General features: G+C 56.9%; 91 protein-coding genes and 1 tRNA gene. 28 read left to right on the top strand and 64 right to left on the bottom strand.

Going from position 1 to position 89,559, the window contains the following annotated elements; all coding sequences use genetic code 11:
* Nucleotides 1-146: 146 nt before the first annotated feature.
* Nucleotides 147-704, bottom strand: a complete 558-nt coding sequence (yfcD, locus tag H5P17_RS18065) for an NUDIX hydrolase YfcD (protein ID WP_020827859.1) — start codon at nucleotides 702-704, stop codon at nucleotides 147-149.
* Between the two features lie 90 nt (nucleotides 705-794).
* Nucleotides 795-1,346, bottom strand: a complete 552-nt coding sequence (gene yfcE, locus H5P17_RS18060) for a phosphodiesterase (protein ID WP_020827860.1) — start codon at nucleotides 1,344-1,346, stop codon at nucleotides 795-797.
* A 259-nt stretch (nucleotides 1,347-1,605) separates the two neighbouring features.
* Here yfcE and yfcG point away from each other — a divergent pair, with 259 nt between their 5' ends.
* The 3 genes from yfcG to H5P17_RS18045 all read left to right on the top strand — a co-directional run bounded on the left by yfcG (nucleotide 1,606) and on the right by H5P17_RS18045 (nucleotide 3,654).
* A complete protein-coding gene (yfcG, locus tag H5P17_RS18055) occupies nucleotides 1,606-2,235 on the top strand; it encodes a GSH-dependent disulfide bond oxidoreductase (RefSeq protein ID WP_182824408.1) in 630 nt (209 codons plus the stop codon).
* A 104-nt stretch (nucleotides 2,236-2,339) separates the two neighbouring features.
* On the top strand, nucleotides 2,340-2,711 hold the full coding sequence (folX, locus tag H5P17_RS18050) for a dihydroneopterin triphosphate 2'-epimerase (protein WP_012146035.1): 372 nt from the start codon (nucleotides 2,340-2,342) through the stop codon (nucleotides 2,709-2,711).
* 28 nt (nucleotides 2,712-2,739) lie between these two features.
* Nucleotides 2,740-3,654, top strand: a complete 915-nt coding sequence (locus H5P17_RS18045) for a TIGR01777 family oxidoreductase (RefSeq protein ID WP_182824406.1) — start codon at nucleotides 2,740-2,742, stop codon at nucleotides 3,652-3,654.
* 41 nt (nucleotides 3,655-3,695) lie between these two features.
* Here the strand turns inward: H5P17_RS18045 and hisP are convergent, their stop codons facing one another.
* From hisP to hisJ, 4 genes are all read right to left on the bottom strand, one after another.
* The gene (hisP, locus tag H5P17_RS18040) at nucleotides 3,696-4,469 is read right to left on the bottom strand and encodes a histidine ABC transporter ATP-binding protein HisP (protein WP_020827863.1); all 774 of its coding nucleotides are present in this window, start codon (nucleotides 4,467-4,469) and stop codon (nucleotides 3,696-3,698) included.
* Nucleotides 4,470-4,487: 18 nt separating this feature from the next.
* Complete coding sequence (locus tag H5P17_RS18035; RefSeq protein WP_044552648.1) at nucleotides 4,488-5,192, bottom strand: ABC transporter permease; 705 nt, start codon at nucleotides 5,190-5,192, stop codon at nucleotides 4,488-4,490.
* On the bottom strand, nucleotides 5,189-5,875 hold the full coding sequence (locus H5P17_RS18030; protein ID WP_044552649.1) for a histidine ABC transporter permease HisQ: 687 nt from the start codon (nucleotides 5,873-5,875) through the stop codon (nucleotides 5,189-5,191). The genes H5P17_RS18035 and H5P17_RS18030 overlap by 4 nt, the downstream gene beginning before the upstream one ends.
* An 85-nt stretch (nucleotides 5,876-5,960) precedes the next feature.
* Entirely contained in the window at nucleotides 5,961-6,743 is a 783-nt protein-coding gene (gene hisJ, locus H5P17_RS18025) for a histidine ABC transporter substrate-binding protein HisJ (RefSeq protein WP_182824404.1), read from the bottom strand.
* On the opposite strand from hisJ, the gene H5P17_RS18020 reads away from it, so the two are divergent.
* A complete protein-coding gene (locus H5P17_RS18020) occupies nucleotides 6,673-7,071 on the top strand; it encodes a hypothetical protein (protein WP_182824410.1) in 399 nt (132 codons plus the stop codon). The genes hisJ and H5P17_RS18020 overlap by 71 nt on opposite strands.
* On the opposite strand, the gene H5P17_RS18015 is transcribed toward H5P17_RS18020, so the two are convergent.
* From H5P17_RS18015 to H5P17_RS17965, 11 genes are all read right to left on the bottom strand, one after another.
* A complete protein-coding gene (locus H5P17_RS18015; RefSeq protein ID WP_044552652.1) occupies nucleotides 7,046-7,618 on the bottom strand; it encodes a UbiX family flavin prenyltransferase in 573 nt (190 codons plus the stop codon). The genes H5P17_RS18020 and H5P17_RS18015 overlap by 26 nt on opposite strands.
* A 131-nt stretch (nucleotides 7,619-7,749) precedes the next feature.
* Nucleotides 7,750-9,267, bottom strand: a complete 1,518-nt coding sequence (gene purF, locus H5P17_RS18010) for an amidophosphoribosyltransferase (protein ID WP_182824402.1) — start codon at nucleotides 9,265-9,267, stop codon at nucleotides 7,750-7,752.
* 21 nt (nucleotides 9,268-9,288) lie between these two features.
* Nucleotides 9,289-9,789, bottom strand: coding sequence for a colicin V production protein (gene cvpA, locus H5P17_RS18005; protein ID WP_020827869.1), 501 nt, complete (start codon nucleotides 9,787-9,789; stop codon nucleotides 9,289-9,291).
* Nucleotides 9,790-10,021: 232 nt separating this feature from the next.
* Complete coding sequence (dedD, locus tag H5P17_RS18000) at nucleotides 10,022-10,786, bottom strand: cell division protein DedD (RefSeq protein ID WP_182824400.1); 765 nt, start codon at nucleotides 10,784-10,786, stop codon at nucleotides 10,022-10,024.
* Nucleotides 10,787-12,052 (bottom strand): bifunctional tetrahydrofolate synthase/dihydrofolate synthase, encoded by a 1,266-nt coding sequence (gene folC / locus H5P17_RS17995; RefSeq protein ID WP_044552657.1) that lies wholly within the window; start codon nucleotides 12,050-12,052, stop codon nucleotides 10,787-10,789.
* Between the two features lie 207 nt (nucleotides 12,053-12,259).
* Nucleotides 12,260-13,168, bottom strand: coding sequence for an acetyl-CoA carboxylase, carboxyltransferase subunit beta (accD, locus tag H5P17_RS17990; protein WP_044552659.1), 909 nt, complete (start codon nucleotides 13,166-13,168; stop codon nucleotides 12,260-12,262).
* Between the two features lie 233 nt (nucleotides 13,169-13,401).
* Nucleotides 13,402-14,064 carry a DedA family protein gene (locus tag H5P17_RS17985; RefSeq protein WP_020827873.1) on the bottom strand — a complete coding sequence of 221 codons (663 nt, stop codon included), beginning with the start codon at nucleotides 14,062-14,064 and terminating at the stop codon, nucleotides 13,402-13,404.
* 75 nt (nucleotides 14,065-14,139) lie between these two features.
* Nucleotides 14,140-14,961, bottom strand: a complete 822-nt coding sequence (gene truA / locus H5P17_RS17980) for a tRNA pseudouridine(38-40) synthase TruA (RefSeq protein ID WP_182824399.1) — start codon at nucleotides 14,959-14,961, stop codon at nucleotides 14,140-14,142.
* Nucleotides 14,961-15,971 carry an aspartate-semialdehyde dehydrogenase gene (locus tag H5P17_RS17975; RefSeq protein WP_044552663.1) on the bottom strand — a complete coding sequence of 337 codons (1,011 nt, stop codon included), beginning with the start codon at nucleotides 15,969-15,971 and terminating at the stop codon, nucleotides 14,961-14,963. The genes truA and H5P17_RS17975 overlap by 1 nt, the downstream gene beginning before the upstream one ends.
* A gap of 90 nt (nucleotides 15,972-16,061) precedes the next feature.
* Nucleotides 16,062-17,183, bottom strand: coding sequence for a 4-phosphoerythronate dehydrogenase PdxB (gene pdxB, locus H5P17_RS17970; RefSeq protein ID WP_182824397.1), 1,122 nt, complete (start codon nucleotides 17,181-17,183; stop codon nucleotides 16,062-16,064).
* 177 nt (nucleotides 17,184-17,360) lie between these two features.
* Nucleotides 17,361-18,134: a helix-turn-helix transcriptional regulator gene (locus H5P17_RS17965; protein WP_046373045.1), complete on the bottom strand. Its 774-nt coding sequence runs from the start codon at nucleotides 18,132-18,134 to the stop codon at nucleotides 17,361-17,363.
* A 117-nt stretch (nucleotides 18,135-18,251) separates the two neighbouring features.
* Between H5P17_RS17965 and H5P17_RS17960 the strand changes: the two genes are divergently transcribed.
* Nucleotides 18,252-19,154, top strand: coding sequence for a DMT family transporter (locus H5P17_RS17960; protein ID WP_046373044.1), 903 nt, complete (start codon nucleotides 18,252-18,254; stop codon nucleotides 19,152-19,154).
* Here H5P17_RS17960 and H5P17_RS17955 read toward each other — a convergent pair.
* From H5P17_RS17955 to H5P17_RS17945, 3 genes are all read right to left on the bottom strand, one after another.
* Nucleotides 19,151-20,569 (bottom strand): sensor histidine kinase, encoded by a 1,419-nt coding sequence (locus H5P17_RS17955; RefSeq protein ID WP_044552667.1) that lies wholly within the window; start codon nucleotides 20,567-20,569, stop codon nucleotides 19,151-19,153. The two genes, H5P17_RS17960 and H5P17_RS17955, sit on opposite strands and share 4 nt — an antisense overlap.
* Nucleotides 20,556-21,230: a transcriptional regulator TctD gene (tctD, locus tag H5P17_RS17950; protein ID WP_182824395.1), complete on the bottom strand. Its 675-nt coding sequence runs from the start codon at nucleotides 21,228-21,230 to the stop codon at nucleotides 20,556-20,558. Before tctD ends, H5P17_RS17955 begins: the two co-directional genes overlap by 14 nt.
* Before the next feature lie 220 nt (nucleotides 21,231-21,450).
* Nucleotides 21,451-21,777, bottom strand: a complete 327-nt coding sequence (locus H5P17_RS17945) for a hypothetical protein (RefSeq protein ID WP_182824393.1) — start codon at nucleotides 21,775-21,777, stop codon at nucleotides 21,451-21,453.
* A 299-nt stretch (nucleotides 21,778-22,076) separates the two neighbouring features.
* Here H5P17_RS17945 and H5P17_RS17940 point away from each other — a divergent pair, with 299 nt between their 5' ends.
* From H5P17_RS17940 to H5P17_RS17930, 3 genes are read left to right on the top strand one after another with little or no spacing between them, the layout of a single operon-like run.
* Nucleotides 22,077-23,057, top strand: coding sequence for a tripartite tricarboxylate transporter substrate binding protein (locus tag H5P17_RS17940; RefSeq protein ID WP_044552672.1), 981 nt, complete (start codon nucleotides 22,077-22,079; stop codon nucleotides 23,055-23,057).
* Between the two features lie 12 nt (nucleotides 23,058-23,069).
* Nucleotides 23,070-23,501, top strand: a complete 432-nt coding sequence (locus tag H5P17_RS17935; protein WP_044552673.1) for a tripartite tricarboxylate transporter TctB family protein — start codon at nucleotides 23,070-23,072, stop codon at nucleotides 23,499-23,501.
* Between the two features lie 11 nt (nucleotides 23,502-23,512).
* Nucleotides 23,513-25,030 carry a tripartite tricarboxylate transporter permease gene (locus H5P17_RS17930; RefSeq protein ID WP_182824390.1) on the top strand — a complete coding sequence of 506 codons (1,518 nt, stop codon included), beginning with the start codon at nucleotides 23,513-23,515 and terminating at the stop codon, nucleotides 25,028-25,030.
* Between the two features lie 36 nt (nucleotides 25,031-25,066).
* Here the strand turns inward: H5P17_RS17930 and H5P17_RS17925 are convergent, their stop codons facing one another.
* Nucleotides 25,067-25,696, bottom strand: a complete 630-nt coding sequence (locus tag H5P17_RS17925) for a CatB-related O-acetyltransferase (RefSeq protein ID WP_044552676.1) — start codon at nucleotides 25,694-25,696, stop codon at nucleotides 25,067-25,069.
* A gap of 153 nt (nucleotides 25,697-25,849) precedes the next feature.
* Entirely contained in the window at nucleotides 25,850-26,845 is a 996-nt protein-coding gene (locus H5P17_RS17920; protein WP_182824388.1) for a DMT family transporter, read from the bottom strand.
* Nucleotides 26,846-27,014: 169 nt separating this feature from the next.
* Between H5P17_RS17920 and H5P17_RS17915 the strand changes: the two genes are divergently transcribed.
* A complete protein-coding gene (locus tag H5P17_RS17915; protein ID WP_182824386.1) occupies nucleotides 27,015-28,472 on the top strand; it encodes a PLP-dependent aminotransferase family protein in 1,458 nt (485 codons plus the stop codon).
* A gap of 8 nt (nucleotides 28,473-28,480) precedes the next feature.
* On the opposite strand, the gene H5P17_RS17910 is transcribed toward H5P17_RS17915, so the two are convergent.
* The 4 genes from H5P17_RS17910 to H5P17_RS17895 are packed head-to-tail and all read right to left on the bottom strand — an operon-like array spanning nucleotide 28,481 to nucleotide 32,138.
* Nucleotides 28,481-28,981 (bottom strand): protein disulfide oxidoreductase, encoded by a 501-nt coding sequence (locus tag H5P17_RS17910; protein ID WP_182824384.1) that lies wholly within the window; start codon nucleotides 28,979-28,981, stop codon nucleotides 28,481-28,483.
* The gene (locus H5P17_RS17905) at nucleotides 28,974-29,690 is read right to left on the bottom strand and encodes a DsbA family protein (RefSeq protein ID WP_182824382.1); all 717 of its coding nucleotides are present in this window, start codon (nucleotides 29,688-29,690) and stop codon (nucleotides 28,974-28,976) included. Before H5P17_RS17905 ends, H5P17_RS17910 begins: the two co-directional genes overlap by 8 nt.
* Complete coding sequence (locus tag H5P17_RS17900; RefSeq protein ID WP_182824380.1) at nucleotides 29,687-31,723, bottom strand: protein-disulfide reductase DsbD; 2,037 nt, start codon at nucleotides 31,721-31,723, stop codon at nucleotides 29,687-29,689. The genes H5P17_RS17905 and H5P17_RS17900 overlap by 4 nt, the downstream gene beginning before the upstream one ends.
* 49 nt (nucleotides 31,724-31,772) lie before the next feature.
* On the bottom strand, nucleotides 31,773-32,138 hold the full coding sequence (locus H5P17_RS17895) for a hypothetical protein (RefSeq protein WP_044552684.1): 366 nt from the start codon (nucleotides 32,136-32,138) through the stop codon (nucleotides 31,773-31,775).
* Nucleotides 32,139-32,442: 304 nt separating this feature from the next.
* On the opposite strand from H5P17_RS17895, the gene flk reads away from it, so the two are divergent.
* Nucleotides 32,443-33,471, top strand: a complete 1,029-nt coding sequence (gene flk, locus H5P17_RS17890) for a flagella biosynthesis regulator Flk (RefSeq protein WP_044552686.1) — start codon at nucleotides 32,443-32,445, stop codon at nucleotides 33,469-33,471.
* A 96-nt stretch (nucleotides 33,472-33,567) separates the two neighbouring features.
* Here the strand turns inward: flk and H5P17_RS17885 are convergent, their stop codons facing one another.
* The gene (locus H5P17_RS17885; RefSeq protein ID WP_182824377.1) at nucleotides 33,568-34,023 is read right to left on the bottom strand and encodes a rhodanese-like domain-containing protein; all 456 of its coding nucleotides are present in this window, start codon (nucleotides 34,021-34,023) and stop codon (nucleotides 33,568-33,570) included.
* 93 nt (nucleotides 34,024-34,116) lie between these two features.
* Between H5P17_RS17885 and H5P17_RS17880 the strand changes: the two genes are divergently transcribed.
* Complete coding sequence (locus H5P17_RS17880) at nucleotides 34,117-35,550, top strand: PLP-dependent aminotransferase family protein (protein ID WP_370570048.1); 1,434 nt, start codon at nucleotides 34,117-34,119, stop codon at nucleotides 35,548-35,550.
* A gap of 33 nt (nucleotides 35,551-35,583) precedes the next feature.
* Here the strand turns inward: H5P17_RS17880 and H5P17_RS17875 are convergent, their stop codons facing one another.
* A complete protein-coding gene (locus tag H5P17_RS17875) occupies nucleotides 35,584-36,480 on the bottom strand; it encodes an endonuclease/exonuclease/phosphatase family protein (protein WP_182824373.1) in 897 nt (298 codons plus the stop codon).
* 214 nt (nucleotides 36,481-36,694) lie between these two features.
* On the opposite strand from H5P17_RS17875, the gene pepT reads away from it, so the two are divergent.
* The gene (pepT, locus tag H5P17_RS17870) at nucleotides 36,695-37,927 is read left to right on the top strand and encodes a peptidase T (protein ID WP_182824371.1); all 1,233 of its coding nucleotides are present in this window, start codon (nucleotides 36,695-36,697) and stop codon (nucleotides 37,925-37,927) included.
* Nucleotides 37,928-37,972: 45 nt separating this feature from the next.
* Here pepT and H5P17_RS17865 read toward each other — a convergent pair whose 3' ends face one another.
* Nucleotides 37,973-39,085, bottom strand: a complete 1,113-nt coding sequence (locus H5P17_RS17865) for an SLC13 family permease (RefSeq protein ID WP_182824369.1) — start codon at nucleotides 39,083-39,085, stop codon at nucleotides 37,973-37,975.
* 157 nt (nucleotides 39,086-39,242) lie between these two features.
* Between H5P17_RS17865 and apbE the strand changes: the two genes are divergently transcribed.
* The gene (apbE, locus tag H5P17_RS17860) at nucleotides 39,243-40,274 is read left to right on the top strand and encodes an FAD:protein FMN transferase ApbE (protein ID WP_182824367.1); all 1,032 of its coding nucleotides are present in this window, start codon (nucleotides 39,243-39,245) and stop codon (nucleotides 40,272-40,274) included.
* A 46-nt stretch (nucleotides 40,275-40,320) separates the two neighbouring features.
* On the opposite strand, the gene H5P17_RS17855 is transcribed toward apbE, so the two are convergent.
* The 7 genes from H5P17_RS17855 to fabB form a co-directional block, all read right to left on the bottom strand.
* Complete coding sequence (locus H5P17_RS17855; protein ID WP_182824365.1) at nucleotides 40,321-43,440, bottom strand: efflux RND transporter permease subunit; 3,120 nt, start codon at nucleotides 43,438-43,440, stop codon at nucleotides 40,321-40,323.
* Nucleotides 43,437-44,888, bottom strand: coding sequence for an efflux RND transporter periplasmic adaptor subunit (locus H5P17_RS17850; protein ID WP_182824363.1), 1,452 nt, complete (start codon nucleotides 44,886-44,888; stop codon nucleotides 43,437-43,439). Before H5P17_RS17850 ends, H5P17_RS17855 begins: the two co-directional genes overlap by 4 nt.
* The gene (locus H5P17_RS17845) at nucleotides 44,885-46,144 is read right to left on the bottom strand and encodes a TolC family protein (RefSeq protein ID WP_182824361.1); all 1,260 of its coding nucleotides are present in this window, start codon (nucleotides 46,142-46,144) and stop codon (nucleotides 44,885-44,887) included. Before H5P17_RS17845 ends, H5P17_RS17850 begins: the two co-directional genes overlap by 4 nt.
* 10 nt (nucleotides 46,145-46,154) lie before the next feature.
* The gene (locus H5P17_RS17840) at nucleotides 46,155-46,478 is read right to left on the bottom strand and encodes a copper-binding protein (protein WP_044552701.1); all 324 of its coding nucleotides are present in this window, start codon (nucleotides 46,476-46,478) and stop codon (nucleotides 46,155-46,157) included.
* A 68-nt stretch (nucleotides 46,479-46,546) separates the two neighbouring features.
* On the bottom strand, nucleotides 46,547-46,969 hold the full coding sequence (locus H5P17_RS17835) for a hypothetical protein (RefSeq protein ID WP_182824359.1): 423 nt from the start codon (nucleotides 46,967-46,969) through the stop codon (nucleotides 46,547-46,549).
* A gap of 203 nt (nucleotides 46,970-47,172) precedes the next feature.
* Complete coding sequence (locus H5P17_RS17830; RefSeq protein ID WP_182824357.1) at nucleotides 47,173-47,394, bottom strand: hypothetical protein; 222 nt, start codon at nucleotides 47,392-47,394, stop codon at nucleotides 47,173-47,175.
* A gap of 213 nt (nucleotides 47,395-47,607) precedes the next feature.
* Nucleotides 47,608-48,822, bottom strand: a complete 1,215-nt coding sequence (gene fabB, locus H5P17_RS17825; RefSeq protein ID WP_044552704.1) for a beta-ketoacyl-ACP synthase I — start codon at nucleotides 48,820-48,822, stop codon at nucleotides 47,608-47,610.
* A gap of 170 nt (nucleotides 48,823-48,992) precedes the next feature.
* Between fabB and mnmC the strand changes: the two genes are divergently transcribed.
* A complete protein-coding gene (gene mnmC, locus H5P17_RS17820; protein ID WP_182824355.1) occupies nucleotides 48,993-51,017 on the top strand; it encodes a bifunctional tRNA (5-methylaminomethyl-2-thiouridine)(34)-methyltransferase MnmD/FAD-dependent 5-carboxymethylaminomethyl-2-thiouridine(34) oxidoreductase MnmC in 2,025 nt (674 codons plus the stop codon).
* Nucleotides 51,018-51,063: 46 nt separating this feature from the next.
* Here the strand turns inward: mnmC and H5P17_RS17815 are convergent, their stop codons facing one another.
* The 6 genes from H5P17_RS17815 to prmB all read right to left on the bottom strand — a co-directional run bounded on the left by H5P17_RS17815 (nucleotide 51,064) and on the right by prmB (nucleotide 55,718).
* Nucleotides 51,064-51,345: a YfcL family protein gene (locus H5P17_RS17815; RefSeq protein WP_044552706.1), complete on the bottom strand. Its 282-nt coding sequence runs from the start codon at nucleotides 51,343-51,345 to the stop codon at nucleotides 51,064-51,066.
* A gap of 31 nt (nucleotides 51,346-51,376) precedes the next feature.
* Nucleotides 51,377-51,934 carry an elongation factor P hydroxylase gene (locus tag H5P17_RS17810; RefSeq protein WP_044552707.1) on the bottom strand — a complete coding sequence of 186 codons (558 nt, stop codon included), beginning with the start codon at nucleotides 51,932-51,934 and terminating at the stop codon, nucleotides 51,377-51,379.
* Between the two features lie 66 nt (nucleotides 51,935-52,000).
* Nucleotides 52,001-52,801, bottom strand: a complete 801-nt coding sequence (locus H5P17_RS17805) for a sulfite exporter TauE/SafE family protein (RefSeq protein ID WP_044552708.1) — start codon at nucleotides 52,799-52,801, stop codon at nucleotides 52,001-52,003.
* A gap of 3 nt (nucleotides 52,802-52,804) precedes the next feature.
* Entirely contained in the window at nucleotides 52,805-53,632 is an 828-nt protein-coding gene (gene mepA / locus H5P17_RS17800; RefSeq protein WP_182824353.1) for a penicillin-insensitive murein endopeptidase, read from the bottom strand.
* A gap of 5 nt (nucleotides 53,633-53,637) precedes the next feature.
* Complete coding sequence (aroC, locus tag H5P17_RS17795; RefSeq protein WP_044552710.1) at nucleotides 53,638-54,723, bottom strand: chorismate synthase; 1,086 nt, start codon at nucleotides 54,721-54,723, stop codon at nucleotides 53,638-53,640.
* 62 nt (nucleotides 54,724-54,785) lie between these two features.
* Complete coding sequence (gene prmB / locus H5P17_RS17790; protein WP_041415542.1) at nucleotides 54,786-55,718, bottom strand: 50S ribosomal protein L3 N(5)-glutamine methyltransferase; 933 nt, start codon at nucleotides 55,716-55,718, stop codon at nucleotides 54,786-54,788.
* Nucleotides 55,719-55,888: 170 nt separating this feature from the next.
* Between prmB and smrB the strand changes: the two genes are divergently transcribed.
* Nucleotides 55,889-56,419 (top strand): endonuclease SmrB, encoded by a 531-nt coding sequence (smrB, locus tag H5P17_RS17785; RefSeq protein WP_044553016.1) that lies wholly within the window; start codon nucleotides 55,889-55,891, stop codon nucleotides 56,417-56,419.
* Nucleotides 56,420-56,485: 66 nt separating this feature from the next.
* Here smrB and sixA read toward each other — a convergent pair whose 3' ends face one another.
* The 4 genes from sixA to H5P17_RS17765 all read right to left on the bottom strand — a co-directional run bounded on the left by sixA (nucleotide 56,486) and on the right by H5P17_RS17765 (nucleotide 61,339).
* Complete coding sequence (gene sixA / locus H5P17_RS17780; RefSeq protein ID WP_041414795.1) at nucleotides 56,486-56,968, bottom strand: phosphohistidine phosphatase SixA; 483 nt, start codon at nucleotides 56,966-56,968, stop codon at nucleotides 56,486-56,488.
* A 405-nt stretch (nucleotides 56,969-57,373) separates the two neighbouring features.
* Nucleotides 57,374-59,539: a fatty acid oxidation complex subunit alpha FadJ gene (gene fadJ / locus H5P17_RS17775; RefSeq protein ID WP_182824351.1), complete on the bottom strand. Its 2,166-nt coding sequence runs from the start codon at nucleotides 59,537-59,539 to the stop codon at nucleotides 57,374-57,376.
* The gene (fadI, locus tag H5P17_RS17770) at nucleotides 59,539-60,849 is read right to left on the bottom strand and encodes an acetyl-CoA C-acyltransferase FadI (protein WP_044552712.1); all 1,311 of its coding nucleotides are present in this window, start codon (nucleotides 60,847-60,849) and stop codon (nucleotides 59,539-59,541) included. Before fadI ends, fadJ begins: the two co-directional genes overlap by 1 nt.
* 193 nt (nucleotides 60,850-61,042) lie before the next feature.
* The gene (locus tag H5P17_RS17765; protein WP_182824349.1) at nucleotides 61,043-61,339 is read right to left on the bottom strand and encodes a YfcZ/YiiS family protein; all 297 of its coding nucleotides are present in this window, start codon (nucleotides 61,337-61,339) and stop codon (nucleotides 61,043-61,045) included.
* A gap of 406 nt (nucleotides 61,340-61,745) precedes the next feature.
* Between H5P17_RS17765 and fadL the strand changes: the two genes are divergently transcribed.
* Complete coding sequence (gene fadL, locus H5P17_RS17760) at nucleotides 61,746-63,068, top strand: long-chain fatty acid transporter FadL (protein WP_182824347.1); 1,323 nt, start codon at nucleotides 61,746-61,748, stop codon at nucleotides 63,066-63,068.
* A gap of 114 nt (nucleotides 63,069-63,182) precedes the next feature.
* On the opposite strand, the gene mlaA is transcribed toward fadL, so the two are convergent.
* From mlaA to ccmA, 10 genes are all read right to left on the bottom strand, one after another.
* Nucleotides 63,183-63,941 (bottom strand): phospholipid-binding lipoprotein MlaA, encoded by a 759-nt coding sequence (gene mlaA, locus H5P17_RS17755; RefSeq protein ID WP_020827918.1) that lies wholly within the window; start codon nucleotides 63,939-63,941, stop codon nucleotides 63,183-63,185.
* 35 nt (nucleotides 63,942-63,976) lie between these two features.
* On the bottom strand, nucleotides 63,977-65,188 hold the full coding sequence (ccmI, locus tag H5P17_RS17750) for a c-type cytochrome biogenesis protein CcmI (protein WP_182824345.1): 1,212 nt from the start codon (nucleotides 65,186-65,188) through the stop codon (nucleotides 63,977-63,979).
* Nucleotides 65,188-65,661: a cytochrome c-type biogenesis protein gene (locus tag H5P17_RS17745; protein ID WP_182824343.1), complete on the bottom strand. Its 474-nt coding sequence runs from the start codon at nucleotides 65,659-65,661 to the stop codon at nucleotides 65,188-65,190. The genes ccmI and H5P17_RS17745 overlap by 1 nt, the downstream gene beginning before the upstream one ends.
* Nucleotides 65,658-66,209, bottom strand: coding sequence for a DsbE family thiol:disulfide interchange protein (locus H5P17_RS17740; RefSeq protein ID WP_182824341.1), 552 nt, complete (start codon nucleotides 66,207-66,209; stop codon nucleotides 65,658-65,660). Before H5P17_RS17740 ends, H5P17_RS17745 begins: the two co-directional genes overlap by 4 nt.
* A complete protein-coding gene (locus H5P17_RS17735) occupies nucleotides 66,206-68,176 on the bottom strand; it encodes a heme lyase CcmF/NrfE family subunit (RefSeq protein ID WP_044552716.1) in 1,971 nt (656 codons plus the stop codon). Before H5P17_RS17735 ends, H5P17_RS17740 begins: the two co-directional genes overlap by 4 nt.
* Complete coding sequence (gene ccmE / locus H5P17_RS17730; RefSeq protein ID WP_012146100.1) at nucleotides 68,173-68,667, bottom strand: cytochrome c maturation protein CcmE; 495 nt, start codon at nucleotides 68,665-68,667, stop codon at nucleotides 68,173-68,175. Before ccmE ends, H5P17_RS17735 begins: the two co-directional genes overlap by 4 nt.
* Nucleotides 68,664-68,900, bottom strand: coding sequence for a heme exporter protein CcmD (gene ccmD, locus H5P17_RS17725; protein WP_020827923.1), 237 nt, complete (start codon nucleotides 68,898-68,900; stop codon nucleotides 68,664-68,666). The genes ccmE and ccmD overlap by 4 nt, the downstream gene beginning before the upstream one ends.
* The gene (locus tag H5P17_RS17720; protein ID WP_044552717.1) at nucleotides 68,897-69,634 is read right to left on the bottom strand and encodes a heme ABC transporter permease; all 738 of its coding nucleotides are present in this window, start codon (nucleotides 69,632-69,634) and stop codon (nucleotides 68,897-68,899) included. Before H5P17_RS17720 ends, ccmD begins: the two co-directional genes overlap by 4 nt.
* 118 nt (nucleotides 69,635-69,752) lie before the next feature.
* A complete protein-coding gene (gene ccmB, locus H5P17_RS17715) occupies nucleotides 69,753-70,412 on the bottom strand; it encodes a heme exporter protein CcmB (protein ID WP_044552718.1) in 660 nt (219 codons plus the stop codon).
* Nucleotides 70,412-71,044: a cytochrome c biogenesis heme-transporting ATPase CcmA gene (gene ccmA, locus H5P17_RS17710; protein WP_182824340.1), complete on the bottom strand. Its 633-nt coding sequence runs from the start codon at nucleotides 71,042-71,044 to the stop codon at nucleotides 70,412-70,414. Before ccmA ends, ccmB begins: the two co-directional genes overlap by 1 nt.
* 251 nt (nucleotides 71,045-71,295) lie before the next feature.
* Between ccmA and H5P17_RS17705 the strand changes: the two genes are divergently transcribed.
* The 4 genes from H5P17_RS17705 (at nucleotide 71,296) to dsdC (ending at nucleotide 74,346) form a co-directional block, all read left to right on the top strand.
* Nucleotides 71,296-72,225: a formate/nitrite transporter family protein gene (locus tag H5P17_RS17705; RefSeq protein WP_182824338.1), complete on the top strand. Its 930-nt coding sequence runs from the start codon at nucleotides 71,296-71,298 to the stop codon at nucleotides 72,223-72,225.
* A gap of 129 nt (nucleotides 72,226-72,354) precedes the next feature.
* Nucleotides 72,355-72,429, top strand: a tRNA-Arg gene (locus tag H5P17_RS17700).
* 200 nt (nucleotides 72,430-72,629) lie between these two features.
* Nucleotides 72,630-73,169, top strand: coding sequence for a DUF2058 domain-containing protein (locus H5P17_RS17695; RefSeq protein WP_044552721.1), 540 nt, complete (start codon nucleotides 72,630-72,632; stop codon nucleotides 73,167-73,169).
* A 247-nt stretch (nucleotides 73,170-73,416) separates the two neighbouring features.
* Nucleotides 73,417-74,346: a DNA-binding transcriptional regulator DsdC gene (gene dsdC / locus H5P17_RS17690; RefSeq protein WP_044552722.1), complete on the top strand. Its 930-nt coding sequence runs from the start codon at nucleotides 73,417-73,419 to the stop codon at nucleotides 74,344-74,346.
* Between the two features lie 28 nt (nucleotides 74,347-74,374).
* Here dsdC and H5P17_RS17685 read toward each other — a convergent pair whose 3' ends face one another.
* The 3 genes from H5P17_RS17685 to H5P17_RS17675 form a co-directional block, all read right to left on the bottom strand.
* The gene (locus H5P17_RS17685) at nucleotides 74,375-74,674 is read right to left on the bottom strand and encodes a hypothetical protein (RefSeq protein ID WP_020827934.1); all 300 of its coding nucleotides are present in this window, start codon (nucleotides 74,672-74,674) and stop codon (nucleotides 74,375-74,377) included.
* A gap of 3 nt (nucleotides 74,675-74,677) precedes the next feature.
* Nucleotides 74,678-75,601, bottom strand: a complete 924-nt coding sequence (locus H5P17_RS17680) for a DMT family transporter (protein ID WP_182824336.1) — start codon at nucleotides 75,599-75,601, stop codon at nucleotides 74,678-74,680.
* A 93-nt stretch (nucleotides 75,602-75,694) separates the two neighbouring features.
* The gene (locus H5P17_RS17675; RefSeq protein WP_182824334.1) at nucleotides 75,695-75,985 is read right to left on the bottom strand and encodes a hypothetical protein; all 291 of its coding nucleotides are present in this window, start codon (nucleotides 75,983-75,985) and stop codon (nucleotides 75,695-75,697) included.
* A 421-nt stretch (nucleotides 75,986-76,406) separates the two neighbouring features.
* Here H5P17_RS17675 and H5P17_RS17670 point away from each other — a divergent pair, with 421 nt between their 5' ends.
* Nucleotides 76,407-77,558, top strand: a complete 1,152-nt coding sequence (locus H5P17_RS17670; protein ID WP_122079937.1) for a porin — start codon at nucleotides 76,407-76,409, stop codon at nucleotides 77,556-77,558.
* Between the two features lie 203 nt (nucleotides 77,559-77,761).
* On the opposite strand, the gene mltB is transcribed toward H5P17_RS17670, so the two are convergent.
* Nucleotides 77,762-78,847 (bottom strand): lytic murein transglycosylase B, encoded by a 1,086-nt coding sequence (gene mltB, locus H5P17_RS17665; RefSeq protein ID WP_182824332.1) that lies wholly within the window; start codon nucleotides 78,845-78,847, stop codon nucleotides 77,762-77,764.
* A gap of 366 nt (nucleotides 78,848-79,213) precedes the next feature.
* Here mltB and H5P17_RS17660 point away from each other — a divergent pair, with 366 nt between their 5' ends.
* The 3 genes from H5P17_RS17660 to ypdK all read left to right on the top strand — a co-directional run bounded on the left by H5P17_RS17660 (nucleotide 79,214) and on the right by ypdK (nucleotide 80,730).
* Nucleotides 79,214-79,582, top strand: coding sequence for a hypothetical protein (locus tag H5P17_RS17660; protein ID WP_370570047.1), 369 nt, complete (start codon nucleotides 79,214-79,216; stop codon nucleotides 79,580-79,582).
* A gap of 74 nt (nucleotides 79,583-79,656) precedes the next feature.
* Nucleotides 79,657-80,097 carry a hypothetical protein gene (locus tag H5P17_RS17655; RefSeq protein ID WP_182824328.1) on the top strand — a complete coding sequence of 147 codons (441 nt, stop codon included), beginning with the start codon at nucleotides 79,657-79,659 and terminating at the stop codon, nucleotides 80,095-80,097.
* A gap of 558 nt (nucleotides 80,098-80,655) precedes the next feature.
* Entirely contained in the window at nucleotides 80,656-80,730 is a 75-nt protein-coding gene (ypdK, locus tag H5P17_RS17650) for a membrane protein YpdK (protein ID WP_104410986.1), read from the top strand.
* Nucleotides 80,731-80,947: 217 nt separating this feature from the next.
* On the opposite strand, the gene H5P17_RS17645 is transcribed toward ypdK, so the two are convergent.
* The 3 genes from H5P17_RS17645 to H5P17_RS17635 all read right to left on the bottom strand — a co-directional run bounded on the left by H5P17_RS17645 (nucleotide 80,948) and on the right by H5P17_RS17635 (nucleotide 83,483).
* Nucleotides 80,948-81,472 (bottom strand): cytochrome b, encoded by a 525-nt coding sequence (locus tag H5P17_RS17645; protein WP_044552730.1) that lies wholly within the window; start codon nucleotides 81,470-81,472, stop codon nucleotides 80,948-80,950.
* 111 nt (nucleotides 81,473-81,583) lie between these two features.
* Nucleotides 81,584-82,822, bottom strand: a complete 1,239-nt coding sequence (gene alaC, locus H5P17_RS17640; RefSeq protein ID WP_182824326.1) for an alanine transaminase — start codon at nucleotides 82,820-82,822, stop codon at nucleotides 81,584-81,586.
* A 121-nt stretch (nucleotides 82,823-82,943) separates the two neighbouring features.
* Nucleotides 82,944-83,483 (bottom strand): GNAT family N-acetyltransferase, encoded by a 540-nt coding sequence (locus H5P17_RS17635; RefSeq protein WP_182824324.1) that lies wholly within the window; start codon nucleotides 83,481-83,483, stop codon nucleotides 82,944-82,946.
* Between the two features lie 169 nt (nucleotides 83,484-83,652).
* On the opposite strand from H5P17_RS17635, the gene H5P17_RS17630 reads away from it, so the two are divergent.
* The 3 genes from H5P17_RS17630 to H5P17_RS17620 all read left to right on the top strand — a co-directional run bounded on the left by H5P17_RS17630 (nucleotide 83,653) and on the right by H5P17_RS17620 (nucleotide 87,428).
* Complete coding sequence (locus H5P17_RS17630; RefSeq protein ID WP_182824322.1) at nucleotides 83,653-84,897, top strand: DUF1479 domain-containing protein; 1,245 nt, start codon at nucleotides 83,653-83,655, stop codon at nucleotides 84,895-84,897.
* A gap of 108 nt (nucleotides 84,898-85,005) precedes the next feature.
* Entirely contained in the window at nucleotides 85,006-86,697 is a 1,692-nt protein-coding gene (locus H5P17_RS17625; RefSeq protein WP_220496896.1) for a sensor histidine kinase, read from the top strand.
* Nucleotides 86,694-87,428 (top strand): LytTR family DNA-binding domain-containing protein, encoded by a 735-nt coding sequence (locus H5P17_RS17620; RefSeq protein WP_044552734.1) that lies wholly within the window; start codon nucleotides 86,694-86,696, stop codon nucleotides 87,426-87,428. The genes H5P17_RS17625 and H5P17_RS17620 overlap by 4 nt, the downstream gene beginning before the upstream one ends.
* Nucleotides 87,429-87,438: 10 nt before the next feature.
* Here the strand turns inward: H5P17_RS17620 and H5P17_RS17615 are convergent, their stop codons facing one another.
* Nucleotides 87,439-87,771 carry a DUF2502 domain-containing protein gene (locus H5P17_RS17615; RefSeq protein WP_044552735.1) on the bottom strand — a complete coding sequence of 111 codons (333 nt, stop codon included), beginning with the start codon at nucleotides 87,769-87,771 and terminating at the stop codon, nucleotides 87,439-87,441.
* A 396-nt stretch (nucleotides 87,772-88,167) separates the two neighbouring features.
* On the opposite strand from H5P17_RS17615, the gene H5P17_RS17610 reads away from it, so the two are divergent.
* The gene (locus H5P17_RS17610; RefSeq protein ID WP_044552736.1) at nucleotides 88,168-89,394 is read left to right on the top strand and encodes an OFA family MFS transporter; all 1,227 of its coding nucleotides are present in this window, start codon (nucleotides 88,168-88,170) and stop codon (nucleotides 89,392-89,394) included.
* Nucleotides 89,395-89,559: the final 165 nt, after the last annotated feature.

Here is an 89,559-nt window from a genome sequence, read left to right as displayed (position 1 = left end):
AGTTTGGTGCTACCAGGTCGAAGGGAGCGCAGGTATCCCCGGGAACTGAAATCATTGAAACGAAAATATCCTATAAAAAACAATGCCGGTCACCTTAAGTGACCGGCATTAGTCAATTGACCGGTTTTTTTATTTGCGGAAACGCATCAGGCATTTTCATCGCTATCGCGTAACGGCTTGCCATAGGCCTGTTCGTTGTTGCGCGTCAGCCACAGCGACAACGCTTTTAGCGAGTCCGGCGTGAATTCATCGCAGCGGGCGGTGATCTCTTCCGGCGTCAGCCAGCTCACCTCAACTACTTCTTCTTCCTGCAGTGCAAATGGGCCATGAGAGACACAGCTGAACAGCGCGCCCCACACCCGGCACTGCTCTTCTTCAAAGTAGAACAGCCCATGCTCGGCGAAAGGCACGCCGGCAATACCCAGTTCCTCTTCCGCTTCGCGGCGAGCGGAATCCAGCACGTTCTCCCCGCTTTGCACTACGCCACCCGCAGTGGCGTCCAGCCAGCCCGGATAGAAATCTTTAATGTCGGTGCGACGCTGCACCAGAATTTTTCCCATTCCATCATGCACCACAATATAGGTAGCACGATGACGCAGCCGTTGAGCACGCATCTGTTGGCGACTGGATTGAGCAATCACTTCATTTTGCTCGTTGACGATATCAACCCACTCGGTATCTGCAGCCTGACCCTGTTCCGCCATCCTCTAAAACCTTCTATTTTGGCGCGATGCATCCCGCGCACTGGTTAATCAATGAGTGTTTTTCAAAGATTTTTATTGTGTGTGTATAAATTAGTGCGTTAATGCCACCTCTGCAACAGCCTTGCCGCCGTCCAAAGTGACCACACTTAAAATGCCGTCCTCCAGTATGCCATAGCTGGCGGGAAAGCCCCCTTTCGGAATGCTGACCGACCCTGGATTAAAGCAGTAAATCTCTCCCTGCCGTTCCGCCTGCGGCAAATGGCTGTGCCCGTAAACCAGCACATCACCAGCAGATAACGGCGGCAGTGCGGAGGGATGATAAAGGTGTCCGTGGGTTAAAAACAATCGTCTTTTTTGCAATAGCACCTGCTGCCAAGACGCGGTGATGGGAAACGACAATAACATCTGATCAACTTCACTGTCACAGTTGCCGCGAACGGCGATGATCTTGTCGCTATAGCGATTCAATTGTTCGGCAACCTGCGCCGGTTGATAACCCGCAGGCAAAGCATTTCGCGGCCCGTGATTCAGCAAATCGCCCAGCAGGATCAGCCAATCGGCACCGCTTTGTTCAAAACGTTCCAGCACGCTTTCGGTGGCGGGTAGCGAACCGTGTATATCGGAGGCGAATATCAGCTTCATAACCTTTCCTTTGACGGGGAAATAACGGCTATTTTATCGCAGTGGCCGACGACGGCAAGGCTGCCGAGCAAGCGGCGGCTAAAGACCTGGAACTGTGATGCATGTTGTAGAGATAGCATCAGACGAATCTCACATAGCCTGCTATTCTTAGCTGCTATTGTGGGTAACCCTATAGAAAGATCTTTGATATACCTTTGTGCGCGGCGAAGACCGCAACAACGTGTAATGACTTACAGATCACCTTACCGCAGGAGGCAACATGATTGACCTGTATTACGCGCCTACTCCCAATGGTCACAAAATTACCCTGTTTCTGGAGGAGGTTGGCTTACCCTACCGTATCCATCGCGTAAATATCAGCGCCGGCGACCAGTTCAAGCCGGATTTTCTGAGCATTTCACCCAACAACAAAATTCCGGCCATCGTCGACCAGCAGCCGGTTGATGGCGGTGCGCCCATCAGCCTGTTCGAATCCGGCGAGATTCTGCTGTATCTGGCGGAGAAAACCGGCAAATTGCTGAGCAAAGGCCTGCGCGAACGTGCCGCTACGCTACAGTGGCTGTTCTGGCAAGTCGCGGGCTTTGGGCCCATGCTCGGGCAAAACCATCACTTTAACCATTACGCGCCTCAGCCGGTGCCTTACGCCATCGAACGCTACCATCTGGAAACCAAGCGTCTGTATGCCGTGCTGGAAGACGAGCTGCAAAAGCACCCGTACCTAGGCGGCGACAACTACAGCATCGCCGATATTGCGACTTACCCCTGGGTGGTGTCTCACCCGCGCCAACGCATCGATCTGGCGGATTACCCGGCGGTACGCAACTGGTTTGAACGCATCAGCAACCGTCCGGCCACCGCTCGCGCCTACAAGCTGGCCGAACAGGGCTAAATTTCCCGCTCCCCGACCCGCGGGGAGTTTCCTTCGGCTCGTTATCTTTTCCTTACTTTCCGTGTATTCTGAGCGGCAATAATCAGACCTGTGGAGATCTTCTGATGTCATTCAGTCAACCCGACGCCATTATTCGTATAAAAAACCTGCGGTTGCGTACTTTCATCGGTATCAAGGAAGAAGAAATTAACAATCGTCAGGACATCCTGATTAACGTGGTGATCCACTACCCGGCGGATAAAGCGCGCGACAGTGAAAATATCGACGACGCGCTCAATTACCGCACCATCACCAAAGCCATCATCCGCCATGTGGAAGATAACCGCTTCGCCCTGCTGGAGAAATTAACTCAGGATGTGCTCGATATCGTGAAACAACATGCCTGGGTAACCTATGCTGAAGTAGAGATAGATAAACTACTGGCCCTGCGCTACGCCGACTCGGTTTCGATGACCATGAGCTATCGCCGGGCCTGAAAACCACCTGTTTCAGGGAGAATCGACCATGCGAGTCCTGATAACCGGCGCCACAGGATTGATAGGGAGCAGCCTGACGCAGCGGCTGTTGGGCCTTTCTCACCAGGTTACGGTGCTGAGCCGTAACCTGCCCCGCGCTCGTGAACGCTTCGGTGAGCAGGTCAGCTACTGGTCAACGTTGCAGGATCAGCCTTCGCTCGATGGCTTTGACGCGGTGATCAACCTGGCCGGCGAGCCGATCGCCGACAAGCGCTGGAGTAAGGCGCAGAAAGAGCGCCTGTGCCACAGCCGCTGGGATCTGACCGAACAGTTGGTGAAACTGATTAACGCCGGCAGTACCCCGCCCAGCGTGCTGATTTCCGGTTCCGCGACCGGTTACTACGGCGATCAGGGGCAGGCGGTGGTCACCGAAGACGAAGCGCCGCATGACGAATTCACCCATCAACTCTGTCAGCGTTGGGAATCTCTGGCGCTACAAGCGCAAAGCGACGCGACCCGCGTCTGCCTGCTGCGCACCGGCGTAGTGCTGGCGGCAAAAGGCGGTGCGCTGGCGAAGATGCTGCCGCCGTTTCGCTTCGGGCTGGGCGGGCCCATCGGCAGCGGCCGTCAATACCTGCCGTGGATCCACCTGGACGACATGGTCAATGGCATTATCTATTTGCTGGATCACCAGACCCTGCAAGGCCCTTTCAATATGGTCGCCCCTTATCCGGTCCACAACGAACAGTTTGCCGCCCAGTTGGCCAACGTGCTCGATCGGCCGGCATTTTTACGCATCCCGGCATTCGCCCTGCAATTATTGATGGGGGAAGCGGCGGTATTGGTCTTGGGCGGGCAACGTGCGGTGCCGAAAAGGCTGGAAGAGGCAGGCTTCAGCTTCCGCTTTCTGGAGCTGGAGCAGGCGCTGGATGATGTGATCAATCAGCGGGACTCCGTGCGCTGAGGAAGATATCGGGGCCAGAAAAATCCGGCCCCGACAGTCGACTATTTTAATGCGCCGGAAAGAAACTGCTGCAGACGCGGGCTTTTCGGATTGCCAAACAGTTCGGCCGGTGGCCCCTGCTCTTCGATCAACCCTTTGTGCAGGAAAATCACGTGGCTGGACACGTGGCGAGCAAACTCCATCTCGTGCGTCACCACCACCATGGTTTTCCCCTCTTCCGCCAGCTTCTGCATAATGCGCAGCACTTCACCTACCAGCTCCGGATCCAGCGCCGACGTCGGTTCATCAAACAGCAAAACTTCCGGCTCCATCGCTAACGCCCGGGCGATCGACACGCGCTGCTGCTGCCCGCCGGACAGGTGCACCGGGTATTTGCCGCGGGCACGTTCGTCGATGCCGACCTTATCCAGATAGCGTATCGCACGCTCACGCGCCTCGGTCTTGCTCAACCCCAGCACCTGCACCGGCGCCTCCATCACGTTCTCCAGCACCGTCATGTGGCTCCACAGGTTGAAGTGCTGGAACACCATGGTCAGGCGGGTACGCAACAGCTGCAGCTGTTTCTTGTCGAACACCTTGAGCTGCCCGTCCTTGTCGCGCACCATGCGGATATCTTCATTGTTCAGGCTAATGGACCCTTCACTCGGCTTTTCCAGGAAGTTAATGCAGCGCAAAAAGGTGCTTTTACCGGAGCCGGAAGAACCGATGATGCTAATCACGTCCCCTGCGTTGGCCGCCAGCGATACGCCCTTCAACACTTCGTGTTCGCCATAGCGCTTATGCAGTTCGGTGACGGCTAATTTATTCTCAGACATAGTGTGTTCCCGTCATTATCAGTGATTAACGTGTGCCATCCAGCGCTTTTCCGCCTTGCGGAACAGGCTGATTAACCCGTAAGAGATGATCAGATACAGCACGGCCGCAATGCCGAAGGCATAAAACGGTTGATAGGTCGCCGCATTGATATCACGCGCTATTTTCAGCAGATCCGGCACGGTGGCGGTAAACGCCAGCGCGGTGGAGTGCAGCATCAGGATCACTTCGTTGCTGTAGGCCGGCAAAGCGGTACGCAGCGCGGAAGGCAAAATGATGCAGCGATACATTTTAAAGCGAGAAAAACCGTAGGCATTGCCTGCCTCGATTTCACCGTGTGGAACCGCGCGAATAGCCCCGGCAAAGATCTCGGTGGTATAGGCGCAGGTGTTCAACGTCAGCGCCAAAATGGTGCAATTGAGCCCGCTGCGGAAGAAGGCGTTGAGAAAGTCCGTGCCCCGCACAATTTCCAGGCTGTACATGCCGGAGTAGAACACCAGCAATTGCACATACAACGGCGTGCCGCGGAATATGTAGGTATACAGCCATACCGGGAAGCGCACCCATCTGATGGGGGAAACGCGTGCCACCGCCATCGGGATCGCCAGCAAGCCGCCCATCACCACCGAGGAGATCAGCAACCACAGCGTGACAGCCACGCCGGTAAAGCGATAACCGTCGCTCCACAACAACGACTGCCAGTACTGTTGCAAGATTTCGATCATAGCTCAGCCCTCCGCACGCCGAGGGAATAACGCCGTTCAAGCCACAACAGCACGCCATTGGACAGGGTGGTGAACACCAGATAAACCACCCCGGCCACGATCGCGAAGAAGAACGGCTGGTAGGTGCCTTTTCCGGCCAGCTGAGTGGCCTTCACCACGTCGTTCAGGCCCAGGATCGACACCAGCGCCGTCGCCTTCAGGATCACCTGCCAGTTATTGCCGATGCCCGGCAGGGCAAAACGCATCATCGAAGGGAACAGAATGCGGCGGAAAATCTGGGAGCCGGAAAAGCCGTAGGCAGTGGCCGCTTCGATCTGCCCTTTCGGCACCGCCAGAAAGGCCCCACGGAAAGTCTCGGTGAAATAGGCGCCGTAGATAAACCCCAGGGTGATGATCCCCGCGCTGAGCGGATCAATATCGATTTGCGAAAAACCAAGCAGTTCGGTGATGTTGTTAAGTGCAATTTGCAGGCCGTAGAAAATCAGCAGCATCAGTACCAGATCGGGTACGCCACGGATCAGCGTGGTATAAGCGCCAAACAGCGTGGAAAGCAGGCGGCTATGGGAAAGCTTGCCGCCGGCGCCGATCAAACCAATCACCACCGCCAGCAGTACGGAACTGAGGGCCAGTTCCAGCGTCACCAGAGCGCCCTCAAATATCAATTGGGAGTAGCCTTGCAGCATTTACTTCACCCTGTCGTCATAGGATCCCGAACCATCGGGGCCGGCAGACCGGCCCCGTAGTCACAACATGGAAGGGTATGCGGCATTAACCGCCGTAGACGTCAAAGTCGAAGTATTTCTTCGCAAACTTGTCGTAGGTGCCGTCTTTGCGCATTTCGGCAAAGGCCTTATCCAGCGCCGCCTTGAGCTCGGTATCGGTCTTGCGAAGACCCATGCCGGTGCCTACGCCAAAGAATTTGTCATCCTTCACCGATTCGCCAGCGAAAGCGTAATCCTTGCCTGGAGGCTGTTTCAGGAAGCCATCGCTCCCCGCCACTTCATCCTGGAAGGCGGCGTCGATACGGCCGGATGCCAGGTCGGCGTACACCAGATCCTGGTTCTGATAAGGCACAACGGTGATGCCCTTCGGCTGCCACATGGCGTTGGCATAGGCTTCCTGGGTGGTGCCCTGCAACACGCCGACGCTCTTGCCTTTCAGCGCATCCACGGTAGGTAACAGTTTCGACCCTTTCGGCGCGATCAGGCGGGCGTTAGCGGCATACAGCTTGTCGGTAAAGGCAATTTCCTGCTGGCGTTTTTCGGTGATCGACAAAGAGGAGATGATGGCGTCAATTTTCTTCGCCTTCAGAGAAGGGATCAGCGCGTCGAAATCGCTTTCCACAAAGGTACATTGGGTATTTATGCGTTTGCACAGCTCTTTGGCCAGATCGATATCAAAGCCGACCAGCTCACCTTTGGCATTTTTGGACTCAAAGGGTGCATAAGTCGGATCGGTACCTATCTTCAAGGTCGATGGTATGGCGGCAAATGCGCTGCTTGCCGCGCTTAAAGCCAAGACTAAAGGAAGAACCTTAACCAGCATTTTCATAAATTACCCTCAAATTGATTTTTTCGATGCCACTGCGGGCATTACTTTTTCACCAAATCAATTTGCAGTAATCGTGCCACATTGGTTGCTGCAGGCGGAGGGAACGGCTCCGGCCTTCACAAAACTGTTTCCTGGGACGATAACCGCAAAATTAAATCGGCCAGTCTGGGCCGCGCCACGGGCAAAGGAGAAATACCAGAGCCTTGAAACAGTGAACGTGATGAAGTGGGATCATTATGGTGCAGGCGCCGCCCTAATTCAGTGCGGTGTTGCACAAATGTGCCAAATTGGAGAGAAATTTGTTAATTGGCACCTTGCCAGCGGGTAAATAAATCTTCGGGTAATTCAATATCGAACTGATCGACCACCCGGTTCACGGTTTGATCGATGATGTCTTCTACGCTTTCGGGGCGGTGATAAAACGCCGGCACCGGCGGCATAATGACGGCCCCCATTTCTGCCGCTTGAGTCATCAGGCGCAGGTGGCCCACGTGCAGCGGGGTTTCACGTACGCACAGCACCAACCGGCGACGCTCTTTCAGCACGACGTCAGCGGCACGCGTCAGCAGACCATCGCTGTAGCTGTTGGCGATACCGGACAATGTTTTGATTGAGCAGGGTAAAATCACCATACCGATAGTTTTGAACGATCCGGAAGAGATACTGGCGCCAATATCGCGCGAGTCATGTACTACATCGGCCAGCGCCTGCACTTCGCGCAGGCTGAGCGTGGTTTCCAGCGACAGCGTTTGTCGTGCCGCATTACTCATCACCAAATGGGTTTCCACCTCTGCGACGTCACGCAATACCTGCAGCAGGCGCACGCCGTAGATAGCGCCGCTGGCGCCGGAAATACCGATGATGATTCGTTTCATAAAGCTGGCCTCTGCCACGGAAAAAATAGGATCAGGCAGACTTTGCCGCAATGGCGTTATATAAGCAAGTCAGGCGGGGATAATGCACCGCAGCGAGCGCCGCGGTGCACCATTTTGGTCAGTGCGAAGGCTTAGCCTTCGTTGTGCATTTCCAGATTTTCCGCTTCGGTCTGACCACGCATTTCTTTGGCGTCGTCATTGCGCAGCGACTCCAGATACTCGAGGTAGCTCTGGTCGACGTCTTTGGTGACGTAGATACCGTTGAATACCGAGCATTCGAACTGGCTGATGTCCGGGTTCTCTTCGCGCACCGCTTCAATTAGATCGTCCAGATTCTGGAAAATCAAACCGTCGGCGCCGATGATCTGGCGGATTTCATCCACTTCACGACCGTGGGCAATCAGTTCGTTGGCGCTTGGCATGTCGATGCCGTACACGTTAGGGAAGCGGATCTCCGGCGCTGCGGAAGCCAGATAAACACGTTTCGCCCCGGCGTCGCGCGCCATTTCCACGATCTGTTCAGACGTGGTGCCACGCACGATGGAATCGTCCACCAGCAGCACGTTCTTGTCACGGAATTCGGCGCGGTTGGCATTCAGCTTGCGGCGTACCGATTGGCGACGCGCCTGCTGGCCCGGCATGATGAAGGTACGGCCGACATAGCGGTTCTTCACAAAGCCCTGACGGTACGGCTTGTCCAGGATACGGGCGATTTCCAACGCGATATCACAGGAGGTTTCCGGGATCGGGATCACCACGTCGATGTCCAAATCTTCCCATTCGCGGGCAATTTTCTCACCCAGTTTCTGCCCCATACGCACGCGAGCGCTGTAGACCGAAATCTTGTCCATAAACGAGTCTGGGCGGGCGAAGTAAACGTATTCGAACAGGCACGGGTTGGTTTTTGGGTTCTCTGCACATTGACGAGTGAACAGTTGGCCCTTGTCGGTGATGTACACCGCTTCGCCCGGCGCTACATCGCGCAGGAACTCGAAGCCCAGCGTGTCCAAAGCCACGCTCTCGGAAGCCACCATATACTCATTGCGGCCATCTTCAAGCGTGCGTTTGCCAATCACCAGCGGACGGATGCCGTTAGGGTCACGGAACGCCAGCAGGCCATGGCCGATGATCATCGCGACGCAGGCATAAGCGCCGCGCAGCTGCTGATGCATGGCGGCAACGGCGGTGAAAACGTTGTCGGACTCCAGCGGATAGTGTTGGAAACGGTCCAGCTCGCTGGCCAGCACGTTCAGCAAAATCTCGGAATCGGAGGTGGTGTTGACATGGCGACGACCGCTTTCAAACAGCGTTTGGCGCAGTTCATGGGCGTTGGTCAGATTGCCGTTGTGTGCCAGCGTAATGCCGAACGGCGAGTTTACATAGAAAGGTTGAGCCTCTGAGGCACTGGAGCTGCCAGCCGTCGGGTAGCGCACATGGCCAATACCCATGTTGCCCTGCAAGCGCTGCATATGGCGTGCCTCGAACACATCCTTCACCAGACCGTTCGCCTTACGCAGACGGAACCCGTTATGGGCATCAATGGTGACGATGCCTGCGGCATCCTGGCCACGGTGCTGTAGCACCGTCAACGCATCATAAATCGACTGGTTTACCGGCATAAAACCGGCGATACCGACAATACCGCACATGTTGTCTTTTCCTCATCAGCGCTACCGCCCCGGTAAATGGGTCGGTAAGAAACTCGACGTGCTCTGCAGGTAGTCAAAGAACCACCTGATGATGTAACTGAACTGGGGAATGAGCTGCGACTGTTTCCAGTCTGCGCTTTGCGAAAAGCCGGTAAAGGTATCCAGGAAAAACAGTATCGCCGAAACGATTAACACGCCGCGCAGTGCGCCGAAACAGACGCCCAGCACCCGGTCGGTGCCTGATAACCCGGTTTTCTCTACCAGTGAGCTAATCACATAGTTAACAATAGCTCCTACGATCAGGGTCGCGATAAACAAGATGGCAATCGCGATGCCGTTTCGCACCAGTTCATCTTCAAAACGAGTGAAGTAGACCGCAAGGTAAGAGTAGAAATGGCTGGCAACAAAAAACGCACATCCCCATGTCACAAGTGACAATGCTTCGCGAACAAACCCTCGGATCAGGCTCACCAGAGCCGAAAATCCAATCACCGCTATAATGACGTAATCAATCCAGACCATGAACTATTCCAATGATGAATCGCCCCTGCATCCAATTCGCGGCGAATTCTAACAGAAAAAGAAAACGTTTGCGTAGGGGTTTTCCTACCACGTTACAAATAAAAAGCGGCGATAAAAAAATTCCCAATCGCCGCGCCTACATAGGCCATTTCAGCTACGAAAGGCACAGTTTTTTTAATGATTATACCGTCATCTTTCGGTTCGGGGGCACAGCATGCTGCGCCCCCTGCGGTTAACGTACGCCGTACGGCTTCACCTGACCGCTCAAGCCGCTGATGGAGTTCAGCGCGGGCAGCGAAGACTGCAGTTTCTGTTTCGAGGCGTCTGGCCCGACATAAATCCGGGTGATCTGCCCCTGCACCGGCGTTGACGGCACGGTAAAGGCGCGATAGCCGGACAGCCTCAGCGACGCCACCACCTCATTGACCTTGGCGGCGTTCTTCAGCGCCCCGAGCTGCACCACATAGGCCTGCCCTGCCGGCGCTTTCTCTTCCGCCGGTTTCTGCACCGGTGCAGGTTCAGGCTTCGGTGTCGGCGTAGGCTCCGGTTTCGGCTCTGGCTTAGGTTCAGGTTTCACCACCGGCTTCACTTCCACCGGTTTCGGTTGCTGCACCGGTTTTGGCTTCACTTCCACCGGCTTGGTCTCAACCGGTTTCGGTTTCGGCTGCTGTACCGGTCGGGTTTCAACCGGTGGCGGCGTAACCTGGGTCGGTTGCTGAGCCTGCTGGCGGATGGCCTGCTGCGTCGCCGCTTCATTGGCGGCCTGCTGCTCCACCATCGCCCCCGCGCCTTCCGGCGGTTGGGCCGGCAACGTCTGGCTTACCGGCGGCACCACGTCGTTTTCTTCCACATCACCGGCCTTCGGCACCAAAGGGATGGCGACGAATTCGTCCTCATAATGTTTCTTTTTACCGTCCAGCAGCCCTGGCAGGATAATCACCCCCAGCGCAACCAAAATTACGGTACCGACCAAGCGGTTTTGAAATTTACTTGCCACTCACACTCCCCGCATCTCGTCTAACGCCGCCATTACCTGTGCAACGGTGTGGAACGATCCACAGACGATCACAATATCCTGAATATCAGCGTCCTGCATAGCCTGACGCCAGGCAGTTTCGACATCGGCGAACTGCCGCGGTTCCGTCAAATGTTGCGCCAACTGCTCGGCGCTGGCCCCGCGCGGCCCTTCCAGCGGCGCACAATACCACTCATCGACCTGCTCACTCAGGCAGGCCAGGGTACCGGCGATGTCTTTATCCGACAGCATGCCCACCACCGCGCGCACTTTGCCGCCATTACGCGGCAACGTCGCCAGACGTCCGGCCAGATAGCCTGCGGCGTGCGGATTATGTGCCACGTCGAGGATCAACATCGGATCGCGGCGCACAATCTGGAAGCGCCCGGGCAGCGTCGCCTGCTGCAAGCCGGTGAAGATCGCGCGTTCATCGATTTCCAGCGCAGAAAAATGCAGCGCCGCCAGCGCCGTTGCGGCATTGGCCAGCGGCACGTTTGGCATCGGCAAGTCGGTCAGCAAGGTGCCACCGCCCTCCCACTGCCAGCGTTCGCCCTGTTCGCTGAAGGTCCAGGCGTCACCGCGACGATACAGCTGCGCGCCCAGCGTTTCGGCCACCTGCTGGATGGTCGCCGGCATATCCGGCTCGCCCACCACCGCAGGCTTACCGCCACGGAAAATACCGGCCTTTTCGCGGCCAATGCTTTCGCGATCGCTGCCCAGCCAGTCGGTATGATCCAGCGCGATGCTGGTCACCACCGCCACGCTCGGATCGACGATATTGGTTGCGTCCAGGCGTCCGCCCAGGCCCACTTCCAGGATCACCACGTCAAGCTTAGCCTGTTTGAACAGTTGCAACGCCGATAGAGTGCCAAATTCGAAATAAGTCAGCGAGGTTTCGCCCCGGCCCGCTTCAATAGAGGCGAACGAACGGCTGTGTTCGGCCTCACTCAGCTCATCGCCTTGAATGCGTACACGCTCGGTGTAACGCACCAGGTGCGGCGAGCTATAAACGCCGACGCGCAGACCGGACGCCATCAAAATGGCTTCCAGGGTGCGGCAGGTGGTGCCTTTGCCGTTGGTACCGGCAACGGTGAACACCGTCGGTGCAGGGGTGAGTAAATCAAGATGCGCTGCAACGCGCTGTACGCGTTCCAGACCGAGTTCGATCGCCTGGCTGTGCAGACGCTCAAGATAGAAAAGCCACGAGCTCAATGGCGACGTGGCTTGGGGAATTTGGTGGTTTTGCATGAGTCCCGTCACTGAACTTGGGTTCATTAATCCATCAGGGCACCACCCTCACCGCGGTAAAGGCGATGCTCTGCATGATACCCGTTGTCTTCCAAGCGTCGGAATGGACCGCTACGCTCAATCTACAAGGGTATTTCAACCGTCACTTAGCCACAAAATAACGGTTGAAACCCGCGAGACCTGCGCCGCGCGGGTGACTTATCTGCCTCAGGCGTCGGCCTGACTTTCCTGCTCGGACACCGGCGCTACCTCATCGAAATGCGGCTGCGGCTGGTTGGTCAGCTTGGAAAGGATACTCGCCAACGTCTGGCGCATTTCCGGGCGACGCACGATCATGTCGATCGCGCCTTTTTCAATCAGGAACTCACTGCGCTGGAAGCCCGGCGGCAGTTTCTCACGCACCGTCTGCTCGATAACGCGTGGGCCGGCAAAGCCGATCAGCGCCTTCGGCTCGGCGATATTGATATCGCCCAGCATGGCCAGACTGGCGGAAACGCCCCCCATGGTCGGGTCAGTCAGCACCGAAATGTACGGCAGACCGCGTTCCTGCAATTTTGCCAACGCTGCGCTGGTTTTCGCCATCTGCATCAGCGACATCAGCGCTTCCTGCATACGGGCACCGCCGCTGGCAGAGAAGCACACCAGAGGGCAGTTGTCTTCCAGCGCCTGCTCAACCGCACGAACAAAGCGCGCGCCGACCACGGACGACATGGAGCCGCCGATGAAGGCAAACTCAAACGAAGCTGCGACAATCGGCATGCCGTACAGCGTGCCCTTCATCACCACTAATGCGTCTTTTTCACCGGTCGCTTTCTGCGCGGCAACCAGGCGGTCCTTATACTTCTTGGAATCCTTGAACTTCAGAACGTCTTTCGGCTCCAGTTCGCTGCCCAGCTCCACTTCACTGCCTTCATCAAGCAGGGTATGCAGACGCATACGCGCAGTCATGCGCATATGGTGGTCGCATTTCGGGCACACTTCCAGATTACGCTCCAGCTCGGCGCGGTAGAGAACCTGGCCGCAGCTATCGCATTTGGTCCAAACCCCTTCAGGAATGCTCGCCTTACGGGTTTGGGTAATATTGCTCTTGTTAAGAATTCGTTCAATCCAGCTCATCGATGACCTTTCTGTTTGAACCTGGCAGACGCCAGTCCGCAGTTCATGCTTTAACAATCCCCCCGAAAACAGACCCAATGAAAAAGTGCCCGAGCGAAACGCGACAAGCGCGCGACAGAGGCACTGGCTTCAGGGTTGTTCACAGGAACAGACCATAAATGTCGCTCATTAAACCATATCGGCCCGACACTGTGGATAAAAAACTGGTCGAACCGACAGGTTAAGCGATGTTTTTACTGTTTTTGCTGGCGGGCAGCCGCGCGCTTGTGGCGCCAAATTTCAATGATGCCCGGCAGAATTGAAACAATGATGATAGCCACGATCAACAGTTTCAGGTTTTCCTGCACGATCGGCAAGTCGCCGAAGAGGTAACCAGCATAGGTGAACAGCAGCACCCAAACCAGCGCGCCAATCACGTTGTAGGCAGCAAAATGGCGATAGGACATATGCCCCATGCCGGCGACGAACGGCGCAAAAGTACGCACGATCGGCACAAATCGCGCCAGAATGATGGTTTTCCCGCCGTGTTTTTCATAAAACTGGTGGGTTTTATCCAGGTAGCTGCGGCGGAAAATTTTCGAATTCGGGTTACTGAACAGCTTTTCCCCGAACAGCCGCCCAATGGTGTAGTTCACCGCATCCCCGAGTATCGCCGCGCCGATCATCAACGCCACCATGGTATGCACATTCAGATCGTTGGTCGGCAAGGCCGCCAGCGCTCCTGCAACAAACAGCAGAGAATCCCCCGGCAGGAAAGGCGTCACCACCAGGCCGGTTTCACAAAACAGGATCAGGAACAAAATACCGTACACCCACATACCGTATTGCGCCACCAGCTCGGCCAGATGCACGTCAATATGCAGAATAAAATCAATCACAAACTTGATGATGTCCATAGGTTCTCTCTTTGACCGGGTGTCTCACCCACCCGGCAGATACACAAGGGAGCAACGCGTCAGTCGCGCCGGCGTTTAATCGTCGGGTAAAAACAGTGGCCCCATCGGTGGCCGGGGTAGTGCAAAATGCTCAGGATAATCAACGCTCACCAGGTATAACCCTTCGGCCCGCGCCGTAGCCGCAGCCAGATTGCGATCCTTCAGTGCCAGCAACTCGGCCATCCAGTTCTCGTCCTGATTGCCGCAGCCAATTTCCATCAGGCTGCCGACAATATTGCGAACCATGTGATGCACGAAGGCATTCGCCTTGATATCTACCACAATATATTCACCGTAGCGCGTAACCTTAACGTGTTTTACGTTACGCCAGGGCGTTCGCGACTGGCATTGCACGGCACGGAACGAAGTAAAGTCGTTCTCGCCCAGCAGCGCCTGCGCCGCCCTTTCCATCCGATCGGCATCCAGCGGGTGATAAAAATGGGTCATCCCCTGCTGCAATACCGCCGGGCGGTAGCGGTGATTATAAATAATGTAGCGATAGCGGCGCGCGGTGGCGCTGAAGCGCGCATGGAAATCTTCAGGCACGCCGGTTACCCAACGCACGGCGATATCCGGTGGCAGATGGGTGTTGACCCCCATCGTCCAGGCGGCGTCCTTGCGCTGCGCGGTGGTTTCAAAATGCACCACCTGACCGGTAGCGTGCACTCCGGCATCGGTACGTCCGGCGCACAGCACGTTGATCGGCGCGTTGGCCACCTTGCTCAAGGCCTGTTCCAGACAGGCCTGCACGCTGGCCACTTCCTGCTGACGCTGCCAGCCATAATAACGGCTGCCGTCATATTCAATCCCCAGCGCGATTTTCAGGGTCGGCTGGGTGGGCGAAACAACCTCTGACATCAGTACATCTGCTCCTGCACCAGACGCTCTGCGGTTTCGATCGCCATCAGCGCGCCGCCGAAGCGCACGTTGTCGGCGACCGACCAGAACTGCAGGATTTCAGGAATGCCGTAGTCATTGCGCAAACAGCCCAGGCTCAGCGCATCGCTGCCGGAGGCTTCCGTGACCTGAGTCGGATAGTCGTCTTCTTCGCTCAGTTGGATATCGTCTACCTGCTCCAGCTCGCTGCGTGCTTCTTCCGCAGAGATGGGACGCAGCGCTTCCAGATGCACCACCTGCGCATGGCCATAGAACACCGGCGACTGCACGCAGCTCACGGAGATCGGCAGCCCTTCGTCCTGCAGCACTTTACGCACCTGATCGACGATCAACCGTTCTTCGCGCACGCTGCCCTGCTCGTCGGTCATCAACGGCAGCAGGTTGAACGCCAACTGCTTGGCAAACACGCCCGGCTCGGCCGGAATGCCGTTCAGCAGACGCGCACTCTGACCGGCCAAATCGTCTACCGCCACTTTCCCGCGTGACGAAACCGACATCAGGGTGGTGACGTGCAGACGAGAAAGTCCGGCCTGCTCGGTCAAAGGTTTGATTGCCGTCAGCAGTTGGCTGACCATGCTGTCGGCCACGGCGACAATATTGCGGTTACGGTAGTCCGCCAGCACCTGCGGGTTAACCCCAGGCACCACCAGTGGAACGTCCGGCTCCAGCGCAAACAGACCGCTGGTGTCGATCACCAGGCAGCCCATATTGCCGGCTTCTTCCGCGTAGCGGGCCGAGGCTTCGCTACCGGCGACGAAGAACGCCAACTGGGCCTGTGACCAGTCGAATTCTTCCGCTTTTTGTACCAGTACCGATTTGCCATTGAAGCGCACCGTTGCACCGGCACTGCGCTCGCTGGCCAAAGGATAGAGTTCGCCCACCGGGAACTGGCGTTCCTGTAACAGTTCCAGCAACGCTTCACCTACCGCGCCAGTGGCGCCAAGCAGAGCGATATTCCAGCCGTCAGACATTGGGTTTCTCCAGAGTATTTATTCAAATGCAGAGGGGCGACTGATTCGCCGCCCTGATAACAAAATTAGTCGCCGTTGCTTAAGAAAGCCTTACGCGATCGAAAAGCCCAGCTTGTGCAGCAGTTCCGCACTGGCGCTGTCATCGCACTGGACGCGCAATGAAGACCATTCACGGCGCTCCTGATAATGTTTGCGCAGACGATCAAACTCGCCCGGTTGCCCGGCCACTTTACGCAGTGGTGCGTCGTCGCGGCGCACATCATACACCAAGTGCATCAATCGTTTTAATTTGCCTTCGTCCAGTGGTCCATTGAGCTGGATCTGGCTGAACTCCGGCACCGGCAGCAATGAGGCCAGTTCGATCTGCTGCGGCTGCCCCAGATGGCGGCTGAAGGCCTCGAAGACCTGCGTCGTGCCGCGCGCCTTGCCCTCCAGCGTGTAACCGGCGATATGCGCGGTACCGATATCGACCCGCGCCAGCAGCGGCAGAGACAGCTCCGGCTCCGGTTCCCACACGTCCAGCACCGTGCTCAGCTTTTTGCCTTTTTCCAGCGCCTGCAACAGCGCCGCATTGTCGACGACCGGACCGCGGCAAGCGTTGATCAGAATCCGGTTGTCCGGCAGCGCCGCCAGCAAATCGGCGTCCGCCAGGTGCAGTGAATGGTAAGGACCGGATTTATTCAGCGGGGTGTGGAAGGTCAGCACGTCTGCTTCCGCCACCAGCTTCTCCAGCGGCCAGAATTCACCGCTGTCACCACGATCGGCACGCGGCGGATCGCACAGTAAGGTACGCACGCCCAGGGCTTTCAAACGGGCATCCAGCCGTGAACCTACGTTGCCGACGCCGATAATGCCGACGGTTTTATCGCGCAGGTGAAAACCGTCACGCTCGGCCAGCAACATCAGCGCAGAGAAGACATACTCCACCACGGCAATGGCGTTGCACCCCGGCGCCGCAGAAAAACCTATGCCCTGCTGTTGCAACCAGGCGTCGTCTACGTGATCGGTGCCGGCTGTCGCGGTGCCGACAAAACCAATGCGGGTGCCGGCCAGCAGCGCTTCATTCACTTTAGTGACCGAGCGCACCATCAACGCATCGGCATCCGCCAGCGCATCACTCGGAATTGGGCGGCCAGGCACGGCCTGTACGTTCCCCAGGCGACTGAACAATTCAGTCGCGTACGGCATATTTTCATCAACCAGGATTTTCACTTGTTGCTCCGACGGTTTACGGCTATTTATACCCAAAATAATTGGCGCCGCATCAAGGCGGTAAGAGCAGGAGTCACCAGAAGCTTACTCAAGTAAGTGACTGGGGTGAGTGCTCGCAGCCAACACAGAGGCGGCGCCAAGTATGAAGAGTTATCTGGGAAATAGTGTGCCACTGAATCATGCCCGGCGAAAGCGCTCGGGGGTGGTGCCGGCGATTTGCTGAAACATGACGATAAACGCCGACGCAGAGCTATAGCCTACTTCCAGCGCAACCTCTTGTACGGTTTTACCCTGCTCCAACAGCGAAACAGCATGCAAAAAACGCAGGCGCTGGCGCCATTCGCTAAACGACATCCCCAAGTCCTGCTGGCAGCGGCGCGACAGCGTGCGTTCAGTGGTGTAGACCCGAGTGGCCCAGATGGCGAGCGAGGTATTGTCCGACGGACAGTGCTCCAGGGCTTCCAACACCGGTGCCAAAAATTTGTCTTCGGAGGTCGGCAGATAAGTTTGCTGCACCGGTGAGATATGCAGTTGGTCGATCAACGCGCGGCACAGGCGTAAATCCTGTTTGCTTTGCGGGATGTATTGTTTGCGAGCGTAAAAATCTTCGGCAATGGCGCGGAAAATCGGGGTAACGCTGACCAGACAAGGTTCTTCCGGCAAACCGGCACACAGCGGCAGCGCAATATCCACCATGCGACACTGCGCCAAGCGCTGGTTATAGCAGGAGTGTTCAATCTCCGCCGGCGCCCACAACACAAATTCCGGCGGTGCCAAAAAGCGCTGGCCGCCGATACGCAGCACCATGACGCCAGCTTTTACCCACATCAACTGTCCCCAGCTGTGGCGATGTGGCTGGAACTCGGTACGAGCATTGAACTCCTCGCAGCGGAACTGCACCGGCCGCGGCGCCGGGATCAAGGCTTCTGGGAAATGGCGGATTTCTGGCATGGTTTCGCCCCGTTACTTGTCTTGTTTGGCAGAAAATTTGTCTGAATATCGCTATATATAATAAACCGGACACGAGTACACTAGCCAGCATGTTAGTCGTTAATGAGAATAATTATCATGAATATGCTCTTCCCTTTGCTGGCGGTTCTGATTTGGTCAATCAACGCCGTGGTCAGCAAACTCTCGGCCACCGCTATCGATCCGGCCGCGATCTCCTTCTACCGCTGGTTGCTGGCGCTGATCACCCTGACGCCGTTCGTGCTGCCCGGCGTGATCCGCCATTGGTCGGCAATACGCACCAACTGGTGGAAATTGCTGGTTCTTGGCATGCTGGGCATGGTGCTGTATCAGAGTCTGGCCTATTACGCGGCGCACAGCGTCAGCGCGCTGTTTATGGGCATTATTGTCTCGCTGATCCCATTACTGACCATTCTGATCAGCATCGTGTTGTTGCGCGTCGCTCCCACGGTAGGTATTGCCATCGGCAGCCTGTTGTCTTTGGGCGGCTTGATCTGGCTGGTGAGTGCCGGTAACCCGGGTGAGTTGCTGCAGCACGGCATCGGCAAGGGGGAATTGATGATGTTCGCCGCCACCGCCTCTTATGCGCTGTACGGCGTGCTGACCAAACGTTGGGCGATTGCCCTGCCGAACTGGCAGTCGTTGTATGTGCAGATCCTGTTCGGCGTGGTGCTGTTACTGCCGAACTTCCTGATGGCACAAGACGTGTCTCTGACCAGCCAAAACATCCCGCTGGTGCTGTTTGCCGGCATTCCGGCCTCGATTGTCGCACCTTATCTGTGGATCCACGGCGTTATGCGCCTGGGGGCCAACACCGCGTCGATCTTTATGAACCTGGCTCCGGTATTTACCGCCATCATTGCGGTGCTGTTCCTGCATGAACACCTGCACAGCTACCATCTGATCGGCGGCGGCATTACCCTACTGGGCGTGATCCTGTCGCAGCGCCTGCGTACGCCGCTGGGGCGCAAGGCAAAACAAGCCGCAGAATGTCAGAGCTAAGATAACAATTGAAAACGCACCCGCACCAGCAGGCCACCCAGCGTGGCCGAGGTCAACAGCTCCGGGCGGGTGCCGTGATAACGGGTGATATCGCTGACCAGCGCCAGCCCCAATCCGGCACCGGGTTGATCACCCACGTTATCCAGCCGATGAAACGGCTGCAGCGCCTGCGCGGTATCCTGTTGGGCAATGCCCGGGCCGCTGTCTTCAATTTCCAATATTCCCTCCCCGGCCTGCTTGTCCAGGGTTAAACGTGCGGTGACCGTGCCCTGATGCGGCGTATACTTCAGTGCGTTATCCAGCAAGTTGGCACACAGTTCGGTTAGCAACAGCGTTTCTCCGCCGACCCAACAAACCGCTTCTCCCTCGTACCCCAAATCGATACGCTTGCTGCGGGCCTGGGGTAAACGTGAAAAGCAGGCGTCACGCAGCACCTGCGCCAGGTTTACCGGCTGCAGTTGGCGATCGGCGTGGTGCTCATGAGCTTTGAGCCGCGAAAGGTAGAGCAGGCGATCGGTCAGCGCCACGGTGTTATCCAGCGTTGCGCTCATGGCCAGCAAGCTTTCCCGCCACTGCTCCGGCTTATCGCTGGCCAGCGCCACTCCCACCTGGGTTTTCAATACGGTCAACGGCGTGCGCAGCTGATGTGAAGCGTCGGCGCTAAAACGTTCCTGTCGTGCGACCATCACCCGCAGCCGTTCAATATAGCGGTTGAATGCCAGCAACAGCGGCTGCATTTCCGACCAGGGCAACACCATCGGCAACGGCGTCAGCTCACCCGGGTCACGCCGCAGCATAATGCCGGAAAGCTTGCGCATCGGCTTAAGCACCCGCTTGAGCAACGCAAAGGCCAGGATCATGGTCAGCACAACCACGGTTCCCTGGCTGAGCAAAGCGGAAAGCATCATCTGCCTTGCCAGATAGCGGCGCGACTCCAGGGTTTCCGCCACCAGAATGGTGGCCATGCCCATCACTCCGGATTCGTTGACCGGCTGGTACAGGGCAGCGACGCGGATCGGCCGGCCGCGATATTCGGCGTCATAGAAATGCACCAGCGCCGGGTACAGGCTTGAGCGCAAAATATGCGGCGGCATCGTCGGCAGATCGTCATAGCCGGAGATACTTACGCCCTGCGGGGAGATCACTTCGTAGTAGAGTTGATCGTTCATGTTGCGCTCAAAGCTGTCGAGCACCACGTAGGGCACATCCGCCTCAAGCCGGCCATTTCGCACCACCAACCGTTCCGCCACGGTACGCGCTGACGCCAGCAACGTGCGATCGTAAGCCAGCGTAGCGGCATTCATCGCGCTGAAGTAGTGGGTATAAATCGAGATGCCGCCCAACACCAGCAGCGGCAGGCCAAAGAACAACAGCAGTTGATAAAATAGCGATTGCGGCGCGTTAAACCACCTCATTGCAAAGCTCCAGGCTGTAGCCCAGACCGCGCAGAGTGATTATCGCCACGTTGCTGCCCTGCAGTTTTTTTCGCAGCCGGTGGACATAGAGTTCAATGCTTTCCGGATTGGCCTCGTCGGCCAAAGTAAACACCTGTTCAAACAACTGCTGTTTGGCCACCGGCCGGCCACGGCGGTGAATCAACGCGGTCAGCACCGCCAGTTCACGCGGCGTCAATTGCAGCGGTTTGTCGTCCAGCTGAAAATAGCCTTCATCGAGATAGGTCAGCGCGCCGTATTTCAGCGCCTGCTGAGTCACACCGACGCTGCGGCGCAGCAACGCGCGAATGCGCGCCTCCAGTTCATCCAGTTCGAAAGGCTTGGTGAGATAATCGTCTGCCCCCAGGTTCAGCCCTTTAACCCGATCGGCAACGTCGGTTCTGGCCGTCAGCAACAGCACCGGTAAGTCCTGTCCTCGCTTGCGCAGACGGGCCAGCAGATCCAGCCCGTTCAGCCGCGGTAACGCCACGTCCAGCACCATCAGCGCATAGGATTCGTTTAACAGCAAATGATCGGCCGCCAGCCCGTCCGGCGCGACGTCGACGGCAAAACCGACGCCGGTTAACGCCTTTTGCAGCCAGTGGGATAACTCGGGATGATCCTCAACCAATAACAGACGCATGTTTCCATTCCATTGATTTTTCTATGCCCGCAGGCCGAATGCTGAGCGATGACGTCAGCATCCGACTTATTGTCAATTAACATCTTTATAACAGCAGGATGGCACGGAAGACGCAGTGATAGAAGGGTTGCTCCCATTCAGTTTTGGGAGCTGGAACACAATTGCGACACGGAATAAACCCTGAGCCGTCGGCAACAGGGCTAATTCGGTTAGTCAGCCACTACATTGCGATTTCGCAGTCGGCCAGGGCGATATCCAGTACCGGTTTCAATTTGGCGGGGGTAAACGGCGGAGACACCAGCACCGAGCGGTTGTTGGCGGCGAAGACCAGATCAATACCGGTGATACAGGCCGTCATGTGGCAAGCGTATTTTTCACCTTTGTCATTCGAAAAATGCAGTTCAAAAACGCCGATATCCGCTCGCAGGCGCTTAACACGACAATGGCCTTCTTTCCCAACAGCCTCGGCATAAGCCGCGGGCAACATCTTGATGGCACTCACTTTATTGCCGTCCTTGCTGCCGAATAACTTCCCTAATGAAAACATAATAATGCACCTTCATTCATTTTATTTTTCGGCATTTTATCGCAAGACGAAACCGATAAAACTGATATTACGCAGGCTTTACGCGAGGTTTACGCACTGTTATTCCTTCATCGCATGTGTTAACCGGCGGGCAATCAGGACGATGGTCAGTCGTGTAATTCTCGCTAACAGGAGACGCGTATCACATCCCGGAAACTTTTCCCTCGGTTGAAAGGTAAATGAAAGGTTGTTGATTTAACAATCCAGCAACCCGTATCGGCGGGGATCCACACCGACTGAAAAATACCTTGGGGAAAGCAATGAAAAAAATAATCACCCGAACACTGACCGCTACCGCTCTGCTGCTGGCCACCCATCAGGCTTTTGCCCTGGAAGCGCCGAAACGCACCGAATGCATCGCTCCTGCCAAGCCTGGCGGGGGATTTGACCTGACCTGCAAGCTGATCCAGGTCTCGCTGCAAGAAACCAAAGCCATCGACAAACCGATGCGCGTGACCTATATGCCCGGCGGCGTCGGCGCGGTGGCTTACAACGCCATCGTGGCTCAGCGCCCGGCGGAATTCGGCACGGTAGTCGCCTTCTCCGGCGGCTCGCTGCTGAATCTGTCACAGGGAAAATTCGGCCGTTACAACGTCGATGACGTCAAATGGTTGGCCGCTGTCGGCACCGACTACGGCATGATCGCCGTGCGTGCCGACTCACCGTACAAAACCCTGAAAGACCTGATGAACGCCTTCCAAAAAGATCCCAACAGCGTGGTGTTCGGCGCAGGCGCTTCGATCGGTAGTCAGGACTGGATGAAAACCGCCCTGCTGGCGCGCGAAGTCGGCGTCGATCCGCACAAGATGCGTTACGTGGCGTTCGAAGGCGGCGGCGAGCCGGTTACCGCCCTGCTCGGCAACCACATTCAGGCCGTTTCCGGCGATCTGAGCGAAATGGTGCCTTACCTGCAGGGTGACAAAATTCGCGTGCTGGCGGTGTACTCCGAACAGCGCCTGCCGGGCCAGTTAGCCGATGTTCCGACCGCCAAAGAGCAAGGGTTCAATCTGGTCTGGCCGATCATTCGCGGCTTCTACGTTGGCCCGAAGGTCACGGAAGAGGAGTACCAGTGGTGGCTCGATACCTTCAAGAAAATGATGACAACCGATGAATTCAAGCAACAGCGCGATCTGCGCGGCCTGTTTGAATTCGACCTGACCGGCAAAGAATTGGACGCCTACGTGAAAAACCAGGTCAATCAGTACCGTGAACAGGCCAAAGTTTTCGGCCTGGCCAAATAACCGGGGGCTACCATGAGCGATCGCATTTTTGCCGGGTTCTGGCTGCTGCTGTGCATCGGCGGCCTGTTTATTGGTTGGGGCATCCAGAGCGAATACAGCTATGAACCACTGGGGCCGCGCCCCTTCCCGCTGGCTATTCTCAGCCTGATGGCGCTGTGTGCGGCACTGTTGCTGTTGAACAAACCGCAGGCCGTTGAATGGCCGCACAACAAGGTGATGCAGCGCCTGCTGGTACTGGTGATCACGCTGGTGCTGTACGCCTGGGGCTTCGAGTGGCTCGGCTTCCCGCTGGCGACCGCGCTGCTTACCTTCAGCATTGGCCTGCTGTTCCAGGCCAGCCTGACGGCGGCATTGGTGTCCGGCGCGATCATGGGTGTTGCGCTCTATTACGCCTTTGACCGCTTACTTGATGTGACACTGCCACTCGGCGTTTGGCTGAGCTAACGGGGGCGATGATGGAAACCTGGATGTATTTGTCTCAAGGGTTCGAGGTGGCGTTAGTGCCCCAGAACCTGATTATCGCCCTGATCGGCTGTTTCGTCGGCACTATTGTCGGCCTGCTGCCGGGACTGGGCCCGATCAACGGCGTGGCTATCCTGCTGCCGCTGGCGTTTGCGCTCAAGTTGCCGGCCGAGTCCGCGCTGATCCTGCTGGCGACGGTGTATATCGGCTGCGAATACGGCGGGCGTATCTCCTCGATCCTGCTCAATGTGCCGGGGGATGCCGCAGCGATCATGACCGCGCTGGACGGTTATCCCATGGCACAGCAAGGCCGTGCCGGCGTCGCGCTGTCGATTTCGGCAGTCAGCTCCTTTATCGGTTCGATGATCGCCATCGGCGGGATTATTCTGTTTGCCCCGCTGCTGGCCCGTTGGTCACTGGCATTTGGCCCGGCGGAGTATTTCGCCCTGATGGTGTTCGCCATCGCCTGCCTGGGCAGCATGATGAGCCAGAACCCGTTGAAGTCGCTGCTGGCGGCGCTGATTGGCCTGGGGTTGGCGACGGTCGGGGTGGATGCCAACACCGGCGTTTATCGCTTTACCTTCGACAGCGTTCACCTCTCCGACGGCGTGCAGTTTATCGTGGTGGTGATTGGCCTGTTCTCGGTCAGTGAAATTCTGCTGATGCTGGAAAGCACCAGTACCGGGCAAAAACTGGTGCGTAAAACCGGCCGCCTGCTGTTTAACCGCAAAGAGGCCGCCGAGTGCGTGGGCCCTACGCTACGCTCTTCGGTGATCGGTTTCTTCGTCGGTATTCTGCCGGGTGCCGGGGCCACCATCGCCAGCGCCCTCACCTACATGACCGAAAAGAAAATCAGCGGCAACAGCGAAACCTTCGGTAAAGGGGATATTCGCGGCGTCGCTGCGCCCGAAGCGGCCAATAATGCTTCGGCCTGCGGCTCGTTCATTCCGATGCTGACGCTGGGCGTGCCGGGTTCCGGCACCACGGCAGTGATGATGGGGGCGCTGACGCTGTACAACATCACGCCAGGCCCGGCAATGTTCACCGAACAGCCGGACATTGTCTGGGGGCTGATTGCCGCGCTGCTGATTGCCAACGTGATCCTGCTGATCATGAACCTGCCATTGGTGGGCCTGTTTACCCGCATGCTGACCGTTCCATTGTGGTTCCTGGTACCGGCGATTGCCGCGGTGTCGGCGGTCGGTGTTTACGCGGTACACAGCACCACCTTTGATCTGCTGTTGATGGTCGGGCTGGGGGTGTTTGGTTACATACTGAGGAAAATGCACTTCCCAATGTCACCGCTGATCCTGGGCTTCGTTCTGGGGGAGATGCTGGAGCAAAACCTGCGCCGTGCGCTGTCGATCAGCAACGGTGAGTTCAGCATCCTGTGGGGTAGCGGCATCGCGCAAACGCTGCTGGTGCTGGCGGTATCCGTGCTGGTGCTGCCGCTGCTGTTGCGCAGAATACGCAAACGCCGCCTGACGGCGGAAGCGGCCAAGGCCGAGTAAGCAAAAAGGGCGGAGTATTAACTCCGCCCTTTTCATTTAACGCTTAATTTCGCTTATCGCCCGTTCAAGGGCTGCAATATCGTCATTGGCCAGCAAAGGCTGCACCTGAGCAAAATCCTCGGCCGACAGATCATAAATGCGCAAAGCGAGTAGCCTAGCTACAATCTGCGGAGCAAAGCGCAGTCTTATTGGTCGCGCCGGATTACCCCCCACCAGGGTGTAAGGCTCAACATCCTTCGTCACAACGCTGCCGGCGGCGACTATCGCTCCTTCACCAATCGTCACGCCCGGCATCAGCATCGCCCGCATGCCTATCCAGCAGCCGTCCCCTAACCGGGTGTCGCCCCTCGGCTGATAGGAAGCCAGAATGCTTTCCATCATCGGATACAGGCAGAACCAATCGGCACGATGGGTATGGTTGCCCCCCATCAGGATCACCGCTTCGGCGGCAATGCAGACATAATCGCCGATCAGCAGTTGGTCTATCGTCCCAAGCGGCTGCCACTGTTGGCTGACCTCGTCTCCGTGCAAATAACGCACCACGGAGCGCTCAAAGCCGTCATCCAGATAGTCGCTGTAATAGCTGTGGGTCCCTTTGACGATAATATTGGGGTTGGTCACCGTTTGGTGTAACAGTTCTGTTTTTGACCAGTGTTTTTCAGTCATGGCGCTTTATCTTATTCATTGCAAGAGCCACAGCAAAATGTCTGTGGCAGTGTTTTTTGGTCGCAAAACACTGCCGCTTTAAGCGATTAACGCCCGTTTTAATCTTGGGTTATTGGTCATTGTTACCTCCACATCTGGGCGAAGTTTAACAAATCACGTCGCAGCCGTCTTGCTCTTCAGCATCAGCACCCCGCCCATCACCAACGCACTGCCCAGCAGCTGTAACTGATTCATGCTTTCCCCCAGCAGGAAGTAAGCGATCGCTGCCGTGAACACCAGTTCCAGCGACAAGATCAGGTTCGCCACCGCCAGCGGCAAGGTTTTCAGGCTGATGTTGTACAGGCCGAACCCCAACAGCGTTGGGCCGGCGGCCAGGGTCAGCAGCAACCACCAGCCCCCCCACTCGATGCCCTGAACGCCCTGGGACAGGAACCACAATGACCCCGTCATGCCGTGGAACGCCTCCAGCGGGTAAAAGGTCAGCGCGGCATTGAACAACCACTGATAGACGGCCGAAAAGCCGAACACGTACAGGATGGTGTTCCACACCGGGTAGCGCCGCTCGGTTGCGACCCGCCCGCCCAGCGTATAGAGGGTGTAACCGATGCCGGACAGCATGCCCACCACCAGCCCCAACAGGTTAAAATGGCTGTTGCCCATGCTGTCGCCGTTGCTGACCAGAAAACAGCCGCCCAGGCTGACCACAATCACCACCAACTGACGCAGGCTCAGGCGCTCGCTGTACATCATCCAGCCGAGAAACACGGTAAAACCGACCGAGCAGTAGGTCAGGATAGTCGCCACCGACGCACCGTTCAGCGCCACCGACAGCGTCCACAGGCTGTTGAACACCGCCAGCAGCAGACCGTAACAGGCATAAAAGGGGATCTGCGAACGCTGTAAACGCGCCCATTCGGGTTTGAACAGCAGCAGTACCGGCAACAGCACCAGAGCAACCAGCGCCGCGCGCCAAAAGGCCAGCACAAAGGTCGGCAGGTGAAAATACTCCGTCAGCACGCGGATAATAATGGCGGTAAAGGCCAGCAGCATGGCGCTGATGATAGCAATCACATACCCCTGACTGCTGCCCTGTAAAATACGTGCCCCCGGAAAAACCGGCCTGGCTGAGATACCCGATGGTAATGACATGACACCCTCAAAAAACGGCGATAGTGGACTCAGGCGAGATTCTAACGCCGCGCAACTTTACCGCCAGAGCCACTTTCCCCCGATGTTATACAGGCCACTTTTACCCTCTTGAAGCCCTTTAACTATGGGGTATAGTAAAAAGTAACACCGCTAACCGGGCCAATTTTGCATGCATATTCCCTTAGACCGTCAGCAAAACATTCCTTTATATCTGCAAATTGAGGAAGCGCTGCGGCGGGCGATCCTCAGCGGCGCATTTGTCGACGGCGATAAGCTGCCCTCCACGCGCACGCTGGCCGCCAAGCTGGCGGTCAGCCGGTTGACGGTGGAAAACGCCTATGCCGAACTGGCGGCCAAAGGCTTTTTGCACCAGCGGCGCGGCAGCGGCGCCTATGTTTTGCACCCGCTGATCCAGCCCGCCCAGCCACGGCCGGCAAGCGATGCGCCCTTCCCGGCGGAGCGTTTCACCCCCCTGACCTCTCGGCTGGATGGCTACCCCGATACGCCGTTGCCGGACAACATCATCAACTTTGCCGCCGGCGTCGGCAGCCCGAAAGTCTTTCCGCAGGAGGAGTTCCGCAAAATATTGCTGTCGGTGCTCAGCCGCCATGCGGAAGAAGCCTTCAGCTATGGCGAATACTGCGGCTATTACCCGCTGCGCGATACGCTGGGACGGATCCTCACCGCCCAGGGTATTCCGACCCATGCAGAGCAACTGCTGATCACCAACGGTTCGCAACACGCCATCAGTCTGATAGTGCAAAGCCTGCTGGAGCCGGGCGACACGGTGATTGTCGAACAACCGACCTACGCCGAAGCGCTGGGGCTGCTTCGCCAGCACCGCATCAATATCGTCACCGTCGCCAGCGACCGGCACGGCATGTTGGTTGAACAGCTGCCCGCACTGATCGAAAAACACCAACCGAAGTTGATTTACACCATTCCCAATTTTCATAACCCCACCGGCCGCTGCATGAGTGAAGCGCGCCGTCGACGCCTGCTGGCACTGGCCCAGCAGGCCGGTGTAGTGATATTGGAAGACGATTTTGTCGGCGATCTGCGCTACAACGGCAAACAGCTGCCGTCGCTGCGATCGCTGGCGCAGCCGGGGGCGGTGATTTACGTCAGTACCTTTTCAAAAATGCTGCTGCCCAGCATGCGCATCGGTTACCTGGTGGCGGACAGCGAACACTATCAGCGACTGGCTCGACTGAAACACGTCGACAGTTTTACCAGCTCCAACCTGATCCAACGGGCACTGGACGCATTCGTCACTATCGGTCGTTACGACAAGCAGCTGCGACGCGCCGGGCGGTTATATCGCCAGCACAGAGACGTGATGGTGGCAGCCTTGCAGCAGCAACTGCCGCCCGGCTGTCAGTTTGAAACGCCGGAGGGTGGACTGTTTATCTGGCTGATGCTGCCTGCCGCCGTCAGCACCGAGGCGTTGATGCCGCTGGCCTGGCGACACGGCGTCACCTTTGCGCGTGGGGAGTGCTTTTATGCCGAAGAACAGCAAGGCGCACATGGCCTGCGATTGAATTTCGCCGCCAATACGCCGCCGCAGATAGAAGAAGGTATCGCCCGACTGTGCCGGGCGATTAATGAGGTCATCACTTCAGAATAAGCCGCGGTTCAGAGCCCGGCCCACCATAGCCGCAGCTTCATTCCCCAATAGCTGGTCCAGCCGGTGGTGCTTTGCACCACCTTGCCCTGGGAAATGACCACCAACGTAGGCGTGACGCCGATCTGCCACTGCGCCGACAGCTCACCACGGGGATCGTTAACCACCGGCAACGTCACACGCTTGCCCGCCAGCCACTGTTCCACCTGACGATCGTCGCCGGAACGCAGCGCCACGGTCAATACGTTGCCGCCCTCGCCGACCATTCTGGCGACATACGGCGTGGTAAACCGGCAAACCCCGCACCAGCTGGCCCAGAAATAAACCAGCAGCGGCTTGTCCTGGCTGAGCTGCGCCAGCGAGACTTGTTCGCCGTTCAAAGTCGTCAACGGTTGCGAATCGAACGCCGCCGGTGGCTGCGGCGCGCGTAGCCAGTCCATCCCGAAGGCAACCGCCAGCACAATCAGCAACAGGATCAGCAGTTCGCGGCCCCAACGTCGCAGTTTAGCCATTGTTAACCTTCGCAAGCTGTTGTTTCACTACCGCCTCCAGATCCTCATACGACACCGCGCCTGGCAGCATTTGATCGCCGATCAGGGTGGCTGGCGTTCCTTGTACTCCAAGCTGCTCCGCCAATGCCATATTGGTGCGCAAGGTGGTCATGCTCTGTTCGCTTGGTGCAACGGCTTTAACCCCGGTTTTCTGCTGTGCGGCAGCGATGCTGGCCGTGTCATGGAAGCCTTTTTTCGCCATCAACCGCTGATGCAGCGCCCAGAATTGGTCCGGGTGTTGCTGCCAGGTCGTCAGCGCCACGCGTGCAGAACTGACGGAGCTCTCTCCTTTGAACGGCAGCAGTTTTATCACCAGTGCCACATCAGGATACTGTTTGACGATTTTTTCCAGCATCGGGTCAAAACGCTTGCAGTATGGGCAGTTGTAATCGGTAAAGGCCACCAGCGTCAGTTTGGCGTTGGCCGCTCCCAAACGTGGGCTGGCCGGATCTTGGTATAGGGTTTTGGCGTTTTGCTTGATCGCCTGGCTGATTTGCTGACCAGCGGTCTGTTGCTGCCAGGCATCCACCGCCTGCGCCAGAATATCCGGGTTCGACACCAGCGTTTCGCGGATCAGCTCTTTAATCCGCACCTCTTGCTCCGGGGTAAAAGGAGCCGCAGCCCAGACCGGAGTAACTATCAGCATCAGTAACATCAGTAATTTTTTCATTGTGAATTTCCTTTGGCGGCGGACAGGGTTTGCAAGACGGCATCGCGGGTCAACAGCGGGGATAACACCACGCCGTCAGGGCTACCGGGGCCATAAATCTGGTTAAAAGGCACGGCAACGCTGCCGCGTTTTTGCAGGAAAGCGCTAATCTCGGCCGAAGGACGGCTCCAGTCTCCTCGCAGGGCTACGACGTCGCCGGCGCTCAGCGCTTTCTGCACGTCATCACGCAACAGCACGTTGAATTTGTTGGCTTTACAGGTTACGCACCAGTCAGCGGTGACGTCGACAAACACCCGTTTGTTCTGAGCGAGTGCCTGGGCGATCGCCTGTTCACTTAGCGGTTGCCAGGTGACATTGTCGTGCAGCGGCTGACGCCACAGCCCGGCGGTCAGCGAACCGGCCAATAACACCACGCCGACCAGCACCAGCGTGCCGGCCGCCAGCTTGGCCGCCAGACGAACCCCATGTTGCCAGCCTACCGCCAACAACAAGGCCAACAGTGCGATACCGCCCAATGCCAGCGTCGGCAAGGTGCCAATATGATTGACCATCAGGCTCAGCAGCCACAGTGAAGAAGCCAGCATCAGCAGCCCCATGGCCCAGCGTAAAGTGTTCATCCAACGCCCCGGACGCGGCAGGCGCAGCGCTAAAGCAGGCCATGCGGCAATCAGCAGCCAAGGCAGGCTCATGCCGACGCCCAGCGCTACAAACATGCCCCACAGCACCGGCAGCGGCGCAGCCAGTGCAAAGGCCACGGCAGTGCCCAGGAAGGGAGCCGAACAGGGCGTCGCCAGCAAGGTGGCAAATGCGCCCTGCCAGAAATGCCCGCTCAGGCCACGGCCGTTATGGGTCGCCAGTTTGGTATTGAGGGAGGAGGACAGCTGCAGATGGAACAGGCCAAACAGGTTTGCACTGAACAGCAGCGTCACCAGCGCCATAAAGCCGATAAACCACGGGTTTTGGAACTGAATGCCCCAGCCAAGCGCCTGGTTGCTCAAGCGCAGCAGCGTCATCAGCAACGCTAGCGCCATAAAGGACGCCACAATGCCGAACGAGGACGCCAGGAACTGCAGCCGAATGCTGTGTCGGTCGCGCTGCTCCACCTGCAAAATCGATCCCAGTTTGATGCCGAGAACCGGCAGCACACAGGGCATCAGGTTGAGGATCAGGCCCCCCGCCAGCGCCATTAGCACCGCTTGCCACAGCGAGAAACTGGCCGCATTCGGTAGCGCCAGCGGCCCACCAATTGGCAATGTCACCTGCTGCGCCATGCCACCGTCGCCGATCACCAGCGTCAGGGTTTTACCGCGCAGATCCGGGGCGCTGTCACCCCAGCCATCGCTGACCGGTACCCGCGCCGTCATCAGTGAGCCTTCGCTACTGACCCGTGGCTTGCCGAGGTCTGCGTCTTCCAGCGTGTCGAAGAACAGCTCCGGCTGTTGCCAACCGGCGGCTCGCTCGGCGCTGATCTGCAATTCGCCATTGAGATAACCGGCCTTGATGCTGTCCACCAGCCCCTCGGCAATAGGCACTTGCCCCATCGCCTGGGCAAAGTCGTGGGTAAACTGCGCCTCTGACGGCGCGGCAAGATCCAGACTGAACGGATAGTCGGTCAAAATACAGACGTTGCTGCAGGTGGACAGCGTCAGCGTGCCAGCCAACTGGCGCGGTGCCGTTCCCTTCATCACCATCGGTAGCTCGACCCGATCGTGGTAGCCCTGAGTGGAAATGCCGGCCACCTCAAAACGCTGCGGCGTCGGCCAATGCCAGGTCACCGGGGGCGGGTTGCCTTGCCAGGTTATTGCCGGCGCAATGCCGCCTTCCCCCGGCGAACGCCAGTAGGTTTTCCAGCCTTTTTGCAGCTCAATAGCCAACAGCAGCCGGGTTTCCCCTGGCTGCGAGGTGTCAGCGCGCAGTCGCACCTTGGCATGATCGTTGGTCGGGCTTTGCAACCAGCCGCTGTCCGCCGCCTGCAAAGCGGGCAGCCACAGCATTAACAGGCAGACAAACGTCGACCTGATGATATTCAACATGTTTTTTCTCCATAAATAAGACAATCACCAAAACAAACGGGCGATTAACTCATTCACGGAAGACGCATAATCGGAGATGCACCCTGAGGGTGGGAGGGGAAATCACTCTGGGAGGAGGAATGCGCAAACGCGCAGCCACGGTAGGCGCCAACAGCGCCAGTAGCAGGCCAAGCCCGAGCAGCACGGTTTCAAACATTACCGGCGGTGAGGCCAACAAGGATTTAGCGCTCAGTTCACAGGGCGTAGGTTGCAGTTCGGCGGCATCATCGCCGGCGGAGGACGCTGTGCTGGCAACGGGCAGCCCCATCGCTTGCTGCAACGCATGCAGGCTCGCCATGCGCTGAGTCATGCAGGTCAGCACCACCAGGCAAGCCAGGCATAAAAACCATTTCGCAATCCGCTGCTGTTTAACCATGCCGTCCTCAATTCCAAGTCTGCGCTTATCTTAGCGACGCAGGCGCGTTTAGCAATGTTTTGCCTGTAAAGAAATGTCTTACGACGGTATTGATGGCGGGCATTTACGGGTATCATAGGCGCACACCTGCGCTTTTCGCCGGGTACGACGATTATTCTTTCCCCAAAGTCATGGATGTTGCGGCCAGGCGGCAAGCAAGCGAGTCTCGATGAGCTTACTCAGGTAAGTGTTTCGAGTGAGATTGCACAGCCCACACCGCGGTAACGCCACGTAAGCAGGGGATACACAGCGAAGGACAGGTGATATGCAACCTTTGAGTGGACCGGGCACCCCGATCGCCAGCGATCGTCCTTCAACCCCGGGCAAAACCACCCCCACAGACGATAGCCCGCTCTCCCCGGCACAGCGTACGACGCTGGAGAAGCTGGTGGTCAAAATCATGGCGCTAAGCCCGGCCAAATCCGCAGAGATTTGGGTCACGCTGCGTCACGACCTGCAGACAGACAACAGCAGTGAACTGCTGGCGCGTCATTTTCAGCCGGCCGAGCAACTGCTGCAAAACCGTCTGACGCAGGTACAGCAAAACCATGCCAGTCGCCAATTGATGCAGCAGCTTACCGAACTGTTGCCGCAGGGCAATAACCGCCAGGCCGTCAGCGATTTTATTCGCCAGCAGTTTGGCCACACGGTACTGAGCCAGTTGAGCCACTCGCAGTTGCAGCAGGTGCTGAACCTGTTACAAACCGGTAGCCTGACGATCCCTCACCCGCAGCAAACGGCCACCAGCGATCGCCCGCTGCTGCCCGCCGAGCATCAAAGCCTGCAGCAGCAGGTCACCAAACTCAGTGCCGCCACCGGCGAGTCGCCGGCCAAGATCTGGCAAACGCTGTTTGATCTGACCGGGGTGAAAACCAACGATCCGCTGCCGGCACGCCACTTCCAATTGCTGAACCAGTTTTTGCAGGTGAAAGTCGCGCTGAGCCCGCAAACCGCGCCAACGCTGAACAACCTGTTCGCCGCGCTCAAGCAGCCGGCGGATGCGCAGGAGCAGCAGCAGTTGAATGACTACTGCCAGTCCCGCTTCAACTGCCATGCCAGCGCCCCCTTGACCCACCCGCAGATGAGCGACGTCATCAACCAGCTGTTTGCACGTCGTCTGGAAAAGGCCGGGCATGCACAGCCGATCGCCGGCAACGCTACCGAGCCGCAACCGCTGCTCAATCCGCTGATTGCCGCCCTGCCCCTGCCGCTGCAAAAAGCGCTGAGCAAACCGGCGGTGGCGTTTATCCTGTTCGTGCTGGTGCTGGGCCTGGTATTGGCGCTGGTGTTTTAACGCTTTCCCTCCTCAAACGATTTCTGGCCTGCGGATGCCCTGTCCAGGGCCAGACTCGAATACTGGTGTTAGCTGGCACGGTGATCCCGGCCAACGTCAGGCGCAGCCACAGTCCTCTCCACTGGCACTTCCCACCAGCGAGCCCGGCTGTTCACCGGTGGCTAGGGGATGGCCATCGCGTATCCAGAAGTCCAATCCACCAATCAGCTCTTTCACTCGCAGCCCCTGTTGCGCCAGTTTGTAGGCCCCCTTGGTCGAACCGTTGCAGCCGATGCCATCGCAATAAGTGACGTAGACTTTGTCGCGATCCAGATGAGCGGTCCCCGCCTCGTCCATCAGCCGGTGCGGCAAACTGATAGCGCCGGGGATATGCCCGGCTGCATAGAGCGCCTCTGCACGGGTATCGATCACCAGGATCTCACTGACCCCATTGCGCAGATCCTCTGCCACGTCCCACGCATCCGCGTAATAACTCAGCTTTGCGGCCAGATAATCCAGACTCTGCGCTGCGCTGCCCGGTGGAAAAGCCAAAACCAATGAAGATGCCGCCATGGAATTCACTCCTGTAGAGAAAGACTGATGACAATATTGCCTGATTTTGGTCTTATGCTTGATACCCATTTTTGTCCATGGATAAGTCCCATTATGGCTAACGCATTGCCCACTCTGTTTCACCAACCGGAACATGCCGGTGGCACCTTGCGTGAACGCGTCTGCAGCACGCTGCGCCGGGCTATTCATAATGGGGCGCTTGGCCGTGGGCAACGCTTGCCCTCATCGCGGGTCCTGGCTGAAGATTTGGGCGTCTCGCGCGTAACCACCGAAGCGGCCTATGCCCAGTTGGAAGCCGAAGGCTATCTGCAGCGCCACGTTGGTCAAGGCACCTTCGTGGCGATCAACATCGTCAAATCAGCGCCCGCCGCCAAAGTCAGCGGCGCCCCCCGCCTTTCGCTGCGCGGCACGCAGATCGCGCAAACCGGTGGCTGCCACGATCCGCTTCAGCCTCTGCCCTTCGCTGCCGGTTCGCCGGATTTACGTGCTTTCCCGCTAAAATTGTGGAAACAACTCACCGCTCAACAACTGCACCTGCGCGGGGAAGCTCTGATGCGCTATGGCGATCCTCAGGGCTACTTTCCGCTACGCGAAGCCATTGCCGGCTATGTCAGCCAGACGCGCGGCGTTAACTGCGATGCGCAACAGGTCGTGGTGCTGACCAGTTCGCAGCAGGCCCTGCAGCTGGTTGCCACCCTGCTGTTGGATAACGGTGACAAGGTGTGGATGGAAGATCCCGGTTATCGCGGTGCCAGAAACGCCTTTAGCAGCGTCGGAGCCCAACTGGTGCCGGTCAGGGTTGACGAAGCCGGGTTGCTGCCCGATGGCCAGCTCCCCACGCCTCGGTTGATTTACCTCACGCCCTCGCATCAATACCCCACCGGCGTGGCACTCAGCCTGCCACGCCGGCTCGAGCTGCTGGCGCTGGCGCAACGGCAGCGGGCGTGGATTATTGAAGACGATTACGACAGCGAGTTTCACTATGACGGCCAGCCGATGCCGGCGATGCAGGGATTGGATCGGCACGGCAACGTGCTTTATCTGGGCACCTTTTCCAAGGCGCTGTTTCCTTCCCTGCGGCTGGCTTATTTGGTGTTGCCACCGGCGTTGGTGGAACCTTTTACCACCGCACGCACGGTATACGACGGCCACAGCGCACAATTGATGCAGGCGGTGACCGCCGAATTTATTCAGCAGGGGCACTTTGCCGCCCATATCCGCTATATGCGTCAGTTGTACCGCAGCCGACGTGACCTGTTACTGGCGGAGGTGCAGGAAAAGCTCGGGCATTTTGCCACCCCGCAACCGGCAGGGGGCGGCTTGCAGCTCAGCGTGTGGCTGCCGCCCGGACAGGAGAGCGTCCTGACTCAGCAGGCGCAGCGTCTGGGCGTAGTCACGCCGGGGTTGGCGGCACAGTACCAAACCCCGAGCCTGCGGCGTGACGGCTGGCTGCTGGGGTTTTCTGCCCTGACGCCGGGCGAGATCCGCGCCGCCGTCGAGCGCTTGGCACGGATCTCGCCGGCTTAACCCAGGGCACAGTTTCCACGGCGCCAGGTTACCTTACTGCTCGGTCAGCCTCAGTTCGGCAACCAACGGCAGGTGATCGCTGACCGCCGGCCAGTGAATACCGTTCCAGTCGCCGCTGGCGTTCGGCACCGTCAGGCTGTCCAGATGCCAGCGCTGGGCATTGCCGCTAAAGATGTAATCGACCTTGATTTCGGCATTTTCCGCCGGCCAGCTGCGGCCATCCTGCTCCTTGGGCATGATGTCGTTCCAATAGCGGTTCAGCTCGGTCCAGGTGACGCTGCCCGGCACGTCGTTCATGTCGCCGAACAGCAGCTTGATACCGCGCATTTCAATAGTGCGGTCATTCAGTTCGCGCACCTGATCCAGCCGCATCGCCGGATCTTCCTTGGTGTCCAGATGGGTATTGATCAGGGTAATCGGTGCCGGGAATTCGGGCACGTCGGTCTGGGCGGTGAAAGCAATTCGCTGTTCGCGCTGACCGGAAGGCAACGGGTAAATCTTGCTGTCATGCAGCGGGTATTTCGATAAGAACGCCAGCCCATACTCGCCGCCGTCAAAATCAATCGCGCGCCCGAACGCGACGTGCATACCGGTCAGTTTGGCCAGTTCCTCCGCCTGATCGAGCTTGCCGCTGCGGCCGGTCAGCTTGTCCACCTCCTGCAGCGCCACCACGTCGACGTTCATCGCCTTGATCGCTTTGGCGATTGCGGTCATGTCGCTGACCTTGCCGGCGGCGATATTGAAGCTGGCTACGCGGATCTTCGGTGCCTGCTCCAGGCTATAGGTTTTGTTTTTCAGGCCGCCGAGCGCACTGGCCACTTCGCGGCTATTGGCGTTGCTGTTGGCATGGCCACCATCGGTGGATGACCAGGCCGTTTGCGATATTCCCAGGGATAACAAAGTGATAAGTAAAGCATGACTTGAGCGCATGTATTCTCCTTTAACGATCCTATTATTTGGGGGCACCCGTTCCCCCACAGCTAACAACGATTTTGCCGCAGTTACCCGAGACTATTTCCTAGTTGCGCCGCTATTTTTTTATTCTGCGCGGCATCTCGCATTCCGGCAGCGAAAGCATTGCACCATTGGACAACCGGCTGATTTAGCTTTAAAACCGTTAGACCGCTTATCGAGAGGAACCCGCATGACCAGCGCCATTGCCGAACAGCTCACCGAACGTTTCTTCCGCTATCTGGCGGTGACCAGCCAGAGCGACGCCGCCGCAACCACCTTGCCCAGCACGCCGGGCCAGCATGATATGGCCAAGCTGCTGGCGGCCGAACTGCGCCAGCTAGGCATGCAAGACGTGCAAATTGACGAGCACGCCACCGTGACCGCCCGCAAACCCGGCAATCAGCCAGGCGCTCCACGTATCGGCTTTATCACCCATATCGATACCGTTGACGTGGGTCTGTCGGCCCATATTCACCCGCAGCGCCTGCGCTTTACCGGCCAGGATCTGTGCCTGAATGCCGAACACGATATTTGGCTGCGCACCGCCGAGCATCCGGAAATCCTGGCCTATCCGAATGAAGAGATTATTTTCAGCGACGGCACCAGCGTGCTCGGCGCCGATAACAAAGCGGCGGTCACGGTGGTCATGACCCTGCTGGCCAACCTGAGCGCCTCCGATCGCCACGGCGACATCGTGGTGGCCTTTGTCCCGGATGAGGAAATTGGCCTGCGCGGCGCCAAGGCGCTGGATCTGACCCGTTTCGAGGTGGATTTTGCCTATACCATCGACTGCTGCGAGTTGGGGGAAGTGGTGTATGAGAACTTCAATGCCGCAGGGGCGGAAATCCGCATCGAAGGGGTCACCGCGCACCCGATGTCGGCGAAGAACGTGCTGATCAACCCGATTCGCATCGCCAACGACATCATCAACCAATTCGACAGTCTGGATACGCCGGAACATACCGAGGGGCGCGAAGGCTATTTCTGGTTCAACGATCTGACCGCCAATGCCAACCTCGCTACGTTGAAAGTGTCGATCCGCGATTTTGACCTGGCCGGGTTCAATGCGCGTAAAGAGCGCATTCAGGAAGTGGTGCGACAGGTGGCGGCAAACTACCCGCGTGCCAAGGTCAGCTGCAAGGTGACGGATATCTACAGCAATATCAGCAACTCTATCGGGGAAGACAAGCGAGCGATTGAGCTGATTTTCGGTGCCCTGGCCGCCCACGGTATTCCTCCCAAGGTGATCCCGATGCGCGGCGGTACGGATGGCGCCGCACTCTCCAGCCGTGGTCTGTTGACGCCGAACTACTTCACCGGCGCGCACAATTTCCATTCGCGCTTCGAGTTTTTGCCGGTCAGCGCCTTTGTAAAATCCTACCAGGTCACTCGCAGCATCTGCTTGCTGGCGGCACGCGGTTAGACGCCACTCTCAACCGGCGCGGTATCACCGGTAAAAATACCGCGCTTAAACCAACAACCAGCCAAGCAAGCCGGCCCATACCAGTAACGGCAACGAAAAGTAATGAAATTTCAGCCAAATTTTGCGCTCGTCCGCCATACGCAGCGCAATCAGGTTCGCCAGCGAACCGATCGCCAGCCCAAAGCCGCCGGCGTTGACCGCATAGGCCAGCAGTTGGCTGGAAGGCACGTAATTGAGCATTAAAATGGTCGCCGGCACGTTGCTGATCACCTGCGACAGGCCAATCCCCAAAGCGTAAATGCCTCCGTTACCCAGCGTAGCGATATCGGCGAACCAAGGCTGGATCGCCTGCAACCGGGTAAACAGCCCCACGTCGATAAACATGGCGATAAAGACAAAAATCAGGTTCCAGTCGATCTGCAGCAATACCCGACGCGCCAGCAGTAAAAAACCGACGAACACCGCCAACAGACCATACAGCGGCAGATCAAGATCCAGACACAGCAGAAAAATCACGTACAGCGCCACACAGCTCAGCAACAGGCGGAGCTGGTACGGATAACCTTCGGTGTGTGGCGCTTTAACGATATCCCGCGCCGGAAAGCAGAACCCGGTCAGCAGCAGCAAACTGACCAGCATCACCACGCCAAACGGTGCCATTTGGGCAATAAACCCCAGGAAAGAGAGCGAAGACTTGCTCCACAGCAGAATGTTTTGCGGGTTGCCAATCGGCGTCAGCAATGAGCCGGCATTGACCGCCAGTGCCTGGAAGATAATCAACCGGCCAATCGGTAACGACGACAGTTTTTTCAGCGTGATGGTCAGCGGAATGACGATAAACAACGCCACGTCGTTGGTCAGGAATGACGACAGCACCGCGGCGGAAAACACCAGAAACAGCGCCAATCGCCGCTCGCTGTGCAGCGTATTGATGATTTTGCGGCCGACAAAATCGAAATAACCGCTGACCTCGACGCCCTTGGTGAGTAACATCAATCCAAGCAGCGTAATGATGGTGCGCCAGTCGATAAAACTGTTTAACGCAGGCAGCTGTTGCGGATTAAAGGCCGCCATCAGTACGCCGGCTAACAGCAAAATATGCAAAAAACGATCTTTCAGGAACGGCTGAACCAGCCGGGCAACGGCATTTGAACTCATGTTGGGCGCTTCAAAAAAACAACCAGGGATCAGGAGCCAGACGTTAGCCCAAGCGCGGCGGCAACGCCAGCAAAATGCTCTTTTACCGTTAACTGCTTTTCATTTGCCGCGCTTTACTTTATTTGTAGCGCCTTTCACTGTTTCAAAGGATATTTTCATGGCTAACGTTTTTGCCAAAGGGCTGTTGCTGAGTATGGCGATCGGCTTGCTAGCCGCCTGTAATGACCCCGATACCCGCCCACAGATCGACATTGAAGGCAAAACCATGGGCACCTTCTACAGCGTCAAGGTCAGCGGTGACGTCACGGTCAATAAACAGCAGTTGCAACAGCAGATTGACGCCGTGCTGGAACGCGCCAATGACGATATCTCAACCTACCGCAATGATTCTGTGCTTTCGCGCTTTAATCAAACCCAGAGTACCGAGCCACAGCCGATCCCGCGCGGAATGGCGGATATTATCCTGATGGCTCAGCGCATTGGCCGCGACACTCAGGGCGCAATGAATATCACCGTGGGTCCGCTGGTGAATTTATGGGGCTTTGGCCCAGATAAGCGCGTGGTAAAGGTGCCGAGCCAACAGCAAATAGAGGCGGCACAAAAAAATATTGGCCTGCAGCACCTCAAGCTACTCAGCGACAGCCGTGGCGAATGGCTGCAAAAGGACTTGCCCGGGATGTATGTTGATCTCTCGACGTTGGGCGAAGGCTATGGCGTCGATCAGTTGGTGCAGTTGATGGCCCGTAATGGCATCACCCACTATCTGGTGTCGGTCGGCGGTGCGGTTTCCTCGCGCGGCGTTAATGGGCAGGGCAAACCTTGGCGCGTGGCGATCCAAAAACCGACCGACCGCGAAAATGCGGTGCAGGCGCTGGTTGATTTGCAAGGCTACGGCATCAGCACCGCCGGCAGCTACCGTAACTATTTTGAACAGGACGGGCAGCGCTATTCGCACGTGATCGATCCCACGACCGGCAAACCCATTACTCATCGTCTGGTCTCCGCCACGGTGATCGCCCCGACCGCGCTGGAAGCCGACGGTTGGGATACCGGGTTGATGGTGTTGGGGACGGAAAAAGCGCTCAAACTGGCGGAAGAAAAAGGCCTGGCGGTCTACCTGATCAGCAAAACCGATGATGGGTTCAGCGCCGTGATGACGCCGCAGTTCAAGGCGTTTCTGGTGAAATAGTTTCTGTGCGGTAAAGACGGGGCGCAGTGCACTGCGCCCCGCTTGCTTATCCTTTTCGGTGCAGTAACAGGTAGACCACAGGAACCATCAGCATCGACAGCAGCGGCGCACTGACCATACCGCCAATCATAGGTGCCGCAATGCGCCGCATCACCTCAGAACCGGCACCGTTACCCCACATGATCGGTAATAGCCCGGCCATGATGGTGGCGACGGTCATCACTTTTGGCCTCACCCGCAATACCGCCCCCTCGGTGATGGCATCCATCAGCTGTTTTTGCGTGAGCGGCTGCCCCGGCTGGCGGTGTTTTTCCAACGCATGGTTCAAGTACAGCACCATTATCACGCCGAATTCCGCCGCCACACCCGCCAGCGCGATAAAGCCGACTGCCCCGGCCACCGACAGGTTGTAGTTCAGCAGATACAGCAGCCACACGCCACCTATCAGCGCAAACGGCAGCGTCGCCATGATCAATAACGCATCACGTACGCTGCTGAAGGTGACAAACAGCAGCACGAAAATGATCGCCAACGTTACCGGCAATACGATTTTCAACTGAGCGCTGGCGCGTTCCAGATATTCAAACTGCCCGGACCAGCTCAACGACACCCCGGTCGGCAGCTTGACCTGCTGCGCGACGGCCTGCTGCATCTCTTCCACTGCCGATTTGAGATCGCGCCCGCGCAGATCGACATAAATCCAGTTGGAGAGCCGCGCGTTTTCACTTTTCAACATCGGCGGCCCTTCGCTAATCCGAATGTCGGCCAGCATCGACAACGGCACCTGGCCACCGCTGGCGGTCAGTACCGGCAATGCCTGCAACTGCTGCACCGAATCACGCACCTCGCGCGGGTAACGCACATTGATCGGATAACGCGCCCGACCCTCGACGGTTTCGCCAATGTTTTCGCCCCCCACCAGCGTCGCCACCATGGATTGCAGCTCTTTCACCGAAACCCCATAACGCGCAGCCCGCTGACGGTCGATATCGATATCCACGTAGCGGCCGCCGGTAATACGTTCTGCCAGCGCCGAAGTGACGCCCGGCACCTGCTTCACCACCTGCTCTATCTGCCCGGAAATCCGTTCGATATCGGCCATATTATTGCCGTTCACCTTGATGCCTACCGGGCTTTTGATTCCGGTGGCCAACATGTCCAGCCGATTGCGGATCGGCGGAACCCAGACGTTGGCAATACCCGGCACCTTAACCACCGCATCCAGTTCCGCTACCAGCTTGTCCATGGTCATGCCCGGACGCCATTGGTCACGCGGTTTGAAACGAATGGTGGTTTCCAGCATGGTCAGCGGCGCGGGATCGGTAGCGCTTTCCGCCCTGCCTGCCTTGCCGAATACCGTCGCCACTTCCGGCACGGTTTTGATCAGCCGGTCGGTCAGTTGCAGTAGCCTGCTGGCCTCGCGCGCCGACATCCCCGGCAGTGAGGAAGGCATATACAACAGGTCACCTTCGTCGAGCTGCGGCATAAATTCGCTGCCCAACCGGCTAAGCGGATAGGCGGTTAACAGCAACAGCAGGCACGAAATCCCCAGCGTGGTTTTCGGCCGTGCCAACACCGACGCCAGCACCGGCTGGTACAGGCGGATCAGCCAGCGGTTGATCGGATTGGCATGTTCGTCGGGGATACGGCCGCGAATAAAGTAACCCATCAACACCGGCACCAGCGTAATGCCCAATCCCGCAGCGACGGCCATGGCGTAGGTTTTGGTATAGGCCAGCGGGGAGAACATGCGGCCTTCCTGCGCCTGCAGGGTGAACACCGGAATGAAGGACAGCGTGATAATCAGCAAACTGCAAAACAGCGCCGGCCCCACCTCCACCGCCGCCTGCTCTGAAATGCGCCAATAATCCGTCGACGTCGGCTGCTGGCCGGGATGGCGCTGCCGCCATTGCTCCAGCACCTTATGCATATTCTCAATCATGACGATGGCCGCATCCACCATGGCGCCAATGGCGATGGCGATCCCCCCCAGTGACATGATATTGGCGTTTACGCCCTGGTAATGCATCACCACAAAGGCACCAAGAATGCCGAGCGGCAGTGTGATCATCGCCACCAGCGCCGAACGAAAATGGAACAGGAACAGCGTGCACACCAAGGCCACCACGATAAACTCCTCCAGGAGCTTGTGGGACAGGGTTTCAATCGCATGTTCGATCAGTTGGGAGCGGTCGTACACGGTCACAATTTCCACACCCGGCGGCAGGGTCTGCTGAACTTCCTGCAGCTTCACCTTCAGCGCGTTAATGGTCTCCAGCGCATTTTTGCCGTAACGCATCACGACGATGCCGCCCGCCACTTCGCCCTCGCCGTTCAGCTCCGCCACGCCCCGGCGGATCTCCGGTCCTTCGCGCAACGTTGCCACTTGCGACAGCAGGATCGGCACGCCGTCGCGCACGGTGATCACCACGTTGGCAAAGTCGCTGAGTTTTTTCAGGTAACCCGAGGTGCGGACCATATACTCCGCCTCCCCCATTTCCAACAGTGCACCGCCCCCTTCCTGGTTGGCATCCTGAATGGCACTGACCACCTGTTGATGAGTGATGTTCAGCGCACGCAGGCTGGGTGGATCCAGCACCACCTGATACTGGCGTACCATGCCGCCCACGCTGGCCACTTCCGCCACGTTGGGAACGGTTTTCAGTTCAAACTTCAGCGTCCAGTCTTGCAGTGCGCGCAGGTCGGCCAGGCTGTGTTTGCCGCTTTTATCCACCAGAGCATACTCGTACACCCAGCCGACACCGGTGGCGTCCGGCCCCAGCGCCACCTTTACCTGCGCCGGCAGTGAGGATTGCACCTGGCTGAGCGCCTCCAGCACCCGCGAACGCGCCCAGTACAGATCGGTGCCGTCCTCGAACAACACGTAGACGTAAGCGTCGCCAAACATGGAGAAACCCCGCACCGTTTTGGCCCCCGGCACCGAGAGCAACGTGGTGGTCAGCGGATAGGTCACCTGGTCTTCAATCACCTGCGGTGCCTTGCCCGGGTAACTGGCGCGGACAATCACCTGTACGTCGGAGAGATCCGGCAGCGCATCCAGCGGCGCTTTCTGCAATGCCCAGATCCCCCAACCGGCCAACAGCACCGAAGCCAGCAGCACCAATAGCCGATTGCGCAGCGACCAGCGGATCACAAAAGCAATCATAAGTGGCCTCCATGCTCAGCACCTGCCGGTAAAAACTGGCTGATATGCGAACCCTGATCGTCGACGCTAAAGCGGATTTTCACTCTGTCACCGGGTTTGACTCCCGTCGGCAATCCCTCCGGCGGCAGGGTAAAATCCATGGTCATCGCCGGCCACTGTAGCTCCGGCACGGGGCCGTGGGACAGCGTTATGGCGCTCTCGCTCACGGCATCGATCACCCCCTCGGCCTGGTACCGTTTCACCTCAGTTTGCGCCGCCATCTGCGGCAGGGCACTGCGCATGCTGGCCTCGGAATCAATCAGGAATTGGCCAGAGGTCACTACCCTTTGACCGGCGTTCAGCCCACGCCTGATTTCTACCCAGCCATCCTGCATCCGCCCGGCGACCACTTCAACCGGTGAAAAATGCCCATTGCCTTCGGCGATCAACACCCTATTGCGATCGCCGCTGGCGATCAGCGCCTCCTGCGGTATCGCCAACACCGGCTGGCCGAGGCTGCTGTGCGACAGCGTGAGTTGCAGGTACATGCCCGGCCGAAGTTTTTGCTGAGGATTTTTCAGCAGGATGCGCGCTTTAAAGGTTCGGGTCAGCGGATCGACATTGGCCAGCAGTTCGCTCACTTCGCCTTCAAACCTTTCCCCCGGCCAACTGGCGGAGGCGGCCTGCACCTTATCGCCCACTTTCAGCAATCCGGCCTGCGCCTGCGGATAATCGGCAACGATCCACACCGGATCGAGACTGGCTATCTCAAACAGCCCCTGTGCGGCCGTTACCTGAGCGCCTTCGAGCACGCTCAGCTTATTTACAAAACCGCTTTCCGGTGCCGATATCTGAACGCGTGGTTCGGGTTTGCCCGAACGCTCCACTTGGCGGATCACCGCCTCGGGCATAAACAACAGCTGCAACCGCTGACGTCCAGCGGCGGTCAGTGCGCTGTCGCCCAGTTTGCGTATCGCCAGATATTCCTGCTGCGCCGCACTCCAGTCGGGGATCCACAGCTGCGCCAGGGCTTCGCCCTTTTTCACCTGTTGCTGGCTGGCACGCACGTAGAGTTTTTCCACCAGCCCGTTGGCTCGGGCTGCGATGTTCTGAACCCCGCGTTCATCGGTCGCTACGCTGCCGAAAGCGCTCAGCTGCGGCTCCAGTTGACGCAATTGCGCCGCTTCGGTGCGAACGCCCAGGTTCTGCTGCTGCCGGGCGCTGATGGTCACGCCTCCCTCAGGCTCTGCCTCATCGGCATAGCGCGGCACCAGTTGCATATCCATAAAGGGCGATTTACCCGGTTTGTCAAAACGCTGCCCCGGCATCATCGGGTCGTACCAATAAAGCACCTGTCGCTCACTCTTGGCGGCCGGTGCGGGCGCGTCTCCCGCTGCGCCAAACCAGTATCCCGCCAGCCCACTGCCGATCAGCGCCGCTAACAGCGCCAGCTTGAATGGTATTTTCATTGCATCGATTCCTGAGGGGTAAGATAACGAATGGCGGCCCAAATCTGCGCCAGTTCCCTGGCGGCCTTGCCGGCGCTGAGGCGGCTGTCGAGCAGCGCGCGCCGAGCTTCCAGCACCGTCGACAAATCGCTTTTACCGCTGCGGTACTGCGCTAACAGCAAAGTGACCCGCTGTTGTTGCAGGGGAACGACCTGCCCCTGTTGGCGCTGCCACTGCGCCTGAGCCGCCTGATACTGCGCCAACAGCGTATCGAGCTGTGCCTGATGATCTCGGATCAACAACGTGAGCCGATCGTTGGCCTCCATGCTGCGCGAAACATCAGCGGCGTAGTCCTTATCCTGCCGCTGCGAGCGGAACAACGGCAGATCGACGGTAAACATCACCCCGGCCAAATCCTCGTACTCGTCGGCACGTTTGCCGTAATACACCTCGACGCCGACGTCCGGTATCGCCGCCACCTCTGATTGCGCCGAGCGCGCCCTGGCGACGTCCGCCTCGCGGCTGGCCTGAACGACCTCGGGATGTTGCCTGATAGCCTGCCGCAACACCTCGCTGTCCGCCGGTAAACGTTCAAAGCGCGGCATGGCTCCGGCGGTATCCGTCGCAGACAGGCCGGTCAGCTGCGTCAGGCGCGCCTGCGCGACAGCAACATCACGCTGCGCCTCGCTGATGCGGTCCTGCATGCTCAGCAGCGTCAGCCTGGCATCCAGCACCCCGCTAGCCGGAACTCCCCCCCCGGCTACGGCAGCATGCTGCGTGGTAATCTGACGTTCACTCTCCGTCACCAGAGCCGAGGTATCCCGCAGGGTTTGTCGACTCAACGCCAGCGCCAGCCAGGCCTGTGCGGTTTGCTGCTGCAAACGGGCCCGAAGGGTGGCACTGCCTGCATCTGTCTGCCTGGCTTCGGCGCGCAGGGTGTCCGATTTACGCTGGCGTTTGGTGCTGCTGACGTAATCCTGCATGATGCCGATTCGCCCCATGGTCATGCCTTCGCGGGTAAAACGCTGAGCGTTTCCGCCCTGCACCGGCACGTTTTCAATGCCGAACTTCAGCTTGGGATCGGGCAACTGCATTGCCGAATCCGCCATGTTCTGCAAGGCATCAACCTGATGCCGATTGGCGGATAACTCTGCCGAATACCCTACGGCCGCCGTCAATGACTGTTGCAGCGTCAGACTCGCCGCCAGGGTGGCCGGTGCCCAACAGGCGAGCAGCAGCCAGCCCACCCGCAGAGGGTGAGAAAGGATAATGGTCATAACGCCTCCGTTATGGCCGAGTGGCAGCGATGGCGATCAGCTGATAACCACCGTCAATCGGCAGGAAGCTGAAATCAACCGTGGTACCCACCGGCAATACGGGGAATGAAGGCGATGGAGGGAGCAGGAAGCTCATGGTCATTGGCGGCCAACTGAGCGCAGGAATGGCCTGGTGCGCGATAGACACCTTTCGCTCATCCCAGCTTTTGACGACGCCCTGGCTGTGGATTTCAACGGCAGTTTTTGCGGCAGGATCCTGCATTGCCTTATCGGCAGCGCTGGCGCTAAAGGAGAAAAACAGGGCGATCACTACGGCAGCAAATATATTACGCATAACGGGTACTCCATAAAATAGTTAACAAACGCGGAAAACCGTCGGGGACGGCAAAGCGGTTGTCAGAGCTATTCACGGAACCGGCAGAAAACAATCTCTGCCGGCGGGCCTGTTATCGGGGGCGTTTGCCAGGTAGCGGACGAAACGGCAGGTGATGGGAAAGGCGCAATAACGGCCAATTCACTGCTGATAGGCAGCGCGGCCAACGTCAGGTTGCTGTGATCCTGTTGGGCTGACTCCGGAATGCAGTGTTTCTCACACAGCGGCTCTTGGGTCTGCATCTGCTGCTGCGACGGCACGCTGTTTTGCATATGCATCATATGCTGAGCCATCGGCGCTTCACCGCTGAACTGCAGGTTGCAGTTGTGGCTGGCCAACGCCAGTTGAGTATTCAACAACAGCCAGCTGACCATCAATAACCATGCGCAGGCCCGCTTTTTAGCAAAGCGCAGGCGGTGCATGGATAAGGAGATGGACGCCAAAGCCGACATCAGATCGTTCCAGAGTGTGAGATAGCGGGAGTATATCGGCCCTGACCGGGCGCAGGAATGGAATTTACATCCGCTGACAAAGCGTTACCCGTCGGCACTCCAGAAATATAAATGCCATGACTTCAATCAACTGACTTTACGCCTTGCAAAGAAAAAGCCCAGCGCTGGCTGGGCCTTATACGGGAGAAATTCATCGACCGGGGTTATTTGGTTAACGCGATAATCCCCAGCGTCAGACCGGCAACTGCCGCTGCCCCACCGGCGATGGCGCCAGCGGTTTCCCAGTTGTCCTGCGTGGTGCCTTTCATGCAGGTATTGGTGTGCACCAGACGGCCCTGATCGTCATAGACCGGGACACAAGGTGAGTCAGTCGCGCACCCAGCCAGAATGGCCGACAGCAAACCAACCGCAATTAACTTTTTCATACTCTTGCCTCAATGTTCGATCACTCTGAAACGCTACGCCGAGTGATATTCGCGCTATTGAGCCATTGTATGCGCAAAAGGCTGAACAAAGCGTTAATGATCCGTCAGGAGATGTAATTTGGGATAACTCCTAGCGGCGCGTCAGCGGGGGATTACAGGCAATAAAAAGCCCGCAAAAATGCGGGCTTGATCCTGCGCCTTGAGGGCAAGGAATTACTTCTGCAGTTTACGCATCACCAGCGTGGCGTTGGTACCGCCGAAGCCGAAGCTGTTGGACATCACGGTGGTCAGCTCGCGTTGCGTTGGCTGAGTCACGATGTTCATGCCCGCGGCTTTCTCATCCAGATTATCGATGTTGATGCTCGGTGCGATAAAGCCGTGTTCAACCATCAGCAGGCTGTAGATCGCTTCCTGCACGCCCGCGGCACCCAGTGAGTGACCGGTCATGGCCTTGGTGGATGAGATTGCCGGGGTGTTGTCGCCAAACACTTCGCGAATGGCACCCAGCTCTTTTACGTCGCCCACCGGCGTGGAGGTGCCGTGAACGTTCATGTAGTCGATTGGGGTATCAACGCCTTGCAGCGCCATCTTCATGCAGCGCACCGCGCCTTCACCTGATGGAGCCACCATGTCGGCACCGTCGGAAGTCGCACCGTAGCCGATGATTTCAGCATAGATGTGCGCACCACGTGCCAGAGCGTGCTCCAGCTCCTCAACCACCACCATACCGCCGCCACCGGCGATGACGAAACCGTCACGCGCAGAGTCGTAAGTACGGGAAGCTTTTTCAGGGGTGTCGTTGTAGCTGGTGGACAGTGCGCCCATCGCATCGAACTCACAGGCCATTTCCCAGCACAGCTCTTCGCCGCCGCCGGCAAAGACTACGTCCTGCTTGCCCAGTTGGATCAGTTCAACCGCGTGACCAATGCAGTGTGCAGAGGTTGCACAGGCAGAGCTGATGGAATAGTTAACGCCACGAATTTTGAACGGGGTTGCCAGGCAGGCGGAAACGCCTGAAGCCATAGCCTTGGTCACCATGTACGGGCCAACGCCGCGCAGGCCTTTGGCACGCATGCCGTCGGATCCGGCAACCTGGTTGCGCGGAGAACCACCACCTGAGCCAACAACCAGACCGGTGCGATCGTTGGAAACCTGATCGGCAGCCAGACCTGAGTCCTTGATGGCTTCTTCCATGGAAAGATAGGCATAAACGGACGCGTCGCTCATAAAGCGCATCACTTTACGGTCAATCAGACCAGTGGTGTCCAGTTTAACATCGCCCCATACGTGACTACGCATGCCGGAATCTTTCAGCTCCTGGGAGAAAGTGATCCCAGAACGACCTTCCTGCAGGCTCGCCAGGACCTCCTGCTGGTTGTTACCAATGCTGGAGACGATTCCCAGGCCAGTAATCACTGCACGTTTCATTCAATACCTCTTCCACAATTTTACATTCGGGATTTTGCATCGCACTTTAGCGTACAGATGTACGCCGAACAAGTCCGATCAGCGTTTTTCAGCTTTATTCTTATCCAGTTTGCGCCATAGCGCCAGCGCCGTTAGAATCCCGTCACCCCTTGAGTTACGAGCAACCAACCGTGAGCCACGCCCCGATCCAAACCGCAGCGTTATCCTGGAATGAACAGGGTACACCTGTTTCGAAACAGTTTGATGACGTCTACTTTTCTAATCAGGATGGGCTGGAAGAAACCCGCTATGTGTTTCTCAGGGGCAACCGACTGCCGCCACGTTTTGCCGAGCACCCTCGCCCGCTGTTTATCGTGGCGGAAACCGGCTTCGGCACCGGGCTTAACTTTTTGACGCTGTGGCAGGCCTTTGCCGGTTTCCGCACGGCAATGCCGGACGCCCCGCTTCAGCGCCTGCACTTTATCAGCTTTGAAAAATTCCCGCTGCTGCAGGCCGATTTGGCGGCGGCGCATGCCCGCTGGCCGGAACTGGCGCCTTACGCCGATGAGTTACGCGCTCAATGGCCGTTGCCGCTGCCGGGCTGCCACCGCCTGCTGCTGGCCGAAGGGCGCATCACGCTCGATTTATGGTTTGGCGACGTGAACGCGTTGCTGCCCCACTTCGATTCCAGCATGAACCGCCAAATCGACGCCTGGTTTCTCGACGGTTTCGCCCCGGCAAAGAACCCGGATATGTGGACGGAGCAGCTGTTCACCGCCATGGCGCGTTTTGCCCGGCCGGGCGGCAGCCTTGCCACCTTTACCGCCGCAGGCTTCGTGCGTCGCGGTTTGCAGCAGGCTGGGTTTGATGTCACTAAAACCAAAGGCTTCGGCCAGAAGCGCGAAATGCTGATCGGCGAGTTGCCGGCCGATGCGGCGGACATCGCCCATCCGGCCCCCTGGCTACTGCGCCCGGCGGCGGAGAATACCGAAGATATCGCTATTGTTGGCGGTGGCGTCGCCAGCGCGTTAACCGCCCTCGCCCTGTTGCGACGCGGCGCAAAAGTCACGCTGTATTGTGCAGATCCACAGCCGGGCGAAGGGGCATCGGGCAACCGCCAGGGCGCACTCTACCCTTTGTTGAACGGCCGGGCCGATGCGCTGGAAAATTTCTTCAGCGCCGCCTTTCCGTTCGCCCGCCGCCAATACGATACGCTGATGCAACAGGGCGTGGAATTCGACCATCAGTGGTGCGGTGTAAGCCAACTGGCCTTTGACGAGAAGAGCGCCGGGAAAATTGCCAAGATGCTGGCGGTTGAATGGCCGCAGGCACTCGCCATGCCGGCCGACCGCGCTACGCTCAGCGCCCTGTGCGGCATCGACAGCGGTTTTGGCGGCATTAATTATCCGCAGGGAGGCTGGCTGTGTCCGGCCGAGCTGACGCGCAGTGCAATTGCGCTGGCGCAACGTCAGGGAATGAGCTGCCATTATCAGTCGGTGCTCAGCGCCCTGACCGCCAACGAGACAGGGTGGCAGCTCAGTTTTAGCCAGGGTGAAATTCGGCAGCATGCGACGGTCATTCTGGCCAACGGCCACCGGTTGTCCGAACTGGCGCCAAGTGAAGCGCTGCCGGTTTATGCGGTGCGCGGTCAGGTATCCCATATCCCTACCACGCCGCAGCTGAGTGCATTGAAGCAGGTGCTGTGTTACGACGGCTACCTGACGCCGGTGAATGCCAATAACCAGCAGCACTGTATCGGCGCCAGTTACCTGCGCGGCGAGACCGCCACCGAATACCGCGAAGAAGAGCAGCAGGAAAATCGCGATCGCCTGCTGCGCTGCCTGCCGGACCAGACCTGGCCGTTGGAGGTAGACGTCAGCGACCGCCAGGCACGCTGCGGCGTACGCAGCGCCACTCGCGATCACCTGCCAATGGTAGGCGCAGTGCCCGACTACCAGGCCACGCTAACGCAGTACCAGGATCTGCAACGTCAATACCAGCGCGGTGAAGCTATCGCCAATGCGCCGAGCTACCCCAATCTGTTTGTGATAGGTGGGTTAGGCTCTCGTGGGTTATGCTCGGCTCCCCTGGCGGCAGAGATCCTGGCAGCTCAGCTGTTTGGCGAACCCTTGCCGGGTGACGCAGAGACGTTGGCGGCATTGAATCCGAATCGGATGTGGGTAAGAAAATTGCTGAAGGGACGTGCGGTAGTTTGAAGAAAGTCTCACAGGGCGCGGTCGACTGCGCCCTGTGGCAGAAATATCAGGCAGTCGGCAGTGCGGTTTGATACAGATTTTCCCACATGCCATACACCAACGCCTGATCGGGGGGTGACAACTCACCGGCGGCAATGGCTTTATGCAGGCTGCTTTCCACCTGCGCCTTCAGCGCTTCGGCAGTGTGTTCGCCCAGCTCTTCCACTTCAGCCACCGCCAGCGTCAGATGACCGCGCAGGTAGCCACCGGCAAACAGTTCATCATCGCTGGCGTGCTCTACCATGTCATCAATCAGCGCCAAAATGCGCGCTTCGAATTCTGCGATCATCAAATTTCCTCATTAAATAACAAACTGGCGATCAGTTGAGATCTTCCGGATAGGGAAAATGCTCCGCCGCCAGCGGTGGCGTATTGTAAAACGATTGTAACGCCTGAATAAAGCGCGCAGGTCTTGTGGGTATTCCCTGCTCCAACAGCAGCAGCACCCGTTCGCGCACTTTGCGCTGGAAGGCAATGCGATCCGGCTCGCAGTCACCGTTGAGGTTGTCGCAACTGACGTTGAACGGGAAACCGGCGGCGACGCAGAACATCCACTCCAAAGATTGCGGTTTAATCTCCACCGCTTCGAATTCACTTTGCGTCTGCGCGTCTCGCCCGTCCGGGCAGTACCAGTAGCCAAAATCCACCAGCTTACGGCGCTGTTCGCCGGCGATGCACCAGTGCGAGATTTCATGCATGCCGCTGGCGTAATAGCCATGGGCAAAGACAATGCGGTGGTACGGCAGTTGGTCGTCGGCCGGCAAATAGATCGGCTCATCGTCGCCTTTGACCAGTCGCGTGTTGTATTCATCGCTGAAGCACTGATTAAAAATTTCAATCAGTTGCTCGTATTGATGGGTAACCTGTGTGTCTGACATAAATAAAAATCCAATAACCACAAAAATAAAGAGGTAATTATTTCATTTTACCGCTCTTTTAGCATGCTAAATATGCAGGGCCAGCCACTGCTGAATTTCAGCACCGTGGTTGTCGTACAAGAGCTTGCAGCTCATCACCAGAGAAACGATGACGATCATCGGTCGGATCAGCTTTTGCCCGCGGGTCATTACCATGTGAGCCCCCAGGCGCGCACCGAGCACCTGCCCAACCAGCATCACCAGGCCAATGCCCCACAGCACTTTGCCGCCGATGATAAACAACACCAGGCTGCCAAAGTTGGAAGTGAAGTTCAGCACCTTGGCGTGCGCGGTGGATTTGGCCAGGTTAAAACCGCACAGCGTCACGTAGGCCAGCGCATAAAAGGAACCGGCACCGGGCCCAAAGAAGCCATCGTAAAAACCGACGCAGCCACCGGCCACCAGCCCGAACGGCAAGGCGCTTAAACGGCGCTGCCGATCGCTTTCCCCCAAACGCGGAGTCAGCAGGAAGTACAGACCGATGCCGATCACCAATAACGGCAGCATTTGCCGCAGCAGATCGGCGCGCATGTGCTGCACCAGCACCGCCCCGGCAACGGAACCGATCAGCGCCAGCAAAATGGTCAGTTTCTGATCGTTGAGATCGACCGCCCGTCGGCGGATAAAATACAGGCTGGCAGAAAGGGACCCGCCCACCGACTGCAGCTTGTTGGTCGCCAGCGCCTGCGCCGGGGGAACCCCCACCGCCAGCAGCGCCGGTACGGTTAACAGCCCGCCGCCACCGGCGATAGAGTCGATAAAGCCTGCGAATAACGCCACCACAAACAAAACCCCGAGCATCTCGGGGCCAACGACGAACCAGTCCATTTATTATTCCGCAGCGAAATGGTTATCCAGCAAAGCCTGACAGGTAGGCGGTAACGGCGGCGGCACCGGTTTACCCGGTTTGGCGCTCGGCTGATGCGGCACAAACCAGCTTGCCAGCTCGGCGCCGCAACCGTCGCCCGGCGGCGGCGTATCCTGCTCTTTACATTCCAAGCTGCCTGCCGGACAGCGCAGTCGCACGTGCATGTGGGCACGATGACCAAACCACGGACGCACCTTGTGCAGCCAGTCGCGGTCGGCACCGGCATCCAGGCACAGACGCTGCTTGATCGCCGGGTTAACGAAAATGCGCGTCACTTCCTGATCCTGAGCCGCCGCTTTGATCAGCGATTCAATCTGCGGCTGCCACTGACGAGCCACCACCTGCTTGCCGTCGCTGGAAACCAGATCGATCGGCTGCGGCTTCAGCAACTGCTGCGCGCTCCAACGCTGGCGCGGCAACTGTAACCAGATGTCGACATCAAGCCCGGACTGATGGCTGGCATGACCGCTGCTAAAGCGCCCGCCCGCCGGCATTGCCATATCGCCGATCAGCACCGTGCCCAAATTCCTTTGGCTGGCCTTGCTGCTCAGGCGCTGGATAAACGCCAGCAGATCCGGGTGGCCGAAGTAGCGGCGTTGATCGGGCCGCATCACCTGGTAATCCGGTGAGTTCAGCGGCAGCGGCTGAGCGCCGATAATGCAACCATTGGCAAAACCGCCCACCGCCTGTGGCGCACCGGCCACCGGGTGGTCGATCTTCTGCCACGGCGTCAGCGCCAGGGCGGAGCCCGAAGCCATCAGGACAAGGATGCCCAACATCCAGTTTTTCATGGGAGTTACCAGCGTGGAACGTTAGAGACCACATCACCGTTTTGCGCACGCTGGCGCAGCAGGTGATCCATCAGTACAATCGCCATCATCGCTTCGGCAATCGGCACCGCACGGATGCCTACGCAAGGATCGTGACGGCCACGGGTGACCATCTCCACCGCTTCGCCCTGGCGGTTAATGGTTCTGCCCGGCACCATAATGCTGGAGGTCGGTTTCAGCGCCAGATGGGCCACCACCGGCTGACCGCTGCTGATGCCGCCAAGAATGCCGCCCGCATGGTTGCTCTGGAAGCCTTCCGGGGTGATCTCATCACGGTTTTCGCTGCCGCGCTTGTTGACCACCGCGAAACCGTCGCCGATTTCCACGCCTTTCACCGCATTGATGCTCATCAACGCATGCGCCAGATCCGCGTCGAGGCGGTCAAACACCGGCTCGCCAAGACCCACCGGCACGTTTTCGGCAATCACGCTGACCTTGGCGCCAATGGAGTCGCCCTCTTTCTTCAGCGCGCGCATCAGTTCGTCGAGAGCTTCCAATTTGTCGGGATCCGGGCAGAAGAACGGGTTCTGTTCAACCTGCTCCCAGTCTTTCAGCTCGCAGACCACGTCGCCGATCTGCGCCAGATAGCCACGCACCTGAACGCCATATTTTTGCAGCAGGTATTTCTTGGCAATGGCCCCAGCCGCAACGCGCATCGCGGTTTCACGAGCCGAAGAACGCCCACCGCCGCGATAATCGCGTACGCCGTATTTCTGCTCGTAGGTGTAATCCGCATGTCCCGGACGGAACACGTCTTTGATGGCGCCGTAATCTTGTGAACGCTGATCGGTGTTTTCTATCATCAGCCCAATGCTGGTACCGGTGGTCACCCCTTCAAACACGCCGGAAAGAATGCGTACCTGATCCGGTTCGCGACGTTGAGTGGTATAGCGAGAGGTGCCTGGACGGCGACGGTCCAGGTCGTGCTGCAGATCGGCTTCGGTAAGCGGGATACCCGGCGGTACACCGTCTACGATACATCCCAGCGCCACACCGTGAGATTCACCAAATGTGGTGACGCGGAAAATCTGCCCAATACTGTTTCCTGCCATCGCGGCTCCTTACCCTTAATTATTATCTTTGTGGGGCCCGCCAAAGCAGGCCCGAAGAATGCTTAGCTGCGGTAGAGGCTGAAGTGCTCTTTGCAATCCACCAGTTGCTGCTTGGTCAGCATGAACACGCCGTCACCGCCGTTTTCAAACTCCAGCCAGGTGAACGGAATATCCGGATACTGTTCCATCAGATGTACCATGCTGTTACCCACTTCACAAATCAGCACGCCGTCGTCGCTCAGGTAGTCCGGCGCGCAGGCCAAGATACGGCGCACCAGCTTCAGGCCGTCGCTGCCGGCCGCCAGGCCCAATTCCGGCTCAAAGCGGAATTCCTGCGGCAGATCGGACATGTCTTCCGCATCCACGTACGGCGGATTGGTGACGATCAGATCGTACTGGATCGCGGGAACATCGCGGAACAGATCGGAACGGATCGGGATCACCTGCTGTTCAACGCCCAGCGCCTGAATATTGCGCTCGGTCACCGCCAGCACGTCGCTGGAGATATCGACCGCGTCAACTTCCGCTTCCGGGAAAGCGTAGCTGCAGGCAATGGCGATACAGCCGCTGCCGGTGCACATGTCGAGAATATGGCGCGGCGGGTGCGGGATCAGAGCGCTGAAACGATCGTTGATCAGTTCGCCAATCGGGGAACGCGGAACCAGCACACGCTCATCAACGTAGAATTCCAGATCGCAGAACCAGGCTTTGTTGGTCAGATAGGCTACCGGAACACGTTCGTTGACGCGGCGGATCACGCGCTCAACGATGCGATGGCGCTCGCTGGAGGTCAAACGGGCGGTGTGCATGTCCTCTGGAATATCCAGCGGCAGGAACAGGCTTGGCAGCACCAATTGCACCGCTTCGTCCCACGGATTATCGGTTCCGTGACCATAGTAGATATCGGCGGCGTTAAAACGGCTGACCGTCCAGCGCAGCATATCTTGAATGGTGTGCAGTTCGTTCACTGCTTCCTCGACGAAAATTTTGTCCAATTTGCCCTCCGGCAGGCACTGTGATTCATGATTTAGCCGCATAGTTTGCCATGAAGCCCGCGACAAATCACGCTAACCCCTTGCGCTTTTCATTCTGGCGAGAATTTTGCGTCGACAGAGACCCGCGACAAGGTAAACTGTCGCGATAAATGATTTCCGGTGAATTCCAAATGAAGAACAAGCACCCTCTGAGCAAAGATGAATTGCAGCTCTTCAGAGAGTCGGTAGTAGACGCAAAAAAGCTGCGTCAGGACACCATCGTCCACCGTAAACCCAAGCCTATAACCCAGAAAATTGCTCCACAGCGCCTGCTGCAGGAACAGGTAGACGCCAGTTATTATTTCTCGGATGAATACCAGCCGCAGTTGGAAGAGGAAGGTCCGACGCGCTATGTGCGCCCCGGTTACAGTGCCTTTGAGCTGAAAAAACTGCGCCGCGGTGATTATTCGCCGGAGCTGTTTCTCGATCTGCACGGGTTGACCCAGATGCAGGCCAAGCAGGAACTGGGGGCGCTGATCGCCGCCTGCAAGCGCGAACACGTGCACTGCGCCTGCGTGATGCACGGCCACGGCAAGCACATCCTCAAACAGCAGACGCCGCTGTGGTTGGCGCAGCACCCTGACGTACTGGTGTTCCACCAGGCGCCCAAAGAATGGGGCGGTAGCGCGGCGATTTTGCTGCTGGTCGAACTGGCTGAGTGATCGGCAGAAATGACAAAGGGCGATGTCAAACATCGCCCTTTCGTTTTGGCCCCGCCCTGGGGTGCCTTATACTTTAGCCATCACCTGCGATGGACTCACCTGCCACTCAAATTTACCGTAGCTGCCGTCGGCGGCCAAATCGACATTGGCAATCGCCGAGGTCGCGAACATCGGCGGGCATTCGCCCGGGCAGAGTTCCGCCACCAGGTAACCCACCAGCGGTAAGTGGGAGACGATCAGCACCGCGTGAACCCCCTGCTGCGCCAGCGCCTGCAGGTAGCTGCCGACCAGACTGGCATCCCCGCCCGGCGTCAGCTCAGGCAGCACTTCTTCGCTTGCCGGCAAGGTCAAGGCTTCGCGCACCGTAGCCAGCGTCTGTTCGGCCCGCAGGTAAGGGCTGACCAGCACGCGTTCAATATCCACAGACTTGGTATTTAACCAGGCCGCCATCTGACGTGACTCATCACGGCCACAAACAGTAAGAGGTCTTACCGAATCGCTGGCCGCATCAAGTGCCGCCTCTCCGTGACGCATAATCAAAACTTGCATATTGCACCGCTGTTGTTGACAAAATAACGCTATACAGAAACGCCGAGCGTGCTGTATCGCCGAGTTTTACAACCCCAAAGCAAAAGCTTTGAAACGATAACGCGCCGTCTCTTTATGGCGGCCGGGCATTTTGCCTGAAAGTTCACGTAAAGAAAACGCTGTTTTTTACACCAATGGCGCCTTGAGATGACTTTGACGCTCACATAACAACCAATTCAACAGGTTAAATTTTAACCTTTCCATCATGAATTTTATTGATGGCGGCCTGCCTTTCACCGCCATCGAGCTACGTTACCGCTTCGCTATCTCCCTGTATAGGGTCAGGGATTGCCGGTATTGCAAGGAGTGATAGCGATCACATGCCCTGTTGATCCTACTCTAGTACAAATCACGGCGCCGCGCTGCTCAGGTCCCCTGCGGATAGAAACGTTCACCCTGCTGAGCCATGCGCTGCAGGCGTTCGCAAGGCGCAAAATATTCGCCGTGCTGCCGCTGCAGATACTCCAGCGTTTTAACCACCTTATCGGCCCCCAACTGATCCATATAGCGGAAAGGCCCGCCGAGGAACGGAGGGAAACCAATGCCGAACACCGCGCCGATATCGCCGTCGCGCGCGCTGCGGATCACGCCTTCATCCAGACAACGTGCGGCTTCATTGAGCATCATCATTACGCAACGCTGAGCGATGACGGCCGGTTGTAAATGCGACTTCGGCGTGATGCCCAGCAAAAGATAGACCGAGGTATCGGCGCGCTTGCTCCGCTGACGCTGCTGGCCTTCACTGGGATAAAGATAGAAACCACGGCCATTTTTGCGCCCTTTGCGCCCGTCTTTCAACACCGCCTCAAAGGCGGCTGGAGCGGCAAAGCGCGGGCCCAACTGTTCCACCAATACCGGGATAATCTTGGTACCGACATCGATGCCCACTTCATCCAGCAGGGTAATCGGCCCAACCGGGAAGCCGAAATCCACCAGCGCCTTGTCCAGCGCTTCGATCGGCTCACCTTCCAGCAGGCAACGAGTCGCCTCATTTATATAAGGTGCCAAAATGCGGTTAACGTAGAAACCGGCGCGATCGGCCACCACAATCGCCGTTTTGCCCTGCTTGTGCGCCAACGCCACGGTCGTGGCAATGGTTTCCTCGCTGGTGGTAGCGTGCGGGATCACCTCAACCAACGGCATTTTATCTACCGGGCTGAAATAATGCAGGCCGATCACCTGCTCGGGCCGCTGCGCCTTGGCGGCAATCTGGCCAATCGGCAGCGATGAGGTATTGGAGGCAAAGATGGTGTGCGGCGCCGCGTGCTGTTCTATCTCGGCCACCATCTGCTGCTTCAGCGCCAGGTCTTCAAACACCGCCTCAATCACCACGTCCACCCGTTCAAAACCGGTGTAGTCGGTCGAGCCGGAAATCAGCATCATCTGTTTTTGCCGTTCCGCCGGGCGCATGCGCTTACTGCGTACCCGCTTGCCGAGCACGTCCCAACTGTATTTTAACGCGTGATTAATGCCGGTTTCGTTTACGTCTTTAATCCGCACCGGCAAGCCACCGCGAGTAGCAGTCACACAGGCGATACCGCCGCCCATCAGGCCGCCGCCCAGAATGCCGATACGGTGCAGTTCATGAGGTTGCGCATTACCGCCGCGTTCTTTCTTCAAGGCGGTAGAGGCAAAGAACAGGCTGCGTAATGCGGCTGACTGCGGGGTCATGGCCAATTCGCCAAACGCCCTCGCCTCGGCTTCATAACCGCTGGCGCTGCCGTGATCCAGGCCGGTACGTACCACCTGGATGATGCGTTCTGCCGCCGGGTAGTTGCCGTGGGTTTTCTCCAGCGTTTTCTTGCGCACAATGCTGAACAACAGGCTTTTACCCAGTGGGCCATTGAGCAAACGCTCCTGCCACGGCAATTCACGTCGGCTCTGCCAGCCCTGTTTGACCCGTTCGATCGCGGCCTGCAATAAAATCGACTGCGGCACGGCATCGTCCACTAATCCCATACGCAACGCCTGCCGCGCCCGAATGTGTTTGCCGGTCAGGATCATGTCCAACGCCTTGCTGGCGCCAATCAGCCGTGGCAAACGCTGTGTGCCGCCGGAGCCCGGCAGCAAACCAAGCTGAACTTCCGGCAGGCCGAGTGCGGTTTTATCATCCAGAGAACAAACGCGGCTGTGGCAGGCCAACGCCAGCTCCAGCCCGCCGCCCAGGCAGGCGCCGTGAATAGCCGCCACCACCGGGACCTGGAACGCGGCAATCTGTGCCAGTGTGCTTTGGCCTTTTTTCGCCAGCGCTTCGGCCTCTTTGGCGGTGGTACAGGCGGCAATCATGCTGATATCCGCCCCGGCAATAAACGAATCCGGCTTGCCGGAGATAATCACCAGCCCTTCCAGCGCCGGATGCTGCTGCGCGCGGATCAGAACGTCGTTGACCTGCTCGACAAACTCGGCCTTCAGGGTGTTTACCTTCTCCCCCGGAACATCGATGGTGATCACACCAATGTTGTCCGGACGAAGGGTCAGTTGAAAGGCCGAGGGTTTGGCCCGCTGTTCGTGCAATGCGTTTTCAAAGCTCATTATTCCACCTCTACGATCATTGCGGCCCCTAACCCTCCGGCCGCGCAGGCGGTCGTCAGCCCCAGACCGCCGCCACGACGTTTCAGCTCGTGCAACGTTTGGGTGATCATGCGCGCGCCGGTGGCGGCAAATGGGTGACCGTAAGCAATTGATCCACCCAATACGTTGAATTTTTCCATGTCCACTTCGCCAATCGCCCGGCTGCGGCCCAGCTTTTTCTGAGCAAATTCGTCGCTGGCAAACATTTTCAGGTTGGCAAGCGTCTGGGCGGCAAAGGCTTCATGCATGTCGATGAGCGTCAGGTCGGCCAGGCCGATGCCGGCGCGATCCAGTGCCAATGGCGTAGCATAAGACGGCCCGAGCAGCATATCTTCCCACACATCGATGGCGGAGAAGGCAAAGCTGCGCAGATAACCCAGCGGCTGCAACCCCAACTCCTTCGCTCGCGACTCGCTCATCATCAGCACCGCTGCCGCGCCGTCGGTCAACGGCGTACTGTTGGCTGCGGTAACGCTACCGTGCTTGCGATCGAATGCCGGTTTCAGCTTTGCGTAGGACGCCAGGCTGGAATCTTTGCGGACGTTGTTGTCTTCGGTAATTTGCGTACGGTATGGCGGCACATAGGCCGTCATCACCTCGTCGCGCAGCAGCCCCTGCTCCCAGGCTTTGGCAGCCAGTTGGTGAGAGCGGTGCGCCAGCGCATCCTGCTCTTCCCGGGTGATGCCGTGGCTTTTCGCCATTTGCTCTGCGGTATCGCCCATGCGCAGCCCCGTGGAGTATTCGGCCACCGCCGGCGGTACCGGCATCAGGTCGCGGAACTTCAGTCGGCTAAACAGTTTGAGACGCTGCGACAGGGTGCGGGCTTTGTTGACGTCCACCAGCGTACGCGCCAGCGCTTTGCTGACGCCAATCGGCAAAACGGAAGAAGAGTCGGCGCCCCCGGCAATGCCAATGCTGATGCTGCCCGCCATGATGCTTTCCGCCACGTTGGCAATCGCCTGGAAGCTGGTAGCACAGGCGCGCGACACGCTATAAGCATCGGTATGCACGCTCATGCCGGTACCGAGCACGATTTCACGCGCAATATTCGGCGCTTCAGGCATTTGCACCACCTGGCCGAACACCAGTTGTTCAATCAGCGCCGGATCGATACCGCTGCGGGCCAACAGTTCACTCACCGCCGTTTTCCCCAGATCCACCGCTGGAATACCGTGATAAGCGGTCGCCTGTTTGGCAAAGGGGGTCCGCAGTCCATTTACAATCGCAATACGGTCACCGTGACGGGTCACCAACGGCAGTGCCTTACTCATAAACGCTCCTGAAGAGAATAACGCCAGCGCAACGGTCAAGAAGAGGTCTGACCTGATGGGGTCATTGTTAACCAAATGTTTACATTTGGCAAACCGGCAGAAGTGAAAACTGAGAGCAGGAGCAACTTTCTAGCGGGGGATTGAGGAGGAAGCGAGCGGCGCGGGGTAGCCCCGCACCGCTTTAAAGCCGTGATTAACGCAGGCCTAGCTGGAAAATCAGGGTTTCTGCCTGGCAGGCGAAGGTGAAATCGGCCACCAGTTCCACGCCACCGTCAACCGGTTTAATGCTACTGCTGATGTCGCACGGGTCGGATTCCACGCCGCGGGCTTTTGCGGTCAGCGTAGCCAGCATTTTTTCTGCATCCTGCTGATTAGCAAACACCTGGCTGTAGGAGGCGGTGCAATCGGTATTGTCCATCACGGTACCGACATCAACACAGCAACAGGCGGCCGTTTCCTGGGCGCTACATTTATTAATGGGATTGGACATGATTCATTCTCCTCAGGGACCGCCGTTACGCGAGTCCAAATTGCCATTTAACTACTGGCGCAAAGACACAAGATTCTGCGCTTATTTTACTCTGCGATGAAACCGATCACTAGCACTTACTTTTTATAGGTGTTTTAAGTGATGGAAATCACAAATGAAAATCGTTGTCTGCTAAGGAATGGTAAGAATATTGTTATGCATCGCTGGTTTTTTGTTATGCAGATCTCCTTTTTGATATCAATTTGGAAATATCTCAAAAACAATGTTGCAACATTTTCACAGGTCGGACCTATAATTCAGCCACTGGTCTGATTTGTCTGAATGAGATCGGACCCTACAATCGCGCGCTCCTTGTTACTTTATGTAACATGTTTAAATAATAAACACATAAAATGAGGTTTTGGTCATGAGCCAGAAAAACCTATTTACTAAATCAGCTCTCGCAGCTGCAGTGGCAATTATTTCTTCAAACGTGTCTGCCGCAGGATTCCAGCTGAATGAGTTCTCATCAGCTGGTTTAGGACGTTCGTATTCTGGCGAAGGCGCCATGGCAGACACGGCGGCATCTGCCAGCCGCAACCCGGCCTTGTTGATGATGTACACCCGCCCGGAACTCTCCTTCGGTGCGGTGTTTATCGATCCGGATGTAGACATCACCGGCAAGTCACCTTCCGGTGCCAGCCTGGACTCCAAGAACATCGCCCCTACCGCCTGGGTGCCTAACCTGCACTACGTTCAACCGATTAACGATCAGTTTGCCGTGGGTGGCTCGGTCACCAGCAACTACGGCCTGGCGACCGAATTCAACGACGGTTATACCGCCGGGGCCTACGGCGGCAAAACCGACCTGACCACCCTCAACCTGAACCTGAGCGGCGCTTATCGTCTGAACCAACAATTCAGCTTCGGCCTGGGCTTCGATGCGGTTTACGCCAAAGCCAAGCTTGAGCGTTATGCCGGTGAATTGCCGAAGTTGATCGCAGGCTCTGGCCAGTTGCCTCCGCAATTGGCCGGCCCGGTATCGCAGATCCCAGCGGATACCCAGATTTCTCACCTGAAGGGTGACAAATGGGGCTTTGGCTGGAACGCCGGCATTCTGTATGAAGTGGATGAAAACAACCGTTACGGTTTCACTTACCGTTCCGAAGTCAAAATCAAGTTTGACGGCGACTACAAGAGCAGCCTGCCATCCGCCTATAACCCACTCCTGGGCGCTCTCGGCCTGCCTATGGGCACCGACGGCACCACCATCCCAGGTTCTCTGGATCTGAACCTGCCGGAAATGTGGGAAATCTCGGGTTACAACAAGGTTGCACCGCAGTGGGCTATCCACTACAGCCTGGCTTACACCAGCTGGAGCCAGTTCCAGGAGTTGAAAGCTACCGGCAACAACGGTCAAACGCTGTTTGAGAAGCACGAAGGCTTTAAAGACGCTTACCGCATCGCTCTGGGTACCACTTACTTCTACGACGATAACTGGACCTTCCGTACCGGTATCGCCTTCGATGACAGCCCGGTGCCGGCCCAGAACCGTTCTATCTCTATCCCGGATCAGGACCGCTTCTGGTTGAGCGCAGGTACCAGCTACGCCTTCAACAAAGACGCCTCTGTTGACGTCGGTGTTTCCTACATGCACGGCCAGAAAGTCACCATCAAAGAAGGTCCATACACCTTCGAATCCGTGGGCAAGGCCTGGCTGTACGGCGCCAACTTCAACTACCGCTTCTAATCTTTTCGATGACGAAGCCAGGAGCGCCCTTAGGGGCGCTTTTTTTTGCCCGCTAATCTTAAAGCATAAAAAAACCCGCTATCAAAGCGGGTTGTTTCTCTTCGCCAAGCGAGATTATTGCGAGTCGATCTCGTCCAGATCGCCCTGGATCGCCTGAGCGTTCGGGTTGATCTCAGGTTTCAGCGAGCCGCCGTTCGCCAGGAAGTCGTTACGCTGGAAGTAGGCTTCGCGCACCATCAGGTACGGATCGGAAGAGTTGCGCAGCAGACCGTCGGAATCCAACAGCTCGGCACGGGTTTCAATCCCTTCAACCACCCATTTGCCCGCCGACATCCAGAAGGTCAGGTAGCTCAGCACCGGATAAACCGTATCCGCCCAGTCACCGCCCTCCTCACGCAACGTGAAACTGCCGTAGCCCGGCAACATCACATAAGGACCGTAGCCGACGCCATAATGCCCCAGGGTGCTGCCGAAGCGGTTCGGCTCTTCGCGAGCCAGTTTCGGGTTGGCCATCCCCGCCACGTCGATCAGGCCGCCCATCCCCAGAAGGGTATTGAGGAAGAAACGGTTAAAGTGGATCATCCCCTTATAAGGGTCGCCTTTCAGGAAGGAGTTGACCATGCTGGCCGGCTCTTCCAGGTTAGAGGTAAAGTTGCTTATCCCATTACGCGCCGGCATGGGCAGGTAGTTGCGCCAGGCCACGGCCACCGGGCGAAGTACATACGGATCCAGGACGTTATAGTTGAAGTTGAACATCGTCCGGTTAAATCCTTCCAGAGGATCGGATCGCCCTTGTGGTTCATCTTGTGGCGCGCTGGCACAGCCCACCAATAACACCGTTGTGAAAGCCAGCCCAGTCAGGCGAAAGTTCATATTTTTCTCCATAAAAACACGTTCGGTCTTTTTATTTAAGGGACCTGTTTGTTTATCTGAACGTCAATCTGCTCTTTACCGCTGAAATTCTGCAGCGCACTCTCGCCGAACCAATCACCCGCCTGTGGCGTGGCCAGACCATCCTGAGAAATTCGCACCCGCACCTTGACCTGATGCTGAGCCGAAAGCAGGCGTTCTGGCATCATGGCGTTGCTGTCATCCAGAGAAAATGACAGCGGGAAACGGCTTAAGGGCAGTTGTTTTACCGCAACCGGCACCGGATTGGTGCCATCGGTCACCGAGATTACCAGCGTCCCCTGCTGCGGCAATGCGTTCGTCGCCTGTGGCGATAACGTCACGTTAATGCCAAGTTTAACAGTTTCTTCGCCCGCCTGTGTTTTTGCTTGTTCAATGCTGCGCTTTATCACTTCGGCACGTTGATCGTTGGCCGGCAACAGCTTCAGCATGACCTGCCAGGCGCCAATGGCCTGCTTGAAATCCCCCTGCTCGAAGGCGTTGAACGCCAGCAGGCTCAGCACGCGCATATTGGTATGATCTTCGGCGATCATCTTGCGCAGCATCTGAGTGGCCTGCTTGTTATCCTCCGGATCGTTGGATCGCGTCAAGACTTCTGCGTAGCCGAGACGGACTTCCAGACTATTCGGATCCAGCTGATAAGCATGAGCAAATGCCTGGGTGGCGGTGGTGGCGTTATTCAGCGCCATCCCCACGCGCCCCAGCATCATCCAGTCGTTGATATTGCGATCGTCCTGCTGCAGCGCGGTACGCAGCCCCAGCCCGAGGCGGGCAATCTCTTCCATGCTCAGCGGTTGGGCACGTTCATTAGCGACCCGCGCGCGCAGATCCGGCATTTGCGCTTCGACCTGTTGCCAGTCCAGTACCTGCGCCAACCCACCGGTTTTCAGATAAAAACCCAGGGTGACCACCACCAGCAAGGCTACGCCGGGCACCAACGCCCAGCGGTTGATGGGCTTCTCCTGCGTATCCTGCTGGCCGGGGATGTCATTGAGCAGGTTTTGCTGCAGCTCTTTCACCAGTTCGGGGCGCTCAGCCACCACGCCCTGCTGTTCGTCCTGCTCCAGTTCATTCAGACGATCCTGATAAAACGCCTTGTTCAGCGTATCGCGACTAGCGGCGGTGCTTTTACCGCTGTGGCGCATCGCCGGTACCACCAGCAACGCCGCAGCGCCTACCAGCAGGACAATAATAATCAGCCAAAAAGCCATTAGGGTTTCTTCCTGTCAGTTTCTTTCAGCAGCGCCGCCAGACGCTGTTGCTCCTGCTCGGAGAATTCATCGTTAGCATTTACGGCACCGGCACGACGATGGCAGGTACGCAATATCACCACCGCGCCGCCGATCAGCACAAACAGCAACGGGCCCACCCACAGGATCAGCGTCGCCGGGGTCACCGGCGGTTCGTAGGTGACGAAATTACCGTAGCGCGCCACCATATAATCGATGATCTGCTGCTTGTTCTGCCCCTGCATCATCAACTCGTACACCTTGGTGCGCATATCTGCTGCAATGATGGCGTTGGAATCGGCGATGCTGTTGTTCTGGCATTTCGGGCAACGCAGCTGTTCGGTCAGTTCCCGGTATTGCTGTTCCTGCTCGACCGAATTGAATCGATAAGTGTCGATAGCCGCCGCGGCACTCCAACTCAGTAATGCGGCAAATATCAGGGTCAGCAGCCTCATGCATCACCCCCATATTTTTTGTACAGCGGCAGCACTTCCTGCTGCCAGACGCGCTCGTTCATGTCCCCGGCGTGGCGGTAGCGAATAATGCCCTGCCCGTCGATCAGGAAGGTCTCAGGTGCGCCGTACACGCCCAAATCCAGCCCCAGCATGCCGTCGCCATCGTACAGGCTGAGCGCGTAAGGGTTGCCCAGCGAGTTCAGCCAGGTCACCGCTTTGCCGCGATCGTCTTTATAGTTCAGCCCCACCACGCGGATACCGCGTGCGGCCAGCGTATTGAGGTATTGATGTTCGGCGCGGCACGTCGGGCACCAGGTAGCCCAGACGTTCAGCAGCATGGGTTTGCCATTGCGCAGCACCGCTTGGTCGTAAGTCTTGCCAGGCTGATCGAGGGACTCCAGTTTGAAGGCCGGCACCGGCTTGCCGATCAACGCCGACTCCAGCATGGTCGGGTCCTCGCCACCGGCGTTGCGCGTCAGCTGCACCATAAACGCCGCCACCAGCAGCAGGAACAGGATTAACGGGATAAACAGCAGCTTACGGTTCATGCCTGCTCCTCCAGCTTGCCTTCGCGCTTGAGTTTTTTGCTCATCCGATAGCGCGGATCGAGAATGCACAGAATACCGCCGATCGCCATAAACACCCCGCCGAACCAGATCCAGCGCACAAAGGGTTTGTAGTACAACCGCACTGCCCAGGAGCCGTCGTCCAGTTCTTCACCCAGCGCGGCATAAAGATCGCGGCTGAAGCCGCCGTCAATCGCCGCTTCGGTCATCATGCTGCGCGCCACGCTGTAATAGCGTTTTTCCGCGTGCAACGTCGCTTCCGGCTTGCCGTTGCGCGTGACATCGATAATGCCGACGCCGCCGCTGTAGTTGGGCCCACGAATATCGTGCACATCGCGGAACACAAAGTGATAGTTATGGATATCCACGCTGTCGCCGGCTTTCATGCGGACATCACGTTCCACACTGTAGTTTTGGCTGAAGGCAATGCCGATGACCGTTACCGCCACGCCAAGGTGACCCAGCACCATCCCCCAGTGGCTACGGGAAAGATGGCTCAGGCCGCGCCAGAAACCGTGGCGATGCGTTGCGCGTTCGTGCAGCTCCATCAGCGTCAGGATGATTACCCAAACCGCCATGATCAGCCCCACTACCGTCATGCCGGCGATGCTGTCTTGCAACAGCCATGGCAGCAGGATCGACAGCACCAGCGTAATCACCAGCGCCACGCTCAGGCGGCGCCAAAGCTTGGTCGGTTCGTCACGGCGCCAGCGCACCAGCGGGCCAATACCCATCAGCAGCGCCATCGGCGCCATCAGCCAGGTGAACATGGTGTTGAAGAACGGTTCGCCGATAGAAATGCTGCCCAGGCCCAACTGCTTGTGCACCAGCGGCAGCAGAGTGCCCAACAGCACCACCAGCATGGCGGCGATCAGCAGTACGTTATTGCCCAGCAAGAAGGTTTCACGCGAGAAGGTTTCGTGCTGCACCCGGCTACGCACCTGCCCGCCCTTGACCGCATACAGCAGCAAAGAACCGCCGATCACGATCACCAGATAGGCGAGGATAAACATGCCACGCGCCGGATCGGAAGCAAAGGAGTGCACCGAAACCAGCACCCCGGAGCGCACCAGGAAGGTACCCAGCAGGCATAATGAGAAGGCGGTAATCGCCAGTAATACCGTCCAGGCCTTGAAGGTGCCGCGTTTCTCGGTCACCGCCAACGAGTGCATCAGCGCGGTACCGGCCAGCCACGGCATAAATGAAGCGTTCTCGACCGGATCCCAGAACCACCAGCCGCCCCAGCCCAGTTCGTAATAGGCCCAGGCGGATCCCAGCACGATGCCCATGGTGAGGAACACCCAGGCAGCCGTGGTCCACGGACGCGACCAGCGTGCCCAGGCCGTATCCAGACGACCGGCCATCAGTGAAGCGATGGCGAAAGCAAAGGCCACCGAGAAACCGACATACCCCATGTACAGCAGCGGCGGATGGAAAATCAGGCCGATATCCTGCAACAGCGGGTTAAGGTCGCTGCCGTCGATCGGGAAATTCGGCAGCGTACGGGTGAAGGGGTTGGAGGTCATGATGATAAACAGCAGGAAACCTGCCGTGATCATGCCCATCACCGACAAGACGCGTGCCACGGCATCTTGCGGCATCGAACGGCTGCACAGGGCCACCGCCAGCGACCAACAGCTCAGCAACAGCACCCACAGCAGCAGCGATCCCTCATGGGCGCCCCAGGTGGCGGCAATGCGGTAATACACCGGCAGTTGGGTGTTGGAGTTGGCGGCCACATAAGCCACGGTAAAGTCATTGACGACAAAGGCGTGCACCAGACAGATGAACGCCAGGGCGATAGCGGCAAACATGCCGTAGGTCAGTGGGCGCGCCACCGCCATCATACGACGGTCCTGGCGCGCCGCGCCCCATTGCGGGTAAATGCTCAGCAGCAGCGAAATCGCCAGCGCCAGACACAGCAGAAAACTTCCCGTTTCCGGCATCATGATTTAGCGCCCTCGTTCTGCGGGGTGGCGTAGGCCGAAGCCGGTCCCTTATGGTTTTCTTTCATCGCGTCGGCCACTTCCGGCGGCGTGTATTTCTCATCGTGTTTCGCCAGCACTTCACGCGCATTCACCACGTTGCCTTCGCCCAGCACGCCCTGCGCCACTACGCCCTGCCCCTCACGGAACAGATCCGGCAGAATACCGGTGTAAGTGACATCAATGGCACCACGTGCATCATAAACTTTGAAGCTGACCTGCAGCGTTTTCTGATCGCGTTTTACCGAACCGGGCATCACCATGCCGCCGATGCGCAGGCGTTGGCCTACCTCCGGTTTCTCATGATTCTCACCCTTGCCCTGCAGAATTTCGCTCGGGGTATAAAACAGATCGATATTGGAGCGCAGCGCGTACAGCATCAGGGTCGCGGTCAGCGCAACGCCGATCAGCACTACAATTGCCAAATACAGACGACTTTTACGACGTGGATTCACAATGATTTCTCCCGCGGGTTAGCGGTTTTTTGTTTCGACTGCTGCGAATGACGAATACGTCGTTCGCGTGCCTGACGGCGACCAATCTCATCCAGCAGTTGGCGGCGCTGCCAGAAAGTGTGGGCCACCAGGCCCAGCAACGAGAGCAGGGTTACGGCTACCGCCAACCAGACGTAGAAGGCGTAGCCTCCCATGGCGAAAAACGCCTGCCAGGAAGTGAATGCTGCGTTCATGGTTGGCGCTCCTTATTGACCAGCCCAGCCACCCAGGGACGCTGGCGTTCCTGAGACAAAATCAGATTGCGCAAGCGCAGCAAGGTGAGTGTGATGAAGAACAGCAGGTAGCCGAGGATCGCCCAACGCAGCGGGGTGCGCATGCTTGGCGCGATGCTCTGTTGCATATTGGTGGAACCCTGATGCAGCGTGTTCCACCATTCGACCGAGAAGTGAATGATCGGGATGTTCACCACCCCGACCAGCACCAGAATGCCGGCGGCGCGGCCCGCCAGGCGACGGTCCTCAAAGGCGTTGTACAACGCAATGATGCCAATATAAAGAAACAGCAACACCAGTTCAGACGTCAGGCGGGCGTCCCACACCCACCAGGTGCCCCACATCGGCTTACCCCAGGCGGAGCCGGTGACCAGCGCAATAAAGGTAAACACCGCGCCGACCGGTGCCATCGCCGCCACCAGGGTATCGGACATTTTCATCTGCCACACCAGGCCGATAAACGCCGCTACCGCCATTGAGCCATAGATCCCCATCGACCACATCGCCGCCGGCACATGGATATACATGATGCGGAAGCTATCGCCCTGCTGGTAATCCTTGGGTGCGAAACCGAATCCCCAGACCCAGCCCAGCAGCAGGCAAGCCGCTCCAGCCAGTCCCAGCCAGGGGATAAAGCGGCCACAGACGTGATACAGCCGTTCAGGCTGGGCAAACTGATGTAACCATTTCCACATTGTCGTCATTGCTCACGGTAAATTTATACGGTGGCCGCCCCGTTGACCGAGGCGACGAAAATTGCTTGTGCGGTGGAACACGCTCTTGGTGGCGTTAACCCGCGTTTCAATAAGTTAGCTAGTGCACGCTCACTCGCAGCGCCGCTGCGGTGGCGAAAGGTGCCAGAGTTATACTTCCCGCCAGCATCGCGCCCAGTATCGCCAGGTAACCGTCTATCGGCATGCCCATAGAGGCGGCGTCGATGGCGGCGGTGGAAAATATCAGCACCGGGATATACAGCGGCAGCACCAGCAGGCTCAGCAGCACGCCCCCCTTGCGCAACCCGACGGTCAGCGCCACGCCGATAGCGCCAATCAGGCTCAGCGTCGGCGTACCCAGCAACAGCGTAAACGCCACCGCCAGCCAGGTATGGGTGTCCAACGACAGCAGTAGCGCCACCAGCGGCGACAGGATCAACAGGGGTAAGCCTGTTACCACCCAGTGAGCACACACTTTGCCTAACACCGTCATCGGCAGCGGCGTCGGCAATAACAACAGCTGTTCCAGCGAGCCATCGAGGAAATCATCACGGAACAGACGCTCCAGCGACAGCAGCGCCGCCAGCAGCGCCGCCACCCAGATAATCCCCGGCGAAATGCGCGCCAGCAGTTGCGGCTCTGGCCCAATCCCTAACGGAAACAGCGTGATAACGATCAGAAAGAACCACAGCGGATTAACGATTTCCGACCCTTTGCGAAAGGCAATCTTCAGCTCGCGCCGCAATACAGTCAAAAACATTAAAGAGTCTCCGCGCGGTTTTCCGTCAGGCTGATTTTGCCTACCGCCTGCGTTGCGCCGGCCAAATCCTGATGCGTGGTCAACAATACCATGCCGCCCTGCTGAGCATGTTGCTCAAAAAGGCTAATTAATTCAGCCACACCCTGCTTGTCTATTGCCGTCAGCGGCTCATCCAGGATCCACAGCGGGCTGTCGCTGAGCCACAACCGCGCCAACGCCACACGCCGCTGTTGACCGGCGGAAAGCTGCGCCACCGGTAAATCCTCATAACCCACCAGACCGACCTGCTCCAGCGCCTGCCAAATGGTCTGGCGATCGGGCGCACCGCGCACCGCCTGGTAAAACTGCAGGTTCTCAAAGGGCGTCAACATGGTTTTAATCCCCGGCTGATGGCCGAGGAATAACAAGTCCTGATAATAACGTTCGCGATGACGCAACGTATTTTGCCCGTGCCAGCAGACTTCTCCGCCTTCCGGCCGCGCCAGGCCCGCCAGAATGCGTAGCAGGCTGGTTTTTCCCGCGCCGTTCGGCCCTTCCACCTGAATAATATCGCCCGGTTTTACCGTAAAGCTCAACGCGCTAAACAGGGTGCGTTCATCACGGACGCAACTCAGATTTTTAGCTTCCAGCATCGGGAGAACTCATATTTTTCTTTGGGATAGCGATCATAGCATAAGCCATCTGTCGCTCGTAGCCCGCAGCCGGTCACTCAACTACTCCAATAGGGGTAATATTGCGCCCCAGATCAAAAATGCGTAGAAAAACCCGCCAACGTTAAACTCTTGTTACTTTTTTCTGCAATTTGCCACACCGCTTTCACAGCTTCCCTGAGCCAACTACGCTTAATCGTGACCCTGAAAGTCTTTGATGGAGATAACGGATAATGAGCGATCGGCAGCAACACCCGGATGCAGAGCAGGAAAATAGCCTGCAGGTAGAAAGCAAAGAGCATGAACAGGGCAAAAGCGAAATTGAGGTAAAGGAAGAGAATCTGCCCTCGCGCGCAGCGGCAGTGCATGAGCTGATCCGCATGGAGGGAGAAAAAGAGCTGGAGCGCGACTGGCTGGCACTGCTGTGGTCAGCGGTGGCCGCCGGGCTGTCGATGGGGGCCTCACTGATGGCAAAAGGCATTTTCCACGCCCGTTTGCCGGACGATCCCAGCCGCTTCTTTATCGAGAACATCGGCTACACCTTTGGCTTTATTATCGTAATCATGGCCCGCCAACAGCTGTTTACCGAAAATACCGTCACTGCCGTACTGCCGATCATGCAAAAACCGACGACGAGCAACTTCTTGCTTCTGTTTCGCCTGTGGGGTGTGGTGCTGCTGGGGAACCTGATGGGGACCGGGCTGGCGTCACTGGCATTTATTCACATGCCAATTTTCGACGAGAACACCCGCAGCGCCTTCGTCAGCCTGTCGGAAGAGGTGATGAAAAACTCGCCGTCGGAGATGTTTGCCAACGGCATTCTGGCGGGCTGGATCATCGCCACCATGGTGTGGATGTTCCCTTCCGCCGGCGCCGCCAAGATTTGGGTGATTGTCTTGATGACCTACCTGGTGGCGATCTGCGATCTGACCCATATCGTCGTGGGATCGGTAGAGATCCTTTATCTGGTGTTTAACGGCGTCATTCCCTGGCAAGAGTTTATCTACCCGTTCGCCATTCCTACGCTGGCCGGCAACATTATTGGCGGCACCTTTATCTTTGCCTTGATCAGCCATGCGCAGATCCGCAACGACATGAGCGACAAAAACAAGGCAGAGCGGCTGGCGACGGAAAAACAAACCGGCAAGGCGAGAAAACCGTGATCGCGATCAGCGCAGCACGCGAAAATCCGCACATATTGGCGAGGGAATGAGCAAACGCACCGCTAAGCGCTTATTCTGCGGGTAAAAAAAGGTATACTGCCCCGGCAGCCTAGGTTGCCGGCCCGCAGCGTCCCCGTAGTTAAACGGATATAACAAGCCCCTCCTAAGGGCTAGTTACTGGTTCGATTCCAGTCGGGGACACCATAAATTTATATACCCGCCTCTGCCGCCCCCACTAACCCGCGCCGTACGAAGCCTCAAATCCTGAGTGATTTATCGAACTTCAAAATTGATCAAAAAAGTCCGTTTTATCAGAATGATACCCCCTAACGCCCAAATCTGGCACAACGTCGAATATTAAAGGTATAATCTCAGATACTATTTGATCGATTTTAGAAACGAACATGACAAAGCTGACATTACAAGAGCAGATGCTCAAAGCGGGATTGGTAAGCAGTAAAAAGCTGGAAAAAGTACAAAGAACCACGAAAAAGTCACGCGTTCAGGCTCGCGAGGCAAGAGAAGCCGTTGAAATCAACAAAAAGGCGCAATTAGAGCGCGATAAGCAGCTAAGTGAACAGCAAAAGCAGGCCGCTTTATCTAAAGAATATAAAGCTCAGGTAAAACAGCTGATTGAAATGAACAGGATCGTCATTTCAAATGGTGACATTAGCTATAACTTCACGGACAACAATTTAATTAAAAATGTACGTGTAGATAAACTGACTCAAACTCAGTTAATTAATGGGCGTCTCGCCATTGCGCGCCTGGTTAGTGATAATAACCCTGATGGCGAATATGCCATTATCCCTGCGGTCGTGGCCAATAAAATTGCACAACGAGATGCAAGCTATATTGTACTGAGCGCTGAACTCAGCCAGGAAGCCAAAGACGAGGAAGATCCTTACGCCGATTTTGTCGTCCCTGATGATTTGATGTGGTAATCAGAACTTTAGGGCAACGGACTCTCCCCCTTGCCCTAACCTCAGAAATCCGTATTCCTGTCACACCACGTAAAAATCGCTTACTGCAAATCAGTGATAAGTATCCAGAGGCTAAAATATATTTTTATAACGCTTAAAGCTTACGAATTAAACGGTCACGCCCGCAGCATTAAAAAACTTAAAATCGTATTTTAGTTCCCTTCGTTAAAATGCTAACATTGGCAAATGATACGGATGGAGTAATAGCATGTTCCCCAACAAAAAATATTCACGACGAGCAAACCCGCTGACCAGCTATCAATTTTCTCGTCTGCATACTTTTGAATGCGTCGCCCGTCATTTATCTTTTTCACTGGCGGCGGAAGAACTGTCCATTACTCCCAGCGCCGTAAGCCACAGAATTAACCTGCTGGAAAAAGAGCTGGGGTTTCTTTTATTCCAACGCTTCCACCGCCGAATTACGCTAACGCCGGATGGCGAGAGAATGCAATGGGCGTTAAATCATTCCTTCGATGCCCTGACGCAGGAAATCCTGGATATCAAAAACCGCGAGCTGACGGGCACCCTGACCCTTTATTCGCACCCTTCTCTGGTTCAGTGTTTGCTGATACCCCGTATCGGCGATTTTATTGCCCTGCATCCGACCATTCATTTAAATATTCTCACCGGGCAGGAAAATATCAACTTGGCCAATCGGGGCGTTGATTTAGCCATGTATTTTGGCCGTCCGCCGTCGGATAAACAGCTGGACGAAATCTTTATGCGGGAGTCCATGGTCCCGATCTGCACGGAGAAATACGCCAAAGCGCATAACCTCTACAACGCACCTGAAAACCTGATGCACTGTACCCTGCTGCACGATCGCTACAACTCGGGTGAAGACGAATGGCAGATCTGGTCACAGCATTTTGATTTGGGCCTGGATACCGACGCCAAAAGCATGGAGTTCGACCGTTCGGACCTGGCGGTGTTAGCGGCAACTCAGCATCTTGGCGTGGCGATGGGGCGACTCAATCTGGTGCAGGACTGGATCAAAAGCGGCGAACTGATTATCCCGTTTACCGACATGGTCCTGCCCTGCGAACACAGCTATTTTATGTCGACGCTCTCTGGGCGTCAGTGGCCTAAGATTATCGCATTCAAAGAATGGATGATGAAAATAACCCCTCTGGTCTGAGGGGCCAAAGGCGAAAAGATCGAAATGATCACCATTTTTTCGGAGTATACGAAAACTCAAGCGCACAGCTGTACAATCGTCCGGCCTTTGAATAATAAATATGCTTGCGGCTGTTATCCCACACCACAGCATAGTTATTAGCAAAGTTTATTATTTCAACCGGAGTTTGGTTTGATAATTTCCCCCGTTTCGTATTTTTCACCACAAAGAAATCACCATTATCGCTTAAGGTGATCAAAGGATAACCCCAGGCATATTTTGACACTTGTACAGTAATAATGAACTGGCTTTCACAGTTTATCTGATAGGTATGAATATCAACGTCCATAGTTTATATTTTTGGTGCAATCCTTCTGGTAAAATAAAACAAATATGAGCAGCTCACGACAATAAGCCCCAAAACGATCAGCACTGAACCTAATACGAATTCGATCTGCAGGGGTTCTCCCAAAATCACCACGCCGGCCAGGATGCCAAATATAGGCGTCATAAAAGTCAGGATACCCAACGAAGACGCCTGGTAATGACGCAGCAGAGAGAACCAAATCAAGTAACTGATAAATGAGACGATAACCGTTTGGAATACCAAACTGCTCCAGGCCACGGAACTCAGCGTGAAATGCACGTTTGGCATAATCATCGCCAACAGGGATAGCACAATGCAGGCGCCCGTCAGCTGGAACAGCAGGGTCTGCTTTGACGAGCAATTCGCCAGACCGGTAGTTCGAATGAGAATAGTAGAGCCGCCCCAGGATAATCCCGCCAGCAGGCCATAAATATCGCCGCGCAGCTGATTCACTCCCTCAGAACTCTCGCCCATGCCGGAGATAGCAAGTACAACGCCGCCAAAAGCGATGGCAATACCGGCCCATTGCACAGCCGACAAGCGCTCATGCCTGATGAAAAAATGCAGCCCTATGGCAGAAAAAAGGGGGGCCGTGTACAGAAAGACCGCCATGTGCGAGGCGCTGGTATAGCGCAAGCCTTCAGAGACGAAAAAGAACTCCAGCGCGAACGACAACCCAACGCCGAAACCGGCTAACAGCGTGCGGGGATCTAATAAAAACTTCTCGCCTTTAAAACGCGCCAGAAGATAGACCGCCAAAGCGGCAATCCCCGACCTGATGGCGATCTGCAGTACGGCGGAAATATCCGGTTCGGCTGCCTTGATCGCCACCTGCTGCAGCCCCCATATGGCACATATCATCACCATGGCGGCGCCGGCTTTGCCGTCTATATTATTTCTGGCACTCATCGAGTCTCCCGCAAACCGCTGAGCTATAAATACACCCCGCCCTCACCGAAAATAATCAGGTGATAAAAATAATATCGAGGGGAAGAGAAAAAACTATTCTTTATAAATCAATATTTCCTGGTACATTTTAATCACTTCACTGTCGCTGTCAGTATCCTCGGTATATTCAGTTTGTTGCGCCACATGAATGACCTTCCACCCTCGCTTAGCTAAATCCGGAATAGTCATACGGCCGACGCCGCGACAGTTAAACAAGGTATCATCACTCAACCGCATCTCACCGATACTGGCATAATCATAAGATTTTGACTGACAAACATGCGATTCAGCCGCCATTAACGGCATTGAGAAAAGCCCGATTAACAGCATGAAATATCCTTTCATAATAACCTCCACAACCCTTATCAATTTCATCTGACTTGTAAATTTCCCGTGTTAAATAACAAGGCGGAAAATTCATTTAAATATATTTCGTTACGATGAAATTACACGGCATATGCCATTCTCTGACAAGTGATAAATATAGAGCTTTGTGTTAGATGAATTCATCCGAAGATTGACGTCGCCCTCCCCCTATCAAGTGAGCACTTTTCGCACGACTCGCCACTCCTGTCGCAACGAGTCGATTAAAAACAAACCAAATAATTAGCAAGAAAAGTAACTTTTTGTGACGCACATTGTGTTACATATGCGTTCCGCTTTACTCACGCCAAAAAACAATGAAAACGCTCAGAAATCATCCTGAGCAATTCACTGATGCCAAAGGGTTTCGGTGAGATTGGCAATCCACAAACAGGGATAAAAAATGACACACAAATTGCGCGCATTAACTCAGGCTGTTGCTCTGGGACTGGTCGTTGGCAGTGCTTCTTTCGCTGCCCAGGCTGAAATCACTTTGTTGAAGCAGGATCCGCAGGCCGGCGATCCGTTGAGCCGTCTTAACTTTACCGTTGGCGGCAGCATCCGCCCACAGTTCAACAACATGACCGGTGATGGCGATAAAGGATCTTACAAACGTAACGGTTTCGACGGCGGCACCCGCTTCCGCTTTGCCGCCGATTACTACCTGTTCGATGACATTAGCTGGATCAGCTATTACGAGCTGGGGGTCAATATTCCCGCGCTGTTCAACTGGGATAACCACTACGCCGACGGCGCCAACGACACCAGCCGCCGTATGCTGTACACCGGTCTGAAAAGCAAAACCTGGGGGCAACTGACCTTCGGCCAGCAAAACAGCATTTACTACGACGTGGTCGGTGCCAAAACCGATATCTGGGACTACGACATGCTGGCCCAGGCACCCGGCAACGGCATCAACGGCGACTACGACGGCTCTTACCGTTCGCGCAAGATGCTGAAGTACAAAAACAGCTTCGGCGATGCCGATGTGTATGCCTCTTACCTGTTCAGCGATGGCGAATATTTGCCGGGCAACGGTCTGCGCTACAAGCGTCAGGGCGGCGGCTCACTGGGCGTGGACTACCACCTGACACCGGACCTGACCTGGGGTACTGCGTGGAACTATACCCGCGCCGAGATGCGTAATCCTTCCACCAGCGGCTCGAAAGATTACGATCAGAACATCGTCGGTACGGCGATCAGCTGGAAGCCGGATAACTGGACCCTGACCTTTGGCGGCGGTTGGTACAACAACTTCCTGACCACCAAAAAAGCCAACGTTAACGACTACTTCGCCGGCGACGCCTGGGGGATTGAATATCTGGCGGGTTATACCGTACCGGTAGGCCAATATGCGGTGAAATCCGTGATGCCGTACTTTATGGGTGACCGTCTTGAGTACGTAACCGGTCGCAACTATCAACGTATCGATAACGGTCTTGGCGTGACGGTACAGTTTGATTACGGTTTCCGTGTGGACGTGGAACACGTACTGACGTCCAGCACCGACAACCTCGGCGATATGACGCTGGTGCGTTTGCGCTACGATTTCTGATTGTCACCGACGTAAAAAAGGCCGCTTAAGCGGCCTCTGACTGCTGACAAAATCCTCTGCTCTTAAACGTTATGTTTTGTGCGCTCATAGAAACAAAGGATTCGGTCTTCAGGGTTTCCCCAAACACCCGAAAACCACGCTTTTCGGGTGTTTGTCATCTAACTAAGGCCGCATACGCGGCCTTTTTCATTGCTGATCAGGTATCAGAATCCACCGCGTGCCGACCGGCCCACCGCTTCACCCAACTGCCAAACCGCCATCGCATAATGGGTGCTGTGATTGTAGCGAGTGATGGTGTAGAAGTTTGGCAGACCGTACCAATACTGGTAACCGGTGCCAACATCCAGACGCAGCAGGCTGGCTTCCTGATTGTCGCCCAGCGACCCTTGCGGGCTCAACCCGGCCTCCGCCAAACTGGCAACGGAATAGCGGGTTTTAAACCCATTTTCCAACCCTGGCGCCTGGCCATTTGCCTGTATCGCCACGGGTTCGCCCTTGGCCCAACCGTGTGCTTTAAAGTAGTTGGCAACGCTGCCGATGGCATCCACCGGATCCCACAGGTTGATGTGGCCGTCACCGTTGAAGTCAACCGCATAGCTCTTGAATGAAGACGGCATAAACTGACCGTAGCCCATCGCCCCGGCGAAGGAACCGCGCAGCTCCAGCGGGTCATCCCCTTCGGTGCGCGACATCAGCAAGAAGGTTTCCAACTCGCCGGCAAAGTAGTCGGCGCGACGCGGATAGTCGAAGGCCAGCGTCGCCAGCGCATCGATAATGCGGGTTTTACCCATCACGCGGCCCCAACGGGTTTCAACGCCGATAATGCCGACAATGATCTCCGGCGGCACGCCGTAGACCTGATAGGCGCGCTGCAACGCGTCCTGATATTGATTCCAGAACTGCACGCCGTTTTGCACGTTGTCCGGGGTGATGAATTTATTACGATAACGCAACCAGGAGCCGTTTGGTCCGGTCGGTCCCTGGGTGCTTGGCGTCGGCGCCTGGCGATCCATCAGCCGCAGCACGGAATCCAGCCGACGGGCCTGCGCCAGTACGTCATGCAATTGCTGACGATCGAAACCGTGCTCCCGCACCATTTTATCGATAAAGCGGGCGGTGTTCGGGTTATTGGCGAAATCGCCGCCCAACGGCTGACCGGAATGCGCCGGCGTCAACAGGAATCCTCCTTTTACGGCGTTGTCCTGAGGCACGGCCGGGGTCGACTTCGGCCCGCTGCTACAGGCAGTCAGTAAGGTAAGCAGGGGGAGAAGAACAACTAAATGACGCATCGGATATCCATATAAGCCAGGCCAGTGATAAGTGTAGGTTATGTTAATCCATTGTCGGGTGCGAACAAACTGGATTATGTCGCTCATCAGCGGGCCGCGAGACAAAGCGTTTTAAAATGTGATGAACAGCACAGAAACAAAGCACCACTTAGGGTAAGCCAGCGGCACCGGCAAAAACCTAAACCTTGATTAAATGACATAGACTCTCATCTTGACTCGACGCAAAGCCTCCCTACACTGCCCTTTTTTAGCGGCTCACCCCGTCGGCAATCACTGATACAACGGAATGCAATTTTGGACTCTCTCGGACAGATCGCTAAAAACACCTTTCAAAGACGCATTGCTCGCCGAACTTATGCATTCTCCGTGCTTATTTTCGCCGCCGGCCTGACCCTGTTGTCCTGTCTGTCCCCCTATCTGGATGAAAACCGGTTTCGTGTTTACGCACACAGCGATATCGGCGAGTTTTTTGCGGTATTTGTCTACCTGCTGTGCATTATGCTGTGGTCGCTGTGGTGGATAGGGTTAACCCTTTGGTTTGTCGCCCATACCGCTTTTCGGTTCAACGACATCGGCACGCTCGGTTGGCCGCTGGCTCTGGTGCTGTATGGGCTCAGCGTGGTGAATAACTACCATCCCGGCCCTGTCGAACGCTGGCTTATCCTGATCAGCCTGTTTGGGCTGCTGTGCGCACTGCTGCTTCCTTCAGGGTTTCGGACACGGAGGACCGGTTAGGCGCGTCGCCGCTGGCTATCTGCGGGGCAAGCGGTCACAATGCCGCATCTCTCCCGGCCCAAACAGGAAATGCCATGTCTTGTCACTACCCCGCCCATTACGCCTTCGATAACGAAAGCGACGCCTGGCAGATTCACTTTCGCGATTTTCCTGAACAACAGGCCGCCTGCTATAAACGTGAAGATATCGAGCTGGAAGCGCAGGAAAGCCTGCTGCTTGCCATCGCCATGGAAATGGAAGAAGGCCGCCCGGTGCCTGCCCCTTCCCCGGCTCTGCCGGATGAATTGGCTATCCACCTGCCGGTGCTGGTGAAGCTAAAACTCGAACTGCATAACATTATGCTGGCCGGTGCCACCTCCAAAGCCGATCTGGCGCGCAAACTGGGCTTTAACGCCGGCCAAATGGATCGCCTGCTGGATGTGGCCTATGCCTCAAAGGTGGAAGCACTGGAACAGGCGCTTTACCTGTTGGGCTATGAAATCCAGACCTCGGTAGCAGAAGTTCGCCGGGGTTAAGAAAAATATTTTTGTCGGGGGCTAAATATTCTTCACTTTTCGCCGATGTGTTCGTTACCGAATCACCAAAAGCAAAAAGTGAAGGCTAAAAATGGAGTGGAGTCGCCGCAATATCTGGACCGTTATTCTGCTGTCGTGCCTTGTCTTCTGGGTCATCCTGCTGACCGGCGCCAACGCCGTCGCCTGATCCCTTTTCATAACATCACAGCAAGCATAATTATAAGGCCCGCGTCAGCGGGCTAATCCTCTTTTGCCTGATAAAAAAGGTAAATAAAAATCGTTTAAAAACAGTCAGCGCTGGTTAAGAAATCGCCAAAAAATGTGATCAAAAACACAGTATTGTAATCAGGCTGGCAATGGGAGTACATTAGCGCCGATCCTGTCGTGGTTCATGTTTTACCTCAAGGACTATGAAGCGCGACAACCGGGTAATCCATGGCCAAGGACGTTGTTCTTCCTCTTGAAGGATCCGCCTGTTAGCCTTGAGTTACCCACAAAACACTCAGCACAACAATCGGGATCATTGGCTTGCGAGGGACTCCAAACGGGAGTTGTTCAGTGAAATATTTTGTTATGGGCGTTTCATTCATGTTGGTGACATGGATTGGCACCTTTATGCTGATGGTTGCATAACCAAGGCATGACCGGGAATCTAGATAAAGGGGCGCACCCGCGCCCCTTAGTTTGATGACAAACACCCGAAAAATGGGATTTTCGGATGTTTGGGGTAAATCTGAAGACATCATCCTTTGTTTTTATTAGCACACTGAACATAACGTTTAAGTACAAAGGACTTTGTCAGCCATCTTAGGGGCGCACCAGCGCCCCTTTGTTGTTTCTGCTCCCCCGGCTATTTCCCCGGCATCATGCGGCGCAGGGTATCGTCCTTGCGCAGATAGTGGTGGTACAGCGCCGCCAACGCGTGCGCACCAATAATAAAGTAACCGGTGTTGGCCAGAGTCTCATGCGTGCTTTTGATTATCCGACGCAGCAACGGATCCGGCGTGACGAACTGAGGAACTTGCCACCCCAGCAATACCCACTCTTTTCCCCCATACGCCAGCGTCAATACACCCAATATAGGCAAGATGAGAAACAGCAGATAGAGCAGCGCGTGAAAGATTCTGGCGCCCCATTCCTGCCACTCTTCCAGCGGCGGCGTGGTTGCCGGCGCAGCATAACGCCGACGCAACCCCAGCCGAATGAACATCAGCAGAAAGACCGTCAGGCCGAAGTTAAAATGCAGGTTTTTTACCAGCGACGCCAAATCATCCGGTACCGAATTTTTCAGCAGCATTGCCGCATAGGTGAGGATCACCATCAGCAGCGTCAGCCAGTGCAAAACAATTTGCGATCTTGCGTAGCGATTACCCATACCGGTTTCCAAATAAATAAAGAAAATCTTATTGGAGCATAGTGGGTAAATAATGAAGAAAACCTTAGCGGAGAGAAAAAAGGCCGGAGCGAATGCACCGGCCTGAAGGCATTACCTGGTCGCGGTCGGGGGGCTGCTCTTGGCCGGCTTGATCAGCCCGTCGGCGCGGAACATCGCTTTGATGCCGCGAACCGCCTGGCGGATACGATCCTGATTTTCAATCAGCGCAAAACGCACGTGGGTGTCGCCGTAATCACCAAAGCCGATGCCCGGTGATACACAAACCTTGGCCTCCGCCAACAGGCGTTTGGCAAACTCCAGCGAACCGAGGTGCGCATAAGGCTCAGGGATCTTGGCCCAAACGTACATCGACGCTTTCGGATTCTCCACCATCCAGCCCGCCTCATGCAGCCCTTTGACCAGCACGTTACGGCGCTGGCGATACTGTTCTGCAATATCCAGCACGCACTGCTGGTCGCCTTCCAGCGCCGCAATCGCGGCGACCTGCAGCGGGGTAAAGGTCCCGTAGTCGTGATAGCTCTTGATGCGTGACAGTGCGTTGACCAGCTCCGGGTTGCCGACCATAAAGCCGATACGCCACCCCGCCATGTTGTAGCTTTTCGACAGGGTGAAAAATTCTACCGCGATATCTTTGGCACCGGGCACCTGCATGATCGACGGTGCTTTCCAGCCGTCATAAACGATGTCGGCATAAGCCAGATCGTGGATCACCAGCACGTCGTATTGCTTGGCCAGCGCCACCACGCGTTCGAAGAAGTCCAGTTCAACGCACTGGGCTGTCGGGTTTGACGGGAAACCAAGGATCATCATTTTCGGACGCGGAATGGTTTCTCGAATGGCGCGCTCCAGCTCACCAAAGAAATCCACGCCGTCCACCAGCGGCACAGAGCGCACCTGCGCGCCGGCGATTACCGCACCGTAAATATGGATCGGGTAACTCGGGTTCGGCACCAGCACGGTATCGCCATGATCGAGCGTCGCCAGCATCAGGTGCGCCAGGCCTTCTTTCGAACCAATGGTGACAATGGCTTCGGTTTCGGGATCGATCTCCACCTGGTAGCGGTCGGCATACCAGCGTGAAATCGCACGGCGCAAACGCGGGATACCGCGCGAGGTGGAATAGCCGTGGGTGTCGTCACGCTGCGCAACGGTGCAGAGTTTTTCCACAATGTGCGGCGGCGTCGGCCCATCGGGGTTGCCCATGCTGAAATCGATAATATCCTCGCCGCGACGGCGTGCAGCCATCTTAAGTTCGGCGGTGATGTTGAATACGTAAGGGGGGAGACGTTCAATACGCGTGAAACGGCGTTGCGGACTATTATCAGCCATAGGGACCTCAAAGTGACGTTAGCGCCCGGACCATCCGAGCGACGCTGGCCAATCTGTCGATTGACCGGATATTGAACATATCGCAGCCCCGGCAGGCTTGTCGATACCCCGTGCAATATTTTTATTTATCGGCCCTGAACTCCCTCGCCAGCAGCCCGAACTGCCAGTCATCGCGCCATTGTCCCGCCAGCCGGTAGTTATCGCGCAGCGTCCCCTCCAGCAAGAAACCGCATGACTCCAGCAGTCGGCGCGAGGCGATATTGCCTTCGGTCACGGTGGCCGTCAGCTTATGGAAATCGCAGGCGTTAAAAGCGAAATCCAGCACCGCCCGCAACGACTCCTTGCCGTAGCCCTTGCCCTGCCCGGACGGCAAGCTGCCATACCCCACTTCCGCCTGTTGGTAAGGTAACCACTGCGGACGAAAACCGGTCATCCCTACCACTTCTCCACTGGCCTTTTCGCACATCACCAGGCACAGCCACTGCTCCCCATATTTGTCCCAGGCGGGGAGTCTCGCCTCAAAACGCGTGCGGATTTCTGCTTCACTGAGCGGATCGGCGATATAGCGAATTACCTCGGGATCCTGATACAAGCGCAGAAACAGCGGCCAATCGTCGGCCGTTATCGACTGCAGGGTCAAACGTTCAGTGACCAGTTTCATTTAAAATCTCCGAAAAACGAAAATGAGGAAGTTACGAATGAAAGATATCCCTTTATTTTCCTCTATTAAATCCAGATAATCATTAACGTTAAAACAACAAAACCATAACGCCTTACCCGGTCCCCTACAACCGTCCGTCGTTGCCTGCCGGCAGCGCGAGGAGAACACCATGGCTTCCTTACTCATTGACGATATTCCAAGCGCCATTACCACCGTCAAACGGCAATTGCGACAGGCTTTGCCAAATTATCGCGAAACCTTCCTGGCGCTGGAAGACAACATCCGTCAGCAGGTCGAGCAGATTCGTCAGGAACTGGCCGCCGGTCAGAACCCGGTCCCGCAAATCGATGCCGAAGATATTCTGCAGCAACGCGTCAGCGAGCAGCAAAAAGCCTTGATCAAACAACGTGGCGCCTGCGCCATCCGCGGCGTATTCCCGCGCGATAAAGCCGAAGCCTGGAACCAGGAAGTCGGCAATTATCTCGAGCGCAACAACTTCGTAGAACGCCTGAAAGGGGCTGCCGAAGATAACTACTTCGGTAAACTGGCCGCCAGCAAACCGCAAATCTACGGCATTTACTGGTCAAAACCGCAGGTGGAAGCACGCCAGGACGCGCGCATGCACGCGGTGCAAGTGTTCCTCAACAGCCTGTGGGAAACCGAGAGTAACGGCAAACAGCACTTTGACCCCATGCGCGTCACCACCTATGCCGATCGCACCCGCCGCCGGCCGCCAAACTCCTCTTCGCTCGGGCTGTCACCGCACGTAGACAGCGGTACCATCGAACGCTGGCTGGATGAGAATTTCCGTTACGTCTATCGTCACGTGTTCTCCGGCAACTGGCAGGCTTACGATCCCTTTGCCGCCGACGGTCGCACCGAAGTGCGTGAAATCGCGTCACCGGCGGTATGCTCGATGTTCCGTACCTTCCAGGGCTGGACGGCATTAACGCCGCAGCGGACTCACGCCGGCACGCTGAATCTGGTGCCGATCGCCAACGCCATGGCCTACGTACTGTTGCGTGCGCTGCAGGATGACGTCGCTGACGACGATCTGTGCGATGCCGCCCCAGGCCGTGCGCTGTCGATCTCCGAAAAATGGCATCCCCTTTTATTAAGTGGGATTTCCCCTATTCCCGATTTGGAGCCGGGCGATACGGTATTCTGGCACTGCGACGTGATCCATGCGGTGGAAAACGAGCATAACGGCGAGTTCGACAGCAACGTGATGTACATCGCCGCCGCGCCCGGCTGCGAGAAAAACGACGCCTACCTGCAACGCCAGTTGCCCAGTTTTATCAGCGGTAAGACACCGCCGGACTTCGCCCCTGATGATTTCGAAGTGGATTTCGAAGGGCGCGCCACGGTCGACCTGTTGACCCCGCTCGGCAAAGAACAGTTAGGCATCAAATAACCCCGCCCCCGTGGTGCGCCGCCGGCCGCCACGGGGCCAATTCGCTGTGATATACTCCGCCCTATCTTTCCGCCGCAGCGAGAGCCCGTCGTGCACCCTTTTTTTGAAATGCTGTTAGCGGTATTCGATCGCGCAGCGCTGATGCTGATCTGCCTGTTTTTTCTCACCCGCACCCGGTTGTTCCGCCAGTTGCTGCAAAAAGAGGACCATACGCCGCTTGAACTGGGCATGGTCACCGCCATTTTCTCGCTGTTTGCGCTGTTCAGCACCTATTCAGGCGTCAACGTGGAAGGCTCGCTGGTCAACGTGCGGGTGATCGCCATCATGGCCGGCGGCATCCTGTTCGGCCCCTGGGTAGGGATAATCACGGGCATTATCGCCGGGGTGCACCGCTACCTGATTGATATCGATGGCATCACCTCGGTTCCCTGCCTGATCACCAGCATCATTGCCGGTATCAGCGCCGGCTATATCAACCTGAAGGTGAAGAAAGAGCAGCGCTGGCGCGCCGGGATCGTCGGCGGCATGCTGTGTGAATGCCTGACCATGCTGTTGATCGTGCTGTGGGCCAAGCCGACCGAGCTGGGGCTGGATATCGTCTCCAAAATTGCCCTGCCGATGATCCTCGGCACGGTGTGCATCGGTCTGATCGTGCTGCTGGTGCAGAGCGTAGAAGACGAAAAAGAAGTGATCGCCGCGCGACAAGCCAAGCTGGCGCTGGATATTGCCCGCAAAACGCTGCCCTATTTCCGTAATATCAACAGCGAAACGCTGGCCACCATTTGCGACATCATTCGTCATGACATTCAGGCCGATGCGGTGGCCATCACGGATACCCACCAGGTGCTGGCCTATGTCGGCGTGGGTGAAGAGGCCTACCCCATTGGGCGTGAAGGACTGAGCCGCGTCACCCGCGAAAGTATCCGGCACGGCAAGATCATCATCAAAAACAACCTGGAAAACCCGGCCACGCCGCAGATCCACTCGCAGTTGGTGATCCCACTGTGGGAAAAGGGAGAAGTGACCGGCGCGCTGAAAATTTACTACTGCCACGCCCACCAGATCACCAATACGCTGAAGGTGATGGCGGTCGGTCTGTCGCAGATCATCTCCACCCAAATGGAGGTCTCGCGTATTGAACATCTGCGCCAAATGGCGGACAAGGCGGAAATGCGCGCCCTGCAGAGCAAGATTAATCCCCATTTCCTGTTCAACGCCTTGAACGCCATTTCGTCCTCTATCCGCATCAATCCGGACACCGCTCGCCAGCTGATTATCAACCTGTCGCGCTACCTGCGTTATAATTTGGAGCTGAACGACGAACTGATCGACATCCGTAAGGAGCTGCACCAGATTCAGGATTATATCGCCATCGAACAGGCTCGTTTCGGCGCCAAGCTGACGGTGATCTATGATATCGATGACGACATCTCGGTGCGTATTCCCAGCCTGCTGATCCAGCCGCTGGTCGAGAACGCCATTGTGCACGGCATTCAACCGTGCAAGGGCAAAGGGGTAGTGGTGATTGCGGTGAAAGATCAGGGCGATCGGGTCAGGATTTCGGTCAAGGATACCGGTCACGGTATCGACCCGCAGGTGATAGAACGCGTCGCACGCAATGAGATGCCTGGGCACAATATCGGCCTGCTGAACGTGCATCATCGCGTCTCCCTGCTGTACGGCGAAGGGTTGCGAATTCGCCGTCTGGAACCCGGCACCGAGATTGCCTTTTACATCAGTAAAAACGGCGGCAAACTGCCGGTGGATAACAGCGCGCTGCCAGCCGGAGAGCCATCATGAAAGCCATTATTGTCGAAGACGAGTTTCTCGCTCAGGAGGAGCTCAGCTATCTGATCAAGAAACACAGCAATATCGTTATCGAAGCCACCTTCGATGACGGGCTGGACGTGCTGAAATACCTACAAAACCATCAGGTCGATGCCATTTTCCTCGACATCAATATTCCGTCGCTGGACGGCGTACTGCTGGCGCAAAACATCAGCAAATTTGCGCACCGACCTTCGATAGTGTTTATCACCGCCTATAAAGAACATGCGGTGGAAGCGTTCGAAATCGAAGCGTTTGACTACATCCTCAAGCCTTATCACGAAGCGCGCATCGTCACCATGCTGCAAAAGCTGGAGGCGCTGCACAGCCGCCCGGCCCCCCTGCCGGAACAGGCCAGCGCGCCGAACCGCAGCAGCCACAGCATTAACCTGATCAAAGACGAACGGATTATCGTTACCGACATCAACGACATTTACTATGCCGCCGCCGATGAGAAAGTGACGCGGGTTTACACCCGACGCGAAGAGTTTGTGATGCCGATGAACATCACCGAATTTTACGGCCGCCTGCCCGAGGAACATTTCTTCCGCTGCCACCGTTCCTACTGCGTCAACCTGTCAAAAATTCGCGAGATCGTCCCCTGGTTCAACAACACCTATATTCTGCGGCTGAGTGACCTCGATTTTGAAGTGCCGGTCAGCCGCAGCAAGGTTAAAGAGTTTCGCCAGCTGATGCGCCTTTAATCGTCAGAGGCTACCAGCGCGGGCCCGGCCCGTAGTAATAGCCTGGCGGCGGCGGAGGTGGCATGCGGTAATGCGGGCGATCGCGCCATTCACGCCGTGGCGGACCGTAATAGATCACCCGTGGTGGCGGACCATAGTAATAACCGCGTGGACGCTCATAGCCCCGGTGTTCAGCCCACCAGCGCGGATCGCGCCAACGACCGCCGTCCCAATAGTGACCGCGATTATCGCGATCGCCGATATGCAACGAAAGCCCCGGCACATTCACACCGATGGACACGTCCGCATGGCTCACTAACGGCAGCGACAGCAGTGCGGCCAGTAACAACAGTATTTTTTTCATCTTAACGACTCCTGCAAAGCGGAACCCGTCCGTTCACCGCTAACATAGGCCTGTGCCCGCCGCCGCTCTATAGGAACAGTGCCCATTTACGCCATTCGCACACATCCTTCACAATTTACCCACAATTTTGCACCGATGATTTACAATAAATCGCTGATATTCTTGATGTAGATCACGTGGCATCAGCTGCATTTCATCCCCTTTTACCCCCTAAAACGGCAACTCATGCGCTTGCTGATGCATTTCATTCCTCCCCCTGTGCAACTCATTCCCGATCCGCCGCCGAGTGGTAGTACCAGCCTTATAATAAGCCCATACCGCGGGGCAACAGACGCTACCGCAAATCTCGCCAACGGCTGACCGCCCGGCAATACACACACAGGAAGGAGACCGGCCATGAACACCAAACCGGTAAATCGCAGCTTAATCGTTCTGGGTACCATCATCTGCCAGATGGGTCTCGGCACTATCTATACCTGGAGCCTGTTCAACCAGCCGCTGGTCGACAAGTTCCACTGGGGCCTCGGTGACGTCGCCACCACCTTCTCCATCACCAGCTTCTTCCTGGCCTTCGCCACCCTGTTTGCCGGCAAACTGCAGGAACGCTTCGGCATCCGTAACCTGACGCTGTTCTCCGGTATCCTGGTGGGTCTGGGACTGATTGCCAGCGCCTACGTCAGCTCGCTGGACATGATTTACCTGCTGGCCGGCGTAGTGGTCGGTTTCGCGGTAGGTATCGCCTATATCTCTACCCTGTCCAACCTGATCAAATGGTTCCCGGCCAACAAAGGCTTAATCTCTGGTATTTCGGTCGGGGCGTTCGGTAGCGGCAGCCTGTTGTTCAAATACGTCAACGCCGCGCTGATTGCCGACGTGGGCGTCTCCAGTGCCTTCTTCTACTGGGGTGCCATTGTTATGGCGCTGATTGTTCTGGGCTCCCTGCTGCTGAAAGAACCCGTACTGGCAAGCCAATCTGCACAACAAAGCGCGGGTAACCTGGGCAACGACTTCAGCGTACGCCAGATGCTGGCGACCAAAGAAGCCTACCTGCTGTTCATGATTTTCTTCGCTGCCTGCATGAGCGGTTTGTACCTGATTGGTATCGTGAAAGACATGGGCGTACAGCTGGCCGGGATGGATTTGGCTACCGCCGCCAATACCGTGTCTGCCGTCGCTATCTTCAACACCGCAGGCCGTATCATCCTGGGCACGCTGTCTGACAAAGTGGGCCGTATGCGCGTCATCAGCTTCACCATGCTGGTTACCGTGCTGGCGATTGTGGCTCTGAGCTTCCTCACGCTGAACCACACCCTGTTCTTTATCTGCGTCGGCGCAGTCGCCTTCTGCTTCGGTGGCAACATCACCGTGTTCCCAGCGATTGTCGGTGACTTCTTCGGCCTGAAAAACCACAGCAAAAACTACGGCATCATCTATCAAGGCTTCGGTTTGGGCGCGCTGGCGGGGTCATTTGTCGCCAAATACTTCGGCGGCTTCCACGCGACCTTTATGGTGATTGGCGTGCTGTCCATCGCTTCCCTGATTATCACCTTGTTCATCAAGGCACCGAAAGCGGTGGCGCAGGAAGAAGAAACATTCGAGCCGGCGCATCTGGCTAAAGCCTGATAGCCCAGGCGGCAAAAAGGGGCGCAACCTGCTGGGTTGCGCCCCTTTTTTTATCTTTGAATAATTGGTGCAAAGATAATATCAAATCTCATTTTGAAAAATAAAATAACATTTAGAAAAAATAATTATATTTCTCCGAGTTTGTAAAAATTTGCTATGATTACC

This window comes from Serratia sp. OS31 (assembly GCF_014164835.1).
Classification (GTDB): domain Bacteria; phylum Pseudomonadota; class Gammaproteobacteria; order Enterobacterales; family Enterobacteriaceae; genus Serratia; species Serratia liquefaciens_A.
Note: the sequence above shows the minus strand (reverse complement) of the source record. Positions and strands in the feature narration are given on the sequence as shown.

Excerpts from the sequence above, each read along its gene's own strand:
- yfcD (WP_020827859.1), bottom strand. The coding sequence starts at position 704 with ATGGCGGAACAGGGTCAGGCTGCAGATACCGAGTGGGTTGATATCGTC.
- yfcE (WP_020827860.1), bottom strand. The coding sequence starts at position 1,346 with ATGAAGCTGATATTCGCCTCCGATATACACGGTTCGCTACCCGCCACC.
- yfcG (WP_182824408.1), top strand. The coding sequence starts at position 1,606 with ATGATTGACCTGTATTACGCGCCTACTCCCAATGGTCACAAAATTACC.
- folX (WP_012146035.1), top strand. The coding sequence starts at position 2,340 with ATGTCATTCAGTCAACCCGACGCCATTATTCGTATAAAAAACCTGCGG.
- H5P17_RS18045 (WP_182824406.1), top strand. The coding sequence starts at position 2,740 with ATGCGAGTCCTGATAACCGGCGCCACAGGATTGATAGGGAGCAGCCTG.
- hisP (WP_020827863.1), bottom strand. The coding sequence starts at position 4,469 with ATGTCTGAGAATAAATTAGCCGTCACCGAACTGCATAAGCGCTATGGC.
- H5P17_RS18035 (WP_044552648.1), bottom strand. The coding sequence starts at position 5,192 with ATGATCGAAATCTTGCAACAGTACTGGCAGTCGTTGTTGTGGAGCGAC.
- H5P17_RS18030 (WP_044552649.1), bottom strand. The coding sequence starts at position 5,875 with ATGCTGCAAGGCTACTCCCAATTGATATTTGAGGGCGCTCTGGTGACG.
- H5P17_RS18020 (WP_182824410.1), top strand. The coding sequence starts at position 6,673 with ATGGCGGCAAATGCGCTGCTTGCCGCGCTTAAAGCCAAGACTAAAGGA.
- hisJ (WP_182824404.1), bottom strand. The coding sequence starts at position 6,743 with ATGAAAATGCTGGTTAAGGTTCTTCCTTTAGTCTTGGCTTTAAGCGCG.
- H5P17_RS18015 (WP_044552652.1), bottom strand. The coding sequence starts at position 7,618 with ATGAAACGAATCATCATCGGTATTTCCGGCGCCAGCGGCGCTATCTAC.
- purF (WP_182824402.1), bottom strand. The coding sequence starts at position 9,267 with ATGTGCGGTATTGTCGGTATCGCCGGTTTTATGCCGGTAAACCAGTCG.
- cvpA (WP_020827869.1), bottom strand. The coding sequence starts at position 9,789 with ATGGTCTGGATTGATTACGTCATTATAGCGGTGATTGGATTTTCGGCT.
- folC (WP_044552657.1), bottom strand. The coding sequence starts at position 12,052 with ATGCAAAACCACCAAATTCCCCAAGCCACGTCGCCATTGAGCTCGTGG.
- accD (WP_044552659.1), bottom strand. The coding sequence starts at position 13,168 with ATGAGCTGGATTGAACGAATTCTTAACAAGAGCAATATTACCCAAACC.
- H5P17_RS17985 (WP_020827873.1), bottom strand. The coding sequence starts at position 14,064 with ATGGACATCATCAAGTTTGTGATTGATTTTATTCTGCATATTGACGTG.
- truA (WP_182824399.1), bottom strand. The coding sequence starts at position 14,961 with ATGTCAGAGGTTGTTTCGCCCACCCAGCCGACCCTGAAAATCGCGCTG.
- H5P17_RS17975 (WP_044552663.1), bottom strand. The coding sequence starts at position 15,971 with ATGTCTGACGGCTGGAATATCGCTCTGCTTGGCGCCACTGGCGCGGTA.
- H5P17_RS17965 (WP_046373045.1), bottom strand. The coding sequence starts at position 18,134 with ATGCCAGAAATCCGCCATTTCCCAGAAGCCTTGATCCCGGCGCCGCGG.
- H5P17_RS17960 (WP_046373044.1), top strand. The coding sequence starts at position 18,252 with ATGAATATGCTCTTCCCTTTGCTGGCGGTTCTGATTTGGTCAATCAAC.
- H5P17_RS17955 (WP_044552667.1), bottom strand. The coding sequence starts at position 20,569 with ATGAGGTGGTTTAACGCGCCGCAATCGCTATTTTATCAACTGCTGTTG.
- tctD (WP_182824395.1), bottom strand. The coding sequence starts at position 21,230 with ATGCGTCTGTTATTGGTTGAGGATCATCCCGAGTTATCCCACTGGCTG.
- H5P17_RS17945 (WP_182824393.1), bottom strand. The coding sequence starts at position 21,777 with ATGTTTTCATTAGGGAAGTTATTCGGCAGCAAGGACGGCAATAAAGTG.
- H5P17_RS17940 (WP_044552672.1), top strand. The coding sequence starts at position 22,077 with ATGAAAAAAATAATCACCCGAACACTGACCGCTACCGCTCTGCTGCTG.
- H5P17_RS17935 (WP_044552673.1), top strand. The coding sequence starts at position 23,070 with ATGAGCGATCGCATTTTTGCCGGGTTCTGGCTGCTGCTGTGCATCGGC.
- H5P17_RS17930 (WP_182824390.1), top strand. The coding sequence starts at position 23,513 with ATGGAAACCTGGATGTATTTGTCTCAAGGGTTCGAGGTGGCGTTAGTG.
- H5P17_RS17925 (WP_044552676.1), bottom strand. The coding sequence starts at position 25,696 with ATGACTGAAAAACACTGGTCAAAAACAGAACTGTTACACCAAACGGTG.
- H5P17_RS17920 (WP_182824388.1), bottom strand. The coding sequence starts at position 26,845 with ATGTCATTACCATCGGGTATCTCAGCCAGGCCGGTTTTTCCGGGGGCA.
- H5P17_RS17915 (WP_182824386.1), top strand. The coding sequence starts at position 27,015 with ATGCATATTCCCTTAGACCGTCAGCAAAACATTCCTTTATATCTGCAA.
- H5P17_RS17910 (WP_182824384.1), bottom strand. The coding sequence starts at position 28,981 with ATGGCTAAACTGCGACGTTGGGGCCGCGAACTGCTGATCCTGTTGCTG.
- H5P17_RS17905 (WP_182824382.1), bottom strand. The coding sequence starts at position 29,690 with ATGAAAAAATTACTGATGTTACTGATGCTGATAGTTACTCCGGTCTGG.
- H5P17_RS17900 (WP_182824380.1), bottom strand. The coding sequence starts at position 31,723 with ATGTTGAATATCATCAGGTCGACGTTTGTCTGCCTGTTAATGCTGTGG.
- H5P17_RS17895 (WP_044552684.1), bottom strand. The coding sequence starts at position 32,138 with ATGGTTAAACAGCAGCGGATTGCGAAATGGTTTTTATGCCTGGCTTGC.
- flk (WP_044552686.1), top strand. The coding sequence starts at position 32,443 with ATGCAACCTTTGAGTGGACCGGGCACCCCGATCGCCAGCGATCGTCCT.
- H5P17_RS17885 (WP_182824377.1), bottom strand. The coding sequence starts at position 34,023 with ATGGCGGCATCTTCATTGGTTTTGGCTTTTCCACCGGGCAGCGCAGCG.
- H5P17_RS17880 (WP_370570048.1), top strand. The coding sequence starts at position 34,117 with ATGGCTAACGCATTGCCCACTCTGTTTCACCAACCGGAACATGCCGGT.
- H5P17_RS17875 (WP_182824373.1), bottom strand. The coding sequence starts at position 36,480 with ATGCGCTCAAGTCATGCTTTACTTATCACTTTGTTATCCCTGGGAATA.
- pepT (WP_182824371.1), top strand. The coding sequence starts at position 36,695 with ATGACCAGCGCCATTGCCGAACAGCTCACCGAACGTTTCTTCCGCTAT.
- H5P17_RS17865 (WP_182824369.1), bottom strand. The coding sequence starts at position 39,085 with ATGAGTTCAAATGCCGTTGCCCGGCTGGTTCAGCCGTTCCTGAAAGAT.
- apbE (WP_182824367.1), top strand. The coding sequence starts at position 39,243 with ATGGCTAACGTTTTTGCCAAAGGGCTGTTGCTGAGTATGGCGATCGGC.
- H5P17_RS17855 (WP_182824365.1), bottom strand. The coding sequence starts at position 43,440 with ATGATTGCTTTTGTGATCCGCTGGTCGCTGCGCAATCGGCTATTGGTG.
- H5P17_RS17850 (WP_182824363.1), bottom strand. The coding sequence starts at position 44,888 with ATGAAAATACCATTCAAGCTGGCGCTGTTAGCGGCGCTGATCGGCAGT.
- H5P17_RS17845 (WP_182824361.1), bottom strand. The coding sequence starts at position 46,144 with ATGACCATTATCCTTTCTCACCCTCTGCGGGTGGGCTGGCTGCTGCTC.
- H5P17_RS17840 (WP_044552701.1), bottom strand. The coding sequence starts at position 46,478 with ATGCGTAATATATTTGCTGCCGTAGTGATCGCCCTGTTTTTCTCCTTT.
- H5P17_RS17835 (WP_182824359.1), bottom strand. The coding sequence starts at position 46,969 with ATGTCGGCTTTGGCGTCCATCTCCTTATCCATGCACCGCCTGCGCTTT.
- H5P17_RS17830 (WP_182824357.1), bottom strand. The coding sequence starts at position 47,394 with ATGAAAAAGTTAATTGCGGTTGGTTTGCTGTCGGCCATTCTGGCTGGG.
- fabB (WP_044552704.1), bottom strand. The coding sequence starts at position 48,822 with ATGAAACGTGCAGTGATTACTGGCCTGGGAATCGTCTCCAGCATTGGT.
- H5P17_RS17815 (WP_044552706.1), bottom strand. The coding sequence starts at position 51,345 with ATGATCGCAGAATTCGAAGCGCGCATTTTGGCGCTGATTGATGACATG.
- H5P17_RS17810 (WP_044552707.1), bottom strand. The coding sequence starts at position 51,934 with ATGTCAGACACACAGGTTACCCATCAATACGAGCAACTGATTGAAATT.
- H5P17_RS17805 (WP_044552708.1), bottom strand. The coding sequence starts at position 52,801 with ATGGACTGGTTCGTCGTTGGCCCCGAGATGCTCGGGGTTTTGTTTGTG.
- mepA (WP_182824353.1), bottom strand. The coding sequence starts at position 53,632 with ATGAAAAACTGGATGTTGGGCATCCTTGTCCTGATGGCTTCGGGCTCC.
- aroC (WP_044552710.1), bottom strand. The coding sequence starts at position 54,723 with ATGGCAGGAAACAGTATTGGGCAGATTTTCCGCGTCACCACATTTGGT.
- smrB (WP_044553016.1), top strand. The coding sequence starts at position 55,889 with ATGAAGAACAAGCACCCTCTGAGCAAAGATGAATTGCAGCTCTTCAGA.
- sixA (WP_041414795.1), bottom strand. The coding sequence starts at position 56,968 with ATGCAAGTTTTGATTATGCGTCACGGAGAGGCGGCACTTGATGCGGCC.
- fadJ (WP_182824351.1), bottom strand. The coding sequence starts at position 59,539 with ATGAGCTTTGAAAACGCATTGCACGAACAGCGGGCCAAACCCTCGGCC.
- fadI (WP_044552712.1), bottom strand. The coding sequence starts at position 60,849 with ATGAGTAAGGCACTGCCGTTGGTGACCCGTCACGGTGACCGTATTGCG.
- H5P17_RS17765 (WP_182824349.1), bottom strand. The coding sequence starts at position 61,339 with ATGTCCAATCCCATTAATAAATGTAGCGCCCAGGAAACGGCCGCCTGT.
- fadL (WP_182824347.1), top strand. The coding sequence starts at position 61,746 with ATGAGCCAGAAAAACCTATTTACTAAATCAGCTCTCGCAGCTGCAGTG.
- mlaA (WP_020827918.1), bottom strand. The coding sequence starts at position 63,941 with ATGAACTTTCGCCTGACTGGGCTGGCTTTCACAACGGTGTTATTGGTG.
- ccmI (WP_182824345.1), bottom strand. The coding sequence starts at position 65,188 with ATGGCTTTTTGGCTGATTATTATTGTCCTGCTGGTAGGCGCTGCGGCG.
- H5P17_RS17745 (WP_182824343.1), bottom strand. The coding sequence starts at position 65,661 with ATGAGGCTGCTGACCCTGATATTTGCCGCATTACTGAGTTGGAGTGCC.
- H5P17_RS17740 (WP_182824341.1), bottom strand. The coding sequence starts at position 66,209 with ATGAACCGTAAGCTGCTGTTTATCCCGTTAATCCTGTTCCTGCTGCTG.
- H5P17_RS17735 (WP_044552716.1), bottom strand. The coding sequence starts at position 68,176 with ATGATGCCGGAAACGGGAAGTTTTCTGCTGTGTCTGGCGCTGGCGATT.
- ccmD (WP_020827923.1), bottom strand. The coding sequence starts at position 68,900 with ATGAACGCAGCATTCACTTCCTGGCAGGCGTTTTTCGCCATGGGAGGC.
- H5P17_RS17720 (WP_044552717.1), bottom strand. The coding sequence starts at position 69,634 with ATGTGGAAATGGTTACATCAGTTTGCCCAGCCTGAACGGCTGTATCAC.
- ccmB (WP_044552718.1), bottom strand. The coding sequence starts at position 70,412 with ATGTTTTTGACTGTATTGCGGCGCGAGCTGAAGATTGCCTTTCGCAAA.
- ccmA (WP_182824340.1), bottom strand. The coding sequence starts at position 71,044 with ATGCTGGAAGCTAAAAATCTGAGTTGCGTCCGTGATGAACGCACCCTG.
- H5P17_RS17705 (WP_182824338.1), top strand. The coding sequence starts at position 71,296 with ATGAGCGATCGGCAGCAACACCCGGATGCAGAGCAGGAAAATAGCCTG.
- H5P17_RS17695 (WP_044552721.1), top strand. The coding sequence starts at position 72,630 with ATGACAAAGCTGACATTACAAGAGCAGATGCTCAAAGCGGGATTGGTA.
- dsdC (WP_044552722.1), top strand. The coding sequence starts at position 73,417 with ATGTTCCCCAACAAAAAATATTCACGACGAGCAAACCCGCTGACCAGC.
- H5P17_RS17685 (WP_020827934.1), bottom strand. The coding sequence starts at position 74,674 with ATGGACGTTGATATTCATACCTATCAGATAAACTGTGAAAGCCAGTTC.
- H5P17_RS17680 (WP_182824336.1), bottom strand. The coding sequence starts at position 75,601 with ATGAGTGCCAGAAATAATATAGACGGCAAAGCCGGCGCCGCCATGGTG.
- H5P17_RS17675 (WP_182824334.1), bottom strand. The coding sequence starts at position 75,985 with ATGAAAGGATATTTCATGCTGTTAATCGGGCTTTTCTCAATGCCGTTA.
- H5P17_RS17670 (WP_122079937.1), top strand. The coding sequence starts at position 76,407 with ATGACACACAAATTGCGCGCATTAACTCAGGCTGTTGCTCTGGGACTG.
- mltB (WP_182824332.1), bottom strand. The coding sequence starts at position 78,847 with ATGCGTCATTTAGTTGTTCTTCTCCCCCTGCTTACCTTACTGACTGCC.
- H5P17_RS17655 (WP_182824328.1), top strand. The coding sequence starts at position 79,657 with ATGTCTTGTCACTACCCCGCCCATTACGCCTTCGATAACGAAAGCGAC.
- H5P17_RS17645 (WP_044552730.1), bottom strand. The coding sequence starts at position 81,472 with ATGGGTAATCGCTACGCAAGATCGCAAATTGTTTTGCACTGGCTGACG.
- alaC (WP_182824326.1), bottom strand. The coding sequence starts at position 82,822 with ATGGCTGATAATAGTCCGCAACGCCGTTTCACGCGTATTGAACGTCTC.
- H5P17_RS17635 (WP_182824324.1), bottom strand. The coding sequence starts at position 83,483 with ATGAAACTGGTCACTGAACGTTTGACCCTGCAGTCGATAACGGCCGAC.
- H5P17_RS17630 (WP_182824322.1), top strand. The coding sequence starts at position 83,653 with ATGGCTTCCTTACTCATTGACGATATTCCAAGCGCCATTACCACCGTC.
- H5P17_RS17625 (WP_220496896.1), top strand. The coding sequence starts at position 85,006 with ATGCTGTTAGCGGTATTCGATCGCGCAGCGCTGATGCTGATCTGCCTG.
- H5P17_RS17620 (WP_044552734.1), top strand. The coding sequence starts at position 86,694 with ATGAAAGCCATTATTGTCGAAGACGAGTTTCTCGCTCAGGAGGAGCTC.
- H5P17_RS17615 (WP_044552735.1), bottom strand. The coding sequence starts at position 87,771 with ATGAAAAAAATACTGTTGTTACTGGCCGCACTGCTGTCGCTGCCGTTA.
- H5P17_RS17610 (WP_044552736.1), top strand. The coding sequence starts at position 88,168 with ATGAACACCAAACCGGTAAATCGCAGCTTAATCGTTCTGGGTACCATC.